This window comes from Methylobacterium isbiliense (assembly GCF_022179325.1).
Taxonomy (GTDB): domain Bacteria; phylum Pseudomonadota; class Alphaproteobacteria; order Rhizobiales; family Beijerinckiaceae; genus Methylobacterium; species Methylobacterium isbiliense.
Map to the genome: position 1 here is coordinate 56,872 of NZ_BPQQ01000034.1, position 111,480 is coordinate 168,351.

108 protein-coding genes (1 of these 108 only partly in view) are annotated in these 111,480 nt (G+C 72.6%); 59 read left to right on the top strand and 49 right to left on the bottom strand.

Features of this window, described 5'->3' with window-relative positions; genetic code table 11:
- Window positions 1-341, top strand: partial view of a metallophosphoesterase family protein gene (locus MFF61_RS15155; RefSeq protein ID WP_238235899.1) — the 3' end only. It extends 382 nt beyond the left edge of the window; only the last 341 of its 723 coding nucleotides appear in the window; its start codon lies off the left edge, out of view; it ends in the stop codon at window positions 339-341.
- A gap of 26 nt (window positions 342-367) precedes the next feature.
- Here MFF61_RS15155 and MFF61_RS15160 read toward each other — a convergent pair whose 3' ends face one another.
- The 9 genes from MFF61_RS15160 to MFF61_RS15200 form a co-directional block, all read right to left on the bottom strand.
- A complete protein-coding gene (locus tag MFF61_RS15160; protein ID WP_238235900.1) occupies window positions 368-1,477 on the bottom strand; it encodes a CaiB/BaiF CoA transferase family protein in 1,110 nt (369 codons plus the stop codon).
- 102 nt (window positions 1,478-1,579) lie between these two features.
- Window positions 1,580-2,743: a sensor histidine kinase gene (locus MFF61_RS15165; RefSeq protein ID WP_238235901.1), complete on the bottom strand. Its 1,164-nt coding sequence runs from the start codon at window positions 2,741-2,743 to the stop codon at window positions 1,580-1,582.
- A gap of 77 nt (window positions 2,744-2,820) precedes the next feature.
- The gene (locus tag MFF61_RS15170) at window positions 2,821-3,807 is read right to left on the bottom strand and encodes an SDR family oxidoreductase (RefSeq protein ID WP_238235902.1); all 987 of its coding nucleotides are present in this window, start codon (window positions 3,805-3,807) and stop codon (window positions 2,821-2,823) included.
- Between the two features lie 80 nt (window positions 3,808-3,887).
- Window positions 3,888-4,649 (bottom strand): ABC transporter permease, encoded by a 762-nt coding sequence (locus MFF61_RS15175; protein ID WP_238235903.1) that lies wholly within the window; start codon window positions 4,647-4,649, stop codon window positions 3,888-3,890.
- Window positions 4,646-5,572, bottom strand: a complete 927-nt coding sequence (locus MFF61_RS15180) for an ABC transporter ATP-binding protein (protein ID WP_238236030.1) — start codon at window positions 5,570-5,572, stop codon at window positions 4,646-4,648. Before MFF61_RS15180 ends, MFF61_RS15175 begins: the two co-directional genes overlap by 4 nt.
- 132 nt (window positions 5,573-5,704) lie before the next feature.
- Window positions 5,705-6,064 carry a helix-turn-helix domain-containing protein gene (locus MFF61_RS15185; protein WP_238235904.1) on the bottom strand — a complete coding sequence of 120 codons (360 nt, stop codon included), beginning with the start codon at window positions 6,062-6,064 and terminating at the stop codon, window positions 5,705-5,707.
- Window positions 6,061-6,948 (bottom strand): S1C family serine protease, encoded by an 888-nt coding sequence (locus tag MFF61_RS15190; protein WP_238235905.1) that lies wholly within the window; start codon window positions 6,946-6,948, stop codon window positions 6,061-6,063. Before MFF61_RS15190 ends, MFF61_RS15185 begins: the two co-directional genes overlap by 4 nt.
- A gap of 106 nt (window positions 6,949-7,054) precedes the next feature.
- The gene (locus MFF61_RS15195; protein WP_238235906.1) at window positions 7,055-7,753 is read right to left on the bottom strand and encodes a carbonic anhydrase; all 699 of its coding nucleotides are present in this window, start codon (window positions 7,751-7,753) and stop codon (window positions 7,055-7,057) included.
- 519 nt (window positions 7,754-8,272) lie between these two features.
- A complete protein-coding gene (locus MFF61_RS15200; protein ID WP_238235907.1) occupies window positions 8,273-9,064 on the bottom strand; it encodes a class II glutamine amidotransferase in 792 nt (263 codons plus the stop codon).
- Between the two features lie 332 nt (window positions 9,065-9,396).
- Between MFF61_RS15200 and MFF61_RS15205 the strand changes: the two genes are divergently transcribed.
- Complete coding sequence (locus MFF61_RS15205) at window positions 9,397-9,786, top strand: response regulator (protein WP_238235908.1); 390 nt, start codon at window positions 9,397-9,399, stop codon at window positions 9,784-9,786.
- Window positions 9,787-9,873: 87 nt separating this feature from the next.
- Here MFF61_RS15205 and rpsU read toward each other — a convergent pair whose 3' ends face one another.
- Both rpsU and MFF61_RS15215 read right to left on the bottom strand, forming a co-directional pair.
- Window positions 9,874-10,167, bottom strand: coding sequence for a 30S ribosomal protein S21 (gene rpsU / locus MFF61_RS15210; RefSeq protein WP_238235909.1), 294 nt, complete (start codon window positions 10,165-10,167; stop codon window positions 9,874-9,876).
- Between the two features lie 237 nt (window positions 10,168-10,404).
- Window positions 10,405-11,619 carry a polyhydroxyalkanoate depolymerase gene (locus MFF61_RS15215; protein ID WP_238235910.1) on the bottom strand — a complete coding sequence of 405 codons (1,215 nt, stop codon included), beginning with the start codon at window positions 11,617-11,619 and terminating at the stop codon, window positions 10,405-10,407.
- 269 nt (window positions 11,620-11,888) lie between these two features.
- Between MFF61_RS15215 and MFF61_RS15220 the strand changes: the two genes are divergently transcribed.
- Complete coding sequence (locus tag MFF61_RS15220) at window positions 11,889-12,545, top strand: glutathione S-transferase family protein (protein ID WP_238235911.1); 657 nt, start codon at window positions 11,889-11,891, stop codon at window positions 12,543-12,545.
- A gap of 138 nt (window positions 12,546-12,683) precedes the next feature.
- On the opposite strand, the gene MFF61_RS15225 is transcribed toward MFF61_RS15220, so the two are convergent.
- The 3 genes from MFF61_RS15225 to MFF61_RS15235 form a co-directional block, all read right to left on the bottom strand.
- Window positions 12,684-12,917: a hypothetical protein gene (locus MFF61_RS15225; RefSeq protein ID WP_238235912.1), complete on the bottom strand. Its 234-nt coding sequence runs from the start codon at window positions 12,915-12,917 to the stop codon at window positions 12,684-12,686.
- Window positions 12,918-12,984: 67 nt separating this feature from the next.
- Window positions 12,985-14,370: a S8 family serine peptidase gene (locus MFF61_RS15230; protein ID WP_238235913.1), complete on the bottom strand. Its 1,386-nt coding sequence runs from the start codon at window positions 14,368-14,370 to the stop codon at window positions 12,985-12,987.
- A gap of 521 nt (window positions 14,371-14,891) precedes the next feature.
- A complete protein-coding gene (locus MFF61_RS15235) occupies window positions 14,892-15,101 on the bottom strand; it encodes a YjiS-like domain-containing protein (RefSeq protein ID WP_238235914.1) in 210 nt (69 codons plus the stop codon).
- 132 nt (window positions 15,102-15,233) lie between these two features.
- On the opposite strand from MFF61_RS15235, the gene MFF61_RS15240 reads away from it, so the two are divergent.
- Window positions 15,234-15,923, top strand: a complete 690-nt coding sequence (locus MFF61_RS15240; protein WP_238235915.1) for an ArsR/SmtB family transcription factor — start codon at window positions 15,234-15,236, stop codon at window positions 15,921-15,923.
- Window positions 15,924-16,001: 78 nt separating this feature from the next.
- Here the strand turns inward: MFF61_RS15240 and MFF61_RS15245 are convergent, their stop codons facing one another.
- A complete protein-coding gene (locus tag MFF61_RS15245) occupies window positions 16,002-16,256 on the bottom strand; it encodes a (2Fe-2S)-binding protein (protein WP_238235916.1) in 255 nt (84 codons plus the stop codon).
- A gap of 318 nt (window positions 16,257-16,574) precedes the next feature.
- Here MFF61_RS15245 and MFF61_RS15250 point away from each other — a divergent pair, with 318 nt between their 5' ends.
- Window positions 16,575-19,148, top strand: a complete 2,574-nt coding sequence (locus MFF61_RS15250) for a PAS domain S-box protein (protein ID WP_238235917.1) — start codon at window positions 16,575-16,577, stop codon at window positions 19,146-19,148.
- A gap of 5 nt (window positions 19,149-19,153) precedes the next feature.
- Window positions 19,154-20,890, top strand: a complete 1,737-nt coding sequence (locus MFF61_RS15255; protein WP_238235918.1) for a sensor histidine kinase — start codon at window positions 19,154-19,156, stop codon at window positions 20,888-20,890.
- On the opposite strand, the gene MFF61_RS15260 is transcribed toward MFF61_RS15255, so the two are convergent.
- Both MFF61_RS15260 and dut read right to left on the bottom strand, forming a co-directional pair.
- Complete coding sequence (locus tag MFF61_RS15260) at window positions 20,878-21,927, bottom strand: HD-GYP domain-containing protein (protein ID WP_238235919.1); 1,050 nt, start codon at window positions 21,925-21,927, stop codon at window positions 20,878-20,880. The genes MFF61_RS15255 and MFF61_RS15260 overlap by 13 nt on opposite strands.
- A 117-nt stretch (window positions 21,928-22,044) precedes the next feature.
- Window positions 22,045-22,542 (bottom strand): dUTP diphosphatase, encoded by a 498-nt coding sequence (gene dut, locus MFF61_RS15265; protein WP_238235920.1) that lies wholly within the window; start codon window positions 22,540-22,542, stop codon window positions 22,045-22,047.
- A 217-nt stretch (window positions 22,543-22,759) separates the two neighbouring features.
- On the opposite strand from dut, the gene MFF61_RS15270 reads away from it, so the two are divergent.
- Entirely contained in the window at window positions 22,760-23,869 is a 1,110-nt protein-coding gene (locus MFF61_RS15270; protein WP_238235921.1) for an asparaginase, read from the top strand.
- 93 nt (window positions 23,870-23,962) lie between these two features.
- Here the strand turns inward: MFF61_RS15270 and MFF61_RS15275 are convergent, their stop codons facing one another.
- The 5 genes from MFF61_RS15275 to MFF61_RS15295 form a co-directional block, all read right to left on the bottom strand.
- Entirely contained in the window at window positions 23,963-25,303 is a 1,341-nt protein-coding gene (locus MFF61_RS15275; protein ID WP_238236031.1) for an NCS2 family permease, read from the bottom strand.
- A gap of 12 nt (window positions 25,304-25,315) precedes the next feature.
- Window positions 25,316-28,036: a molybdopterin-dependent oxidoreductase gene (locus MFF61_RS15280; protein ID WP_238235922.1), complete on the bottom strand. Its 2,721-nt coding sequence runs from the start codon at window positions 28,034-28,036 to the stop codon at window positions 25,316-25,318.
- Window positions 28,033-28,860, bottom strand: a complete 828-nt coding sequence (locus MFF61_RS15285; protein ID WP_238235923.1) for an FAD binding domain-containing protein — start codon at window positions 28,858-28,860, stop codon at window positions 28,033-28,035. Before MFF61_RS15285 ends, MFF61_RS15280 begins: the two co-directional genes overlap by 4 nt.
- A 120-nt stretch (window positions 28,861-28,980) precedes the next feature.
- A complete protein-coding gene (gene ung / locus MFF61_RS15290; protein WP_238235924.1) occupies window positions 28,981-29,694 on the bottom strand; it encodes a uracil-DNA glycosylase in 714 nt (237 codons plus the stop codon).
- 6 nt (window positions 29,695-29,700) lie between these two features.
- Entirely contained in the window at window positions 29,701-31,221 is a 1,521-nt protein-coding gene (locus MFF61_RS15295) for a bifunctional metallophosphatase/5'-nucleotidase (RefSeq protein ID WP_238235925.1), read from the bottom strand.
- Between the two features lie 210 nt (window positions 31,222-31,431).
- On the opposite strand from MFF61_RS15295, the gene MFF61_RS15300 reads away from it, so the two are divergent.
- A complete protein-coding gene (locus MFF61_RS15300; RefSeq protein ID WP_238235926.1) occupies window positions 31,432-32,715 on the top strand; it encodes an ABC transporter substrate-binding protein in 1,284 nt (427 codons plus the stop codon).
- A complete protein-coding gene (locus MFF61_RS15305; protein WP_283206004.1) occupies window positions 32,712-33,176 on the top strand; it encodes a DUF3237 domain-containing protein in 465 nt (154 codons plus the stop codon). Before MFF61_RS15300 ends, MFF61_RS15305 begins: the two co-directional genes overlap by 4 nt.
- A gap of 4 nt (window positions 33,177-33,180) precedes the next feature.
- Here the strand turns inward: MFF61_RS15305 and ureC are convergent, their stop codons facing one another.
- The 5 genes from ureC to MFF61_RS15330 all read right to left on the bottom strand — a co-directional run bounded on the left by ureC (window position 33,181) and on the right by MFF61_RS15330 (window position 37,214).
- On the bottom strand, window positions 33,181-34,908 hold the full coding sequence (gene ureC / locus MFF61_RS15310; RefSeq protein WP_238235927.1) for an urease subunit alpha: 1,728 nt from the start codon (window positions 34,906-34,908) through the stop codon (window positions 33,181-33,183).
- Window positions 34,909-34,923: 15 nt separating this feature from the next.
- Window positions 34,924-35,325: a type II toxin-antitoxin system VapC family toxin gene (locus MFF61_RS15315; protein ID WP_238235928.1), complete on the bottom strand. Its 402-nt coding sequence runs from the start codon at window positions 35,323-35,325 to the stop codon at window positions 34,924-34,926.
- Complete coding sequence (locus MFF61_RS15320) at window positions 35,322-35,591, bottom strand: AbrB/MazE/SpoVT family DNA-binding domain-containing protein (RefSeq protein WP_238235929.1); 270 nt, start codon at window positions 35,589-35,591, stop codon at window positions 35,322-35,324. Before MFF61_RS15320 ends, MFF61_RS15315 begins: the two co-directional genes overlap by 4 nt.
- Before the next feature lie 33 nt (window positions 35,592-35,624).
- Window positions 35,625-36,245: an urease subunit gamma gene (locus tag MFF61_RS15325; RefSeq protein WP_238235930.1), complete on the bottom strand. Its 621-nt coding sequence runs from the start codon at window positions 36,243-36,245 to the stop codon at window positions 35,625-35,627.
- 126 nt (window positions 36,246-36,371) lie between these two features.
- Window positions 36,372-37,214 carry an urease accessory protein UreD gene (locus MFF61_RS15330; protein ID WP_238235931.1) on the bottom strand — a complete coding sequence of 281 codons (843 nt, stop codon included), beginning with the start codon at window positions 37,212-37,214 and terminating at the stop codon, window positions 36,372-36,374.
- Window positions 37,215-37,337: 123 nt separating this feature from the next.
- Here MFF61_RS15330 and MFF61_RS15335 point away from each other — a divergent pair, with 123 nt between their 5' ends.
- Complete coding sequence (locus tag MFF61_RS15335) at window positions 37,338-37,766, top strand: cupin domain-containing protein (RefSeq protein ID WP_238235932.1); 429 nt, start codon at window positions 37,338-37,340, stop codon at window positions 37,764-37,766.
- Window positions 37,767-37,852: 86 nt separating this feature from the next.
- Here MFF61_RS15335 and MFF61_RS15340 read toward each other — a convergent pair whose 3' ends face one another.
- From MFF61_RS15340 to MFF61_RS15375, 8 genes are all read right to left on the bottom strand, one after another.
- The gene (locus tag MFF61_RS15340) at window positions 37,853-39,151 is read right to left on the bottom strand and encodes a M16 family metallopeptidase (RefSeq protein WP_238235933.1); all 1,299 of its coding nucleotides are present in this window, start codon (window positions 39,149-39,151) and stop codon (window positions 37,853-37,855) included.
- Window positions 39,152-39,195: 44 nt separating this feature from the next.
- Window positions 39,196-40,590, bottom strand: a complete 1,395-nt coding sequence (locus tag MFF61_RS15345) for a M16 family metallopeptidase (protein WP_238235934.1) — start codon at window positions 40,588-40,590, stop codon at window positions 39,196-39,198.
- Between the two features lie 257 nt (window positions 40,591-40,847).
- Window positions 40,848-41,507 (bottom strand): hypothetical protein, encoded by a 660-nt coding sequence (locus MFF61_RS15350; RefSeq protein ID WP_238235935.1) that lies wholly within the window; start codon window positions 41,505-41,507, stop codon window positions 40,848-40,850.
- Window positions 41,508-41,650: 143 nt separating this feature from the next.
- A complete protein-coding gene (gene lspA, locus MFF61_RS15355) occupies window positions 41,651-42,145 on the bottom strand; it encodes a signal peptidase II (protein ID WP_373324708.1) in 495 nt (164 codons plus the stop codon).
- Between the two features lie 5 nt (window positions 42,146-42,150).
- A complete protein-coding gene (gene ileS, locus MFF61_RS15360) occupies window positions 42,151-45,138 on the bottom strand; it encodes an isoleucine--tRNA ligase (protein WP_238235937.1) in 2,988 nt (995 codons plus the stop codon).
- A gap of 230 nt (window positions 45,139-45,368) precedes the next feature.
- The gene (locus MFF61_RS15365; RefSeq protein WP_238235938.1) at window positions 45,369-46,124 is read right to left on the bottom strand and encodes an anti-sigma factor; all 756 of its coding nucleotides are present in this window, start codon (window positions 46,122-46,124) and stop codon (window positions 45,369-45,371) included.
- Window positions 46,121-46,666 carry a sigma-70 family RNA polymerase sigma factor gene (locus tag MFF61_RS15370; RefSeq protein ID WP_238235939.1) on the bottom strand — a complete coding sequence of 182 codons (546 nt, stop codon included), beginning with the start codon at window positions 46,664-46,666 and terminating at the stop codon, window positions 46,121-46,123. Before MFF61_RS15370 ends, MFF61_RS15365 begins: the two co-directional genes overlap by 4 nt.
- 80 nt (window positions 46,667-46,746) lie before the next feature.
- Window positions 46,747-47,526, bottom strand: coding sequence for a DUF4394 domain-containing protein (locus MFF61_RS15375; protein WP_238235940.1), 780 nt, complete (start codon window positions 47,524-47,526; stop codon window positions 46,747-46,749).
- A 185-nt stretch (window positions 47,527-47,711) separates the two neighbouring features.
- Here MFF61_RS15375 and MFF61_RS15380 point away from each other — a divergent pair, with 185 nt between their 5' ends.
- The 18 genes from MFF61_RS15380 (at window position 47,712) to MFF61_RS15465 (ending at window position 68,902) form a co-directional block, all read left to right on the top strand.
- Entirely contained in the window at window positions 47,712-47,957 is a 246-nt protein-coding gene (locus tag MFF61_RS15380; RefSeq protein WP_238235941.1) for a hypothetical protein, read from the top strand.
- Window positions 47,958-48,107: 150 nt separating this feature from the next.
- Window positions 48,108-49,334, top strand: coding sequence for an ABC transporter substrate-binding protein (locus MFF61_RS15385; protein WP_238235942.1), 1,227 nt, complete (start codon window positions 48,108-48,110; stop codon window positions 49,332-49,334).
- Window positions 49,335-49,369: 35 nt separating this feature from the next.
- Window positions 49,370-51,256, top strand: a complete 1,887-nt coding sequence (locus MFF61_RS15390; protein WP_238235943.1) for an ABC transporter permease — start codon at window positions 49,370-49,372, stop codon at window positions 51,254-51,256.
- Window positions 51,253-52,035: an ABC transporter ATP-binding protein gene (locus MFF61_RS15395; protein ID WP_238235944.1), complete on the top strand. Its 783-nt coding sequence runs from the start codon at window positions 51,253-51,255 to the stop codon at window positions 52,033-52,035. The genes MFF61_RS15390 and MFF61_RS15395 overlap by 4 nt, the downstream gene beginning before the upstream one ends.
- On the top strand, window positions 52,035-52,757 hold the full coding sequence (locus MFF61_RS15400; protein WP_238235945.1) for an ABC transporter ATP-binding protein: 723 nt from the start codon (window positions 52,035-52,037) through the stop codon (window positions 52,755-52,757). Before MFF61_RS15395 ends, MFF61_RS15400 begins: the two co-directional genes overlap by 1 nt.
- A gap of 64 nt (window positions 52,758-52,821) precedes the next feature.
- On the top strand, window positions 52,822-54,861 hold the full coding sequence (locus tag MFF61_RS15405) for a hydantoinase/oxoprolinase family protein (RefSeq protein ID WP_238235946.1): 2,040 nt from the start codon (window positions 52,822-52,824) through the stop codon (window positions 54,859-54,861).
- A complete protein-coding gene (locus tag MFF61_RS15410) occupies window positions 54,858-56,546 on the top strand; it encodes a hydantoinase B/oxoprolinase family protein (RefSeq protein ID WP_238235947.1) in 1,689 nt (562 codons plus the stop codon). Before MFF61_RS15405 ends, MFF61_RS15410 begins: the two co-directional genes overlap by 4 nt.
- A 106-nt stretch (window positions 56,547-56,652) precedes the next feature.
- Window positions 56,653-57,501: an FAD binding domain-containing protein gene (locus MFF61_RS15415; protein WP_238235948.1), complete on the top strand. Its 849-nt coding sequence runs from the start codon at window positions 56,653-56,655 to the stop codon at window positions 57,499-57,501.
- Window positions 57,501-60,245: a molybdopterin-dependent oxidoreductase gene (locus MFF61_RS15420; RefSeq protein ID WP_238235949.1), complete on the top strand. Its 2,745-nt coding sequence runs from the start codon at window positions 57,501-57,503 to the stop codon at window positions 60,243-60,245. Before MFF61_RS15415 ends, MFF61_RS15420 begins: the two co-directional genes overlap by 1 nt.
- Window positions 60,242-61,762, top strand: coding sequence for a 6-hydroxynicotinate reductase (locus MFF61_RS15425; RefSeq protein WP_238235950.1), 1,521 nt, complete (start codon window positions 60,242-60,244; stop codon window positions 61,760-61,762). The genes MFF61_RS15420 and MFF61_RS15425 overlap by 4 nt, the downstream gene beginning before the upstream one ends.
- Window positions 61,759-62,226 carry a MarR family winged helix-turn-helix transcriptional regulator gene (locus MFF61_RS15430; protein WP_238235951.1) on the top strand — a complete coding sequence of 156 codons (468 nt, stop codon included), beginning with the start codon at window positions 61,759-61,761 and terminating at the stop codon, window positions 62,224-62,226. Before MFF61_RS15425 ends, MFF61_RS15430 begins: the two co-directional genes overlap by 4 nt.
- A gap of 6 nt (window positions 62,227-62,232) precedes the next feature.
- Window positions 62,233-63,087 (top strand): UPF0280 family protein, encoded by an 855-nt coding sequence (locus MFF61_RS15435; RefSeq protein ID WP_238235952.1) that lies wholly within the window; start codon window positions 62,233-62,235, stop codon window positions 63,085-63,087.
- Complete coding sequence (locus tag MFF61_RS15440; protein WP_238235953.1) at window positions 63,084-63,662, top strand: amino acid synthesis family protein; 579 nt, start codon at window positions 63,084-63,086, stop codon at window positions 63,660-63,662. The genes MFF61_RS15435 and MFF61_RS15440 overlap by 4 nt, the downstream gene beginning before the upstream one ends.
- A 233-nt stretch (window positions 63,663-63,895) precedes the next feature.
- Complete coding sequence (locus MFF61_RS15445; RefSeq protein ID WP_238235954.1) at window positions 63,896-64,504, top strand: phasin family protein; 609 nt, start codon at window positions 63,896-63,898, stop codon at window positions 64,502-64,504.
- Window positions 64,505-64,724: 220 nt separating this feature from the next.
- The gene (locus MFF61_RS15450) at window positions 64,725-65,357 is read left to right on the top strand and encodes a Crp/Fnr family transcriptional regulator (RefSeq protein WP_238235955.1); all 633 of its coding nucleotides are present in this window, start codon (window positions 64,725-64,727) and stop codon (window positions 65,355-65,357) included.
- 195 nt (window positions 65,358-65,552) lie between these two features.
- Complete coding sequence (locus tag MFF61_RS15455; RefSeq protein WP_238235956.1) at window positions 65,553-65,831, top strand: DUF6894 family protein; 279 nt, start codon at window positions 65,553-65,555, stop codon at window positions 65,829-65,831.
- Window positions 65,832-66,072: 241 nt separating this feature from the next.
- Window positions 66,073-67,869, top strand: coding sequence for a chloride channel protein (locus MFF61_RS15460; RefSeq protein WP_373324707.1), 1,797 nt, complete (start codon window positions 66,073-66,075; stop codon window positions 67,867-67,869).
- 205 nt (window positions 67,870-68,074) lie between these two features.
- Complete coding sequence (locus tag MFF61_RS15465; protein WP_238235958.1) at window positions 68,075-68,902, top strand: alpha/beta fold hydrolase; 828 nt, start codon at window positions 68,075-68,077, stop codon at window positions 68,900-68,902.
- Window positions 68,903-68,917: 15 nt separating this feature from the next.
- Here MFF61_RS15465 and MFF61_RS15470 read toward each other — a convergent pair whose 3' ends face one another.
- Genes MFF61_RS15470 through MFF61_RS15480 form a run of 3 tightly spaced genes read right to left on the bottom strand, consistent with a single transcriptional unit; the run spans window position 68,918 to window position 72,368 of the window.
- A complete protein-coding gene (locus tag MFF61_RS15470) occupies window positions 68,918-69,640 on the bottom strand; it encodes a GntR family transcriptional regulator (RefSeq protein WP_238235959.1) in 723 nt (240 codons plus the stop codon).
- A gap of 8 nt (window positions 69,641-69,648) precedes the next feature.
- Window positions 69,649-71,250 carry a GMC family oxidoreductase gene (locus MFF61_RS15475; protein WP_435404784.1) on the bottom strand — a complete coding sequence of 534 codons (1,602 nt, stop codon included), beginning with the start codon at window positions 71,248-71,250 and terminating at the stop codon, window positions 69,649-69,651.
- Window positions 71,247-72,368 carry a mandelate racemase/muconate lactonizing enzyme family protein gene (locus tag MFF61_RS15480; RefSeq protein ID WP_238235961.1) on the bottom strand — a complete coding sequence of 374 codons (1,122 nt, stop codon included), beginning with the start codon at window positions 72,366-72,368 and terminating at the stop codon, window positions 71,247-71,249. Before MFF61_RS15480 ends, MFF61_RS15475 begins: the two co-directional genes overlap by 4 nt.
- A gap of 103 nt (window positions 72,369-72,471) precedes the next feature.
- Here MFF61_RS15480 and MFF61_RS15485 point away from each other — a divergent pair, with 103 nt between their 5' ends.
- From MFF61_RS15485 to MFF61_RS15510, 6 genes are all read left to right on the top strand, one after another.
- Complete coding sequence (locus MFF61_RS15485) at window positions 72,472-73,239, top strand: ABC transporter permease (protein ID WP_238236033.1); 768 nt, start codon at window positions 72,472-72,474, stop codon at window positions 73,237-73,239.
- Entirely contained in the window at window positions 73,236-74,057 is an 822-nt protein-coding gene (locus MFF61_RS15490; protein WP_238235962.1) for an ABC transporter ATP-binding protein, read from the top strand. Before MFF61_RS15485 ends, MFF61_RS15490 begins: the two co-directional genes overlap by 4 nt.
- 68 nt (window positions 74,058-74,125) lie before the next feature.
- Window positions 74,126-75,109: an ABC transporter substrate-binding protein gene (locus tag MFF61_RS15495; RefSeq protein ID WP_238235963.1), complete on the top strand. Its 984-nt coding sequence runs from the start codon at window positions 74,126-74,128 to the stop codon at window positions 75,107-75,109.
- A 277-nt stretch (window positions 75,110-75,386) separates the two neighbouring features.
- Window positions 75,387-76,088 (top strand): Crp/Fnr family transcriptional regulator, encoded by a 702-nt coding sequence (locus MFF61_RS15500; protein ID WP_238235964.1) that lies wholly within the window; start codon window positions 75,387-75,389, stop codon window positions 76,086-76,088.
- 11 nt (window positions 76,089-76,099) lie between these two features.
- Window positions 76,100-76,630, top strand: coding sequence for a FecR domain-containing protein (locus MFF61_RS15505; protein ID WP_238235965.1), 531 nt, complete (start codon window positions 76,100-76,102; stop codon window positions 76,628-76,630).
- A 7-nt stretch (window positions 76,631-76,637) separates the two neighbouring features.
- On the top strand, window positions 76,638-78,515 hold the full coding sequence (locus tag MFF61_RS15510) for a CHASE2 domain-containing protein (RefSeq protein ID WP_238235966.1): 1,878 nt from the start codon (window positions 76,638-76,640) through the stop codon (window positions 78,513-78,515).
- A 34-nt stretch (window positions 78,516-78,549) separates the two neighbouring features.
- Here MFF61_RS15510 and MFF61_RS15515 read toward each other — a convergent pair whose 3' ends face one another.
- A complete protein-coding gene (locus MFF61_RS15515) occupies window positions 78,550-79,932 on the bottom strand; it encodes a class II 3-deoxy-7-phosphoheptulonate synthase (protein ID WP_238235967.1) in 1,383 nt (460 codons plus the stop codon).
- Window positions 79,933-80,343: 411 nt separating this feature from the next.
- Between MFF61_RS15515 and MFF61_RS15520 the strand changes: the two genes are divergently transcribed.
- From MFF61_RS15520 to MFF61_RS15535, 4 genes are all read left to right on the top strand, one after another.
- Window positions 80,344-80,601, top strand: coding sequence for a hypothetical protein (locus MFF61_RS15520; RefSeq protein WP_238235968.1), 258 nt, complete (start codon window positions 80,344-80,346; stop codon window positions 80,599-80,601).
- Between the two features lie 169 nt (window positions 80,602-80,770).
- A complete protein-coding gene (locus MFF61_RS15525; protein ID WP_238235969.1) occupies window positions 80,771-81,889 on the top strand; it encodes a TRAP transporter substrate-binding protein in 1,119 nt (372 codons plus the stop codon).
- Window positions 81,879-85,013, top strand: a complete 3,135-nt coding sequence (locus tag MFF61_RS15530) for a bifunctional diguanylate cyclase/phosphodiesterase (protein ID WP_238235970.1) — start codon at window positions 81,879-81,881, stop codon at window positions 85,011-85,013. Before MFF61_RS15525 ends, MFF61_RS15530 begins: the two co-directional genes overlap by 11 nt.
- Before the next feature lie 62 nt (window positions 85,014-85,075).
- Window positions 85,076-85,309 carry a hypothetical protein gene (locus MFF61_RS15535; RefSeq protein WP_238235971.1) on the top strand — a complete coding sequence of 78 codons (234 nt, stop codon included), beginning with the start codon at window positions 85,076-85,078 and terminating at the stop codon, window positions 85,307-85,309.
- A 73-nt stretch (window positions 85,310-85,382) separates the two neighbouring features.
- Here the strand turns inward: MFF61_RS15535 and MFF61_RS15540 are convergent, their stop codons facing one another.
- Complete coding sequence (locus MFF61_RS15540; RefSeq protein ID WP_238235972.1) at window positions 85,383-86,390, bottom strand: 2-dehydropantoate 2-reductase; 1,008 nt, start codon at window positions 86,388-86,390, stop codon at window positions 85,383-85,385.
- Window positions 86,391-86,807: 417 nt separating this feature from the next.
- Here MFF61_RS15540 and MFF61_RS15545 point away from each other — a divergent pair, with 417 nt between their 5' ends.
- A complete protein-coding gene (locus tag MFF61_RS15545) occupies window positions 86,808-87,500 on the top strand; it encodes a GntR family transcriptional regulator (protein ID WP_238235973.1) in 693 nt (230 codons plus the stop codon).
- A gap of 27 nt (window positions 87,501-87,527) precedes the next feature.
- On the opposite strand, the gene MFF61_RS15550 is transcribed toward MFF61_RS15545, so the two are convergent.
- The 3 genes from MFF61_RS15550 to MFF61_RS15560 are packed head-to-tail and all read right to left on the bottom strand — an operon-like array spanning window position 87,528 to window position 88,864.
- Entirely contained in the window at window positions 87,528-87,665 is a 138-nt protein-coding gene (locus MFF61_RS15550; protein WP_238235974.1) for a hypothetical protein, read from the bottom strand.
- An 18-nt stretch (window positions 87,666-87,683) separates the two neighbouring features.
- A complete protein-coding gene (locus MFF61_RS15555; RefSeq protein ID WP_238235975.1) occupies window positions 87,684-88,226 on the bottom strand; it encodes a cytochrome b in 543 nt (180 codons plus the stop codon).
- Window positions 88,227-88,237: 11 nt separating this feature from the next.
- Window positions 88,238-88,864 (bottom strand): RibD family protein, encoded by a 627-nt coding sequence (locus MFF61_RS15560; protein WP_238235976.1) that lies wholly within the window; start codon window positions 88,862-88,864, stop codon window positions 88,238-88,240.
- A gap of 189 nt (window positions 88,865-89,053) precedes the next feature.
- Between MFF61_RS15560 and ribA the strand changes: the two genes are divergently transcribed.
- The 5 genes from ribA (at window position 89,054) to MFF61_RS15585 (ending at window position 92,628) form a co-directional block, all read left to right on the top strand.
- The gene (ribA, locus tag MFF61_RS15565) at window positions 89,054-90,169 is read left to right on the top strand and encodes a GTP cyclohydrolase II RibA (protein ID WP_238235977.1); all 1,116 of its coding nucleotides are present in this window, start codon (window positions 89,054-89,056) and stop codon (window positions 90,167-90,169) included.
- Window positions 90,170-90,370: 201 nt separating this feature from the next.
- Window positions 90,371-91,864 carry an IMP dehydrogenase gene (gene guaB, locus MFF61_RS15570; RefSeq protein WP_238235978.1) on the top strand — a complete coding sequence of 498 codons (1,494 nt, stop codon included), beginning with the start codon at window positions 90,371-90,373 and terminating at the stop codon, window positions 91,862-91,864.
- Window positions 91,865-91,875: 11 nt separating this feature from the next.
- Complete coding sequence (locus tag MFF61_RS15575; RefSeq protein WP_238235979.1) at window positions 91,876-92,049, top strand: hypothetical protein; 174 nt, start codon at window positions 91,876-91,878, stop codon at window positions 92,047-92,049.
- Window positions 92,046-92,192, top strand: a complete 147-nt coding sequence (locus MFF61_RS15580) for a hypothetical protein (RefSeq protein WP_238235980.1) — start codon at window positions 92,046-92,048, stop codon at window positions 92,190-92,192. Before MFF61_RS15575 ends, MFF61_RS15580 begins: the two co-directional genes overlap by 4 nt.
- Window positions 92,193-92,199: 7 nt before the next feature.
- Window positions 92,200-92,628: an MAPEG family protein gene (locus MFF61_RS15585; protein ID WP_238235981.1), complete on the top strand. Its 429-nt coding sequence runs from the start codon at window positions 92,200-92,202 to the stop codon at window positions 92,626-92,628.
- Between the two features lie 15 nt (window positions 92,629-92,643).
- Here the strand turns inward: MFF61_RS15585 and MFF61_RS15590 are convergent, their stop codons facing one another.
- Window positions 92,644-92,805: a hypothetical protein gene (locus MFF61_RS15590; RefSeq protein WP_238235982.1), complete on the bottom strand. Its 162-nt coding sequence runs from the start codon at window positions 92,803-92,805 to the stop codon at window positions 92,644-92,646.
- A gap of 108 nt (window positions 92,806-92,913) precedes the next feature.
- On the opposite strand from MFF61_RS15590, the gene MFF61_RS15595 reads away from it, so the two are divergent.
- The 4 genes from MFF61_RS15595 to MFF61_RS15610 all read left to right on the top strand — a co-directional run bounded on the left by MFF61_RS15595 (window position 92,914) and on the right by MFF61_RS15610 (window position 96,269).
- Window positions 92,914-94,182 carry an RsmB/NOP family class I SAM-dependent RNA methyltransferase gene (locus tag MFF61_RS15595; RefSeq protein WP_238235983.1) on the top strand — a complete coding sequence of 423 codons (1,269 nt, stop codon included), beginning with the start codon at window positions 92,914-92,916 and terminating at the stop codon, window positions 94,180-94,182.
- A gap of 118 nt (window positions 94,183-94,300) precedes the next feature.
- Complete coding sequence (locus MFF61_RS15600) at window positions 94,301-95,296, top strand: alpha/beta hydrolase (protein ID WP_238235984.1); 996 nt, start codon at window positions 94,301-94,303, stop codon at window positions 95,294-95,296.
- A 95-nt stretch (window positions 95,297-95,391) separates the two neighbouring features.
- Window positions 95,392-95,871 carry a 30S ribosomal protein S6 gene (rpsF, locus tag MFF61_RS15605; protein ID WP_238235985.1) on the top strand — a complete coding sequence of 160 codons (480 nt, stop codon included), beginning with the start codon at window positions 95,392-95,394 and terminating at the stop codon, window positions 95,869-95,871.
- Between the two features lie 26 nt (window positions 95,872-95,897).
- Window positions 95,898-96,269, top strand: coding sequence for a hypothetical protein (locus MFF61_RS15610; RefSeq protein WP_238235986.1), 372 nt, complete (start codon window positions 95,898-95,900; stop codon window positions 96,267-96,269).
- A 42-nt stretch (window positions 96,270-96,311) separates the two neighbouring features.
- Here MFF61_RS15610 and MFF61_RS15615 read toward each other — a convergent pair whose 3' ends face one another.
- Window positions 96,312-96,551, bottom strand: coding sequence for a hypothetical protein (locus MFF61_RS15615; RefSeq protein ID WP_238235987.1), 240 nt, complete (start codon window positions 96,549-96,551; stop codon window positions 96,312-96,314).
- A gap of 149 nt (window positions 96,552-96,700) precedes the next feature.
- On the opposite strand from MFF61_RS15615, the gene guaA reads away from it, so the two are divergent.
- On the top strand, window positions 96,701-98,257 hold the full coding sequence (gene guaA, locus MFF61_RS15620; RefSeq protein ID WP_238235988.1) for a glutamine-hydrolyzing GMP synthase: 1,557 nt from the start codon (window positions 96,701-96,703) through the stop codon (window positions 98,255-98,257).
- Window positions 98,258-98,499: 242 nt separating this feature from the next.
- On the opposite strand, the gene MFF61_RS15625 is transcribed toward guaA, so the two are convergent.
- Complete coding sequence (locus MFF61_RS15625; RefSeq protein ID WP_238235989.1) at window positions 98,500-99,129, bottom strand: TetR family transcriptional regulator C-terminal domain-containing protein; 630 nt, start codon at window positions 99,127-99,129, stop codon at window positions 98,500-98,502.
- Window positions 99,130-99,261: 132 nt separating this feature from the next.
- Here MFF61_RS15625 and MFF61_RS15630 point away from each other — a divergent pair, with 132 nt between their 5' ends.
- From MFF61_RS15630 to MFF61_RS15640, 3 genes are all read left to right on the top strand, one after another.
- Entirely contained in the window at window positions 99,262-99,861 is a 600-nt protein-coding gene (locus tag MFF61_RS15630) for a YdeI/OmpD-associated family protein (protein WP_238235990.1), read from the top strand.
- Window positions 99,858-100,262, top strand: coding sequence for a hypothetical protein (locus MFF61_RS15635; protein WP_238235991.1), 405 nt, complete (start codon window positions 99,858-99,860; stop codon window positions 100,260-100,262). Before MFF61_RS15630 ends, MFF61_RS15635 begins: the two co-directional genes overlap by 4 nt.
- 168 nt (window positions 100,263-100,430) lie before the next feature.
- Window positions 100,431-100,958, top strand: a complete 528-nt coding sequence (locus MFF61_RS15640) for a TspO-related membrane protein (protein ID WP_505744351.1) — start codon at window positions 100,431-100,433, stop codon at window positions 100,956-100,958.
- A 72-nt stretch (window positions 100,959-101,030) separates the two neighbouring features.
- Here MFF61_RS15640 and MFF61_RS15645 read toward each other — a convergent pair whose 3' ends face one another.
- Together MFF61_RS15645 and MFF61_RS15650 are read right to left on the bottom strand one after the other, a co-directional pair.
- Window positions 101,031-102,266 (bottom strand): RNA polymerase sigma factor, encoded by a 1,236-nt coding sequence (locus MFF61_RS15645; RefSeq protein ID WP_238235993.1) that lies wholly within the window; start codon window positions 102,264-102,266, stop codon window positions 101,031-101,033.
- A complete protein-coding gene (locus MFF61_RS15650; protein ID WP_238235994.1) occupies window positions 102,263-102,631 on the bottom strand; it encodes a YciI family protein in 369 nt (122 codons plus the stop codon). The genes MFF61_RS15645 and MFF61_RS15650 overlap by 4 nt, the downstream gene beginning before the upstream one ends.
- Before the next feature lie 571 nt (window positions 102,632-103,202).
- Between MFF61_RS15650 and MFF61_RS15655 the strand changes: the two genes are divergently transcribed.
- The 5 genes from MFF61_RS15655 (at window position 103,203) to MFF61_RS15675 (ending at window position 108,256) form a co-directional block, all read left to right on the top strand.
- Window positions 103,203-103,775 carry a F0F1 ATP synthase subunit delta gene (locus tag MFF61_RS15655; RefSeq protein ID WP_238235995.1) on the top strand — a complete coding sequence of 191 codons (573 nt, stop codon included), beginning with the start codon at window positions 103,203-103,205 and terminating at the stop codon, window positions 103,773-103,775.
- A gap of 69 nt (window positions 103,776-103,844) precedes the next feature.
- On the top strand, window positions 103,845-105,374 hold the full coding sequence (gene atpA, locus MFF61_RS15660; protein WP_238235996.1) for a F0F1 ATP synthase subunit alpha: 1,530 nt from the start codon (window positions 103,845-103,847) through the stop codon (window positions 105,372-105,374).
- A 42-nt stretch (window positions 105,375-105,416) separates the two neighbouring features.
- Complete coding sequence (locus tag MFF61_RS15665) at window positions 105,417-106,295, top strand: F0F1 ATP synthase subunit gamma (RefSeq protein WP_238235997.1); 879 nt, start codon at window positions 105,417-105,419, stop codon at window positions 106,293-106,295.
- A 27-nt stretch (window positions 106,296-106,322) separates the two neighbouring features.
- The gene (gene atpD / locus MFF61_RS15670; protein ID WP_238235998.1) at window positions 106,323-107,777 is read left to right on the top strand and encodes a F0F1 ATP synthase subunit beta; all 1,455 of its coding nucleotides are present in this window, start codon (window positions 106,323-106,325) and stop codon (window positions 107,775-107,777) included.
- A 77-nt stretch (window positions 107,778-107,854) separates the two neighbouring features.
- Window positions 107,855-108,256 (top strand): F0F1 ATP synthase subunit epsilon, encoded by a 402-nt coding sequence (locus MFF61_RS15675; RefSeq protein WP_238235999.1) that lies wholly within the window; start codon window positions 107,855-107,857, stop codon window positions 108,254-108,256.
- Window positions 108,257-108,342: 86 nt separating this feature from the next.
- Here the strand turns inward: MFF61_RS15675 and MFF61_RS15680 are convergent, their stop codons facing one another.
- Window positions 108,343-109,299 (bottom strand): LysR family transcriptional regulator, encoded by a 957-nt coding sequence (locus MFF61_RS15680; protein ID WP_238236000.1) that lies wholly within the window; start codon window positions 109,297-109,299, stop codon window positions 108,343-108,345.
- A gap of 190 nt (window positions 109,300-109,489) precedes the next feature.
- On the opposite strand from MFF61_RS15680, the gene MFF61_RS15685 reads away from it, so the two are divergent.
- Together MFF61_RS15685 and MFF61_RS15690 are read left to right on the top strand one after the other, a co-directional pair.
- Window positions 109,490-110,470: an FIG domain-containing protein gene (locus MFF61_RS15685; protein ID WP_238236001.1), complete on the top strand. Its 981-nt coding sequence runs from the start codon at window positions 109,490-109,492 to the stop codon at window positions 110,468-110,470.
- A 102-nt stretch (window positions 110,471-110,572) separates the two neighbouring features.
- Entirely contained in the window at window positions 110,573-111,433 is an 861-nt protein-coding gene (locus tag MFF61_RS15690; protein ID WP_238236002.1) for a phosphoribulokinase, read from the top strand.
- Window positions 111,434-111,480 lie beyond the last annotated feature (47 nt).

Below are 111,480 nucleotides of genomic sequence, written 5' to 3' on the forward strand. Positions count from 1 at the left end.
TCGGCGAGCCCGCCATCAAGGCACTGGTGGCCGAGAGCGTGCGCGAGGCAATGCGCCTGGAGAACGCCATGCGGCAGGTGGCGAGCCGGCGCGCCATGGTGGTGCTGCACTACGCGCCGATCGCCGAGACGGTGGCGGGCGAGCCGCCGGAGATCTTCCCCTTCCTCGGCTCCTCGCGCCTCGCCGAGATCATCGACCGCTTCGAGGTCAGCGCCGTCGTGCACGGCCACGCCCATCGCGGGGCCTACGAGGGCCGCACGCCCGGCGGGGCGCGGGTCTACAACGTCGCCAAGCACATCCCGAAGCCGAACGGGAAGCCCTACGCGATCCTGGAGATCTGACGCGGGGGCTCGGCGGCAAGCGCCCCTCAGCCGTCGCGCGGCCCGCCCCACGCCGCCACGGCCTCGGCCAGGGAAGCGACCGGCGCCGGGGTGCCGATCGCGGCCGGCGTGCGCGAGAAGCGAGGCGCAGGGGCGGGCTGCACCGTGCCGTCATGGGTCACGAAGGTGCCGCGCGCGGCGAGATGCGGGTGGCTTGGCGCCTCCGACAGGGTGAGGACGGGCGCGACGCAGGCGTCGCTGCCCTCCAGAAGCCGGCACCATTCGTCCCGCGTCCGCGTCAGGAACAGGGCTTCGAGCCTGCGGTGCAGGGCGGGCCAGCGCGCCGGGTCGTCGCGCTCCAGGCAGTCCGGCTCCTCCGCGAGGCCGACGAGGGCGAGGAAGCGGGCGTAGAAGTGCGGCTCCAGCGGACCGAGCGCGACGTGGCCGCCGTCGGCGCACGCATAGGTGCGGTACCAGGGGGTGCCGCCGTCGAGGAGATTGGCGGCGCGCCCGTCCCGCCAGCGGCCCTGGGCGGTCAGATCGCAGAACATCGCCATCAGCGAGGCGGCCCCGTCGCAGACCGCGCAATCGACCACCTGCCCCTCGCCCGTCCGCCGGGCCGAGAGCAGCGCGGCGAGCAGACCCATCGCGAGGTAGAGCGAGCCGCCGCCGTAATCGCCGACGAGGTTGAGGGGCGGCACCGGCTGCGCCGCGGGTCCGATCGCCGCGAGCGCCCCCGTGAGGGCGATGTAGGTGATGTCGTGCCCGGCCGCCTTGGCGAGCGGGCCGGTCTGGCCCCATCCGGTCATGCGGCCGTAGACGAGCCGCGGGTTGCGCGCCAGCACCGCGTCGGGGCCGAGCCCGAGCCGCTCCATCACGCCGGGGCGAAAACCCTCGATCAGCGCGTCGGCCCCCGCCAGGAGATCGAGGACGGCCGCAACGTCGGCCGGGTTCTTCAGGTCCGCCGTCACGCTGGCCCGTCCCCTCGCCACCACCGTGCGGGAATACGGGTCGGCCCCGCCGGGACGGTCGAGCCGGATCACCTCCGCGCCGAGATCCGCCAGCAGCATCGCCGCGAAGGGACCGGGGCCGATCCCGGCGAACTCGACGATGCGGACGCCCGCGAGCGGGCCGCGGGCGGCGGTTTCACGGTGCATGCCGGTGTCCTCTCGTCGCCCGCTCCGGTTGCGTGTGGCGACGGGCTCGCGAAGAGCGCATGCCAGATCACGGCCTCCCGATCCAGCGGCGGGGGCGGCGCCTCAGGCGAGAGCCGGCAGGTCGAGGGCGAAGCGGCTGCCGCGGTCCTGCCGCGCCTCGGCGGCCTCGACCCGCAGGGTGCCGCCGATCTGGCGGGCCATGCCGCGGATCACCCGCATCCCCAGGCTCCGGCGCGCCGCGCCCGAAAGGTCGAAGTCCGGCGGCAGGCCGACGCCGTCATCCGCCACGATGAGCGACAGGCCCCCGTCCGGCCGCGCCCGCGTCTCGACCCGGATCTCGCCGCCCCCGCCCGGATAGGCGTGCTTGATCGCGTTGGTGACGAGTTCGTTGACGAACAGCCCGAGCGGGATGGCGAGGTCGGCCGGCATCGTCAGGTGGTCGATCCGGCAGCGGATGGCGTGGGCCGGGGCGCTCTCGGCCAGGCGTTCCACCAGGGTCGTCAGGAACGGGGCGATGTCGATCGCCGCGAGGTTGGGCTGCTGCCAGAGCTGGTCGTGGACCTGCGCCACCGCCGCCACCCGGGTCTGCGCGTCGGCGAGCGCGCGCCGCACGTCCTCGTTGTCGGTCGACCGGCCCTGCAGCGTGAGCAGGCTCGCCACCACCGCGAGGCTGTTCTTCACCCGGTGGCTCATCTCGCGGGTGAGCAGGTCCTGCCGCTCCAGGGCGGCCTGCACCCGCGCCTCCCCGCGCTGGCGCTCGATGGCGCCGCCGAGCAGGTTGGCGAACCCCTGCATGAAGGCGATGTCGGCCGGGTCGAACTGGCCCTCGCGGGTGTCGTCCACCTCCAGCACGCCGAAATCACCCTCGCGGTTGCGGATGATGACGTTGACGGCCCGCCGCACCCCGTGGTCGGCCATGAGCTGCGGCGTGCGGAAGCGCTGCTCGTTCTCGAGATGGTTCGAGATCACGGGCTGCCCGGTCTTGAGGGCGAAGCCGGCGGGCGAGGCGAGGTCGGCGCCGACCACCGCCTGCCCGACCACGTCCGGCCCCCAGCCGACGCCCGCCACGACGAGCAGCAGGTCCTGGTCGCGCTTGTACTCCAGGGCCTTGCAGAACTGCGCGCCCATGCCCTCGGCGCAGAGTTCGGTCGCGCGCTGCAGGAGCCGGCCGAAATCCTCCGCCCGCAGCGCCTCGACGCCGAAAGCGGACAAAATCGACTGCTGCCGAAGCCTGTAGTCAAGCTCCGAGCGGCTCAGTTCGCTCATCGTGGGTCATTTCCGTCAGGTCAGGTCGGCCTCCTGCCCCATAAACCACCGATCCGGCGAATCAAGCGCCGCGCCGGTCAGCGTCCCCGCGCCGCGGCCCGGGTGCTGGCGAGCAGCATCAGCCCGGCGGCCCCGGCCGCGACCCCGAGCGTGCTCAGGGTGCGGGCCGAGGGCAGGCCCTTGCGGGCGCGCCAGCCGCCGCTCGCGCGCGGCCGCTCCACCACCGGCGCGCGCAGGGCGCCGTGCGTCACCGGCGCCGGATGCGCCCGGTCGAGGGCGCGGTGGATCGCCACGCCCATGAGGTGCTCGGTCGGTCCCGGGGCGAGCGCGTAGGCGGCCTGCGCGAGGCGCGCGGGCCAGCCCACCGCCACCTCGTCGTGCGGGTGGCGGGCGAGATGCACGAAGGTCTCGGCCACGTCCTCGGGGGCGTAGACCAGCGGCCCGGTGTCGATGGCGCGGCCCGACACATTGGCCCCGTGCTCCAGCCCCGGCGTGTCGATCATGGCCGGGAAGACCGAGCAGACGTGGATGTGCGGGTGGCGGCGCAGTTCCTGGCGCAGGCTCGCGGTGAAGCCGCGCAGGCCGAACTTGCTCGCCGTGTAGGCCGCCGCGAAGGGCGCGGGCGCCCAGCCGCCGAGCGAGATGTTGGTGATGAGCGTGCCGTGCCCCTGGCGCAGGAAGGTCGGCAGCACCGCGTAGGCGCCGTACATCCCGCCGAGCAGGTTCACCGCGACGGTGATGCGGTGCAGGTCGAGGGGCGCGTCCTGGAACGGGCCGAACACGCCGGTGCCGGCATTGTTGATCCAGACATCGATCCCCCCGAAGGCGTCGTTCGCCGCCCGGGCCAGGGCCTCGACGGCGGCCGGATCGGTCACGTCGGTCGGCACCGCCGCGGCGTTCCCGCCCAGCGACCGGCACTCGCGGGCGAGATCCTCCAGGGCCTCGCGGCGGCGCGCGGCGAGGATCACGCGGGCGCCCCGCCGGGCGAAGGCGAGCGCCGTCGCCCGGCCGATGCCGCTCGATGCGCCGGTGATCACCACGGCGGCGTGGCGCAGGTCGGTCATGCGGGCCTCCGTCGGTCTCGGGACGCAACCCCCCTGCCGCGGCCGAAGTTCCGGGACGCGATCCCGCGCGCCGCGGGTCGTCAGGTCTTCAGCCGGTAGCCGGTGCGGAACATCCAGGTGACGAGGCCGAGGCAGATCAGGAGGAAGAGGAAGGCCATCGCGAGGCTCACGCCCACCGCGACGTCGCCCTGGCCGTAGAAGCTCCAGCGGAAGCCGCTGACGAGGTAGACCACCGGGTTGAGCAGGCTGATCGCCCGCCACACCGGGGGCAGCATGTCGATGGAGTAGAAGCTGCCGCCCAGGAAGGTGAGCGGCGTCACGATGAGGAGCGGGACGAGCTGCAGCTTCTCGAACCCGTCGGCCCACAGGCCGATGACGAAGCCGAACAGGCTGAAGGTGACGGCGGTGAGGACGAGAAAGAGCGCCATCCAGAGCGGGTGCTCGATGCGCAGCGGCACGAACAGCGCGGCGGTCGCCAGGATGACGAGCCCGAGGACGATCGACTTCGAGGCCGCCGCGCCGACATAGCCGATCACGATCTCGACCGGCGAGATCGGCGCCGAGAGGATCTCGTAGATCGTGCCGGAGAAGCGCGGGAAGTAGATGCCGAACGAGGCGTTGGCGATGCTCTGCGTGAGGAGCGAGAGCATGATCAGCCCCGGCACGATGAAGGCGCCGTAGGGCACGCCCTCCACGACCGTCAGCCGGGAGCCGATGGCCGCGCCGAAGACCACGAAGTAGAGCGAGGTCGAGATCACCGGGGCGACGAGGCTCTGCAGCAGCGTGCGCCACGCGCGGGCCATCTCGAACAGGTAGATGGCGCGGACCGCCGGCCAGTTCATGCGCGCTCCTTCACGAGGTCGACGAAGATGTCCTCCAGCGAGGATTGCCGGGTCTGGAGGTCGCGGAAGCGCAGGCCGGCGGCGCGCAGGTCCGTCAGCAGCGCGGTGATGCCGGTGCGCTCGCCCTGGCTGTCGTACGTGTAGGTGAGTTCGGACCCGTCCGCCGAGAGGTCGAGGCGGTGGACGGCGAGCGCCGGGGGCAGCGCGTCGAGGGGCGACTGGAGCTGGAGGGTGAGCTGCTTCCTGCCGAGCTTGCGCATCAGCTCGGCCTTCTCCTCGACGAGGATGATCTCGCCGCGGCGGATCACGCCCACCCGGTCGGCCATCTCCTCGGCCTCCTCGATGTAGTGGGTGGTGAGGATCACGGTGACGCCCTGGTCGCGCAGGCGGCGCACGAGGCGCCACATGTCCTGGCGCAGTTCCACGTCGACGCCGGCGGTCGGCTCGTCGAGGAAGAGCACCTGCGGCTCGTGCGAGAGCGCCTTGGCGATGAGCACGCGCCGCTTCATGCCGCCGGACAGGGTCATGATCCGGCTGTCGCGCTTCTCCCACAGCGAGAGGTCCTTCAGGACGCGCTCGACATGGCCCGGATCGGGCTTCAGCCCGAACAGGCCGCGGCTGAAGCTCACCGTCGCCCACACCGTCTCGAAGGCGTCGGTGGTGAGTTCCTGGGGCACGAGGCCGATCAGCCGGCGGGTCTTGCGGTAGGCGGCCCGGATGTCGTGCCCGTCCACCGTGACGCGGCCCTCGGTGGGGCTGACGATGCCGCAGACGATGCCGATCAGCGTCGTCTTGCCGGCCCCGTTCGGCCCGAGGAGCGCGAAGATCTCGCCGCGCCGGATCTCGAGGTTCACGGAGCGGAGGGCCTGGAAGCCGGAGGCGTAGACCTTCGACAGGCCGGTGATGGAGATGATCGGCGGCATCGCTCCGACGGGGCTGAGGGGATCGGGCGCCGCATCTAGCACATCGCGGTGCGCGCGGAACGGCCGGGCCGGCCGGTCGGTGCGCTCCCGCACACGCTCCTTACTCACAGGTGCGGTCTCACAGGTGCGGTCTCACAGGTGGATGACGCCGAGCCGGGCCGCATGGGCGACCGCGTCGGTGCGGCCGGTGGCGTCGAGCTTGTCGAGGAGCGAGCCGACATGGAACTTCGCGGTGTGGACCGAGATGCCGAGCCGGTGTGCGATCGCCTTGTTGGAGGCGCCCTCGGCGAGGAGGGCCAGCACCTCGGCCTCCCGGGGCGTGAGCCCGGGCTCGGCCCCGCGGGCGCCGGCCGGCCCGGTGAGGATCGCGTCGGCGGCCTCGCCCGGCCGCACCAGCACCAGGCCCGGCACGCCGGCGAGGAGCGCGGCGAGCCGGTCGGCGAGGTCGGGCTCGGCGACGTCGAGGGCGATCAGCAGCGGGCCGGCGCTCACGGCCTCTCGCCGATGGTCAGGGCCGCCTCGTGCGGGCTGCCGCCCCGCGACAGGGCGAGCGTCACGACCGTGCCGACGCTGCCGGGGCCGAGCAGGCCCTGGAGCGCCTGGAGGCCGCGCACCGGCTCGCCGTTCCAGGCGAGGATGACGTCGCCCTGGCGCAGGTCCGCCCGTGCGCCGGGGCCGCCGGGCTCCACGCTCATCACCATGAGGCCGGTGCCGCGATCCTCGCGCCGCACCGCCTGGAGGCCGAGGCCGAGATAGCCGAGGGGCACGCGGCCGCGCGCGTCGAGGACGGGGGCGACCCGCGCCACCGTGGCGGCCGGGATGACGAGGACGCGCCGGCGCGGGCCGAACACCGCCATGCCGATCACCCGACCGGACGGATCGAGGGCAAGCCCCCCTTCCGCCGAGCGGCGGAGCGCCAGGTCGAGGTCGATGCGCGCGTCGATCTCGCCGCCGCGCAGGCTGCGCCACGGCCCCGAGACCCGCGAGACGAGGCCCAGCGCGGCGGTCGGGGCACCGTCGGACCGCCCCACCGCGACCGCGAGCGCGCCGGCCGCGACGGTTCCCAGCGCCAGGGGCGCGGCCGGCAGGTCGCTGCGGGCGACACGCAGGAGCGCGATGTCGGTCGAGGGATCGCGGCCCGCGAGCGTGGCGGGCAGGCTCGCGCCGTCCGCGGTCTCGACCGTGATCTCGCCCTCCTCGGCGAGCGCCTCGTCGGCGGTGACGACGAGACCGGGGCGCCAGACGAAGCCGCTGGCCCGGCGGCGGTGCGAGCGGACCGCGACCACGCTCGGCGCCGCGCGGGCGACGAGGCCGGCGAGGTCCTGGGAGAAGGCCTGCAGGGGCGAGCCCTGGATCGGGGAGGCGGGATCGGACATGGCGAGGGCTCCTGCGAGGCCCCCGAGTATGGGGAGTCCGGCCCGCCCCCACACCTGCCCGATCGGGCAGGCGGGTCGGGCAGGCGGGTCGGGCAGGTCTCGGGGCCTATTCGGCGGCCCGGGCGGCGACGTCGGGCGCGGCGAGGCGCGGGGCGGAGGCCTCGGCCACCGGCAGGGCCTCCTCGGTCCTCAGCGGCACGAACCGGCCGGCCTCGCCGTCATAGGCGAGCAGGGAGCCGCTCTCGATCTCGAAGAACCAGCCGTGCAGCCGCAGGTCGCCCTTGGCGAGGCCCGCCGCCACGCTCGGATGGGTGCGCAGGTGGTTGAGCTGCACCACCACGTTCTCCAGCGCCAGCGCGCGCAGGCGCTGCTTGGGATCGAGGTCGGTCGGATAGGCCTCGCAGACGATCTGGCTCGCCGCGTGGCTGTGGCGCAGCCACGCGGCCACGTTGGGCATCGCCCCGAGCGCGTCGGGCTGGGCCAGGCCCTTCATGGCGCCGCAATCCGAGTGGCCGCAGATCACGATGTCCCGCACGCCGAGCGCGACCACCGCGTACTCGACGGCCGAGGTGACGCCGCCGATATGCGGCGAGAAAGGCGGCACGATGTTGCCGGCGTTCCGGCAGACGAAGAGTTCCCCGGGGCCGGCCTGGGTGATGTGCTCGGGCGCCACGCGCGAATCGGCGCAGGCGATGATCAGCGCCTTCGGCTGCTGCCCGTCGCGCACGAGGCGCTGGTACATCTGCTGCTGGCCGGGAAAGACCGCGTCGCGGAATTCGGTGATGCCCTGGATGATCGTGTCCACGGAAGATCCTCTTTATGCGGTCGCGGCGCGTCGCCGCCCGACGCACCGGCGGCCGGCACGGGCGACGCCGGATCAACCGGACCATGCTTGAGATGGTTGCGGCCCACCGCACCCTTCCTCAACGACAGGCCCGGGCGCGGCGGCACCCTCCGCTCCGGCAGCCGGCGGGAGAGCCGGGGACTGGGAGGTGAGGCGCCGGAGGGTGGCTCGAGGATCAGCAGGTGTTGTTCGTCAAGCACTTGGCGGCGGTCCCGGCGGTCGCGGGGCGGACGGATCCGGCCCGCATGCGTCGCTCGGTCCGCCTGCGGCACCGTTCAGGTGCCCGCTCCGGAACGTCATCACGAAGTTGTTCCGGATATTTAGCCGCAGTCCCGCGCGCCTGCCCCGGTGCCGCCCGATGCACCACGGATGACGCGCAAGTTCAGTCCCGTCCAAATGCTGCAGCACATGGTCCCACGCCGCCTGGAGGTCGGGGCTGATCCCGCCGCCGGGATCGCGGGTTCGGGGCAGCGTTGCGGGTCAGGCGGCGATGCGCCCCTGGGCGAGTCCGGGCTCCAGCACCCGCACGGGCGCCCCGGCGCGCGCCACGAGCGCGCCGCCCTTCGGCACCACCCGCCAGCCGTCGCGGCAGCCGTCGATCGGTTCCGAGACCACGACGAGGCCGGTGGCGGTCTCGCGCCAGTAGAGGCTGGGCGGGCAGCCGTCGCAGGCCCAGCGATAGGCGGTCAGGGTCTCGCCGTCCGTGGCGATCGCGGTGAGGCGCACCGGCTCGTCGATCGCCGCCCCGCGCATCAGCCCGCGCACGGTCGCGAGGGTCTCGGCCATGGCGCCGACCGGATCCTCGGCCAGCCCGTTGGCGATCGCGAGGAGGAAGAGGGCCTCGGAATCCGTCGAGCCCTGCCGCGCCTCGTAGAGGCTGTCTGGAATCAAGGCTTCGAGCCGCCGCCGGATGCGCGCGTAGCCGCCGATCTGCCCGTTGTGCATGAAGAGCAGGCGCCCGTGCGCGAAAGGGTGGCAGTTCGCCCGCGTGGTCGCGGTTCCGGTCGAGGCGCGCACATGGGCCAGGAAGGTGCGGGCGCGGATCTGGCGCGAGAGGCTGCGCAGGTTCTCGTCCGACCAAGCGGGCCGCACGTCGCGAAAGAGCCCGGGCTCGGGCCGCTCGCCGTACCAGCCGAGGCCGAACCCGTCGCCGTTGGTCTCGGTCTTGGCCTCGGCGGCATGCAGGGACTGGTGAACCAGGGAATGGGTCGGCACGCAGACCAGTTCGTCGAGGTAGACCGGTTCGCCGTGATAGGCGAGGAAGCGGCACATCGCCTGTCCCACCTGTTTGCTTGGCGCGGCGGGCTTGCTCCCGAGGCTGAGCCCGTCGCCTTCATCGAACCGTAACATTCGGCCCCGCAGGGTGAACAGTCCGTTAATGCGGCGCAGCATGGCGCGGCGTGCGCCAGCGCTCACCGCCAGATAACGGTTTGCTGGACGGGCGCGGGATCGATGGCCGGCCTGCATCGTTGACCCCTGCCGGCGGCGCCTTCCATGCCGCTGCGGCATCTCTCCCCGCCACGCCCGCACGGGCGGCCGTTCAGCCCGTCGACGGGTCCGAACCGCCGGCCGCGGCGGGTCTTTCGCAGATTTGAGGAGGCTTCATGGGCAGAGCAGCGTCAGCCGTTCCGATCGCCGTGGTGGTGGAGGAGGACGAGGCCGTGCGCGACTTCGCGTCGGCCATCCTCGAAGAGACCGATCTCGACGTGATCGCGTGCGACTCCGCCGAGGATGCGCTCGCGGTGATTCGCGAGCACGGACCCGAGGTCGCGCTCCTGTTCACGGAGATGAGCCTGCACGGCGTCATGGACGGGGCGGCGCTCGCCCGCACGGTGGAGCGCGAATGGCCCGACATCCGCGTGGTGGTGACGTCGGAGACCGGCCGGGCGCAGCCGCTTCCCGACCACACCGTCTTCATGCGCAAGCCCTGGCGGCCCCTGGACGTGCTGGTCCAGGCGGAGCGGGCGACGGTGGAGTCGCACGGCCGGGCGTGAGCGCCCGCGCCACGGCGAAAGGCCCGCACGCTGGCGCGCCGGGCCTCTCTCGCGGGATGGGCAATGGTCCCGCCGGAGCGGGGCGTCTCAGGCGTTGCCGGCGGGCGCCGAGGCCGGGGCCGGAGCGGCGGCCGGGCGGCGCGGCGCGACCGCGCGGGGCTTCGGCTTCGGCGCGGCGATCAGACCCTCGCGGATGGCGGTCTTGCGGGCCTGCTTGCGGGCGCGCCGCACGGCCTCCGCCTTCTCGCGGGCCTTGCGCACGGAGGGCTTCTCGTAAGCCTTGCGCTGCTTCATCTCGCGGAAGATGCCCTCGCGCTGCATCTTCTTCTTGAGCACGCGGAGCGCCTGATCGACGTTGTTGTCCCGAACGAGTACCTGCAAGGGTGTATCCTCTAGAAAATCCGTTTCGGTGCCACCGCCCCCGACGGCCCCGCGGCGGGGCGAACCAACCGGCATGCGCCCCAGCGCCCGGTCGTTCCGGACCGGGAGGGGCGCAGGTCGCGATGGCGTTCGAGGCCGGCGCACAAGCTGCGCCTGCGTGGGCAGATACACCAGTTCGGCGCGACTTCCAACCGGGGCGCCGCCGCGTGATCCTGAAAATCCGCAGATCGTGGCGCCTCAGGCGTTGGCCTGGATGAAGTTGCGCACCAGCGGGTAGGTCTGATTCTCCCATTTGCGCCCGGAGAAGACGCCGTAATGGCCGACGCCGGCCTGGAGGTGGTGGCGCTTACGGAAGGGACGCAGGCTGCTGCAGAGATCGTGCGCCGCCATCGTCTGGCCCACCGAGCAGATGTCGTCGCGCTCGCCCTCCACCGTCATCAGGGCGGTCTTGCGGATCGCCCGCATGTCGATGGGCGCGCCGCGATAGGTCAGGGCGTTGCGGGCGAGCGTCGCCTCCTGGAACACGGTCCTGACGGTCTCGATGTAGAACTCGGCCGCGAGGTCCAGGACCGCGAAGTACTCGTCGTAGAAGGTCTCGATCTGGTGGGCCTTGTCCTCCTCGCCGCGCACGATGTTCCAGAACAGGTCGACGTGGCCGTGCATGTGGCGCCCGGCATTCATCGACATGAAGGCGAGGACCTGCATGAAGCCGGGATAGACCCGGCGGCCCGCGCCCGCGTGCCGGCGCGGCACGGTGGCGATCAGGTTGCGCTCGAACCACTCGATCGGCCGGGCGGTGGCGAGTTCGTTGACCTTGGTCGGGTTGATGCGGGTGTCGACCGGCCCGGCCATCAGGGTCATGCTGGCCGGGTGGGCGGCGTTGCGCGATTCGGCCATCACCGCGGCGGCGGCGAGCGCCTGCACGGCGGGCTGGCACACCGCCACCAGATGCGCCCCCTCCCCCATCGCCTCCAGGAAGCGGACCACGTGGGCGACGTAGTCGTCGAAGCCGAACGGCCCGGCCTCGACCGGCACGTCGCGGGCGTTGTGCCAGTCGGTGATGTAGACGTCGTGATCGGCCAGCAGCGTGCGCACGGTGGAGCGCAGCAGGGTCGCGAAGTGGCCCGAGAGCGGCGCCACCACCAGCACCCGCGGCTGCTCGCCGACGAGATCCTTGCGGAAGTGCAGGAGCGTGCCGAAGGGGGTGGAGAGCACCGCCTCCTCGCTCACCGGCACGTCGCGGTTGCCCACGCGCACGCGCGCGATGCCGTAATCGGGTCGCGCATGGGTGAGGCCGGTGCGCATCATCATGCGGGCGGCGGCGAGCCACCACGTCGCCGGTTCGGCGTAGCCCGCCTGCGTCCAGGGCGAGACGCCGTCGTGCAGGAGGCGCCCCCAGGCCCGGGTTCCGGCCGCGAGATCGGACTGGACCTCGAAGGTGTCGTAGAGCATCGCCCGGGCTACTCCCACACCCACGCAGGGTCACGGGCGTCCGCCCTGGTCCAGACGTACGGCACAGCTCGTCTCCCCGCGAGATGACTTTCGTTCAGTGTGGTCCGGCCAGCGCACGGCCCGCCCGGGCCATGCGACTGGCGTGCCAAGACGGGGTGACCGGGACGGGTGGCGGCCCGGTCCGGCGCGGCTTATCCTGCGGCGGCCGGCACGAGTCTTGGATCGGGCCGTCCCGCAGGCAGGCCCGGACGGGCCGCGGGGAGGAACGCATGGCCGAGGCCACGCTGACGATTTCGAGCCGGAACTACTCGTCGTGGTCCCTGCGGGGCTGGCTGCTCTGCCGGATGGCCGGCCTCGACGTCGCGGTCGAGGTGCTGGGCGGCGGCGACGCGGCGAGCCGGGCCGAACTGCTGCACCTCTCGCCCTCGTTCCTGGTGCCGCGCCTCATCCACGGTCCCGTGCGGGTGTGGGACGTGATGGCGATCGCCCAGTATCTCGACGAGTGGCGGCCCGAGGCCGGCCTCGTGCCCGCCGACCGGTTCCAGCGCGCGTGGTGCCGCTCGATCGCGGGCGAGATGCATGGCGGCTTCATCAACCTGCGCTCGGCCCTGCCGATGAACCTGCGCGCGCGCTACACCGACTTCAAGCTCTGGGGCGGGGCGCAATCCGACATCGCCCGGATCGTCGAGATCTGGGAGGAGGCGCTCGGCGCCCATGGCGGGCCGTTCCTGTTCGGCGAGCGACCGACCGTCGCGGACGCGATGTACGCGCCCGTCTGCACCCGCTTCGTCACCTACGGCGTCGGCCTGCCGGCCCGCTCCGCCGCGTTCCGCGACCACGTCATGGCCTGGGCGCCGATGCAGGAATGGATCGCCGAGGCCGAGGGCGAGCCCGACGAGATCGAGGAACTCGACATGGAGTTCTGACGCCGACGGCTCCGTGCAGCGTAGTGGCGTCCACCGCCGTTGAACCCGGCAGGTCCGTGTCGCATCCGGCGACGCGAGCCTGTCCGCAGGATCCGGTGGGTCAGAGCCCGGCCGCTCAGTCCGGAGCCGGTTGGAGCTTCACGGGAAGCGGCGAACCGGTGTTGGAGTGCCGACCTCGCGCTGCTCCTCGACGCTGTCCACTCCGGGAACCTGCTTCAGCTTCGCGAGGGCGCTTCGCTCGATCGAGCCAGTGGCCACGCCGAGGATATCCAGCTTGTCCTTGACCTTGAACCCCACTTTGCCGGCGGCGGCCACGGTTCTCTCGAAACTGCTCGCATCGGGTATCGATACGCTCACGTCGACCTTGCTCATGACGGGCTCCTGCGCTTCCGGCCCGTTGTACTGGAATCTGCGCTCGCAGGCGATGAGGCCGACCGGCTCAGACCGGCGCCTGCGCGAGACCCGCCCCCACATCGGCGGCCGAACCGCTCAGGCGACGGGCGGTCTGGACGAGATGGAAATGCAGGCGGGGGCCCCGGGCCTCCGGATTGGCCTCCGCGATGAGTGCGGCGACGCCCGCCACATGCGGTGTGGCCATGCTCGTTCCACTCTCGTCCTTGTACTGGGTCGGGATCGGCCAGGAGGAACGGCAATCCACGCCAGGGCCGACGATGTCGACGGAGCCGCCCTCCGCGTTAATGCTCCCGTTCGAGAACCAGGCAACGGAGAGGGCTCGATCGATCGCGCCCACCGCGAAGATCGACGGACAGTTCGCCGGATGGCTGACGGGCGCGACGGTCTGCGGCCTGCGGCTATCGTTGCCCGCAGCAGCCAGGATCAGGGATCCTCTCGCCAACGCACGCTGCGCAGCCTGCTCGAATATCGCCGAGTATCCTTGCCCCCTCAGGACGCGGGCGCCGAGGGACATCGAGATCACGTGACAACCATTGGCAATGGCCCATTGCAATCCTGCCAGGATGCAACCGTCCGTCCCGCGCCCTGCATCGTTCAGGACCTTTCCGACGAAGATCTCGGCCTCGGGGGCTACGCCGAAGCGCGGCGGCTGAGCCGGCCTGGCCGGACCGGCCGCGATACCGACGCAATGCGTGCCGTGCCCGTCCTGCGCGGTCGGGACCCCGTCGACGAAGGAGCGGGACTGGATCGAACGCCCGATGAAGTCGGGGTGATTGAAGTCCAGTCCCGTGTCGAGCACCGCGATCCTGATACCCCGTCCGGTGAAGCGGGAGCGGCTGGCGCCAACGGCCTGCAGACCCCACGTGAACGCCGCCTCTTCGAAGCTCAAGGCGGCGCTACCTCCCTCAGCACTGTCGCCCTTGAGGAGGCCGTCGACCAGATGGTTGACGGCATCGCGGTAGCCCCGCAGGTAGGACAGGTCCATGGGTGCGCCGCCCAGCGCGTAGACGATCCGCTCCGGCTCCACCGTGCGCAGCGAACTCTCCTTGCTGACGATCGAACTCATCGCCGCCGCCTGATCGGGCGGGGCATTGACCACGGCGACGCCAAGGTCTTCGAATACGATGCCTTCGCTCTCCTTGACGGTGAGGAGGCCTTCGGGATCTTTCAGGAAGTCTCCAGCATAAGCGAGCTGAAGGCCCACCCCCTTCGTGAGAGCCGCGGCACCGGCGGTGAGCTTGTCCGGCTCCAGCAGGACGAGAAATCGGCCCGTCGTTTCGGGACCACCTGGTAGACCGGGCTGGGGAGACGGGTTCGGGACCGGCGGTGTCGCCAACGGCATGATGCCCAGGGCCGGGGCTTGTTGGGCGGCTTCGGTTCCGGACGAACCACGAGTCGTGCGTCGCGCCATGATCGGCGAATCCCCCTCCGAAACACCGGGACTTGCGCATTGGCACCGTCCAGCGCGCAACGACATTGCCTGCATTTCATCATGATTTCAAGTTCGGGCAGATAAATTTCATTCATCGAATTTTTCACTGGGTCTCTCGATTATTATGATGCATAATTACCAAAAAAACACCGGCCACACCATCAAGAGTTCTAACATATAACTATTATTCATGCCGCCTGCATGCCACAGAATTGGCCATTCAATTGGATGATCCGAGCATTTCACGAGGGTGCAAACGGATCATCTCATCGGATCGGCGGCGACCATCGCCAGGACCACCAGCATCACGATAGGTTCGTCCTTCCATCGATGAGATGGACGCGCCCATCGGCACGCCCCTTGTCGCGAAAGGGTTGTCGGCTTGCTCGGCGGCGTTCTGCGACCGCGGCAAGGCGTGGCCGCCGACGCAGGAAAGGGCCGCCTCGGCGGAGGGGTGGCCCGAGGAGATCGGGAGAAGCGACATGGCGTTGGAGGTTTTGTCAGGCGCGCCAGCACCCCTTCGCGGCCTCGGCGCCCGCCTGCTCGCGGGTGAGGCCGATGTCGCGCAGCAGCCGGGCGTCGAGCACGGCGAGGTCGAGCCGCTGGCGCCGCCGCGCGGCGGCGCGCGCGAGCCAGGCGCGGGCAAGCGCGACCAGCCTCGCGGCGCGGGCCGGGACCTCCGGGCGGGGTCGGATCGTCGCGCTGCGCATGCCTGCTCCTCCTGTGACGGCGGGAAGGCTGCCGTGCAGCGCGCCTCGCGTCGCGGCCGAACGCTGCGGCCGCGGCCGAAGCATCGGCGGCTGACGGGCGCGGGCGGGCAGCCTATCCTGGGCGGCATGGCGATGGTCTCAGGCAACACGCTCGCGGAGGTGGCCGGCCTGATCGGCGATCCGGCGCGGGCCAACATCCTCTCGGCCCTGATGGACGGGCGGGCGCTCACGGCGGGCGAACTGGCGTGGCACGCGGGCGTGAGCGCGCCGACGACGAGCGGGCATCTGGCGAAGCTCGCGGCCGCGCGGCTCGTGGCGGTGGAGCGGCAGGGGCGCCATCGCTACCACCGGCTCGCAACGCCCGAGGTCGCGGCGGCCGTCGAGGCGCTGATGCAGGTGGCGGCGGCGGGGCCGGCCCGGCACCGGCCGACCGGTCCGCGCGACGCGGCGATGCGGCTCGCCCGCACCTGCTACGATCACCTCGCCGGCCGGCTCGGCACCGCGCTGGCCGACAGCCTGCGCGAGCACGGCCACGTGACGCTCACCGAGGAGGGGGTCGGCACTATCACGCCGGCCGGCACGCGCTTCCTGTGCGACGAGGTCGGTCTCGATCTCGGCGACGGCGGACGGCGCCCCCTGTGCCGCACCTGCCTCGACTGGAGCGAGCGGCGACCGCACTTCGCGGGCCGCCTCGGGGCCGCCCTGTGCCGGCGCGTCCACGACCTCGGCTGGATCGCGCGAAGCCGGGACAGCCGCGCCGTCGTGATCACCCCGACCGGCCGGCGGGGGTTCTCGCAGACTTTCGGAATCAGCCTGCCCTGACCTCGGCAGACCCTAAGGTCGGCGGACCGGCCCCATCGTCGTCACTGGACCGGCCGCCCCTTCGGCGCAGGAGCGGGATCAGGCCGCCTCGGCGGGCGCCGGCTCGGCAGCCTTGAGCGTGCAGGCCGCGCCGCAGGCGCTGGTGCAGGTCTCGTGCGCCTCGGCGAGCGCGCGGGACAGGATGCCCCGGATCGTCCGCGCGCAGCGGCCGCATTTCGGGCTGCAGCCGAGGCAGGCGTAGACCTGGGCCGGCGTGCGAGGGCAGCCCGGGCCGGGATTGAGGCACGCGCGCACTTGTCCGTCGGAGAAGACGTTGCAGGAACAGACGATCATGCTGGGGATCGAGGCACCCGGTTCGGAAGCGGGCCACCGGCCCGATCTTCTAGATTAGAACGGTTGAAAACTATAACATAATCAACAGGTTACCGGGGCAGGGCCGATTCGGCAAGCGCCCCCGTACCGCCTGCGACGGAATCACGCCGCCCCGTGCCTGCGGCTCGGCCGTGCGGCTCCGCCGCAGCCGGGCCACGACGGGCCTCGACGCCGCATCGTCCCCACGGCGGTGGTGACGGCAGGTTGCCTTGACGCTGCGCGACGTCTATCGCCGTGCTGCGCCACCGCCGACGCGCGGTCGGCCTGGACCGGATACCGATGAGCCGATCGCGGGATCGCACGCCGACCGGCGTGCCGGGCGACGCGCCGTGCTGGGATGAGCACGCGCGGCTCGCCGCGCTGGACGCCTACGCGATCCTCGACACGCCGCCCGAGGCCGAGTTCGAGGATGCGGTGCAGATCGCGCGCCTCGCCTGCCGGACCCCGATGGCGCTCGTCAGCCTCGTGGCCGCGGACCGGCAATGGTTCAAGGCCGAGGCGGGACTCGGGGTCCGGGAGACCGGCCGCGACGCCTCGGTCTGCGCCTACACGATGGGCTGGGAGGGCCTTCTGGTCATCCCGGACCTGACGCAGGACCCGCGCACGGCGCGCAATCCCCTGGTCACCGGCCCGCCGGGGCTGCGCTTCTATGCCGGCCACCCGCTGGTCAGCCCCGACGGCATGCCTCTGGGCGCCCTGTGCGTCCTCGACACCGTGCCGCGGCCCGAGGGCCTGCCCGAGGAGGCGCGGCTGACGCTCGCGGCGCTCGCCCGGCAGGTGATGGCGCGAATGGATCTGCGCCGGGCGCTGGCCGAGCGGGACCGGGCGCTGGCCGCCGCGGAGGCGAGCCGCCGCGAATTGCGGCAGATCACCGACGGGCTGCCGGTGCTGATCGCCACCATCGACCGCGACGAGATCTACCGCTTCGCCAACCGCCATTACGAGACGTGGTTCGGCCTGCGCGCCGAGGATGTGGTCGGCCGCAGCGTGCGGGAGGTCGTCGGCGAGGCGGCCTACGCGCAGCGCAGGCCCTACCTGGCGCGGGTGCTGGCGGGGGAAGCCGTCCTGTTCGACACGACGGTGCCGGGGCCGGACGGCGGGGTGCGCGACGCGCGGGTGCGCTACCTGCCCACCACCGAGCCCACGGGCGGCTTCCACCTCCTCGCCTTCGACGTGACGGGCGAGAAGGCCGCTCAGGCGGCCCTCGCCGACAGCCTGCTGAAGTTCCAGGCCATCGCCGAGTCGATGCCCCAGATGGTGTGGTCGACCCTGCCGGATGGGAATCACGACTACTACAACTCCCGCTGGTACGAGTTCACCGGCGTCGCCTCCGGCTCCACGGACGGCGAAGGCTGGAACGCGATCTTCCACCCGGACGACCAAGCCGAGGCGTGGCGGCGCTGGCGGCACGCGCTGGCCACCGGCGACACCTACGAGATCGAGTACCGGCTGCGGCGGCACGACGGCGTGTATCGCTGGGTGCTCGGGCGGGCGGTGCCGATCCGGGATGCCGCGACGGGGGCGATCCAGCGCTGGTTCGGCACCTGCACCGACATCGACGATCAGGTGCGGGCCCGGGAGACGCTGGCGCAGGGGCGCGAGACCCTGGAGGCGCTGGTGCGCGAGCGCACGGCCGCCTTAGAGGCTACCAACGCGCGCCTGACCGCCGAGATCGCCGAGCGCGGCCGCGTCGAGGAGGCGCTGCGCCAATCGCAGAAGATGGAGGCGGTGGGCCAGCTCACCGGCGGCATCGCCCACGACTTCAACAACCTGCTCACCGGCATCACCGGCGCCCTCGACCTCATGAAGCGCCGCCTCGCGGAGGGACGCCTCGACACGCTGGCGCGCTACGCCGACCTCGCCACCGCGTCGGCCCAGCGCGCCGCGGCGCTCACCCACCGCCTGCTGGCCTTCGCCCGCCGCCAGCCGCTGGTGGCGCGCAGCGTCGAGGCCGACCGCCTCGTCGCCTCGATGGACGACCTCCTGCGCCGCACGCTGTCCGAGCGCGTGACGCTGACGCTGGAGACGCAGGACAGGCTCTGGCGCACCCTGTGCGACCCGAACCAGCTGGAGAACGCGATCCTCAACCTCGCGATCAACGCCCGCGACGCGATGCCGGACGGCGGCCGCCTCCACATCGCCACCGCGAATGTGGAGCTGGACGCCGCGGCGGTGGCGGGCGAGCCCGGCGCGCGGGCGGGGGAATACGTGTGCGTCAGCGTGAGCGACACCGGCGCGGGCATGCCGCCGGATGTCGTCGCGCGCGCCTTCGAGCCGTTCTTCACCACCAAGCCCCTCGGCGCGGGCACGGGGCTCGGGCTCTCGATGATCTACGGTTTCGTCAAGCAGTCGGACGGGCACGTGCGGATCGCCTCGCTGGTCGGGCGCGGCACGACCGTCAGCCTGTACCTGCCGCGCCATGCCGGCTCGGATGCGGAGGAGGCGGAGGAATCCGCGGCGCCGGCCGCGCGGGCCGCCGGCCACGGCACCGTGCTGGTGGTGGAGGACGACGCCACCGTGCGGGCGCTGATCGGCGAGGCGCTGGAGGAGGCGGGCTACCGGGTGATCGCGGTCGCGGACGGGCCGGCGGGCCTTCGCGCCCTGGAGACGGACGGGGCGGTCGACCTCGTGGTGACGGATGTGGGCCTGCCCGGGCTCGACGGGCGCCAGATGGTGGATCAGGCGCGGGCGGTCCGGCCCGGCCTCAAGGTGCTGTTCATCACCGGCTATGCCGAGAACACCGCCTTCGGCAGCGGCCATCTCGCACCGGGCATGGAGATGATCACCAAGCCCTTCGCGGTGGACGCCTTCGCGGCTAAGGTGTCGGCGATGCTCGAATCAGCGGGGAGTTGAGTCGCGTGCCGCGCCTGCCTCTCCGCGCCTTTCTGGCCCTCGGCCTGGGGGCGGCCGGTCTCGCGGCGACGCTGGTGCTCGCCCTCGTGGTCTCCCGGGTGGCCGCCGACCGCCTGTCGGAGCGGATCGCGGGCGAGACCGGCGACCTCGCCCGCCACGTGGCCGGCCAGCTCGACCGCACCATGTTCGAGCGCTGGCGCGACATCCTGATCCTGGCCGAGAACGACACTCTGCGGGACCCGCAGGCCGGCAGCGAGCAGAAGCGCCGGGTGCTGCGCCGCGCCCACGAGACCTATCCGGACTACGCCATCGTCGGGCTCATCGCCCCCGAGGGCCGGATCGCCGTCACCGACAGCGGGCGGCTGGAGGGCCTCGACGTCGCCCACCGGGTCTACTTCACGCAGGGGCGGCAGGGTCCCTTCGTCGGCGACGTGCACGACGCGCTCCTGCTCGCCACGCTCCAGCCCGGCCGCGACCCGGCCGACCCGCCCCGGGTGCTCGATCTCGCAGCGCCCGTACGCACCCCCGAGGGGGCGCTCGCCGGCGTGGTCGTCGCCCATCTCGACTGGGCTTGGTCGCGGGAGGTCGAGGCGAGCCTGCACGATCAGGCGTCCGGCGGGCGCCGGGGCGTCGAGGTGATGGTGCTCGCCCGCGACGGCACGGTGCTGCTCGGGCCGCCGGCCCTGCGCAACCGCGTGCTCGCGGACTTGCCGAGCGTCGCGGCCGTGCGCGCGGGCGCCGGCGGCGCCACGCAGGAGACCTGGCCGGACGGCCGCGTCGCCCTCACGGGCTATCAGCCGACGCGGGGCTACCGCGATTATCCGGGTCTCGGCTGGAGCGTGCTGGTGCGCCAGGACGCGGCCGAGGCGCTCGCGCCGGTGCGCGCCCTGCACCGGCAGATCCTGCTCTGGGGCCTCGCGGTGGCGGCGGCCTCCGCCTCCGCCGGCTGGTTCGCCGCGGCCAGCCTCGCCCGCCCCCTGCGCCGGCTGGCGCTCGCGGCGGGCGCCCTCGGCCGGGGAACGCCGCTCTCGGTCCCGGAGAGCCCGGTGCGCGAGGCGCAGGCGATCGGCCTCGCCCTCTCGGCCGCCAACGAGGCGCTGCGCCAGCGCGCGGAAGAGCGGCGGCAGGCCGAGGCGCGCCAGGAGCTGCTGATCCACGAGCTGAACCACCGGGTGAAGAATACGCTCGCCACCGTGCAGGCCTTGGCGCGCCAGACCGCCCGCGGCGCGGATTCGGTCCCGGCCTTCACGGCTGCGTTCGAGGCCCGGCTGCTGGCGATGTCGCAGACCCACATGCTCCTCACCGCGAGCCAGTGGAGCACCACCGGCCTGCGCCGGATCCTGGAGCTGGAACTCGCGCCCTACGCCTCGGGCCGGCCGGAGCGGATCCACCTCGACGGCCCGGAGGTGGGGCTGGCGCCGCGCATCGCCGTGCCGCTCGGCATGACCGTGCACGAACTCGCCACCAACGCGGCGAAGTACGGGGCGCTCTCGGTGCCGGAGGGGCGGGTGGTGGTGCGCTGGACGCTCGCCGACGGCCTGCTGCGCCTGTCCTGGCAGGAAAGCGGCGGCCCCGCCGTGGCCGCCCCCGAGCGCACGGGGTTCGGCACCCGCCTGATCCGCACCAGCGTCGAGCGCGAACTCGCCGGCACCGTCGCCCTCGACTTCCTGTCGGACGGATTGCTGTGCCGCCTGACGCTGCCGCTGGAGCGCAGCGAGGCGCCCGAACCTCAGGCCGCCTGACTCGCCGGGCGATCCGCGATCAGGGCCGCGATCTCGTCCCAGCGGGACACGAAGGCCCGCACGCAGGCGGGATCGAAGTGGCTGCCCGCATGCTCCTCCAGGAAGCGCCTCGCCTGCTCGGGCGGCCAGCCCGGCTTGTAGACCCGGTCGGAGATGAGGGCGTCGAACACGTCCGCCACGGCGGTGATGCGGCCGGGCAGCGGGATCGCCTCGCCGGCAAGGCCGCGCGGGTAGCCGCTGCCGTCCCAGCGCTCGTGGTGGGTGAGCGCGATCTCGGCGGCGAGCCGCAGCAGCGGCGAGTCGCTGTCGTGCAGCATCCGGTATCCGCGCAGGGCATGCTGCATCATCTCGGTGCGCTCCGCCTCGGTGAGGGGGCCGGCCTTGTGCAGGATGCTGTCGGCGACGCCGATCTTGCCGATGTCGTGCATGGTCGAGGCGAGGGCGATGTCGTTCGCCTCCTGCTCCGACAGGCCGAGCCCGTCCGCGATGGCGATGACGCAGCCCGCGACCCGGGTGAGGTGGTCGCCGGCCTGGTCGTCGCGGAACTCGGCGGCCAGGATCAGGCGGTGGATGATCTCGCGCTCGCGCTGCGCACGCTCGGTCTCGGCCTGCTCGCGCGCCCGGGCGAGATCGGCGGCCTGCAGCCGGGCCGTGCCCTGGGCTCGGGCGAGCGCGATCAGGTTGCGGGCGCGGATCTGCAGGTCGAAGCCGTCGAGGGGCGGCAGCACCACGTCGGTGGCCCCGGCCTCCAGCGCCCGGCGGCGGGTGGCGGCCGGGTCGCCCGCCCCGATCAGCATCAGCGAGGTGCCCACGAGGTGCGGCAGGCGGCGCAGGTCGCGCACGAGGGCGACGCCGTCCAGATGCGGCGAATCCTCGATCAGCACGAGGTCGGCGGTGCCCTCGCCGAGCGCCGCGAGGGCGGCGGGCGCCGTGTCCAGCACGCGGCTCGTATGGGCGGGCGAGACGATCCGCACCAGAGCGCCCGCATCCGGGCGAGCCGTGACGATGACGACCGAGGGGTCCGCAGCAGGAGGCATGGTCCGCAAGGCTCGTGACCGGCGCGTGCCCCGGCCGGGGCGGCATCGCCCCGATCATCGCCGGGTTTGCTGAAGCCTTGCTTAAGCCGGCGGCCCCGGACGGCCGCCGGCCGCGCCTCAGCGCCGGCCCGTCGAGCCGAAGCCCCCCTCGCCCCGCCCGCTCGCCGGCCCACCCTCCTGCCCGTCCGCGAAGCTCTCGACGACGTGCAGGTGCGGGCGCGCCACGCGGGTGAAGACGAGCTGCGCGATGCGCTCGCCGGGCGCGATGGCGATGGCCGCCCCGCCGGGCGGGTTCCGGTTCCAGGCCGAGAGCATCAGGGGACCCTCGTAATCGGCGTCGATCACCCCGACGGTGTTGCCGAGCACCAGCCCCTCCCGGTGGCCGAGCCCCGAGCGCGGGACGACGAGGGCGCACCAGCCGGGATCGCGGATCGCCACCGCGATGCCCGCCGGCACCAGGAGCGGCGGCGCCTGCGGCGCCAGCGTGACGGGCGCGTCCAGGCAGGCATGCAGGTCGAGGCCGGCGGCCAGCGCCGAGCCCCAGCGCGGGAAGCCCCAGCCGGCAAGGCGGGCGTCGAGCAGGCGCACGGCGACGTCGCGCAGGTCACCGCTCACGGCGCGGCTCCGGCGGCACGGGCGGGGCTCGGGCGGGGCTCGGTCATGGGCGGATCCTGCGGTTCACCGGCCCCGTATGCCCCGCGGGCGCGGCCGGTGGCTACGGCCTGCGCCCCCCGGCGCTCCAGCGTCAGGGCCGGCTGGCGTCGGGCGGGCGCCAAGCTATGGTCGCGCCCGGGGGCAGTGCCTGCCCGGCGTCATCAGCAAAGGCCGTCCGATGCTTCACACCCTTCGCCCACGCGCCGCCCTCGCGGCGCTCCTCCTCGGGGCGGCGCTGCCCCTCGGGCTGCCGGCCGCGGCCCGCGAGGCGCCCCAGCCGGGCGCCGCCGCGGCGCTGCGCAAGCCTTCCGTGGTGATCCTGGCGACGGGCGGCACCATCGCGGGGGCCGGCGCGGAGGCGAGCAACAGCGCCACCTACCAGGCCGCCAAGGTGCCGGTGGACAAGCTGATCGCCGCCCTGCCGAATCTCGGTGAGGTCGCGACCGTGCGCGGCGAGCAGGTCTTCCAGATCGCCTCCGAGAGCTTCACCAACGCGCAGCTCGTGCAGCTCGCCAAGCGCGTCGCGGCGCTCCTCAAGCAGGACGACGTGGACGGGATCGTCATCACCCACGGCACCGACACCCTGGAGGAGACCGCGCTGTTCCTCGACCTCGTGGTCCGGAGCGACAAGCCGATCGTCGTGGTGGGCTCGATGCGCCCCTCCACGGCCCTCTCGGCCGACGGCGCGCTCAATCTCACCGACGCGGTCGTCACCGCCGCGAGCCCCGACTCGCGGGGCAAGGGCGTACTCGTGACGATGAACGACGAGATCCAGGCCGGGCGCGACGTCTCCAAGCGCATCAACATCAAGCCGAGCGCCTTCGCGAGCCAGTGGGGACCGCTCGGCATGGTGGTCGAGGGCAAGACCTACTACTTCCGCGCCCCGGTGAAGCGCCGCGGCCCCTCGTCCGAGTTCGACATCGACACGATCGACGCGCTGCCCGAGGTCGCGATCGTCTACGGCTCGGGCAACATGAGCCCGGTCGCCTACACGGCCGCGGTGCAGGCCGGCGCCAAGGCGATCATCCACGCGGGCACCGGCAACGGCTCGGTGGCCGGCTACCTCGTCGACACGCTGCGGGACCTGCGCGCCAAGGGCACGCTGATCATCCGCTCCTCGCGGGTCGGCGACGGCTTCGTGCTGCGCAACGCCGAGCAGCCCGACGACAAGTACGATTGGGTCGTCGCCCACGACCTCAACCCGCAGAAGGCCAAGATCCTGGCCGCGGTCGCCCTGACCAAGACCGGCGACACCCGGGAGCTGCAGCGCATCTTCTGGGAGTATTGAGCGGCGGCTGCGCCCGCTGCGGCAGGGTGATGGGACGGGCGCACGGAGCGGCGATGCGCAAACCCCGCACCCTGCCCCGCCGCGGGCACCCCGTCAGTGCCCGAACCCCGACTCGACGAACTTGAACAGGAAGACCGCCGCGATCACCCAGACGACCGGCTTCACCCCCCGCGCCCGCCCGGTGAGGAGCTTGAGGGCCGCGTAGGTGATGAAGCCGAAGGCGACGCCGTTGGCGATCGAGTAGGTGAAGGGCATCAGCACCGCCGTGACGCAGGCCGGGATGACCTCCGTCAGGTCGTCCCAGTCGAGGTCCACGAGGTCGTGCAGCATCAGGCAGGCGACGTAGAACAGGGCCGGCGCCGTGGCGTAGGGCGGCACCGAGCCGGCGAGCGGGGCGAAGAACAGGCAGGCGAGGAACAGGACGGCCACCGTGACGGCGGTGAGCCCGGTGCGCCCGCCCTCCTCGACGCCCGACGCGCTCTCCAGATACGCCGTGGTGCTCGACGTGCCGAGCAGCGCGCCCGCGAAGATCGCGCCGCTGTCGGCCATCAGCGCCCGGTCGAGGCGCGGGTTGGGGCCCTCCCGCAGCAGGCCCGCCCGGCTCGCGACCCCCATCAGGGTCCCGGTGGCATCGAACAGCTCCACCAGGAACAGCACCAGCACGATGTTGAGCAGGCCCGCCGAGAGCGCCCCCGAGAGGTCGAGGGCGAACAGCGTCGGCGTGACCGCGGGCGGCCACGACACCACGCCCTGGAAGCTGTTGCCGGCGACGACGAAGCTCAGGACCGTGACGCTCAGGATGCCGATCAGCAGCGCTCCCTTCACCTTCCGGATCGAGAGCGCGGCCACCAGGATGAAGCCCGCTACCGCCAGGGCGGTGCTCAGCTTGTGCAGGTCGCCCAGCGTCACGAAGGTGGCCGGGCTCGCCGCCACCACGCCCGCGTTCTTGAGCGCGATGATCGCCAGGAACAGCCCGATCCCGACCGTGATGGCGATGCGCATCGAGCGCGGGATGCCGTCCACGATCAGGCTGCGCAGGCCCGTGAGGGTGACGACGAGGAAGCAGATGCCGGAGATGAACACCGCGCCGAGCGCCGCCTGCCACGTGTAGCCCATCTGGAGCACCACCACGTAGGCGAAGTAGGCGTTGAGCCCCATGCCGGGCGCGAGCGCGATCGGGTAGTTGGCGAGAAAGGCCATCAGGGCCGAGCCGAAGGCCGCGATCAGGCAGGTCGCGACGAAGACCGCGCCCTTGGGCATGCCGGCATCGGCCAGGATCGAGGGGTTGATGAAGACGATGTAGGCCATCGTCAGGAAGGTCGTGAGCCCGGCGAGCAGCTCGGTGCGCACCGTGGTGCCGTGCGCCCGCAGCGCGAAGAGCCGCTCCAGCATGCCCTCCGGCCGCCCAACCTCCGGGTCCCGAATCGCGTCCATCATCCCCTCTCCTCAGGTCGCGGCATCCATCACCGCTCGATAGATCCGGTCCGGCGCGAAGGGCGTCGCGGTCAGGCGCACGCCCGTGGCGTCGCGGATCGCGTTGGCGAGCGCCGCCGCCACCGGGTTGAAGGGGCTCTCGCTCATCGACTTGGCGCCGAGCGGGCCGATGCGGTCGTGGGTGTCGGCGAACAGCACCTCGGTGACGGGCACGTCGGCGCAGGCCGGGATGTGATAGGTGCGGAAGCTGCGCGTCGCGACCTGCCCGCGCGCGTCGAGGCGGACCTCCTCGTGGAGCGCGGCGCCGAGCGCCTGGGCCACCCCTCCCTCGATCTGCCCGCGGCACTGCGCCGGGTTGAGCACCCGGCCGGCATCGGCGGCGTGGACGCTGCGCAGGATGCGCACCTCGCCGGTCCGCGGATGCACCGCCACCCGGAACGCCTGCACGTTGAAGGCGACGGACCGCGGGGTGCCGTCCGCGCGGCCCTGCGCCTCCAGGGGCGCGAGGGCCGGGAGCGGCACCGGCCCGTGCGGCGTCTCGACCGCCTCGGCGCCGAGCCGGCAGGCGGCCGGATCGGCACCCGTGCGCGCGGCCGCCGCGGCGAGGATGCGCCGCGCCAGCGCCTCGGCGGCCCGAAGCACCGCCTGCCCGGCCACGACGATGCCGGTGCTGCCGTAGGCGCCGGTGTCGTGGCCCACCGCGTCGGTGTCGGCGTGGCGCAGGGTGATCCGCTCCGGCGCGGTGGCGAGGACCGAGGCGGCGATCTGCCCGTGCACCGTCGCGGTGCCGTTGCCGAACTCGGCGGTGCCGACCGAAAGTGCGTAGGTGCCGTCCGGCGCGAGCGCGAGGCGCGCCTCGGCGACGTGGCCCCGGGGCGGGATCGTGTCGATCATCGCGAGCGCCATGCCCTCACCGAGGCGCCAGTCCGGTCCGGGCGCGGGCAGGCCGCCGGGCGCCGCCATCGCGGCCTGGGCGAGGTCCAGGCACTGGTCGAGCCCGTAGCTGCCGTACGCGACGTCGTGCGGCTCCAGGCTCTTCGAGACCATCGGGTCGCCCGGCCGCACCACGTTGCGGCGGCGCAGGGCGTAGGGGTCGAGCCCCAGGCCGCGGGCGAGGTCGTCGAGGGCGGATTCGAGGGCGAAGATGGTCTGGCTCAGGCCGTAGCCCCGGAAGGCGCCGGCCGGCAGGGTGTGGGTGTGCACGGCGCGGCCGTCCACGCGCTTGTTCGGGCAGCGGTAGACGCTCATCACCTCGTTGCAGCCGTGGTGGAGCACACCGCCCGCGTGGTTTGCGTAGGCGCCGGTCTCCGACAGCACGTCGAGGGCGATGGCGGTGAGCGTGCCGTCCTGGCGCGCGCCCACCTTCACGCGCACCCGCATCGCATGGCGGGTGGTGGCGGCGATGAACTGCTCCTCGCGGGTGAAGTCCCAGCGCACCGGGCGCCGCAGGCGCAGCACCGCCAGCGCCACGAGGTCTTCGGTCAGCATCTCCTGCTTGCCGCCGAAGCCGCCCCCGACCCGCCCGCAGACCACCCGCACCCGGTCGCGGTCGAGGCCGAGGAGCGCGCAGAGCGCGTCGCGGGTCAGGAACGGCACCTGGGTCGAGGAGCGGATCACCAGCCGCCCGTCCGCGTCGAGCCAGCCGACCGCGCCGTGGGTTTCGAGATGGGCGTGCTGGACGCGCTGCGAGCGGTAGGTGCCCTCCACCACGAGATGCGCGGCGGAAAAGCCCGCCTCCACGTCGCCGACGGCGCCGTGGACCTCCGCGGCGAGATTCGGATGGGGGCTCAGCGGGCGCGCCTGCGCCCACGGCCAGTCCGCCGCGTCGTGCACGAGGGGCGCGCCGGGGTCGAGCGCCGCCTCCGGGTCGAGAAGGGCCGGGCGCAGGTCGTAGGCCACCACCAGCGCCCGGCAGCCCGCCTCGGCGGCGGCCTCGCTCTCGGCGATCACGGCCGCGACCCGCTGGCCGGCGAAGCGCACCACGGGGTCGAGCATCAGCGTGTCGGGCGCATCGTCGCGCGGATCGTGGTGGCGCCCGGTCGAGAAGCGGGCGGCCGGCACGTCCTCGTGGGTGAGGATTGCGACGACGCCGGGCACGGCCAGCGCCGCCGCGCGGTCGATGCGCCGGATGCGGGCATGGGCGTGGGGCGAGCGGAGCACCCGCAGATGCAGCGCCTCCTCGACCGCGAGGTCCTGGGTGAAGTCCGCGCGCCCGCTCACCAGGGCCGGCCCGGCGGGCGAGGGCTGGCTGCGCCCGCACGGATCGGCGCCGGAGGCATCGAGCCCGAGGCCCGCCACCGCGTCCGCGATCGCCCGGTAGCCGGTGCAGCGGCACAGGTTGCCCTTGAGCGCGTCCGCGAGGTCGCGGCGCCGGCCCTGGTCGAGGCTCGCCGCCGTCATCACCATGCCGGCCGTGCAGTAGCCGCACTGGAAGGCCTGCGCCGCCAGGAAGGCCGCCTGCACCGGATGCAACTCCGTCGGCACCGGATCGCCGGGCCGGCAGGGGCCGGCGAGCCCCTCGACGGTCGTGACGCTGCGCCCCTCGGCCCGCCACGCGGGCACGAGGCAGCTGTGCACCGGCTCGCCGTCGAGATGCACCGTGCAGGCGCCGCAATCGCCCGCGTCGCAGCCCTTCTTGACCCCGAACCAGCCCAGTTCCCGCAGGAGCGTGCGCAGGCACTGGCCGGGCGCCGGACGCGCCTCCTGCGCGTGGCCGTTGACGGTCAGGATCATGCGTCGGCGCTCCCGTCGAAGCTGCGCCGGATCTCCTCGGCGAGGAGACGGGTCACGTGGCGGCGCCAGTCGGGGGCGCCGTGGAGATCGTCGTAATAGGCGTTCTCCGGGATGGCGGTCTCGAGCGCCGCCGCGAGCCCGTCCGCGCCGGGCAGCGCCGGGAAGCCGAGCCGCCTAGGGCGCGGAGTCGAGGCCGTGACGGTGAGCGCGAAGGCGCCGCCCGCATCGCGCGTGCCGATCAGCAGGGCGCCGGAGCGCCCGTTCGGGCTCAGGGCGATGCGCCGGAGGGCGGTCCGCCGCCGGAGGGCCGCATCCGGCAGGTCGATGCGGCGCAGGATCTCGCCCGGTTGCAGCGCCGTCTCCTGCGGCCCGCGCACGAAATCGAGCACGGCCAACCGCCGCTCGCCCCCGTCCGGAGTCCAGATCACGCAGGTGCCGTCGAGGGCGGCGGTGAGCGCGATCATGGGGGCGGCCGGCAGCGCGAGGCAGAGATTGCCGCCGACCGTGGCGGTGTTCCAGATCTTGAACGAGCCGAGCAGCGCCCGGCAGCACGGGTCGATCAGGGCGGCGGCGCTCCAGGCCGCCGGCAGGTCGAGCCGGTGGAGCTGCGCGAGGGTGCAGGTGGCCGAGAGCGACAGGCCGTCCGCGCCGACCTGAGCGGGCGGCCAGCCGAGGCTGGTGAGATCGAGGAGCCGGCTCGTCTCCGGCTGCGGCTCGGAGAAGAGCCACGTCCCGCCCGCAAGCCACGCATCGCCCGCCCGCCAAGCGGGCAGGTCCTCGCGGGTGCGCGGCGTCAGGACGCTGGTGATCGTGGTGAGGTCCATCGCGGCTCCGCCTGCCCGAATCGGGGTGATCCCAGGGCAGGATCCCGCAGACGGACCGAGGTGTGCACCCCGCTTCCCCTACGGCAGGTCCGGGCCATGCAGGGAGCGGGCCGAAACGGATCAGGCCGGGCCGTCGAGCCGCCAGTCGATCGGCGGCAGGCCCCTGGCGGAGAACCAGGCATTGGTCTGCCCGAACGGGCGGCTGCCGCGGAAATCCGCCCTACGGTTCAACGGCGAGGGATGGCCGGCCTCCAGCACGAGGTGACGGTCGCGATCGACCAGGGCGGCGCGCTGGCGGGCCGGCGCGCCCCAGAGCAGAAAGGCCACCGCCGGCTGCCGGGCCGAGACCGCCGCCACCGCCTGATCGGTGAGGGCCGACCAGCCGAGCTTCAGATGCGCGCCGGCCTTGCCCGCCTCCACCGTCAGGGCGGTGTTGAGGAGGAGGACGCCCTGGCGCGCCCAGGCGGTGAGGTCGCCGGTCGTGGGCACCGTCGTCCCGGTCTCCTCGGCCATCTCGGCGAGGATCACCTTCAGGGAGGCGGGAAGCCGCCGCCGCCCGCGATACGAGAAGGCGAGGCCGTGGGCGTCGCCGGGGGTAGGATAGGGATCCTGGCCGAGGATCACCGCCCGCACGCGGTCGAGCGGGGTGAGCGCGAGCGCCGCGAACACCGACTCGGGTGGCGGCAGCACGGTGGCGCCGGCGCGGCTGCGGGCATCGACGGCCTCGGCCACCCGCTCGGCGCTGCCGTCGGTGAAGAAGGGCAGCGAGAGCCAGGGCGAGCCGCTCGCGCGGAACCGGGCGAGCGCGCCCGCGACGCTGTCGGGATCAGGCATGCGGGCTCAACGGATCAGGATGCGCCCTGTTTCCACGCGGACCGGCGCGTGCGCGGCGATGTAGCTCATCACGAGGTTGGCGAGCAGCGGGCCGTCGGTGGCGCCGAGGAGCGTGCGCCCATCGGCGAGCATGCCGTAGCCGTTGCCGCCGCCGAGCATGAAGTTGTTGGCGGCGACCCGGTAGCGGCGCTCGGGATCGAGCGGGGTGCCGTCGGCGCGCGCCGCCGCCACGCGCCGGCCGACCGGCGCGGCGGCCTCCACCGTGACCGCGAGGCCGGAGACCTGGGGGAAGCGCCCGGCCGGGCGGCCGAGTTCGGCAAAGCCGTTCTCCAGGGCGGCGAGCACCTGCGCGCCGGTGATCTCCACAACCACCAGGGTGTTGCCGAAGGGCAGCTCGGCCGACACGTCGCGGCGCGTCAGCATGCTGCCGGCCGGGTAGAGCCGGTTGCCCCGGAAGCCGCCGCCGTTGGTGATCGCGATCTCGGCCTCGCCCGCCGCGCGCATCGCATCCGCCACGAGGTCGCCGAAGGCCGTCTCGCCCTGGCGGATCGCGCTGATGCGGGTGTCGAGATCGACGTCGGTGCGGCCCACCGGCACGTCGAGTTCGCGCGACAGCTGCGCCTCCAGCCGGGAGACGATCGCCAGCACCTCGGGATCCGGTTCGACCGCGCTCGAATCGTGGATGCGGAAGCTCGGGGTCCAGACGATCCGGCGCGCCTTGCCCTCGCCCACGAAATCCAGCCGCACGTCGATCGCCGTGACGTAGTAGCCCTCCTCGCTCGATTCCACGAAGATCGTGCGGCCGTCGTAGCGCAGCGCGAGGTCGTGGTCGTGGCCCGAGAGCACCACGTCCACGAGGCGCGAGCGCACCAGCACGTCGTCGGTGGGCCGGTCGGTGTGGGTCACGGCCACCAGGAACTCGGCGCCGGCCGCCCGCAGCCGCGCGGCCTCCGCCCGCAGCGTGTCGAGGGCCGGCCCGAAGCGCCAGTCGCCCGAGCGCGCCTTCTGGGGCGTCTCCGGCAGGGCGAGGCCCACCACCCCGACTTTCACCGGGCCGAGGCTGAGGATCGTCGAATCCTGCATGCCGGGGATCGGGGTCCCGTCGGCCCGGCGCAGGTTGGCGGCGAAGAACGGGAAGGTCGCCTCGCCGAGCCGCTGCAGGAAGATCTCCTGGCCGAAATCGAACTCGTGGTTGCCCGGCACGAACACGTCCGGCCGGATCAGGTTGGTGAGTTCGATGATGTGGCGGCCCTTGTCGAAGCCCGACATCAGCGAGGGCGAGAGCGTGTCGCCCGCGTGGCAGAACAGCAGGGGCACGCCCCGCGCCCGCTCGGCCTTCACGATCGCCGCGAGCTTGGCGAAGCCGCCGCGCCCGTCGAGCGCGCCCATCCGGTAGATGTCGTTGACGAGGAGCAGCGTGAAATCGGTGTCGGGCCCGAGCGCCTGGGCCGGCCCGCCGGCGAGCGTCGCCGAGAGGCCGGCGCCGAGGCCGAGGCCGAGGGTCTGGCGGCGGGAGGGGCGGGACATCGGGCCTCCGGGGCGAAGATCGGACGCCCCTTTTTGGCCGAGCTTCTTGACCGGTGGAAGACGCGAGCGCGAACCGCGGCCCGGGCCAAGGGGCACGCCGCCGGCCACGCCCCGATTGCCAAAGCATTTTTGTAATGCAATATAACTATCATACCGGATCGACAGGCTGCCCGGCCCCCGCGATCAGATCCGGACCAGGGAGAACGCGCCATGACGGACGCGAGGCAACCGGCCCGCCGCCGCACCCGATCGCTTCGCACCGGGTCCCTTGGCGCCCTCGCGCTCGCGGCCCTGCTCGGGGCGCTCGCCCCGCCGGCCCGGGCGCAAGGCCCCGCGGTTCAAGGCCCCGTCATCTCCGGCGACGTGGTGCGGATCGGCGTGCTGGCCGACATGTCGACCGGCATGGCCGACAATTTCGGCACCGGCAGCGTCACGGCGGCGCGCCTGGCGCTTGAGGATTTCGGGCCGACCGTCCTCGGCAAGCGCATCGACCTCGTCTCCGCCGACCACCAGAGCAAGCCCGACGTGGCGATGACGCTGGCCCGGCGCTGGTTCGATCAGGACGGGGTCGACATGATCACCGACCTCGACAACTCGGCGATCGCGCTCGGCGTGCAGGCCCTCGCGAAGGAGAAGGGACGGCTCGCCCTGATCACCGGTTCGGGCTCGACGGTGATCACCGGGGCGCAGTGCTCGCCGAACGGGGCGCTGTGGGTCATCGACACCTACGCGCTCGCCCGCACCATCGCCAAGCCGCTGGTGGAGGGGGGCGAGAAGAGCTGGTTCTACGTCGTCGCCGACATCACGCTCGGCAAGTCCTTCGTGGCGGACGTGACGCCGGTGGTGACGGGCGGCGGCGGCAAGGTGGTGGGGCAGGTCTTCCACCCGCTGCTCTCCCCCGACCTCTCCTCGCAGATCCTGCAGGCGCAGGGATCGAATGCGGGGGTGATCGCGCTGTTCAACGTCGGCGGCGACGCGATCAACGCGGTCAAGCAGGCTTCCGAGTTCGGCGTGCTCGGCGGCCGCCAGAAGCTCGCGGGCTTCTACATGACGGCGGTGGATGTCCGCGCGCTCGGCCTGCCCGTGGCGGGCGGGATGTACGTGGCCGAGGCCTTCTACTGGGACCAGGACGAGGCCGCCCGCGCCTTCGCCAAGCGCTTCTACGAGCGCCAGCGCGCGATGCCGAACAGCTACCAGGCAGGCGTCTACTCGGCGGTGACGCACTACCTCAAGGCGGTGCGCGAGGCCGGCACCGACGCGCCGGACGCCGTGATGGCCAAGATGCGCGAGTTGCCGATCGAGGACTTCATGACCAAGGGCGGCCGCCTGCGGCCGGACGGGCGGGTGATCCGCGACGTCTCGCTGTTCCAGGTGAAACGGCCCGAGGAATCGAAGGGCGAGTGGGACCTGCTCAAGCGGGTCGCGACCCTGCCGGGTGCGGAGGCGTTCCGGCCGATCGAGGCGAGCGACTGCCCGCTGGTGAGGAAGCCGTGAGCCTGCCGCCGCCCGGACTCGCCTTCGCGTTCGACGCGCGGATCGCGGTCGCCCCGCCCTGCAGCGTCGGGCCGACCCGGACGGGCGAGCGGCGCGTGATCGCGATCACCGGCGGCACGGTGGCGGGGCCCGGCCTCTCGGGCCGGGTGCTGCCGGGCGGGGCCGACTTCCAGACCATCGAGGCGGACGGGCTGACGCTGGTGCATGCCCGCTACGTCATCGAGGCCGCGGACGGGGCGCTCGTCTACGTCGAGAACACGGGCCTGCGCTTCGGCCCGCCCGAGGCGCTGGAGCGGCTGCGCCGGGGCGAGGCGGTCGATCCCGGCCTGATCTACTTCCGCACCGCCCCGCGCTTCGAGACGGCGGCTGCCCACCTCGCGTGGCTCACCACCAGCCTGTTCCTCGCCACCGGCGAGCGCGCGCCGGACCATGTGCGCCTGAGCGTCTTCCGGGTGACGTGAGGCCTCAGAACAGGAAGTAGCGCTGGGCCATCGGCACTACCTCGGCGGGCTCGCAGACGAGCAGCTGGCCGTCGGCGCGCACGTCGTAGGTCTCGGGGTCCACCTCGATCACCGGCGTGGCGTCGTTGAGGATCATGCTGCGCTTGCCGATGCCGCCGCGCACGTTCTCCACCGCGACCAGCTCCTTCTGCACCCGCAGCGCGTCGCGCAGGCCGGCCTCCACGGCCGCCTTCGACACGAAGGTGAGGGAGGTCGAGGCCGGCACCCGGCCGAAGGCGCCGAACATCGGCCGGTAATGCACCGGCTGCGGCGTCGGGATCGAGGCGTTGGGATCGCCCATCGGCGCCGTCGCGATGGCGCCGCCCTTGATGACGAGGTCCGGCTTCACGCCGAAGAAGGCGGGCGACCACAGCACGAGGTCGGCGAGCTTGCCGGGCTCCACCGAGCCGATGTGGCGCGACACGCCGTGGGCGATGGCCGGGTTGATCGTGTACTTCGCCACGTAGCGGCGGGCGCGCAGGTTGTCGTTGCCGCTGGCATCGCCCGGCAGCGCGCCGCGCTGGCGCTTCATCTTGTCGGCGGTCTGCCACGTGCGGATCACCACCTCGCCGACCCGGCCCATCGCCTGGCTGTCCGAGGACATGATCGAGAGCGCGCCGAGGTCGTGCAGGATGTCCTCGGCGGCGATCGTCTCCTTGCGGATGCGGCTCTCCGCGAAGGCGAGATCCTCGGGGATCGACGGGTCGAGGTGGTGGCACACCATCAGCATGTCGAGATGCTCGTCGATGGTGTTCCTCGTGTAGGGCCGGGTCGGGTTGGTGGAGGAGGGCAGCACGTTTCCCAGCCCCGCCACCTTGATGATGTCCGGCGCATGCCCGCCCCCCGCCCCCTCGGTGTGGAAGGCGTGGATGGTGCGGCCCTTGAAGGCCGCGATCGTGTCCTCGACGAAGCCCGACTCGTTGAGCGTGTCGGTGTGGATCATGACCTGCACGTCGTGCGCGTCCGCGACCGAGAGGCAGCAATCGATGGCGGCGGGCGTCGTGCCCCAATCCTCGTGCAGCTTCAGCGCGCAGGCGCCGGCCCGGATCATCTCCTCCAGGCTCTCGGGGCGCGAGGCGTTGCCCTTGCCCGCGAAGGCGAGGTTCATCGGGAAGGCGTCGGCGGCCTCGATCATCCGGGCGATGTGCCAGGGGCCGGGCGTGCAGGTGGTGGCGAAGGTGCCGTGGGCCGGCCCGGTGCCGCCCCCCAGCATGGTGGTGACGCCGGAATTGAGTGCCTCGTCGATCTGCTGCGGGCAGATGTAGTGGATGTGGCTGTCGAAGCCGCCGGCGGTGAGGATCTTGCCCTCGCCCGCGATCACCTCGGTGCCGGGGCCCACCACGATGGTGACGCCGTCCTGGATGTCCGGATTGCCGGCCTTGCCGAGCGCGACGATCCGGCCGCCCTTGAGCCCGACGTCGCATTTCACGATGCCCCAGTGGTCGAGGACGACCGCGTTGGTGATCACCGTGTCGACGGCGCCGGCCGCGTTGCTCGCCTGCCCCTGCCCCATCCCGTCGCGGATCACCTTGCCGCCGCCGAACTTCACCTCCTCGCCGTAGCGGGTGTGGTCGTGCTCGACCTCGATGACGAGGGCGGTGTCGGCGAGCCGGATCCGGTCCCCCTTGGTCGGTCCGAACATGGCCGCGTAGGCGGCGCGCGGCAGGCTCGCGGGCTTGGGCGTGTTGGACATCGGGACGGCTTTCGGTCAGGCGGGCATGGGCGAGACGTCGGCGTGGCGCGCCGCCTCGGAGTCGAAGGTCAGCGTCGTGCGGGCGCCGGCCACGCGGTTGAGGCTTCCGATCAGGTCGTCCTGAAAGCCCGCGCGGCCGGCGCGCCGTCCCTCGAAGGCATCCGTGACGGCTAGGCGGTCCGTGAGGATCACGTGCGGGGACGAAACGAGCACGTCGAGGAGGGCCAGACCCTCCTCCTTCCGAAAGCGCTCGCGCCGCAGCAGCGTCCAGACGAATGCGAGCAGAACCACCGGGCTGATGAGGGCGGGCTCGATCCCTCGCGCGTCATTCTCCAGGAACGCGATGACCTGCGGCGACTGCACGGCATCGTCGTCGAGCGTGTGACGCAGCAGCACGTTCGTGTCGATGCCGATCATGGGCGCGATTTCGTGCGCTCATCCTCGGCGACGAGGGCGTCCCCGATCGGATCCTCGCCGGGATCCGGCGTCGCACCCGCGGCCCGGGCATGCCACGCGATCTCCCGCATGCGCGCCAAGCCCGGTTCGGCTCGCGCCAGCGTGGCGTGGGTTCCGTCGAGGACCAGAGACAGCTCGTCCCCAGGCCGCGCGCCGATCCCGTCCCGCACCTCGGGCTGAAGAGTGACCTGCCCGCCCGCATTCAGCTTCACCGCGAACCGCTGCATGGCTGCCGCTCCAGTTCTCCTGTCGCCGCGCACTCAAAGCGTCCCCATCACGTCGCCGCGGAACCCGTACACGGCCCGCGCGCCGCCCATCGGCACCAGCGCCACCTCGCGGGTCGAGCCCGGCTCGAAGCGCACCGCCGTGCCGGGCGCGATGTCGAGGCGCTGGCCGCGGGCCTTGTCGCGGTCGAAGCGCAGGGCCGGGTTCACCTCGAAGAAATGGTAGTGCGAACCGACCTGGATCGGCCGGTCGCCCGTATTGGCGACTTCGATCAGGGTGCGGGGCGCGCCCGCGTTGAACACGATCTCGCCCGGGAGCGTCGCGACCGCGCCCGGCACGTCGGAGGAGACCGCGCCGCGGATCGGGTGGTGCACCGTCACGAGCTTGGTGCCATCCGGGAACGTCGCCTCGACCTGGATGTCGTGGATCATCTCGGGCACGCCCTCCATCACCTGGGAGGCGTCGAGCACCTGGGCGCCCGCCTGCATCAGCTCGGCCACCGTGCGCCCGTCACGGGCGCCCTCGACCACGAAGTCGGTGATCAGCGCCACCGCCTCCGGGTAGTTGAGCTTCACGCCCCGGGCCAGACGGTTGCGCGCCACCTGCGCCGCCATGGCGACGAGGAGCTTGTCCTTCTCGCGGGGTGTGAGCAGCACGGAAGCGTCCCCTGGGTTCGTCGGGCGGGTTGGCGAGCCTTGCGGCATCCTTCACGAGGCTTGAGCGTGAGGCAAGACTTGGGCGTGAGGCAAGACTTGGGCGTGAGGCAAGACGCGGGCCGCGGTTCAGGTCTGCCAGACCCGGGGCAGCGGCGTGCGGCGGAACCCTTCGAGCAGGGGCACCGCCGCCCGGCGCAGGGCGCCGATCTCGCGAGCGAGCAGGCGCACGACCAGCATCCCGTTCCAGGCGCTCACCCCCGCCTCGACCTGCAGGGCGTCGCAACCCGCCGCGTCGATCAGCGCCCGCATCCGGTCGAGCTCGGCCTCGGCGTCCGGCGCCACGTGAAGCATCGTCGCGAGCGCCCTGGCGCCGCCGGCCACCGCCGGACGCGCCATCAGATCGGCGACCGCGCCGTCGAGGCGCAGGGTGTCGGCGTAGACGAGACGCCCGCCCCGGCGGATGCGCCACACGTCGCGGAGGCTCCCCTCGCGCACGCTCTCGCCGCGGGCGGCGCGGCCGAACACCAGCGCCTCGAACAGGGTCAGGGCGGCGTCCGGCGCCATGTCGGCGTCGAGCCGACGGGTGAGCCGCGCCGTGTCGTACAGGATCGTCTCCTGCGGCAGCCACGCGAGGCGCGCGCCGGACGCGAGGGCGAGCCGCGTCGCGAGATCGGTGACCGGCCCGTCCGAGCGGTAGATCTTCTCCGCCGCCGTCGTGGTCAGGACGAGATCGGCTCCCGGCCCGAGCGTGGCCTCGACGGCGAAGCGGTCGCCGCAGGCGATCCCGCCGGCGCTGTTGAGGAGCACGCCTTCGAGTCCGGGTCCCTCGGGACGCGGCAGGCGCAGGCGCAAGGGGCCGGCCTCGGCGAGGTCCGTGAGGCGGGTGGCGCCCCCGTCGAGCCGCGCGGCGGAGAGCGCGACGCGGCCGAGGGAGCGCTGGCGCTGCGGCCAGGAAGCGGAAGCGGACATCGGCCGCCTTTTAAGCGTGGCCGTGCGGCGTCGCGCAAGTCCGGCCGGGCAAGTCGTGTCTGTCACGTCGCGCGCGCCCGCGGGTCGGGTTAGGATCGCGGGCGCGAAGCGAGGGAGCACGCGATGGCCGAGGAGCCGACCTGCCGGGTCGTGGGCGCGGGCGCCGACTACGTCGGCAAGCAGGCGCTGACCTACGCGCCCGGCATCTCGGCCGAATCGGTCGGGGCGAAGGCCATCCACCTCCAGACCGTGACGATGCCGCCGGGTGCCCGGGCGAAGGCCCACCTGCACGAGGGGCACGAGACGGCCCTGCACGTGCTGAGCGGGGTCGCCGGCATGTGGTACGGCCTGCGGCTGGAGCACCACCTGTGGTCGCGCGCGGGCGATTACGTCCATATCCCGGCCGGGGTGCCGCACCTGCCCTACAACGCCAGCCGCACCGAGCCGTGCACGGCGGTGATCGCCCGGACGGACCCGAACGAGCAGGAGAGCGTGGTGCTGCGGCCGGACCTCGACGGCCTGCGCCCGGCGGGCGAGGACCCGATGGCCTGACGGGGTCCGGGGCCGATGGCCCCGGCGGGTTGAGGGCGGAGCCCCACGGGGTTCGGGGCGGAGCCCCGCGGCCCTCCGGCCTCCCGTCAGAGCTCGGTCGGGCGGCCGGCGGCCACGACGAGGAGGCGGCCGTCGCCGAGCGTGCGGGCGGCGGCGCGGCGGATGTCGTCCTGGGTCACAGCGCCGATCAGGCCGTTGCGGCGGCCGATATAGTCGATGCCGAGCCCCTCGAAGGCCACCTGCACCAGCTGGTGGGCGATCTTGGTCGAGGTGTCGAAGCCCAGCGCGTAGGACCCGGTGAGGTAGTCCTTGGCCTTCTGCAGCTCCTCGTCGCTGGGGCCGTCCTGCGTGAGCCGCGCGATCTCCTCGGCGATCACCGCCAGGGCCTCGGCGACGCGCTCGTTCTTGGTGGCGGTGTAGCCCCAGGTCATCGAGGCGGCCCGGTGGCTCACCAGCGAGGTGCCGACCGAGTAGGCGAGGCCGCGCTTCTCGCGCACCTCCTGGAACAGCCGCGACGTGAAGGCGCCGCCGCCCAGCACGTGGTTGAGCACGTAGGCCGGGATGAAGTCGGGGTCGCGCCACGGCACGCCGTCGGTGCCGAAGCGGATCACCGATTGCGGCACGTCGAGATCCACCACGATGCGCCGCCCGCGGCCCGCGATGCGTGCCGGCGGCACCGCGGCGAGCGCCCCGCCCTCGCTCAGGCGCCCGAAGGCGGCGTCGAGCGCGCGCTGCAGCGCCTCCTCGCCGATGGCGCCCACCGCCGCGACCTTGACCCGGCCGCGGCCGAGCAGGCGCGCGTGGAGCGCCACGAGGTCGTCGCGGGTGATGCCCGACACGCTCTCGAGGGTGCCGCCGGAGGGCCGGCCGTAGGGATGGCCCGGATAGGCCTCGGCGAAGAAGCGGCGCGAGGCCATCACGCCGGGGTCGTTCTGCTGGTAGCGCAGGCCCGCGAGCATCTGCGCCCGCACGCGCTCGATCGCGGCCTCGTCGAAGCGGGGCTGCGCCAGGGCGAGCGCCAGGAGCTCGATCGCCTCGTCGGCGTGCTTGACCAGCATCTTGAGCGAGCCGCCGATCGCGTCGGGGCCGGCATGGAAGCTCAGCTCGATCGCCCGGGCGGCGAGGCGCTCCTGGAAGGCGTCGGAGCCGTAGGGGCCGGCACCCTCGTCGAGGAGCCGCGCCAGCATCTGCACGGCGCCGGACTTGCCCTCCGGATCCTGGGCGGCGCCGCCCTCGAACGTGAAGGCGAGCGCGATCAGCGGGACGACCGGGGATTCGACATGCCACGCCTCGACGCCGCAGGCGGCGGCGACCGGGCGGGCCTGGGCCGGGGAGGAGGCGGTGCTGAGGGCGGCAGTCCGGGTGACGGCATCGGCCGGGGTCATAGGGGACCTCTTCTGGTTCCGGGGCGGGTGCGGGCGGCGCAGGCTCAGGCGGCGGAGACCGCCGTCGGCGCGTCGGCCTCGCGGGCCTTGGTGAGGTAGCCGGTCACGGAACGGGCCGGGACGAGGTAGCGCTCGGCCGCCGCCGCGAGCCGCCGGGCCTCCACCGCCTCGATGTCGGCCGGCCAGCGGCGCACCTCCTCGATGCTCTCGCCGATGGCGAGCGCCGAGCCGTAGATGCGCGCGAGCGAGGACTGGCTGTCGGAGGAATAGACCGTCTCGGCGACGAGCCGGGTCTTGGCCCGCTCCACCGCCTCGGGCGACAGGGCCTCGCCGGGCAGGCGCCGCAGGGTGGCGTCCACCGCCTGCTCCAGCGCCTCCAGGCTCACGCCCTCGGCCGGCACCGCGTAGACGGAGAAGCGGGTGTCGTCCATGGCCGAGCCCATGTACCACGCGCCCGCATTCACGGCGACGCCCTGCTCCATCACGAGGGAGCGGTAGAGGTAGGAGGTCGGCCCGCCGCCCATCACCTCGGCGAGGAGTTCGAGGGCATGTCCCTCGCCTTCCTTGGCGGTGATGCAGGAGGGGGTGAGGTAGAGCCGCTGCAGGGTCGGCTGCTCGACCTTGGGGTCGGCGACGCTCAGGCGGCGGGCGGCCCGGGGCTCGGGCTCGCGCGGGCGCTGACGCACCGGCCGGGCGCCGCGGGGCGCCACCCGCCCGTAGGTGTCCTCCGCGAGCCGGCGCACCTCGTCGACGGTCACGTCGCCGGCCACCACCAGGATTGCGTTCTCGGGGGTGTAGAAGCGCTGGTAATAGGCGAGCGCGTGGGTGCGGTTCAGGTCCTCGATCTCGTGCATCCAGCCGATGATCGGGATCCCGTAGGGGTGGTGCACGAACAGCGAGGCGGCCATCGCCTCCGAGAGCTGCGCGCTCGGGTCAGTCTCGACCCGCATGCGGCGCTCCTCCAGCACCACGTCGCGCTCGGGCGCCACCACGGCGTCGTCGAGGACGAGGCCGGTCATCCGGTCGGCCTCGAACTCCATCATGGTCCGGAGGTTGTCGCGCGCGACGCGCTGGAAGTAGGCGGTGTAGTCGAAGGACGTGAAGGCGTTCTCCTGGCCGCCGAGCCCCGAGACGACCTTCGAGAAGGTCCCGACCGGGTGGGTCTCGGTGCCCTTGAACATCAGGTGTTCGAGGAAGTGCGCGATGCCCGACTGGCCGAGCGGATCGTCCGCCGAGCCGTTGCGGTACCAGATCATGTGGGTCGCCACCGGGGTGCGGTGGTCGGGGATGACGACGACGTCGAGACCATTGTCCAGGGCGAAGGAGGCGACCTCCGGCCCGCCCGCCTCGGCCCTCCCGAACGGCGCCGCGTCGAGGCGCAGGGCGGCTCCGGGATAGCCGGTCGGGCGGGTGAGCGGGCGCGTCCTGAACAAGTCCATCCTGAGGTCCTTGTGAGCGGGCTGCCGGATCGGCCCGTGATGATCGTGGAACGCTTCCCTCGATGGAAGCCTAGGGGAGCCTCGCGCGAATCGCTGGCCCGCCCCCCGGATGTGGGACCGTTCAACCGGTGTTTCTAGAAGATTTTAAGGCAGGACGCGGCTGCGCCCTGCCCGATATGCGTCGACGACAGACGTCGCGGCAAACGGCACAGTTTCGGCGGCCGCGGCCGCCGGAGCTGAGCTTGGCGCTGACTGGGTCAGCGCGCCCGCGAGCGCAGGTAGGCGCGCGGATCGGATTCCTCGCGCTCCTTCTCGCTGAGCGTCTGCCTCGGGCCCTCGGGCGCGCGCGCCAGACGTCCGTTCGGCGGGGCGCGGTAGCCGGTGGGCGGATCGGTGAGGATGTCGCGGCTCGGCTCGACGTCGGAGACCGGGGTGTCGTCCTTGCGGCCCTGGAACAGCTGCAGCGGGTTGAGCCAGGTCGACTCGCGCACGTTGTCGCCGGGCTTGTAGGTCGGCTCGGTGGGAACGCCCGCGCCCTCGCGGCGGCCGGCGCGCATCTCGTAGATCGAGAGCGTCATGTTGTTGTCGTTCATGCGGCCCTGCTCGCCGCGGGTGATCGGCTTGCGCGCCTCCTTGGCCTGCCGGGCGCGGGCGGCGGCCTCCGGATCGGTCGGCCATTGCGGCGCGGCCTCGCGCACGGCGCTGCGGGGCACGGGGGGCGGCAGGGCAGCGTTGCCGGCCTTGGGCGGCAGCACCAGCGGGGCGCGCTCGCGGTAGGTGATCGTCGGCCGCTCCGGCTCGATCAGACCGATGTTCGAGAGGGCGTTCTTCATGAACACGCCCTCCTCCGCCTGCGCGACGGACGCGACGCCGCACAGCAGCGCCGCGAGCGTGAGGATCGTGCGATGGTCGGTCATGCTGGCTCCCGGACCCTGCCGCCGCGGATACGCGACGCTTCTCGTTACCCTGGGCGTGGGTCGGGTTTCGGGCGAAGGTATGGCGCAGCCTGTGGAGGACCGAACGCGGAGACGGTCCTGTGGCGGGCGCATCACAGCGCCGGTCAGGCGCCGCGCCCCGGCTCGGCGTCGCGGCGCTCGATCCAGAGGCCGTCGTAGAGCAGTCCGACCACCCCGAAGACGATGGCCGCATCGGCGACGTTGAACACGTACCAGGACCAGCCGCCCCCGTGCAGATGCACGAAGTCGAACACCGCCCCGTACACGACCCGGTCGATGGCGTTGCCGACCGCGCCGCCGACGATGAGGCCGAGCGACCCGGCGACGAGCCGGGTTTCGGCCCGGGCCATCCAGACGGTGAGCGCCGCCGAGGCCAGGACCGAGACCGCGACGAGGAGCCAGCGCCCGAGTTCGCCGTCCTGCTGCAGGAGCCCATAGGAGACGCCGCGGTTCCAGACCACCACGAGCTGCGCGAAGGGCGCGAGCACCAGCGGCTGGTGCAGCGGCAGGTCGGCCAGGAACAGCAGGCCGAGCTTGGTCGCTTGGTCGAGCGCCAGCGTCGCCAGCGCCACGAGGAGGCCGAGCGCGAAGGGCGGCAGGCCCATCACTCCGCCGCCCGGGCGGCATGGAGCGCGTCCCATTCCCGCAGGGCCTGGGCGTCGCGCGGCGTCACGTCCGGATAATCCGGATCGCTGCCGACCGCGGGCGACACCTTCCAGGAGCGGGCGCATTTGCGCCCCTCGGCGAGCGCCGGCACCACCGCGACGCCCGGCACCTCGTCGAGCCGGAAGGCCTCCGCGGGTCCCTCCCCCGTCTCGATGCGGACGCCTGAGGTGATGCAGACCTCCGCGAAATCGATGCCGTCGAGGGCCGCGCGCAGCCCGGCATCGGCGACGTGGACCACCGGCGCGGCCTCCAGGCTCGCGCCGATGCGCTTGGCCGCCCGCTCGATCTCCAGCGCCCCGGTCACCACCCGGCGCACCCGGCGGATCTGCGCCCAGCGGGCGTCGAGCACCGGATCGCGCCACTCCTGCGGCGTCTCGGGCAGGGTCAGGAGGTGGACCGAGCCGTCCGCCGAGGGGGTGCGGGCGAGGAAGGCCTCCTCGGCCGTGAAGGCGAGGACCGGGGCGAGCCAGACCACCACGCGCCGGAAGGTCTCCTCCACCACCGCCAGCGCCGCGCGGCGGGTGGGGCTGGAGATCGGGTCGCAGTAGAGCGCGTCCTTGCGCACGTCGAAGTAGAAGGACGAGAGGTCGCCCGTCATGAAGCCGTTGAGCAGCGCCACCACGCGCTTGAAGTCGTAGGTGCGGTAGGCCTCGCGGATCTCGCCGTCGAGTTCGGCGAGCCGGTGCAGGATGAAGCGCTCCAGCTCCGGCATGGCCGCGGCCGCCACCCGGTCCTCCGGACGGTGGTGGGCCAGCGTGCCGAGCATCCAGCGCAGGGAGTTGCGCAGCTTCCGGTAGGTCTCCGAGAAGGTCTTGATGATCGGCGGGCCGATGCGCAGGTCGTCGGTGTAGTCGGAGGCCGCCACCCACAGCCGCAGGATGTCGGCGCCCGAGGCCGCGATGACGTCCTGGGGCGCCACCACGTTGCCGCGCGACTTCGACATCTTCTCGCCCTTGGGGTCGAGGACGAAGCCGTGGGTGAGCACCACGTCGTAGGGCGCGCGGTCGCGGGTGCCGCAGGATTCGAGCAGCGAGGAGTGGAACCAGCCCCGGTGCTGGTCGGAGCCTTCGAGGTACATCACCGTGTCCTCGCCGCCGTCGCGGCGGCGGCGGATGCCGGCGAGGCCCGGGAAGGCCTTCGGGTCCTCCAGCGTGAAGGCGTGCGTCGAGCCCGAATCGAACCAGACGTCGAGGACGTCCGTGACCTTCTCGTAGGCGGCGGGATCGTGGTCGGGCGCGAGGAAGCGGGCGCCGTCGGGATCGGCGAACCACGCATCCGCCCCCTCCGCCGCGAAGGCCTCGGCGATGCGTGCGTTGACGCGCTCGTCGCGCAGGATCTCGCTCGTGCCCTTCCTCACGAACACCGTGATCGGCACGCCCCAGGCGCGCTGGCGCGACACCACCCAGTCCGGGCGGTTGGCGATCATGCCGGTGATGCGGTTCTGCCCCTGCGGCGGCACCCACTGCGTGGCGGCGATCTCGCGCAGGGCCACCTCGCGCAGGCTCCGGCCCCGGAGCGCCGGCACGGGCGCGTCGAGGGCGATGAACCATTGCGGGGTGTTGCGGAAGATGACCGGCTTCTTCGAGCGCCAGGAATGCGGGTAGCTGTGCTTGAGGGTGCCGCGCGCGACCAGCGTGCCGGCCTCCGCCAAGGCGGCGATCACCGCCTTGTTGGCGTCGCCCTTCTCGCCCTTCTCGGTCAGCACGCGCCGGCCCGTGAGGCCCGGGGCCTCCTCGGTGAGCACGCCGTCGGCATCGACCGTGTACGGGATGGTCACGTCGAGGCCCCGGGCGCGCAGGGCGCGGCCGTTCGCGGTCCAGACCTCGAAATCCTCGCGCCCGTGGCTCGGGGCGGTGTGCACGAAGCCCGTGCCCGCCTCGTCGGTGACGTGCTCGCCCTCCAGCATCGGCACGGCGAAGCCGTAGCCGGGGTTCCAGCGCGCGAGCGGATGCGCGAGCGTCAGGCCCGCCAGCGCCTCGGGCGCCACGTCGGCCACGCGCTCGTAAGCATCGACGCGAGCGGCCTTGAAGACGTCGCCCGCGAGTTGGTCAGCAACAATGCAACGAAAATCAGGTTGAACCCAGTTCTCTTCAGGAGCGGCAGAAACACGATAGAGTCCGTATGAAACCTTGCGGGAATAGGCCACGGCCCGGTTGGCCGGGATGGTCCAGGGGGTGGTGGTCCAGATGACGACGTGGGCGCCCGCCAGGGCCGGGTCGGCGGCCGTCACGACCGGGAAGGCGGCCCAGATCGTGTCGCTGACGTGGTCCTCGTACTCGACCTCCGCCTCGGCGAGCGCGGTCTTCTCGACCACCGACCACATCACGGGCTTCGAGCCGCGGTACAGCTGGCCCGTCATCGCGAAGGTCATCAGCTCGCGGGCGATCTGCGCCTCGGCCCCGAAGGCCATGGTGGAATAGGGGTGGTCCCAGTCGCCCGTGACGCCGAGGCGCTTGAACTCCTCGCGCTGCACCGAGAGCCAGTGCTCCGCGAAGGCGCGGCACTCGCGGCGGAACTCGACGACCGGCACCTCGTCCTTGTTGCGGCCCTTGGCGCGGTACTGCTCCTCGATCTTCCACTCGATCGGCAGGCCGTGGCAGTCCCAGCCCGGGACGTAGTTGGCGTCGGCCCCGAGCACGCCGGCGCCGCGCACCACCACGTCCTTGAGGATCTTGTTGAGCGCGGTGCCGATGTGGATGTGGCCGTTGGCGTAGGGCGGGCCATCGTGCAGGACGAATTTCGGCCGGCCCGCCGCGGCGGCCCGGATCCGTCCGTACAGATCGATCGCCTGCCAGCGCCGCAGGATCTCCGGCTCGCGCTCGGGCAGCCCGGCGCGCATCGGGAAGTCGGTGCGGGGCAGGAACAGGGTCTCGGAATAGTCGCGCCCGGTCGCGGATTCGGGCATCGCGGGCTTGGGCTCGGTCATGGGATCAGGGGCTCATCTGGGGCGCGGCGGCCATGCGGCCGGGCCCGGTCACTCGACGTCGCGGACGAACGGCATCCCGGCCCCCGCAGGGCCGCGCGCGGCCCTCAGGCGGAAGCCGGGCTCGTAATTCGCAGGCTGAGCCGGTGACGCGAGTCGGACATCCGGCCCTTCTAGCAGCCGCCGGGGAGCGGGGGAAGCGGCAGAACCGCCCGGAGCCGGAGGCCGCGAGGCTACAGCGGCTGCGGCGCGGGCGCGCGGGCGCGACCGATGAACAGAATGCGGCCCGTCGGCCGGCCGGTCGGGGAGCCGGCGGCCGGCTCCAGGGTGATCTCGAACAACTGCCCGCTCGCGATCACGTCGAGGCGCTCGGGCGACAGCCGCACCGCGCCGCCCGGCGGCAGCACGCCGAGCGAGACGGGACCGCGCGCCTGGTCCCACAAGGTCCAGAGCTGGAGCGCCTGGCCGGAGCCCGGCTCGACCTCCGTGAGGGGCAGCGAGCGCACCGTGCCGTCCCGGGCGACCTGGATCAGCCAGCCGGGTCCGGTCTCGGCCCCCGAGGCGTCCCGGCCCTGCAGGAGGGCGAAGAACCGCGTGGCACTCTCGGGGGGCGGACGGGGCGGCAGGATCGCGAGGGCGAGGGCGGCGGCGGTGGCGACGGCCGCGACGGCGCGCCAGAGCCGCACGCTCCCCCAGGCGTCCCGCACCCGCCGGGTCCGCCGCGGGAGGGCGGGGACCGCGGCGAGCGGACCGCCGGCGCCCCGGTGCAGGGATCCGGCGATCCTGTCCCAGAGGCCCGCATCCCCCGGCAGCGGCGCGACCGACGCCGTCGCAGGCGCGAGGCGCTGCTCCCAGAAGGCGATGCGCCGGGCGAGGTCGGCGTCGTCCTGCGCCGCGCGCTCGACCTCGGCGGCCAGGCCTGCATCGAGCAGGCCCAGGACGTACTCGCCCGCGAGGACGTCGCGCTCGTCCGGGCTGGTCGGGATCATGACAGGCATCCCTTCAACGCCAGGAGGCTGCGGCGCACCCACGCCTTGATCGTCCCGAGCGGCGTCCCGAGCCGCGCGGCGATCTCGGTCTGGGACAGGCCGTCGAGATAGGCGAGCAGGATCACCCGCCGCCGTTCGGCGGGAAGCGCCGCGAGGCAATCGTGGAGCGCCCGCGCCTCCTGCGAGGCCGCGAGCGCCGCCAGAGGATCGGGTCCGTCGTCGCGCAACGCCTCGTGGAGGGCCGGGTCGTAGGCAGCCTCGCGGCTGGCCCGGCGCACGTGCTTGAGCGCGCGGTAGCGCACGACGCTGATGATCCAGGCGCGCCCCTCGCCGCGGGCGCGGTCGTAAGTCCCGGCCCGCTCCCAGATGTCGAGGAACGCGTCGTGGATCACGTCGGCCGCCACGTCGGCCCGGCGCACGATCCGCAGCGCCACGGCGAGCAGGAACCCGGCCTCTCGGTCGTAGAGGCGGCGCAGCGCGGCAATGTCCCGGCGCGCGCAGGCTTCCAGTTCGGCAGCGTGGTCGAACCGATCCATGATCATCCCGGCCTCGCCCGAGTCTCGTCGGCGCCCCCGGGCGAAGCCCGGCTCCGGCCCGCGGACCGCAGCCGGGCCATCGCCGCCTACATACCAGGGAGGACGGCGATGTCGCGCACGTGGCCGGTCACGCCCGCGACCGTCCCCACCTTCGTGGCCTTGCCGGTGGCGAGGTCGAGGCCGTAGAGGGCGCCGTCGGCCATGACGTAGGCTTGGTTGCCGCCCTGGCCGTCCGACAGGATGTCGAACGCGACCGCCTCGCCGGACAGGCCCAGCGTGCCCACGGTGCCAAGGATGCCGTCGTTCGGCGGCGCCTGCTTCACGAAGGTGCCCGATGCGTCGATGTCGTAGAGCGCGGTCTCCTTGGTTCCCTTCACGGAGTTGGTGTAGGCGCCGGCGACCACCTTCGGGGTCCTGCCCTTCATGGCGTCGCTGTCGGCGAACTTGAGCGGCCCGTCCTTGGTGACCTTGCCATCGTCCACGTTGGCGCGCAGGTTCGTGCCGTCCGAGAAGATGAGGCGGAGGCGGTCGGCCGCGGGGTTGAAGTCGACCGTCGCGGCCGCGCCAGCGGGCAGCGTCGCGTCGAGCTTGGACTTGGGCGTCGCCTTGCCGGTCTGCGGGTCGACCGTCGCCACGCTTCCGTCGGACAGGACGGCGTAGAGCAGGCCGTCGGCGGGCCGCACGTCGATGCCGAGCACCCGGCCCGAGACGCCGGAGATGGGCACGGTCTTCACCACCTTCCTGGCGGATGCGTCGACATGGGCGAGGGTGGCGTCGCCCACGAGGGCGGCGAGGGTCTGGGCCTGGCTCGCAGGAGCGTGGACGGCTCCGGCGAGGAGCGTCGCGGCGATCATCGACTTGCGCATGGGTGCCTCCGTCTGCCGGGCTCGCGGCATCGGGGCCGTTAGCCCCGGCGGCGGCGACCGGATGCAGCGGTCCGGATCTTTTTTTCACGCGCGGGGCGGCCCCGGGACGGGGCGCCCCTGCGCGGAACGAACCGCGCGGACCCGGTTTGACCATGCGCACGACATCCGGGCCGATGGAGCCTCGCATGAGATCACCCCTCGCTCTCCTGGCGCTCGCCGCCCTTCTGGTCGCCCCGGCGGCCTTTGCCACCGAGACCGACGCGTCCCGCCCGCCGCCGAAGGCCTGGATCTCCGTCGACGACGTCGACGCCACCGGCACGGTGACGCCCACCGACCCAATCCTGATCCCGGACCTCGACGGCCCCGAGATCGACGCCGAGCGGCCGCGCGGCGACGAGGGCGGGCCGGTGCGCGAATTCGTGCCCGAGTGATCCGGGCGCGGCCGCCTCATCCGCGGGCAACCGGCGCCCGACTTTTCCGCACGGCCTGATCTTGCGCTGCTCTTGCGGACGAGTATCGTTCGTATGCGAATGATCTCGCCGGTCCGGTCGGGCCGGGACGATCGTCCGGAGGGTCGCGCGATGCCGGTTTCACTCCCGTCCCGCCGCACCGTGGTCGCGGGCCTCGCCGCGGCGCCGCTCGCCCTGTCGGGCACGGCCGGACGGGCGCAGGGCGCCCCGATCCGCATCGGCGAACTCAACTCCTACGGCCGCATGGCGGCCTTCGCGGGTCCCTACCGCAACGCCATGATGCTCGCGCAGGACGAGATCAACCAAGCGGGCGGCATCAAGGCGCTCGGCGGGCGCCCGCTCGAGATCATCTTCCGCGACGACGGCTCGACGCCGGGCGACGCGGTGCGGGTGGCCGAGGAGCTGCTCACGCGCGAGAACGTCGTCTTCCTGTGCGGCACCTTCCTGTCGAATGTCGGACTGGCGGTGGCGGATTTCGCCAACCAGCGCAAGGTGCTGTTCCTCGCCACGGAGCCGCTGACCGACGCCCTCACGATGGGCAGCGGCAACCGCTACACCTTCCGGGTCCGGCCCAACACCTACATGCAGACCAAGATGCTGGTCGAGGCCGTGAAGGCCCGCGGCGTCAAGCGCTGGGCGATCGTGGCGCCCAACTACGAGTACGGCCAGTCGGCGGCGGCGAACTTCAAGCGCCTGATGGCCGCCGCGGTGCCGGGCTTCGAGGTGGTGGGCGAGCAGTTCCCGGCGCTCGGCAAGGTCGATGCGGGCGCCACCGTGGGCGCGCTGGCGCAGGCCAAGCCCGACGGGCTGTTCAACGTGCTGTTCGGGGCCGACCTCACCGCCTTCGTGCGCGAGGGCAACACCCGCGGCCTGTTCGAGAAGCGCACGGTGGCGAGCCTGCTCACCGGCGAGCCCGAATACATGATCCCGCTCGGCGACGAGACGCCCGAGGGCTGGGTCACCACCGGCTACCCGTGGGAGCAGATCGAGGCCCCGCGCCACAAGGCCTTCGTGGCCGCCTACCGCGCCCGCTTCAAAGACACGCCGCGGCTGGGCTCGCTCCTCGGCTACGTGGTGGTGCAGATGATCCGCGATCTCCTCGAGACCGCGAAGTCCACCGACACCGAGGCGCTGATCGCCGCGCTCGAAGGCCTGCAATCGGACACCATCGCGGGCCCCGTCACCATGCGGGCCCTCGACCACCAGTCGACGCTCGGCGCCTGGGTCGGCGAGACCGCGCTCGACGGGCGCAAGGGCACGATGGTCAAGTACACCTACGAGGACGGGGCCAAGTACCTGCATCCCGAGGCCGAGGTGAAGGCGGCCCGCAGGGGCTGAGGATCAACCGGCCGGGGAGGCGGAGCGCAAGACCGATGGACCTGTCCTTCCTCGTCCTGCAATCGCTCTCCGGCTTCGCCAGCGCCTCGTCGCTGTTCGTGATCGCCTCGGGGCTCACCCTCGTCTTCGGCGTCACCCGGATCGTCAACTTCGCGCACGGCTCCTTCTACATGCTGGGGGCCTATCTCGCGGTGACGATCGTGCCGCGGCTCCTCGACCTCAGCTATTCGCCCTGGACGTTCTTCCTCGGGGTGCTGCTGGCGGCCCTCCTCGTCGGGCTGATCGGGGTCGCGGTCGAGATGCTGCTGCTGCGCCGCATCTACCGGGTCCCGGAACTCTTCCAGCTCCTCGCCACCTTCGGGGTCGTCCTGATCGTCGAGGACGTGGTGCTCAAGATCTGGGGGCCGGTCGACATCGCCGGGCCGCGCGCGCCCTCCCTGCGCCACGGCGTCGAGATCCTGGGTCAGCGCTTTCCCGCCTACGAGCTCGTGCTGATCGGGGTTGGCCCGCTGGTGCTGGCGCTGCTGTGGCTCGTCATGCACCGCACCCGCTTCGGCGTGCTGATCCGGGCGGCGACGCAGGATCGCGAGATGGTGGGGGCGCTCGGCGTCAACCAGGCGCGCCTGTTCACGCTGACGCTCTTCCTCGGCGCGAGCCTCGCGGGCCTGGGCGGGGCGCTGCAGATCCCGCGCATCCCCGCCAATTCCCACATGGACCTGTCGATCATCACCGATGCCTTCGTGGTCACGGTGGTGGGCGGCATGGGCTCGGTGCCGGGCGCCTTCCTGGCCGCCCTCCTGATCGGGCAGCTCCAGGCCTTCGGCATCCTCATCCTGCCCAAGGTGACGCTGGTCCTGGTCTTCGCCCTCATGGCGGTGGTGCTGGTGGTCAAGCCCTGGGGGCTGCTCGGGCGGCCGGATTCCGGCTCGGGCCGGGTGGTCCTGCCGGAGGGCATCCTGACGCTCCGCCGCTTCCGCCCGCCGGAGGCGGCGCTCGCGCTGCTCGCCGTGGCGGCGCTCCTGGCGGTGCCGCTGCTCGGCGACCCCTACACCACCAAGGTCGCCACCGAGATCCTGATCTTCGCGCTTGCCGCCTTCTCGCTGCAGTTCCTCGTCGGCGTCGGCGGCCTCGTCTCCTTCGGGCACGCGGCGTATTTCGGGCTCGGCGCCTACGCGGCGGGGCTGCTCGTCACCGGGCCGCTGAAGGCGCCGATGGAACTCGCGCTCCTGGCCGCCCCCCTGGTCGCCGGGGCGGGCGCGGCCCTGTTCGGCTTCTTCATCGTGCGCCTGTCGGGCATCTACCTCGCGATGCTGACGCTCGCCTTCGCGCAGATCGTCTACGCCATCGGCTTCCAGTGGGTCGAGGTGACGGGGGGCGACAACGGCGTCGTGGGCGTCTGGCCCTCGGCCTGGGCCTCGGGCCGCACCGTCTACTTCTACCTCGTGGCGGCGCTGACGCTGTCGGGCATCGTGCTGCTGCGCCGGGTGATCTACGCGCCCTTCGGCTACACCCTGCGGGCGGCGCGCGACTCCGCCACCCGCGCCGGGGCGATCGGGCTCGACGTGCGCACCCACCGCTGGCTCGGCTTCACGCTGGCGGGGGCCGCGGCGGGCCTCGCCGGCGGGCTCTACGCCTTCCAGAAGGGCTCGATCGACCCGACGCTCGCGGCGATCCCGCTCTCGATCGACTTCCTCGTCATGGTGCTGGTGGGCGGCATCCAGACCGTGATGGGTCCCCTCCTCGGCGCCGCCTTCTTCCACACCCTGAAGGACGTGGTGATGCCGCTCACCGAGTTCTGGCGCCTGCTGCTGGGGCTGGCGATCATCGCCACCGTGCTGGTCTTCCCCCGCGGGCTCGCGGGCGCGGCCGACACCCTGCGCGGGCGCGCCCGGGCCCCGGCCACCGCGGCGGCCTCCGCATGACCCTCCTCGTCGTCGACCGCCTCAACAAGCGCTTCGGCGGCGTCTTCGCCGCCCGGGACGTCTCGTTCACGCTCGCGGCCGGCGAGATGCTGGCGATCATCGGCCCGAACGGGGCCGGCAAGTCCACCACCTTCAACATGGTCGGCGGGCAGCTGAAGCCCGATTCCGGCAGCATCACCCTCGACGGGCAGGCGATTACCGGGCGGCCGGCCCGCGCGGTCTGGCGCTGCGGCGTCGGGCGCACCTTCCAGGTCGCCCAGACCTTCGTGTCGATGAGCGTCGCCGAGAACGTGCAGATGGCCCTGGTCTCCCGGCACGGGGAGAGCCGCCGCCTGTTCGCGGACACGCGCCGCCTCCACCGCGAGGCGGCGCTGGCGCTCCTCGCCGAGGTCGGCATGCGGGCCGAGGCCGACCGGCCGGTCTCGGAACTCGCCTACGGCGACGTGAAGCGGGTCGAACTCGCGGTGGCGCTGGCCTCGCAGCCCAAGCTCCTGCTGATGGACGAGCCCACCGCCGGCATGGCCCCGCGCGAGCGCGGCGGGCTGATGACGCTCACCGCCCGGCTCGCCCGCGAGCGGGGCATCGGCGTGCTCTACACCGAGCACGACATGGAGGCGGTCTTCGGCCATGCCGACCGGGTGATGGTGCTGGTGCGCGGCGAGATCATCGCGGCCGGCTCGCCCGACCACGTGCGCGGCGACGCGCGGGTGCGGCAGGTCTATCTCGGCGAGGCCGGCACCGCGGCGGCGCTCAAGGCGCGCCGGAAGGCGGTGGCGTGATGGCGCTCCTCGACGTCGCGAACCTCACGGCCGCCTACGGGCAGGCGCAGGTGCTGTTCGGGGTCTCGCTCACCCTCGGGCCGGGCGAGGTGGCGGCGCTGATGGGCCGCAACGGCGCGGGCAAGTCGAGCACCCTCAAGGCCGTGATGGGCCTGCTGGCGCCCCTCGGCGGCAGCGTCGTCTTCGAGGGCCGTCCGGTCACCGGCTGGGAGCCCTACCGCATCGCCCGCGCGGGCCTCGGCTACGTGCCGGAGGAGCGGCGGATCTTCACCGACCTCACGGTGTTCGAGAACCTGGAGGTCGGCCGCAAAGGCGCGACGGATGCGGGGATCGCGGACGGCCGGCCGCCCTGGACGCCCGAGCGGCTCTTCGCGGTCTTCCCCAACCTCGCCGAGATGCGCGGGCGGCGCGCCTCGGCGATGTCGGGCGGCGAGCAGCAGATGCTCACCATCGCCCGCACCCTGATGGGCAACCCCCACGCCGTGCTCCTCGACGAGCCCTCCGAGGGCCTGAGCCCGCTCATCGTCGAGCAGATGGCCGAGGCGGTGCTGCGCATGAAGCGGGAGGGCATCGCGGTGCTCCTCTCGGAGCAGAACCTCACCTTCGCGGCGGCGGTCTGCGACCGGGCCTACGTGATCGAGAAGGGCACCATCCGCTTCGAGGGCACGATGGCGGCCCTGGAGGCGGACGAGGCGGTGCGGGAGGCGTACCTGACGGTGTGAGGCCGGCGGGCGGGAGCGGCGGCCGGCGGGCCGGCCGTTCGTATGCGAACGATCGAGGTGTGACGTGAGACGCGTGGCGGGCATCGATGTCGGCGGCACCTTCACCGACCTCCTGCTGACGGAGGCGGAGCCCGGCGGGCCCTTGCGGGTGCGCCTCGCCAAGGTGCCCACCACCGTGCGCAACCAAGCCGGCGGGGTCATCGCGGCGATCGAGGCGGCGGGGGTCGCGCCCGCCGATCTCGGCCTCGTCATCCACGGCACCACCGCCACCACCAACGCGGTGCTGGAGCGCAAGACCGCCCGGGTCGGCCTCGTCACCACGGCGGGGTTCCGCGACGTGCTCGAACTCGGGCGGCGCACGCGGCCCAAGCCCTACGGCCTGTTCGGCACCTTCGAGCCGCTGATCCCGCGCGAGCTGCGCCGCGAGGTGCCCGAGCGGGTGATGGCGGACGGGCGCGTGCACACGCCCCTCGACGAGGCGGCCCTGCGCGCGGCGGTGCTGGCGCTGCGCGAGGCGGGCTGCGAGGCCCTGGTCATCCACTTCCTGCACGCCTATGCCAACCCGGCGCACGAGCTGCGCGCGGGCGAGATCGCGCGCGAGATCTGGCCCAACGCCTACGTCACCCTCGGGCACGCCCTGCTCTCGGAGTTCCGCGAGTACGAGCGGGGCACCACCGCCTCGGTCAACGCCGCGGTGCAGCCGATCCTCGACCGCTACATCCGCCGCCTGCAGGACGAGCTGCGCGCCCAGGGCTTCTCCCGCGACCTCCTCGTCATGAACGGCAACGGCGGCACGGTGCCGGCCGGGCGCGTGGTCGAGGCCGCGGCCAAGACCGTGATGTCAGGGCCGGCCTCGGGCGTGATGGCGGCCGCCGCGACGCTGGCGCAGTCGGGCCTGTCGAACGCGATCACCTACGACATGGGCGGCACCTCCACCGACGTGGCCCTGATCGCGGGCGGCGTGCCGGAGGTCTCGGCCGAGTTGACCCTGGCCTACGGCCTGCCCGTCCACCTGCCGATGGTCGACGTGCACACGGTGGGAGCCGGGGGCGGCTCGATCGCCTCGGTCGACCGGGCCGGCATGCTGCGGGTCGGCCCCGAGAGCGCCGGCTCCGAGCCCGGCCCGATCGGCTACGGCCGCGGCGGCACCCGGCCGACCATCACCGACGCCAACCTCGTGCTGGGCCGCCTCGACCCGGAGCGCCTCACCGCCGTGCGCGCGGGCGTGTCGCTCGACGCGATCCGGGCCGCCTTCGACCGCGACCTCGCCGGCCCCTTGGGTCTCTCCGTCGAGGAGGCGGCCGCGGCGGTGATCCGGCTCGGCACCGTGCACATGTCGGGGGCGATCCGGATGGTGTCGCTGTCGCGCGGCTACGACCCGCGCGACTTCGTGCTGTTCGCCTTCGGGGGGGCGGGCCCGCTCCACGCGGTGGCGCTGGCGCGCGAACTCGGCATCCCGGAGGTGCTGGTGCCGGCCCGGCCCGGCCTCACCAACGCGCTCGGCTGCCTCGTGGCGGACCTGCGCCAGGACCGGGTCAACACCCTCAACCGTCCGCTGGACGGGCTCGACATGGCCGAGCTGCACAGCGTGCTGGAGGCGCAGGCCGCCGACGCGCTCTCCGTCGTCGAGGAGGAGCGCGCCGAGATCGAGGCGACCACCCTCACGTACGGCGCCGACATGCAGTTCCGCGGGCAGACCCACCTGATCCGCGTGGCGATCCCCTCGCCGGACATCGACCGCGCGACGCTCCAGGCCTTGTTCGAGGCCGCCTATTTCCGCCGCTTCCAGGTGCGGCTGCCGGAGATCCGGGCGGTGGTCGTCAACCTCGTCACCTCGGTGATCGGCCGGCGGCGCACCCTGCCGCTCGCCGCCCTGCTCGACCCGGACGCCCGCACCGACTTCGACGGCGCCCGCCTCGGCACCCGCGCGCTCCACGCCGACGGGCGCTGGCACGAGGCGGCGGTCTACGCCCGCGAGCGGCTGCCCGAGGGGGCACGGGTGGAGGGGCCGGCCGTCATCCAGCAGCTCGACGCCACCACCGTCGTCGAGCCGGGCGCGGTCGCCTCCGTCGATCCGATCGGCAACCTGAGGATCCGCGTATGAGCGCCATCGACCCCCTCACCCTGGCGGTGATCCAGGCCGGGCTGCAGCAGGTCTGCAACGAGATGGACATCGCCTTCTCGCGCTCGGCCTTCTCGCCGGTGATCGCGGAGGCCGACGACCGCTCGGACGGCATCTACGACCGGGAGACCGGCGCGCTGGTCGCCCAGGGCGAGTACGGGCTGCCGGTCTTCGTCGGCACCATGCAGCACTCGACGGGCGAGCTGATCCGGCTGATCCGCGAGGGCCAGGCCGGTGCTCCGGAGCCCGGCGACGTCTACATCGTCAACGATCCCTATCTCGGCGGCACGCACCTGATGGACGTGCGCTTCGCCCGGCCCGTCTTCGTGGACGGGGAGCTGTTTTGCTGGCTACAGAACACTGGACACTGGCCCGACATCGGCGGTTCCGTGCCCGGCGGGTTCTCGGCCCATGCGACCGAGGTGGAGCAGGAGGGCCTGCGCCTGCCGCCCGTGAAGCTGTTCAAGCGCGGCGAGATGGATCGCGAGATCTTCGCCATCATCTGCTCGAACATCCGGGTCGCCGATCAGCGTATCGGGGACATCAAGGCCCAGGCCGCGGCGCTCGCGGTCGGCGAGAGCCGGCTCGGTGATTTGCTGGCTAAGTATGGCCGCACCACCCTCGATCGGGCCATCGCGGAGATCCGCGCCCGGTCCGCCGATCGGATGCGGGCCGAGATCCGGGGCATCCCGGACGGCACCTACCGCTCGGAGGCCTTCGTGGATTCGGATGGGGTGGTGGACGAGCCGCTGCGCATCGCGCTCGACCTGACGAAGGCCGGTGACAGCCTGACCTTCGACTTCTCGGGCTCGTCCCCGCCCTGCCGCGGGCCGATGAACTCGGTCTGGGCGACCACGCTCTCGTCGGTCTACCTCGCGGTCAAGCACGTCTTTCCGGACATGCCCATCAACGCCGGCACCTTCGCGCCCCTCGTCGTGCACCGGCCCGAGGGCACCTTCCTGGATGCCCGCTACCCGCGCCCGGTCTCGGGCTGCGCCGCGGAGGTGAGCCAGCGCATCGCGGAATCCGTCTTCCTGGCCCTGGTCCAGGCGATCCCCGACCGCGTGACCGCCGCACCCGCCGGCACCTCGGGCAATTTCGCGCTCGGCGGCTTCGATCCAGAGCGCAACGCACCTTTCGTCATGTACCAGATCACCGGCGGCGGCTACGGCGGCAACGCCCACCACGACGGCCTCTCCAACGGCTGCTCCACCATCGGTATCTCGAAGACCGCACCCGTGGAGGTGATGGAGCAGTATTATCCCGTGCTCTTCCGGCGCTTCGCCCTGCGCGAGGGCTCCGGCGGGGCGGGCGCCCATCGCGGCGGCTTCGGCGTCCATTACGAGGTGGAATTGCTGCGCGGGGAAGCCCGCGCCTCCTTCGTGATGGATCACGGCCGGTTCGGCCCGCCGGGCGTGCGCGGCGGCGCGGACGGCGCGCCCAACGTGGTGCGCATCCACCGCGGGGCTGAGACCCTCACGCCGCTCCACCTCTCGAAGGACCAGAACATCGCCATCCGGGCCGGCGACCGGGTCGAGATCATGACCCCGGGCGGCGGCGGCTACGGCGATCCGGGAGGCCGCGATCCAGCGCTCGTCGAGCGGGACGTGGCGCGCGGCTACTACCGGGCGGACGAGGCCGAGCGGCTGTGGGGGAGGCGGGGATGAGGGTGCACCGACGCGATCGGCCGTCCGCGCCGCCGGTCCCCTGCGCATGGACCACGGACGGCCTCCCCTCTCCCGTGCGGGGCGGCATGGCCGGGAGGACCGCCTGATGCGCTACTTCCGCCCGACCTCCCTGGCCGACGCCCTGGCGATCCGCCGCGAGCACGCCGTCACGGTGCTGGCCGGCGGCACCGACGTCTACCCGGCCGCGGCCACGCGCCGGGCCTGGGGCGACCCGTCCCATCCCGACATCCTCGACATCTCCGGCCTGGCCGAACTGCGCGGCATCGCGGACGAGGGCGACCACTGGCGCATCGGCGCGCTCGCCACCTGGACCGACCTGATCCGGGCCGACCTGCCGCCGCTCCTCGACGGGCTGAAGGCCGCCGGGCGGGCCGTCGGCGGGGTGCAGATCCAGAACCGCGGCACGCTGGTGGGCAATGCCTGCACGGCCTCGCCCGCGGGGGACGGCATCCCGAACCTGCTCGCCCTCGACGCGGCCTTCGCGGTCTCGGGCCGCGAGGTCGCCGCCCGGGATTTCTTCACCGGCTACCGCGCGACGGCGGTCGGGCCGCACGACCTCGTGACCGCGATCCGGATCCCGAAGCGGCCCGGCCGCGGCCACTTCGAGAAACTCGGCGCGCGTCGCTACCTCGTGATCTCGATCGCCATGACGGGCCTCGCGGTCGAGACCGATCCGGGAGGGCGCATCGTGCAGGCCCGCATCGCGGTGGGGGCCTGCGCGGCCCTGGCCCGACGGCTCCCGGCCCTGGAGGCCGATCTCGCGGGCCTGCCCCTGGCCGAGGCGCCCGGCCTCGTCGCGGAGCGCCACCTCGCGGGGCTCTCCCCCATCGACGACGTGCGGGCGAGCGCGGCCTACCGCATGGCCGCCGCCCGCACGCTGGTCGCCGACGCCCTGGCGCACCTCGCCGGGCACCCCGTCGCGAGGGCGGCCTGATGACCCCACCCGTCACGCTCATCGTCAACGGCGAGCCCCGCACGGTCGAGGCGCCGCCCTTCGCGACGCTTGCCGACACCCTGCGCGAGGGCCTGCACCTCACCGGCACCAAGGTCGGCTGCGAGGCGGGCGATTGCGGCGCCTGCACGGTGCTCCTCGACGGCGAGCAGGTCTGCGCCTGCCTCGTGCCGACCGCCCAGGCCGACGGGCGCGCCGTCACCACTATCGAGGGCAGCGACCCCGCCGGCCTGATCGACCGCCTGCGCGAGGCCTTCCTGGCCCGCGGGGCGGCGCAATGCGGCATCTGCACCCCGGCGATGATCCTGGCCGCCGCGGACGGGCTGCGGCGCGATCCGCGGCCGGACCGGGCTTCCGTCGAGGATGCGATCGGCGGCGTGCTCTGCCGCTGCACCGGCTACGTCGCGATCGTGGACGCGGTGATGGACGTGGCCCGCGGCGCCAACGCGCTCGCCCCGCAGGCCGGGGCCGGCGCGGCGGTGGGCGCCCGCATCGCCCGGGTCGACGGCCGGGCGAAGGTCGCGGGCACCGACCGCTTCGGCGCCGACCACCAGCCCGCGGACGCGCTCTGGCTGCGCCTCGTGCGCTCGCCCCACGCCGCGGCGCGCGTCACGATCGGCGACCTCGCCCCCGTGCTCGCCCACCATCCGGGCCTCGTGCGCATCCTCACCGCCCGCGACATCCCGGGCGAGAACTCCTTCGGGGTCTTCCCGCACCTCAAGGACCAGCCGGTGCTGGCGGACGGGCGCGTGCGGATGCGCGGCGACCCGGTCGCCGCCCTGGTGGGGACCCGCGCGGCGGTGGAGGGTTGTCCGGATGCCGACCTGCCGGTGCGCTACGAGGTGCAGCCTGCGCTGACGGGCGTTGCTGCGGCGCTGGAGGCGGGGGCGCCGGCCCTCCACGCGGCGGTGCCGGACAACGTGCTCACCCGCGGCCGGCTCGCGCGCGGCGACGTCGCGCTGGGCCACGCGGCGGGCGCGGCCACGGCCGAGGGCCGCTTCGAGACCGCGTTCGTGGAGCACGCCTACATCGAGCCGGAGGCGGGCTATGCCCGGCGCGTGGGCGACCGGATCGAGGTCACGGCCTGCACGCAGGCGCCGGTGATGGACCAGGAGGACGTGGCGCGAGTGCTCGGGCTGCCGCTGTCGTCCGTGCGCATCGTGCCGACCGCCTGCGGCGGCGGCTTCGGCGGCAAGCTCGACATCTCGCTCCAGCCGATCCTGGCGGTGGCCGCATGGCTGACGCGGCGGCCGGTGCGGATGGTCTACACCCGCATCGAGAGCATGGCCTCCACGACGAAGCGCCATCCGGCCCGGATCAGCGCCCGGATGTCGGCGGATGCGGCGGGGCACTTCACCGCCTTCGAGATGGAGGGCGACTTCAACACCGGCGCCTATGCCTCCTGGGGGCCGACCGTCGCCAACCGGGTGCCGGTCCACGCGCCGGGTCCCTACCGGGTGGCGCATGTCCGCAACCGCACGCGGGCGGTCTACACCAACGACACCCCGGCCGGCGCCTTCCGGGGCTTCGGCGTGCCCCAGGCCACGATCGCGGCCGAGACCCTGATCGACGACCTCGCCGAACGCCTCGGCCTCGACCGCTGGACCATCCGGCGCCGCAACGCCCTCGATCACGGCGACACCACCGCCTCGGGCCAGGTGCTGCACGCCTCGGCCGGGCTGCCGCGCTGCCTCGATGCGCTGCGCGACGACTTCTTCGCGCTGGAGAAGACCGCCGCGGCGGCCAATGCCGGCGGCCCCCGCCGGCGGCGCGGCGTCGGCATCGCCTGCATGTGGTACGGCTGCGGCAACACCTCGATGTCGAATCCCTCGCGCATGCGCATCGCGCTGGGACCCGACGGCAGCCTCACCTTCCTCAACGGCGCGGTCGATATCGGCCAGGGCTCCTCGACGGTGCTGCTCCAGATCGCCGCCGACGCCCTCGGCCTCGCCCCCGACCGCTTCCGCTCGGTGGTCGGGGACACGGACCTCACCTACGACGCGGGCAAGACCTCCGCCTCGCGCCAGACCTTCGTGTCCGGCAACGCGGCGCGGCTCGCGGGCGAGAGCCTGCGCGCCCGGATCCTCGCGCTCGCCAATGCGGGTCCGGGCGCGCGGCTGATCCTGGAGGGCGCGCGGCTCACCATTGCGGACGGCGAGGCGAGCCGCAGCCTCGACCTCGCGGCGCTCCCCGTCGACGAGACCGGCGCGGTGCTGGCGGGCGAGGGCTGGTACGACCCCCCCACCACCGCGCTCGACGCGGACGGCCAGGGCATCCCCTACGCCACCTACGGCTTCGCCGCGCAGGTGGCCGAGGTCGAGGTCGACACGCAGCTCGGCACCGTGCGGGTCCGGCGCATCGTCGCCGCCCACGATGTCGGGCGGGCGATCAACCCGACGCTGGTCGAGGGCCAGATCCACGGCGGCATCGCGCAGGGGCTCGGCCTCGCCCTGATGGAGGAATTCATTCCCGGCCGGACCGAGAACCTGCACGACTACCTGATCCCCACCGCCGGCGACATGCCGGAGATCGACGTGCGCATCATCGAGGATCCGGACCCGGAGGGACCCTACGGCGCCAAGGGCGTCGGCGAGCCCGCGCTCGTGGCCACCGCGCCCGCGATCCTGGGCGCCATCCGGCACGCCACGGGCGCGCGCCTGACCCGCGTGCCGGTGCTGCCGCACCGGCTGCACGCGGCGCTTCATGCCAGGGAGGCGGCGGAATGAGCGAGACCACGGCATCCCTCTCGGCGCAGGCCCGCACGGCCAAGCTCGGCGCCGCGGAGGCGGACGGCATCGTGCGCTGCGATGCCTGCCCGGTGCTCTGCCGCATCCGCCCCGGGCGGTCGGGGGCCTGCGCGCGCTACGCCAACGAGAACGGGCACCTCGTGCGCACCGATCCGGTGGTGCTGCTCCACCGCACGGCCGAGGAGGGCGGGCGGCTGGTGCCCTTCGGCGCCGCCGACTGGGACGGGCGGGCGCTCGATCCCGCGCGCACCTTCGTGACCGGCATCGGCTCGGGCACCACCTACCCCGACTACAAGCCCGCGCCTTTCATCGTCGCGAGCGAGCATGCGGGCGTCGAGACCGTCACGGTCGTGACCGAGGGCATCTTCAGCTATTGCGGCCTGAAGGTGAAGATCGACACCGACCGGCATCTCGGCCCCGAACGCGCCGCGATCCGGGCCGGGGGCGAGGAGGTCGGCCACGTCACCACCGCCGAGTACGGCTCGCAGATGCTCTCGATCGGGGGCGTGCGCCACCTCACCGGCGGCTCCAAGAAGGAGGGCAGCGTCACCTGCGAGAGCATGCTGGCGCTCTGCAGCGGCGAGGCGGTGACGCTGACGATCGACGGCGGCCACGAGGTGGTGGTGCAGGCCGGCCGCGCCCCGGTCGTGGACGGCACGCCCGAGAGCCGCATGCGCGTCGGCTGCGGCTCGGCGACGGTCGGCATCTTCGCCCGCCAGTGGCTCGGGCACGCCGACGAGGTGATCGTGGTGGACGACCACATCACCGGCGTGCTGACCGAGCATCAGGCCGGCCGCGTGCTCGGCATGCGCCCGGCCGGCATCCGGGTGCGGGGCCGGCGCTCGACGCCGGGGCGCTACTTCCAGGTGGCCAATCCGGGCATCGGCTGGGGCGGCACCGACATCGCCGACCCGCTCAGCCTGATCCAGGCCATCGATCCCAAGACCGCGTGGCCGGGCCTGCGCCTGCTGATGACCTCGACCACCGGCGAGCATGCCCTCTGGCTCGTCCTCGACGACGACCTGAAGCCGGTGCCGGCCGAGATGCCGCCGGCCGTGCGCGCGGTGGTGGACCGCATCGGCGAGAATTGCGAGCCCTCGCTCTGCACCGTGCTGTTCGTGGCCGGCGCGGGCGGCTCCCTGCGGGCGGGCGTGACCGAGAACCCGGTGCTGCTGACCCGCTCGGTGGCGGCGGGCGAGACCCGGGTGACGATGGGGGGCGCCCCCGTCACGGTCTGGCCCGGGGGCGGCATCACCGTGATGACGGATGTCACGCGGCTGCCGGGCCGGGCCTTCGGCTCGGTGCCGACCCCGGCCCTCGTCGCCCCGATCGAGTTCACGCTGCCGCGCGACCTCTACGCCCGGCTCGGCGGCCACATGAGCGACGTGGTGGCGATCGGCGACATCCTGCGCGAGGTCGGCGCGGGCGCCCGGGTCGATGCGTGGCGGCCCGCCAATCCCTGGCCCCTGCCCTCGCCGATTCGGGAGCGGCCGTGAGCGCGCCGCGCCGCCGCTTGGCGGCCCCGCGCATCGATCCGGAGGCTGTGCGGGTGTACCGGCTGGAGGACCAGATCGGCTACCTGATCCGGCGGGCGCACCAGCGCGCCTCCGCGATCTTCGAGGCGGTGATGCGGGATTTCGCCGTCACGCCGGTGCAGTTCGCGGTGCTCGCCAAGCTGCACGACCTCGGGCCGACCTCGCAGAACCAGCTCGGGCGCCATGTCGGCGTCGATCCGGCGACGATGTACGGCGTCGCCCGGCGGCTGGCCGCCCGAGGCCTCGCCCATCCGGCGCCCGACCCCGACGATGCCCGCCTCGTGCTCCTCGCCCTCACGGAGGAGGGCCGCGCCGTGGTCGAGGGCATGAAGAGCCGCGGGGCGGAGGTCACGGCCCGCACCCTCGATCCCCTCACCCCCGCGGAGGCGGCCGAGCTGAACCGCCTCATCGCCAAGCTCGGCTGAGGCGCCGTGGAGGGGCCGCGGGTCCAGGCGCTGCCGGGCGGCCGGCTGCACCTCCAGCACGGACCGATCGACGTGGTGCTGCGCGCCTACGGGGCCGAAGCCGCCGTGGCGGAGGCCCACCGGGCGGCGGAGCGGCGCTTCGCGCCCCTGCTGGGCGAGCTGGCGGCGGAACTCGGTGAATTGCGAAAGCCCATGAGCGCGCGGCCCCGGGTCGAGGGCGCGGTAGCGCGCCGGATGGTGGCGGCCTGCCGGCCGCACCGCGTCTTCATCACCCCGATGGCCGCGGTGGCGGGCGCGGTGGCGGACGAGCTCATCGCCGCGATGCGGGAGGCCGCCCCCCTGGACAAGGCCTTCGTCAACGACGGCGGCGACATCGCCCTCCACCTCGCCGAGGGGGAGACGCTGGCGGTGGGGGTGGCCGGCGACTTCTCCCGCGGCCCGGTGCCGGCGCTGAACGGGCGGGTGACGCTCTCGCACGCGGACGGCATCTTCGGCATCGCCACCTCGGGGCGGCAGGGCCGCTCCTTCTCCCTCGGCATCGCCGATTCCGTCACCGTGCTGGCCCGCGACGCCGCAGGCGCTGACGCGGCCGCGACCCTGATCGCCAACGCGGTCGACCTGCCCGGCCATCCCGGCATCCGCCGCGCCCCCGCGATCAGCCTCGATCCCGATTCCGACCTCGGCGAGCACCTCGTTACCGTCGCGGTGGCGCCGCTGCCGTCCAATGCCGTCGCGCAGGCCCTCGCCGCCGGCCGCGCCCGGGCGGCGGCGCTGCGCGCGGCCGGCCTCATCCGTGACGCCGCCCTGAGCCTGCAGGGCGAGACCGTCACGCTCGGCATCCTCAGGGAGATCCGCCCATGATCGAAGTCCGCAAGATCGTCGTCACCGTCGAGGAGGTGCGCCACGACGGCGGTCCTCCGCTCAGCCAGCCGCTCCTCAAGGGCGCGGTGGCCTGCGTGGTCAGGAATCCCTTCGCGGGCCGCCACGAGCCCGACATCGTGCCGATGATGGAGGCGCTGAAGCCGCTCGGGCTCGACTGCGCGACGCGGCTGATCCAGGCGCTCGGCAACGAGCCCGGCCGGATCGAGGCCTACGGCAAGGGCTCGCTCGTCGGCGCGGCCGGGGAGCTGGAGCACGGGGCGCTGTGGCACGTGCCGGGCGGCTACGCCATGCGCGAACTCCTCGGCCGCGCGCTCGCCATCGTGCCCTCGATGACCAAGGTCGGCCCGATGGGCGCGAGCCTCGACGTGCCGATCCACCACAAGGATGCGGCCTATGTGCGCTCGCATTTCGACGGGATCACAGTGGCGGTGGCGGACGCCCCGCGCGCCGACGAGATCCTGTTCTCCATCGCCATGACCACGGGCGGGCGCCCGCACGCGCGCGTCGGCGGCCTCGCCCAGGACGGCATCGCGCAGTGGGACGGGCTGCGCTGACGCGGGGAGGCGCCCGCCCTCGGCGCGGGCCGAGGGCGCACGGGGCGGTGTCCGGCCGGTCGCGTCGCGCCGCCGCATGCGGCGGTCTGCGCACCGCATGAATCGTCATCGATTTAGCAAATGTATGCGATGACATACAACATAGGCTATAAATCCGACTACTCGGAGTGGCTATTCATAGATCGAAGCACGACAGACCCGATGTTTTGCCCCACTCCGAGGAGGGATCACGAATGGATAACCACTCGCAATCCACGGATCAGAACAAAACGTCTTCCGAATTTCGCCCGAATTCAGGGGACGAAGTCGCCCAATCCGTCCACGATGCTGCGAGCAGCGTCGCCGATGCCGGCAAGCAGGCGGCCCAGGCCGGCGATGACGTTCTCCGCCACGCCGCCGAGAGCGCACGAGACACCGTGCAGACGAGCATGGACACGGCCGCCCAGAGCTTCAAGCATGGGGCCGACCAAGTCTCGCAATCATGGGGGCTCAGCGGCCCGCACTATGACGAGATGGCCCGCCGCTCCACGCAGAACATCCAGATCGTGACGGAAGTCGGGACTATTCTGGCCAAGGGCGCACAGGATGTCTCGCGCGAATGGGTCAACTTGGCTCAGCAGCGGGCCACGAAGAACATCGACGGGTTGAGCCGGTTGGCGAACTGCCGCTCGGTGCAGGATCTCGTGACGGCCCAGAGCGAACTGATGCAGACCCACTTCCAGTTGCTCATCGACGGCAACAAGCGCATCGCCGAACTGTCATTGCGGGTCGTCGACGAGGCCGCCCGGACCCTGCAGGCGCGTGTCGAGAAGGCCGCGGACCGGATGCACGGCGCCGCCTGACGCCCCGCCGTCCCTGGCCGGCGCACGGCTCCGGCCAGGGACGCCTCCGACAGGCTGCGTGAGGCCGCGTGTGGCGGTATGATGCGCCGAGCCACCGGGAGGCGCAGGACGAGGGATGGCCACCAACCCTCTGATCCGGAAGCTGGAGCACGCAGGCCCCCTCCAACGCGCCGAGCGGGATGCCCTCGACGCGCTCACCCTCAAGGCCCGGCAGGTGCCGATGCGGGAGGACATCGCCCACAGCCGGGCCGCCGGAACCTTGCCGCTGATCCTGAGCGGCATCGCGTGCCGCTACAAGCTGCGCCCCGAAGGCCAGCGGCGGATCGTGCATTTCATCCTGCCGGGCGACTTCTACGACCTCCATGCCGCGGCCGGCTTCACGTCGGACTGGCGTCTCGGGGCGCTCACGCCGTGCAGCGTGGCGGACATCAAGCGCCAAGCCCTCGATGACCTGGCCGCGCTACATCCGGGGATTGCCCGCGCGCTGTGGTGGGTGACCTTCGTGGAACTCGAGATCGAGCGGGAATGGCTCGTCAACGACAGCCGCCCGGCCGAGCGGCGGCTGGCGCATTTTTTCTGCGAGCTGCTGGTCCGCCTCCAGGCCGTGAACTTGGCCGACGAGAACAGCTTCGATCTCCCCCTGACCCAGGCGGATCTGGCCGACGCCACCGCCGTCTCCTTCGTCCACATCAACCGCGTCATCCAGTCTCTGCGCAACAACAGGATGATCATCTACGACAAGGGTCACATCAGCATACCGAGCGTCTCGCGGATCAAGGAATTCGCCGAGTTCGACTCCTCCTATCTGCACATGATGGCCACTGAGTCTCAGGGTCGATTCAGCCCGGCATGAGACCGCCGACTCGCCGCGCGTCCGGACCTGACGAGTCGGACGGGCGGTCCCGGATCGAGCCGGCAGGCGGCTGCGACGCCGCTCCCGGGCGACGGCCTCACCGCCCCGTGACAGAGGCCCGAGATCGGCGCACTCTCGCGGCCGCGAACCCGGCCGCTCGACACCAGGGCCGGCCGGCCGGCGGCGGAGCGAGCCATGCCACGATACTTCTTCGACGTGCAGTCCCGGTCCGGTCTCGTGTGCGCCGACTTTCACGGATTGGAGTGCCGCGACGATGCCGCGGCCCTGTCGGTGGCGCGCCACGGCGCCGGTTTCACCTCGCAGGAGGATTGCCGCCGCAACCCGCGGCTCAGCGAGTATCGCTTCGCCGTCGCGGATGCGGAGCACCGGCCCCTGTTCACGGTTCCGTTCAGCGACCTGGAGCCGGACCCGCCCGCCCCCAAGCGCCGCCGCGGCCCGCGCATGAGTTCATAGGTTGACGCAAGGAGGCCCGCGAGCCCGGGCGAGAGGGCTCGCGGCGTGACGCCCCGGACCCGGGCTCAAGCCCCGGCCGCAGGACCGTGTGCGCAACGGTGCCGCAAGGACGCTCGAACGGTCGCTGCGGATTGCGCGGACACGCGAATGACGCGATGGAAGGTGGGGCAGGTCCGGCCGGCCTCTCCCGAAGGCCGTTCGCCTGCCGTTCAGCCGGAAGGCCCGAGTTTCGTCCGCCGGAATGCCGTCCTTGCGCCGCCTTCGCCTCCCTCGCCTGGATTTCGAGGCCTCGCGGCTCGACGCGCGGGTGCCGCAGGTCCTGCGCCGCTTCGTGCGGCGGCGCGAACTCGGCCTGCTGATGGCCGGCGTGCTGGTGGGCGTGGTGAGCGGGCTGGTGGTCGCGGGCCTGAACGAGGCGGCCCACGCCCTCCAGACCCTGCTGTTCGACGTGCCCGCGGGCGTCGACCTCAGCGCGGCCCAGAGCCTCTCGCCCTGGCGCACCGTTCTCGTCCCGATGCTCGGCGGGGCGCTGGTCGCCGCCCTCACGCTCGTCGTCGCGCGCCGGCTCGGCGCCAAGCTCGCCGACGCCATCGAGGCCAACGCCCTGTACGGCGGCCGCCTGTCGTTGCGCGGCTCGCTGTTCATCGCCGGACAGACGCTGGTCTCCAACGGCTGCGGCGGCTCGGTCGGGCTGGAGGCCGGCTTCACCCAGGTCTGCGCCGCCCTCGGCTCGCTCCTCGGGCGCACGCTCGCCGCCCGCCGCTCCGACATGCGCCTGCTCGTCGCCTGCGGCGCGGCCGGCGCCATCAGCGCCGCCTTCGGGGCGCCGCTCGCGGGCGCTTTCTACGCCTTCGAGGTGGTGCTCGGCGCCTACGCGGCGGCCGGCTTCGTGCCGGTGATCGCCAGCGCCGTGGCGGCGACGCTGGTGGCGCGCCGGTTCACCACGCACGCCTACCTGCTGGTGCCGGGCTTCCCCACCCCGCTCTCGACCGAGATGATCCTTCAGGTCGGCCTCATCGGCGCGCTCTGCGCGCTCGGGGCGATCCTGCTGATGCTCGGCGTCTCGGCGGTGGAACGGGCACTGGCCCGGATCCCGGCCCTGCGCCCGGCCTTCCGGCCGGTGCTCGGCGGGCTGCTGCTCGGCCTGCTCGCCCTGGTGAACCCGGTGGTGCTCGGGGCCGGCCACGGGGCGCTGCAGATCTACCTCGTGAGCAACCCCACGGTCTTCGCGCTCGCCGCCGCGGTGGCGCTCAAGATGGCGGGCTCGGCCCTCTCCCTCGGCTCCGGCTTCCGTGGCGGGCTGTTCTTCTCGTCGCTCCTGCTCGGCGCCCTGCTGGGGCAGTTCTACACGGGCGCCGCCGCCGCGCTGGTGCCCCAGGGGGTGATCCAGCCCGGCACTGCGGCGATGGCCGGCATGGCGGCCTTCGGCACCGGGGTGCTGGGCGCCCCCGTGACCATGATCTGCCTGGCGCTGGAGACCACGGGCGACTTCTCGATCACGGTGGGCGCGGTGGTGGCCGCGGCCATAGCCTCGCTGATCGTGCGCGAACTCTTCGGCTACAGCTTCGCGACGTGGCGCTTCCACCTGCGGGGGGAGGACGCGATCCGCGGGCCGCACGATGTGGGCTGGATCCGGCAGATCTCGGCGGCGATGCTGATGCGGCGCGACTTCAAGGCGGTGGAGGCCGACCGGCCGATCCAGGAGGTGCGCGAGGGCTTCACCACCGGCCGCGAGAAGCAGGCCGTGCTGGTGCGGGAGGGGCGCTACGCCGGCCTGGTGCTGGCCGCCGACCTCAACGTGGCGGCCGGGCGCGAGGGCGATCCGGTGGGATCGGTGGGCCGGCTCGGCGACGCGGTGCTGCTGCCTGGCACGCCGATCCGGCAGGTGATGCGGGCCTTCGCGGAGGCCGAGACCGACGTGCTCGCGGTGATCGACCCGGAGACTCGCCGCGTGCTCGGCACCGTCACGGAGGCCCACGTGCTGCGCAAGTACGGCGAGGAGCTGGAGCGCCGCAACGAGGAGCTGGTGTTCGGGTAGGCGTCCGCCGGGCCGGGCCGCGCAGCGCGCGGCGGATGCGCTGCGCACCGCTCTGCGCCCCGTCCGCCGGACCTGCGCCATTCGCGGGCCGCATCGCGGCCCGTCCGGCGTCCCGCTGGCCGTGTATCGCCGCCCCCTCTAGACTGCCGGTTGTGCATCGCACGATCAGGTTCGGTCCCCCCGGCGGAAGCACGGAGCGCGCAGCATGGACACGATCACCCTCACGGACGGTGTCACCCTGTTCTACAAGGACTGGGGGCCGAAGGACGCCCAGCCGATCGTCTTCCATCACGGCTGGCCGCTCAGCGCCGACGACTGGGACGCGCAGATGGTCTTCTTCCTGGAGCAGGGCTTCCGGGTGATCGCCCATGACCGGCGCGGGCACGGCCGGTCGAGCCAGACCTGGACCGGCAACGAGATGGACACCTACGCGGCCGACGTGGCGGCCCTGACGGAGGCGCTCGACCTGCGCGACGCGATCCATGTCGGCCATTCCACCGGCGGCGGCGAGGTGGCGCGCTACGTCGCCCGCCACGGACGGGACCGGGTCGCCAAGGCGGTGCTGATCGGCGCGGTGCCCCCGGTGATGGTCAGGAGCGAGACGAACCCGGGCGGCACGCCGATCGCGGTCTTCGACGACATCCGCCGGAACACCGCCACCAACCGGGCGCAGTTCTACATCGACATCACCATCCCGTTCTACGGCTACAACCGGGAGGGCGCCGACCTGCGCGAGGGCGTGCGCCGCAACTGGTGGCGCCAGGGCATGATGGGCGGGATCAAGGCCCAGGTCGATTGCATCAAGGCGTTCTCGGAGACGGACTTCACCGAGGACCTCAAGGCCATCGCGGTGCCTACCCTGGTGATGCACGGCCAGGACGACCAGATCGTGCCCTTCGCCAATTCCGGGCCGCTCTCGGCCGAACTGCTCCGGAACGGCACCCTGATAGCCTATCCGGGCCTGCCCCACGGCATGCCCACGACCCACGCCGAGCGGATCAACGCGGATCTCCTGGCCTTCGTCAGGGGGTGAGGCGGGCGGGGCCGCTCAGGGCTTCAGGTCCATCTCGATGCGCACGAAGTCGCCCCGGTAGGTGACCTCGCCGAGGTAGATCACGCGGCCGTCCTCGTCCGTGAAGACGCGGCGCACCTCGCCGACCGGGGCGCTGAGCGGGATGCCGAGCTGCTGCGCCACGTCGAGGTCGGCGATCCCGATCGTGAAGGTCTGGCGGGCGCGGGCGATGCGGGGGCGGGAGAGCCCGGCCAGGATCGGAATCACCACCTCGGCCCGGAAGCGCTCCGGGCAGCGCTGGAACACCGCCTCGTCGAGGTAGATCCCGATGACGCAGTAGGGCTCGCCCGCCCGGGAATGCACCCGGCGCATGTAGACGTAGCGGGCGGCCGGCGTGCCGTCCGCCGGGGTGAGCCGCGGGGCGGCACTCGATTCGGCGATGGTCAGGATCTCCGGCGAGGTGTCCCGGTAGATGGTCGCCAGCGCCGCGAGGCTGGTCTCCACCCGCAGCCAGCGGTCCTGGGACGGGGTCTCCGTCACGTAGGTGCCGCTGCCCTGGCGCGCCTCCAGCAGCCCCTCGCGCACCAGGATGTCCACCGCCTGGCGGATCGTCACGCGCGAGACGCCGAATTCGGCCGCCAGCGCCTCGTTCGCCGGCAGCCGCGTGCCCCGGGGCCACGCGGCGCGGGCAATGCGCTGGCGCATGCTGTCGGCGATGCGGGCGTATTTGGGCGAGCGGCTGTCGGCGGAGGAGAGCATCGGGCGGCTCAAGAGGAGCGGGAGAGGATGTGGTGAGCGCCCTTCTCGCCGATCATCAGCGCGGTGGCGTTGGTGTTGGCCGAGGTGATCACCGGCATCGCGGAGGCGTCCACGACCCGCAGGCGCTCGACGCCGCGCACCCGCAGCGCGGGATCGAGCACCGCGTCCTCGCCTCCCATGCGGCAGGTGCCGGCCGCGTGGAAGACCGTGCCGCCCGTGCTGCGGGCGAATTCCCACAGGCCGGCCTCGTCGCGGGCGAGCGCGCCGGGCAGCACCTCCTCGGCCCAGAGGTCGCGGAAGGCGGGCTGGTGAAAGATCTCCCGCAGGATGCGCAGGCCCGCCACGAGGGTCGTCCGGTCGATCGGCTCGGCGAAGTAATTGGGCTCGATCCGGGGCTGGTCGAGGGGGTCGGCGGAGCGGATCGCCACCCGGCCGCGGGAATGCGGGTGGCATTGCCAGACCGAGGCGGTGAAGCCGGAATAGCGGTGCAGCGGCTCGCCCGGCTTGTCGACGGAGAGCGGCATCACGTTGAACTGCACGTCGGGCCGGCCTCCGACCGCGTGGGCCGTGCAGGCCGCGCCCCCGACCTGCCCGGCCCCGACCGTGAGCGGACCGCCTGCCCCCATCAGCCAGCGCGCGCCCATGCCGGCGAGCTTCCACGGGTTGCGGATCTCGTCGTTGAGCGAGGTCTTGCGGTTCAGCCGCACGATCGCGCGGGCCTGGTAATGGTCCTGCAGGTTGGCGCCCACCTCGGGCTGGTCGACGAACACCGGGATGCCGTGGCGCGCGAGCAGCGCGGCCGGCCCGATGCCGGAGAGCTGCAGGAGCTGGGGCGACTGGATCGCGCCCGCGCACAGCACCACCTCCTCGCTCGCCTGCGCGGAGTCCATGCGGCCGTCGCGCAGGTAGGCCACGCCGACCGCGCGCCGGCCGGAGAACAGCACCCGGGCCGCGTGGGCGCGGGGCACCACCGTGAGGTTCGGCCGCCGCCGCACCGGATGCAGGAAGGCCGCCGCCGCGCTGGAGCGCCAGTGCGAGCCGATGCTGAGCTGGTAGCGCCCGACGCCGTAGGTGCTCTCGGCATTGAAGTCGGGGTTGAGGGGAAGCCCGTACTCGACCCCGGCGCGCAGCCACGCCTCGCAGGCGGGGTTGTGGTTGCGCAGGTCCGAAACCTCCAGCTCCCCGAGCCCCCCGTGGTACTGGCTCTCGCCGCCCCGGTAGCGCTCGTAGCGCCGGAAGAAGGGCAGCACCTCCGGGTAGCTCCAGCCGGCCGCTCCCCTGTGCGCCCACTCGTCGAAATCCTCGTGCTGGCCGCGGATGAAGATGAGGCCGTTGATCGCGGAGGAGCCGCCGATCACCCGGCCGCGCGGCCACAGGATCGGGCGCCCGCCCGTGCCCTCGCCGGCCTCCGTCTCGAACAGGCGCGAGAAGCGGGTGTCGTAGATCGTGCGGTAGTAGCCGACCGGCAGGCGCAGCCAGAAGTTCCGGTCGGAGCCGCCTGCTTCGAGCAGCAGCACCCGGCAGGCCGGATCGGCCGAGAGCCGGTTCGCCACGAGGCAGCCCGCCGACCCGGCGCCGACGACGATGTAGTCGTAGAGCCCCCCGGTCACAGGGTGCGCCACGCGTCGAGGGCGCCGAGGTCAGGGTCGAGGCCGAGGCCCGGCGCCTCGCCGAGCGTGACCGTTCCGTCCACGACCGACCGGACCGGGCCGCAGCAGAGGTCGCGCAGGCCGTTGTCGTTCACGTCGATCTCCAGGAGGCCGTCGCCCCCGAGGCCCGCCAGGAGATGGGCCGAGGCGAGAAGGCCGATGCCGCCGCCGAGATAGTGCGGGCAGACCCGGCGTCCCGCCGCGCGGGCAGTGCGCGCGACCCGCGCGCAGAGGCTGAGGCCGCCCCACTTGGCGATGTCGGGCTGGATCACCCCGAGGATGCCGGCCGCGACCGCCGCCTCGAACGCCGCCTCGCCCGCGAGGTTCTCGCCCCCCGCCAGCGGCGGACCGCCCGCGACAAGGAGCGGGCGCCAGCGCGCCCAGGGCGTATCGGCGCGCACCGGCTCCTCCAGCCACGCGAGGCCGAAGGGCGCGAAATCGGCGATCCGCCGGGCCGCCGTCTCGACGCTCCAGGCTTGGTTGGCGTCGGCGGCGAGCATCAGATCACCGATCTCCTCCCGCAGCCCTGCGAGATTGGCGAGGTCCTGCTCGGGGGCGAACCCGACCTTCAGCTTGAAGGCCCGGTGCCCCTGCGCCCGCGCCCGGGCGGCCGTCCCGCGCGCGCCGCTCGGGTTGATCCCGCTCGCATAGACCCGGATGGTCGGGTCTCCCCCGCCGAGCAGGCGCCACAGCGGCGTGCCGGCGCGCCGGGCCGCGAGATCCCAGTGGGCGATGTCGAGGGCCGCGATCGCCTGCGCGATCGGGCCGGGCTCGCCGGCCTGCAGCGCCAGGACCGCGGTCGCCTCCGTGAGGCGCCGCAGCGCCGCGCCCGGCGGACCGAGCGCGGCCCCGACCAGCATCGGGGCCAGGATCTCGCCGACGAGGCGGGCCCGGTGCTCGGCGCCCACCGACGGGAAGTTGCACCACGCCTCGCCCCAGCCGATGGTGCCGGCCTCATCCTCGATCCGCACGAGGACCATCGGCCGGTCGAGCATGCGGCCGAACGAGGTCACGACCGGTGTCGCCAGGGGGTAGCGATAGCAGCGGGCCTCGACGCGGCGGATCGGAGGATCGTCCATGAGGGTCTCGGGACCGGACCTGCGGAGCGCGATAGTTGTATGGTCGTATGGCTTATAATATGACTTGCGGCAACGGAAGGGGCGGGAGGCGAGCGCGGGCGTGATGAAGGACGGCCTCAGGCGCAGTCTCCTGGTCCTGTCTCCCTGGCTCGCGCTCGTCGCGGTCTGGTACGCGGTGCGTCTGAGCGGGCTCGTCAACCCGGCCCTGGTGCCGGCGCCGCACGCGGTGGCGGCACGCTTCGCCGATCTCCTGTGGAACCAGGGCCTGCTCACCGACGTGGCCGTCTCGACCCGGCGGGTGTTCGTGGGCGTCGCGGTCGGCATCGCGCTCGCGGTGCCGGTGGGGTTCCTGATCGGCTGGTTCCGGGCGGCGCGCCAGTTCGCCGATCCGGTGGTGAACTTCTTCCGGGCGCTGCCCCCCATCGCCCTGATCCCGCTCGTGATCGTGTATTTCGGGGTCGATGAGCCGGCCAAGATCGTGATCCTGATCTACGCCTCGTTCTTCTCCGGGGTCATCGTGATGATGGAGGGCGTGGCGCAGACGAACCCGCTCTTCGTGCGCGTCGCCCACACGCTTGGGGCCACGCCGACCGAGGTCTTCGGCCGGGTGATCGTGCCCCTCACGGTGCCCCATATCCTCACGGCCCTGCGCGTGGCGCTCGGGGTCTCCTGGGCGACGCTCGTCGCCTCCGAGCTCGTCGCCGCCCAGCGCGGCCTCGGATCCATGATCCAGAACGCCTCCACCTACTTCCTGCTCGACGTGATCTACGTCGGCATCATCTGCATCGGCCTCGTGGCCCTGCTCATGGACCTCGCGCTCCGGCGCCTCAGCGCACGCTTCCTCGCGTGGCAGGAGCGGGCGGGCTCGTGAGTGCGTCGGGCCTCCCGCGGGTGCGGTTCGACCACGTCACCCTCGCCTTCGACACGCCGAAGGGCCTGCTGCCCGTGGTGGAGGACGTCAGCTACGACATCCGCGAGGGAGACTTCGTCGCGGTGATCGGCCCCTCGGGCTGCGGCAAGACCACGATGATGAACATGCTGGCCGGCTTCCAGGCGCCGACCGCCGGGCGGGTTCTCCTCGACGGCCGGCCGGTGACGGGACCGGGCCCGGACCGCGGCGTGATGTTCCAGGAATACGGCGTGTTCCCGTGGCTCACGGTGGAAGAGAACATCGCCTTCGGGCTCACCCTGAAGGCGAACCGCGTCCCCGCCCGCGAGCGGGCCGAGATCTGCCGGCGCTACCTCGACCTGATGGGGCTCGCCGCCTTCGCGCAGTCCTACCCCAAGCACCTCTCGGGCGGCATGCGCCAGCGCCTCGCGCTCGCCCGCGCCTACGCGGTCCGGCCCCAATTCCTGCTGATGGACGAGCCGTTCGGAGCGCTCGACGCCCAGACGCGTTCCAACATGCAGAACCTGCTGCTGGAGATCCTGGCCGTCGAGCGCAAGACCGTGATGCTGATCACCCATTCGGTCGAGGAGGCGATCTATCTCGCCTCCCGCATCGTGATCGTCACGGCACGGCCGGCCCGGGTGCGCGAGATCGTCGAGGTGCCGTTCGGCTACCCGCGCGACGAGGCGATCCACGAGCGGCCGGAATTCGGAGAGCTGCGGTCGCATATCCGCGACCTCGTGATGGACGAGTACCGCGCGCAGCAGGGACAGGTCAGGCCGGTCTCGTTCTCGGAGTAGGCGGCAAGAGCCCGACGCGGATCCGCCCCCGGCGGCTCCGCCTCGGGCGGCAACACGGGGAGGTGGCCATGAGGCGTCGTGAGTTTCTGGCGGGTGCGGTCGCGGGCGCGGCCCTGGCGCGGCCCGCGTTGGCGCAGGCGCGGACCAGGGTGCGGGTCGGATACCTGCACACCGTCGCGGTGGACGGCCAGATCTGGACTGGGCTCGACCGCGGCGCCTTCGCCAAGCATGGTCTCGACTTCGAGATGAAGCAGTTCAACACCGGGCTCGAACTCTTCCAGGCCCTGATCGGCGGCAGCCTCGACGTGCTCTCGACCGGGGCGGTGCTGTCGAACTTCCCCGCCCGCGGGCAGGGCAAGGTCTTCCTCATCAACGACATCGAGGTCGCCACGGCCCAGCTCTGGGTGCGGGGCGACCAGGGCATCGCGTCCTTCGCGGACCTCAAGGGCAAGCGCATCGCCACCGCGGTCGGCACGACCGCGCACGTCTTCCTCGACCGGGCGCTGCGGGCGAACAAGATCGACCCGAAGGAGGTCGAGATCCTCAACCAGCCGATGCCCTCGGCGGTGACGGCCTTCGTGTCGGGCGCGGTGCCGGCGGTCGCCCTGTGGGTCCCGTTCAACATCACGGTGCGCGACAAGGTCCCGGGCGCCGTCAAGCTCACGGACGCCTCCGCCTACTACCCGCAGGCCGCCATCATCGGCGGCTGGGCCGCCCGCAACGACTATTACGAGGGCAACAAGGAGGTGCTCGGGCGGATCGTGAAGGGCTGGGCCGAGGCCAACGACTACATCATGGCCAACAGCGACGCGGCCGTGAAGGACCTGCAGGAGAAGCATTACCCGGCCGTCCCGCTCGCCGACATCCAGGAGCAGTTCCGCGCCCAGAAGATGTTCACCTCCAAGGACTGGAAGCGCCTCTACGCGGACGGCACGGTGACCAACTGGCTGCAGCAGACGACCGACTTCTTCATGAGCAATGCCGGCATCACGCAGTTCGTGAAGGCGACCGAGTACCTGGACACCAGCATCTACATCAAGGCGATCGGCTGAGCCGGGACGGCGAACGGGTCTTCCTTCGGCCGCGAGGCCCTTTCCACGCCGATCGGCAGCGCGCGACGCCGGAATCTGCTACGCTTCGGGCGCTCGGCCCACGGAGCGGCCGCCGGGCCTCGCCGGGGTCCCGGCGTTGCGCCTGCGGCCGTCGCCGTGCTGTGACGAACATCACGGACAAGGATCCGTGCGGCGGTGTCCGGTGGCGGCGGCCGGCGCTGCGACCGGCCGCGGAGGCACGAACCATGACCGCATCCCGCGCCCCGGAGACCGGGCGATGACCGCACCGCGCGACCTGGCCCGGCTGCTCGCGGTCAACCCGTTCTTCGGCCGGCTCGAACCGGAGACCGTGGCGGCGATCGCCGCCCTGTGCGTCACGCGCAGCCTGGAGGCCGGCCGCACCCTGTTCCTGAAGGGCGATCCCGGCGACGCGCTCTACGCGATCCGCCGCGGGCAGATCCGCATCGCCACCGCGACCGACGACGGGCGGCGGCGAACGCTCAACATCCTGGGGGCCGGCGACGTCTTCGGGGAGGTCGCGCTCCTCGACGGCCAGCCCCGCACCGCCAACGCCTTCACGAGCGAGCCGACCGACCTGTTCGTGGTGATGCGCCGCGACCTGCTGGCGCTCGTGGCCCGCGAGCCGGCCATCGCGGTGCAGCTCATCGAACTGCTCTGCGCCCGGGTCCGCTGGATGAGCGAGCGGACCGAGGAGGCCTCCTTCCTGCCGCTGGAGCGGCGGCTGGTGCGGCGCCTGCTCGGCCTGTGCGACGATTACGGTGCCGAGATCGCCGTCTCGCAGGAGGAACTCGCGGTCTTCGTCGGGGCAACCCGCGAGAGCGTGAACCGGAATCTGCAGGTGTGGAAGCGCGCCGGGTTGATCGCCCTCGGCCGCGGGCGCATCCACGTGCTCGATACCGCCCGCCTCGCGGCCCTCGACCCGCGCGAGCCCGAGCCGGGAGCGGGACGCGCTCGATGAGGGAGAGCCGCATGCGGTGCCTGATGCCGTTTCCTGTCGCCCGGGCGGCGCTCGTCCTCGCCCTGTCGCTCGCGGCGGCCGGGGCCCAGGCCCAGGGGCGCGGCTGCGCGATCACCACCTACACCGATCCGCCCCGCGAGGTGCTGACCTGCCCGGACGGGCTGCAGATCTCCGCCGAGAAGGGGGCCGAGTACCGCCTGATCGACCGCGACCGCGACGGTCGCGCCGAGGCGGTGGACCTGCGGTCCAAGGGCCTGCTGATCGAGGTGGCGCCCCGCCGCCGCGGCGGCTTCCAGGTGCTGACCCCGCACGCCATCGCCTCGGTGCGCGGCACCGTCTGGGCGGTCGATGTCGCGGCGGCAACGACCGCGGTGTTCGTGCAGCAGGGCGCGGTCGCGGTGTCCCGCAGCGCGGCGCCGGAGGCGACCGCCCTGCTCCGGGCGGGCGACGGCGTCGACGTCGATGCCGGGGCCGGGCCGCTGCAGGTCAGGCGGTGGCCGGACGAGCGTCGCCTGCATCTCCTCGCACGGTTCGGCCGCTGAGGCGGGCGTGACGCCCCGCTGGCCCTCGGCATCGGCGTGGCTCACCGCGGGAGCGCTGGCGCTGGCGCTGGCCTGCGGCCTCGCCCTGATCCCCGGCCACCTCAGGGGCGAGGCGTCCGTGCTCGACCGGATCGAGGGCACGCTTGCGGATCTGCGCGGCCTGCTCGCCGGCCCGCGGCCGGCACCGGATGCGGTGGTGGTGATCGCCATCGACGACGAGACCGTGCGGGCCGCAGGCGCCTATCCGCTGCCGCGCGACGTGATGGCGCGGCTGGTGCGAACCCTCGCGGCGGCCTCCCCGAAGGCGCTGGCCATCGACGTTCTGTTCGCCGATCCCGGCCCGCCGGAGGCGGACGAGGCGCTCGCCGGCGCGCTCGCGGCCGCCCCGTCGGTGCTGGGCATGGCGGCCACCTTCGCGCGCGGCGAAACCGAGCGGGCGGCGCAGGCCGGTCCCTTCACCGACCTGCCGGTGGCCGAGCACCTTCTGCGCCCCACCCCGGCCCTCGCCCGGGCCGGAGCGCTGGGCCTCGTCAACGTCGCCACCGATCACGGCGGCACGCCCCGTCACATCCCGCTCCTCGTCGCGGCGGACGGGTCTCTGCACGCGGCCCTGCCCCTGCGCGCCGCCGCGCTCGCCCTCGGGCGGGAGCCCGAGCTGGCCCGCGACGCGGTCCGCCTCGGGCCGGTGGCGACGCCGCTCGATGTCGGGGCCTCCCTGGCGCTGCGCTTCTACGGGCCGCAGGGCAGCATTCGGACGGTCAGCGCCCGGACGGTGCTCGACGGCACGTTTTCCCGTGAAAACATCGTTAACAAGACCCTGATCGTCGGCGCCACCGCGCTGGGAAGCGGCGACACGCTGGCGACGCCCTTCGACCCGGTGCTGCCGGGCGTCGAGGTGCTGGCCACCGGGATCGCGCACCTCGTCGCGGGCGACGCGTTGCTGCGCACCACGACGGTCCGGCGGATCGATGCCGCGGCGGCGCTGATCCTGCCGGCGGCGATCCTGCTCCTGATCTCGTCGCGCCGCATCGGCATCGGCCTCGTCCTGAGCACGCTCGTCCTCGCGGCGGCGAGCGCGCTGGCCGCACTGGCCTTCGCCCGCGGGATCTGGCTCAGCATGGCGCTGCCCCTGGCCACGACGATCGTGCCGGTGGTGCCCTACGTCGCCGCCCGGCTGTGGCTCGACCAGCGGCAGGAGCGCAAGCTCGAAGCGGCCCGGGCCGCCCTGCTGCGCTTCCACGCCCCCGCCCTGGCCGCACGCCTCGCCGAGACGCCCGACTTCCTCGACGTGCCGGTGGCGCAGCGGGCCGCGGTGCTGTTCGTCGATCTCTCGGGCTTCACCGGGCTCGCGGAGCGCCTCGGCCCGGTGCGCACCCGCGAACGGCTGAAGGAGATGCACAACCTGGTGGAGGACGAGGTGACGGCCCGCGACGGCTCGGTGACGAGCTTCATGGGCGACGGCGCCATGGTGCTGTTCGGCCTGCCGGAGGCGCGCGACGACGATGCGGCGCGGGCGGTGGCCACCGCCCTGACGCTCCACGCCCGGCTCACGGCCTGGCTCGCCGGCGAGGTGGCCGAAGGCGCGATCGGCGTGCGGATCGGCGTGCATGCCGGGCCGGTGGTGATGTCGCGGCTCGGAGGCGAGCACAACCAGCACATCACCGCGACCGGCGACACCGTGAACGTGGCGAGCCGCCTCCTGGAGATCACCAAGCAGCACGGCGCCCCGGTGGCGTTCAGCGCCGAAGTGCTGGCGGCCCTCGACGGGCCGCTGGCGGCCCTCGACCGGCTGCCGCCCGGCCTGAGCGCGCCGCTGCAGGTGGCGGTGCGGGGCCGGGTCGAGCCCCTCGTCCTGCGGTTGTGGCGCCCGCCGACGGCCGCCTGAGGGCGGCCCGTGGCGCTGCCTCGGGCCGCTCAGATCATTCGGCGGCCTCGATCCGGGGCCGCTCGTGCTCCTTGCGCTCGCGCTTGACGAGGTCGGCGGTCAGGAACGCCACCTCCAGCGCCTGCTCGGCGTTGAGGCGCGGGTCGCAATAGGTGTGGTAGCGGTCCTGCAGGTCCTCGGCCGTGAGCGCCCGGGCGCCGCCCGTGCACTCGGTGACGTTCTTGCCGGTCATCTCCAGGTGGATGCCGCCCGCGTAGGTGCCCTCCGCCTGATGCACGTCGAAGAAGCCCTGGATCTCCTTCATCACCCGCTCGAACGGCCGGGTCTTGTAGCCGCTCGCCGTGATGGTGTTGCCGTGCATCGGGTCGCACGACCAGACCACCGCGCGCCCCTCGCGCTCCACCGCCCGGATCAGGCCGGGCAGGTGCTCGCCCACCTTGTCGGCGCCGAACCGGCAGATCAGGGTGAGCCGGCCCGGCTCGTTCTCGGGGTTGAGGAGGCCGATCAGCCGGATCAGGTCGTCCGGCTTCAGCGACGGACCGCACTTGAGGCCGACCGGGTTCTTCACGCCCCGCGCGAACTCGATATGGGCGTGGTCCGCCTGCCGCGTGCGGTCGCCGATCCAGAGCATGTGGCCGGAGGTGGCGTACCAGTCGCCGCTGGTCGAATCGACCCGGGTCAGCGCCTCCTCGTAGCCGAGGAGCAGGGCCTCGTGGCTGGTGTAGAAGTCGGTCTGGCGCACCTCCTGGTGCGTCTCCGGGTTGATGCCGATCGCCCGCATGAAGTCGAGGGTTTCGGTCATGCGCTGGGCCAGATCCTCGTAGGCCGAGGATTGGGGCGAGTCCTTGACGAAGCCCAGCATCCAGCGGTGGGCGTTCTCCAGGTTGGCGTAGCCGCCGCCCGCGAAGGCGCGCAGCAGGTTCAGCGTCGCGGCCGACTGCCGGTAGGCTTCGAGCTGGCGCTTCGGATCGGGAATCCGGTCCTGCGCGGTGAAGCCGATGCCGTTGACGATGTCGCCGCGATAGCTCGGCAGCGCGACCCCGTCCACGCTCTCGGTGGGCGAGGAGCGGGGCTTGGCGAACTGCCCGGCGATGCGCCCGACCTTCACCACGGGCGAGCCCCCCGCGAAGGTCAGCACCAGGGCCATCTGCAGGAAGACGCGGAAGAAGTCGCGGATGTTGTCGGCCGAGTGCTCGTCGAAGCTCTCCGCGCAGTCGCCGCCCTGCAGCAGGAACGCCTCGCCGGCCGCGACCTTGGCGAGGCTCTTCTTCAGCTTGCGGGCCTCGCCTGCAAAAACCAGGGGCGGAAAGCTCGCGAGCTGACGTTCCACCGCCTCCAGCGCCGCCGCATCCGGATAATCGGGCACTTGCTGGATCGGCAGCCGCCGCCAGCCCGAAGGGGTCCACCGCTCGCTCATCGTCCTCTCCCGCACACCTCTCCCGAAGGCTCACTCGCCGGCCGCACGGCCCGGCGGAGCCGCGCTTATAGGGCGGTTGCGTCCCGGAAGCGAGGGTGCGTGACGGGCCGCCGCGTGCCGCCGGCGAGGTTTTTTCAGGCGGCAGAACGCATTCCGGTCGAATATTATCCTTCGATAATGTCGGTGCAAACCCTTGATCTCTCAGCAACTCGAGATTGTAAATCGGCAAAAGTTCATGTTCTCATATTGTTCTGCTTGCCAGAATCCCGCGAAGCAGAAAGCATTGACCTCAGATGGCCGCTGCTTGGACTGCGATCTGGGGGCCACATGCGCCTACGCATTGGTGACACACTGAGATTGACAGTATCTGGTGCAGGAGATCGTGCGGTCGTAAGTCTCAACACTTTCGCTGTGACGCAGCCGGCCTTAACGGAATGGCCCGTCAGCGAGGACGGCTTCACCTACGACGTGACGCCCTGGCTGCATCCCGGACGCAACGTCCTGTCGGTGGTCCTCGTCGGGCGCTCCTGCGCGGTGCCGTTCCGGCTCCGCATCCAGCAGAGCGGCCAGCCGGACTGGACTTTGGACGAGCGGGAGTTCGTGCCCGTCCCGGCGCCCTGGCGGCTGTGGACACACGCGATCGACGTCGCCGAACCGGCACTGCTTTGAGCGAGCGCCCGCCGGTACAGCGGCACGGCGCACCCGGCCTGCGGGCAGCGGCCGCGCCGCACCCCGCTCTTCCTTAACCTTTACCCCGGACACTCCGTGGTTGTCCGTCCGGTCCTTGCAAGGAAGCCGGGCGGCCCGATCGGAGCCGCAGCGCCATGATTGCAGCGCCATGACCACGCCCCCGCACAATCGGGACGGGGCACGGGCCCGGGCGGGTCGGGCCGCGCGGCGGGCCGGCGCGATCCTGCGCGGCGGCGCGCTCGCCGTGGCGCTCCTGTCCGCCGGGGCCGCGCCGGAGGCGCGTGCGGAGCCTCCGGTCCGCCTCAAGATCGTGGGCGGACTCGCGGGCCTGCGCCAGTTCACCCAGTTCGAGGAGCCGTTCTGGTCCCGGACCATCGGCGAGCTGTCGGGCGGCCGGATCGAGGCAAGCATCCATTCCTTCGACCGCAGCGGGCTGCGCGGCCAGGACATGCTCCAGCTGATGCGGCTCGGCGTCGTTCCGTTCGGCACCGCGATCGCGTCGGTGGTGGCCGGCGACGACCCGGAACTCTCCGCCATCGACCTGCCGGGCCTCAGCCCGGATGCGGCGGCGCTGCGCCGGACCGTGGCGGCCTACCGGCCGCATCTCGCGGCCTTGCTGCGGGAGCGCTACGGGATCGAGACGCTCGGCATCTACGTCTACCCGGCGCAGGTGCTCTACTGCGCCAAGCCCTTTCGCGGTCTCGACGACCTGACCGGCCGGCGGGTGCGCACCTCCTCGGTCAACCAGTCCGAGTGGATCGCCGCCCTCGGCGCGGTCCCGGTCATCACTCCGTTCGCCGAGATGGTCGGGGCGGTCACACGCGGCGTCGTCGATTGCGCGATCACCGGCACGCTGAGCGGCGCGGAGGTGGGCCTGACGCGGGTGACGAGCCACATCCACGGCATGGCGATCGGCTGGGGCGTGTCGATCTTCGGCGCCAATCGCGCCGCCTGGGAGGCGCTCGCGCCGGAGCTGCGCGACACCGTGCGGCGGGGCGTGGCGGATCTGGAGCGGCGCATCTGGGAGGGGGTGGAGCAGGACACCGCGCAGGGTCTCGCCTGCAACACCGGCGCCACGGCCTGTGAGGGGGAGCGCCGCGCCGGTCTGACGCTCGTGGTGCCGAGCCCCGCCGACGAGGCCCGCCGCCGCCGGCTCCTCGTCGAGACCGTGCTGCCGGGCTGGGTCGGGCGCTGCGGCACGGCCTGCGCGAACGCCTGGAACGGCACGATCGCGGCCTCGCTCGGGATCCGGGCCGGTGCGCAGTGAGGCCCCGCCGCCGGGCCCCGGAGGCAGCGCCGCGCCGTCGCGCCGCCGGTTCTCGGGCGCGGTGCTGCTCGCCGCCGCCCTCCTGTCGGTCGCGCTGATCGGCGGCACCGCACTGGTGCTGCAGCGGACCCGGGCGACCGCGCGGGCCGCCGCCGAACGGGGCCTGGAACAGACCGTCCTGACGGTCGCCAACACGATGAACCGCCAGTTCCTGCAGGTCGACAGCGTGCTCGCCAGCCTGCCGGTCCTGCTCTCCGCGATCGAGGGGACGCGCGGCGAGCTGACGCCGGAGGCGGTGGGGCGCCTGCTGCGGGGCTTCAACGTGCAGAGCGCGCTGTTCCGCGACGTGCTCCTGGTGCGGCGCGACGGGTCGCTCTGGGCCTCGGCGCGTATCCGGGCCCGTCCGATCGCCTTTCCGATGGAGGAGCTGATGCCGCGCCAGGGGGCGGGCGTCATCGTCCTGGCGGGTCCCACGCACGACCGGATCACCGGCGAGTGGGCGCTCTACCTCGCCCGCACCCTCACCCTGCCGCGGGAGGGCGAACTCCTGGCCGTCGCCGAGATCCCGCTCGCCTCCGTCCAGGCGCTGCTCGGCGAGGAGGCGACGCCCGGGCTGCGCCTCCTGCTCGAAGGGCGCGACGGGCGCCTTGTGGCGAGCGTGCCGCACGACGAGCTGGCGACCGGCCGCGTGCAGGCGCTGCGCATCGCCGGCCTGCGCGACGACGGCACGGCCTTCGACCTCCCGGCCGGCCCCGGGGCCAGCGGGCTGATCGCCGCCGCCCGGCCCACGCTCTACGGCGACGTCGCAGTCGCCGCCACGCTCGATCCGGCCGCGGCCTTCGCCGCCTGGGCGCGGGACCGCGATCGGCTCCTCGTGGTGGTCGCCGTGGCGGAACTGCTGGTGCTCGCCTGCGCGGCGGCCCTGCTCGCCGCGTGGCGCACGCTCCACGCCCTGCAGGAGGCGCGCGACCGGGCGCGCCTGCGGCTGGAGAACGCCATCGAGGCGATGTCGGATGGCTTCGTGATGTGGGACCGGGACGACCGGCTGGTCACCTGCAATGCCCGCTTCCGCGACCTCTACGCGCTCAGCGCGCCGGCGATCCGGCCGGGGGCGGCCTTCGAGGAGATCATGCGCTTCGGCGCCGCGTGCGGGCAGTACCCGCAAGCGCAGGGCGATGTCGAGGCGTGGCTCCAGGACGTCATCGCCTGGCACCGGGGCGGCAACGGTACGATCGAGCGCCTGCTGCCCGACGGCCGCTGGCTCCTGATCACCGAGCGCCGGACCGCGACCGGCGAGATCGTCGGCATCCGCACCGACATCACCGCCCTCAAGGGCGCCCTCGACGACCTCGCGGCGGCGAACGCGCGGGCTCACGCCGCGATGGCGGAGGTGCAGGCGCAGAACGACGCCCTGCTGGAGCGCGACCGCTCGCTGCGCAAGCAGAACCTGCTGTTCGATGCGGCGCTGAGCAACATGTCCCACGGCCTGCTGATGGCCGACGCGTCGGGCCGGCTCATCGTGCGCAACCGGCGCTTCGCCGAACTCTTCGGGCTCGGCGAGGCCGCCGCACCGGCCGGCATGGACTTCGACGCCGCCTTCGCGCAGATCGCCGCGTGCGGCTCCTTCGGCGCGGCGGCCGAGGAGATCCGGCGCCGCCAGCGGGGCCTTGCCGGGAGCCAGCGCTCCGGCACCTTCACGGCGGCGGGCGCGGACGGGCGGGCGCTCTCGATCACCCAGCGGCCGATGGCCGACGGCGGCTTCGTGGCGATCTACGAGGACGTCACCGAGCACCGCCAGGCCGAGGACCGCGTCCGCTTCCTCGCCCATCACGACGCGCTGACGCAGCTGCCCAACCGCGTGCAGTTCCGCATCCGGCTCGACGAGATGCTGCGGGGGTTGGCCGACCGGCGCCGGAGCCTCGCGCTCCTCTACCTCGACCTCGACGCCTTCAAGGACGTCAACGACACGCTCGGGCATCCGGTCGGGGATGCGCTCCTGGCGGCGGTGGGCGAGCGCCTGCGGGCCTGCGTGCCCGAGGGCGGAATCGTGGCGCGGCTCGGCGGGGACGAGTTCGCGGTGGCCTGCCTCGCGCCGGAGGCCGCCGCGGCGGCGGACTCCCTCAGCACCGCGATCATCGCGGCCGTGAGCGCCCCCTACGACCTCGCGGGCCGGACCGTGACGGTGGGCGTGAGCATCGGCATCGCGCTCGCGGGGGCGGAGGCGCCCGACGCCGACACGCTGCTCAAGCACGCCGACATGGCCCTCTACGAGGCCAAGGCGCGGGGACGGGGGGTGCACCGCTTCTTCGAGACGCAGTTCGCCACGCGCCTGCACGCACGCCTCACCCTGGAGACCGACCTCGCCGCGGCTTTGGGCGCCGGGCAGTTCGAACTCGCCTACCAGCCGATCTTCGATCTCCGGGCGGGGCGGCCCTGCGGCTTCGAGGCGCTGCTGCGCTGGAACCATCCCGTGCGCGGCTCCGTGAGCCCCGCGAGCTTCATCCCGCTCGCCGAGCAGACCGGGCTGATCGAGGAGATCGGCGCCTTCGTGCTCGACCGGGCCTGCGCGGATGCGGCTGCGATGCCGCCCGGCCTGCGCATCGCCGTCAATCTCTCGCCGGTGCAGCTGCGGAACGAGGGCCTCGTCGAGCGGGTCGCCGCCGCCCTCGACAGCAGCCAGCTCGATCCCTCCCGGCTCGAACTGGAGATCACCGAATCGGCCCTCCTTGAGAACAACGACCGCATCGCCGCGATGCTGGAGCGCCTGCGCGGGCACGGCGTGCGGATCGTCCTCGACGATTTCGGCACCGGCTATTCGTCCTTGAGCTACCTGCGCACCTTTCCGTTCCAGAAGATCAAGATCGACCAGTCCTTCGTGCGGGAGATGACCACCCGCGCGAACTCGCTCGCCATCGTCAGCGCCATCGTCGGGCTCGCGGACGAACTCGGCATGGTCACCACCGCCGAGGGCATCGAGACCGCCGACCACCTCGATTTCGTGCGCAAGGTCGGCTGCCGGGAGGCACAGGGCTACTTCCTCGGCAAGCCGCGCCCGATCCTGCATGCCTGCGATATCCTGCGCAGCCCCGCGCCGCTCCCCCGCGTCCGGAGCGTCGCCTCCTGAGGACCGGAACGCGCCCTGCTCGCGGACGTTGGCCGTTACACGTCCACGCGTCGGAGTTGCAGATGGCCGGAGAGAAGCCGCACGGCGACAAGACCCACGCCCAGACCATCCGGATCATCGAGCACAAGGACGGTCCGAACGTGCCGGCGGGCGGCGGCGCGAAGATCCGCAGCAGCGCCGATCCGCGGCGACCGTCCTCGACGCACCAGGAGAGCCGCGACCACAACACGCACAACCACCCCGGCCAGGACGGGCACGGCCCGCAGCGGCACGGGCCGGCCGAGGAGAAGTCCTGAGGGCGGTTGCGGCAGGCCCCCGCTCTCACCGCAGGGCCTGCGGGACGCGGCGGCCATGGCGCCGGACGGTGCTCTACGCCGCCTGGACGCTCAGGCGCCCGCCCGCCTCACCGAGTCTGCGGGCAAGGAGCAGCGCGAGCGCGTAGACCGCATCGATGTGCGGGGTGGGGGTGCCGGTGAGGCGGCCGAGTTCGATCACCGAGCCCACCAGCGCCTCCAGCTCGATCGCGCGGCCCGCCTCCACGTCCTGCAGCATCGAGGTCTTGTGCGCCCCCACCTTCTCGGCTCCGGCGATCCGCTTCTCGATGTCGACCCGGAAGCTGACGCCGAGCTTGCCCGCCACGTCCTGCGCCTCGCGCATCATCGCGGCGGCGAGCGCGCGGGTCTCGGGAAAGCGGCAGATGTCGACCAGCGTGGCGTGCGTGAGTGCGCTGATCGGGTTGAAGCTCAGGTTGCCCCACAGCTTCAGCCAGAGCTCCGCCCGGATGTCGCTCGTCACCGGCGCCCGGAAACCCGCCCGGATCAGCCGCTGCGCCAGGGCCTGCACCCGCGCGCTCGTCTCCCCCGACAGCTCACCCAGGCCGAAGCGCGAGCCCTCCACCACCTGCACCACCCCCGGCGCGGTGAGCACGGCGGCCGGGTAGACCACGCTGCCGATCACCTGCGCGGGATCGAGCGCAGCGGCGATCAGCCCGCCCGGATCGGCGGTGGTGAGCTGCGTGCCGGCCAGTTCGCCGCCGTGGCGGTGGAAGTACCACCAGGGGATGCCGTTCTGCATCGTGACCACGACGGTGTCGGGGCCGATGAGGTGGCGCAGATCCTGGGCGATCGGCCCGACCTGATGGGCCTTGAGGGTGAGGAGCACGACCTCGTGCGGGCCGGCCTCCTGCAGGGAGGCGGGGCAGCGCAGGGTGCGGGTGTGGAGCTCGCGGCCGTCCTCCTCGATTAGGCGCATTCCGTCGGCCTGGATGGCGGCGCGGTTGGCGCCGCGGGCGATGACGGTGACCGCTTCGCCCGCGGCGGCCAGCCGCACGCCGAGATAGCCGCCGATGGCACCCGCCCCTACGATCGCGATGCTCATGGCGGCCTCACCGGCGCTGGATAGTGCGGCGGGCCTGCGGCGGCCGCCTGCCGATAGGTTGGCATGCCACATACCAGATATCAAGGCGGGAACGTCCCGGACCAAAGTCCGGATGGCTCGGGTCCGGTCGCAAGATATGGCGTAGTCCCAGAAAACAGGGATAATGTGGGCTGGTCGCGGACACGCAGCCGGAGACCGGGCCTGCGGATAACCGCCAAGCACAGGCTGGCATACCACCACGATCTGCCTTATGTGGTTCTGCGGAAGATCCGGCGGGCCGGGGTCGAAAGCGTGGGCGGTCACCCGGTGCGGCGCAAGCCGTCTTGGCGGTGCAGACCGGGCCGCGGTCCCGGGCAGGCAAGGTTCGCGTCGCCCGTGGCAGAGCCGGGCGGTGCCTCGAAGCGTTCAGGTGGTACGATGGCGAGCGACAAGAGCTTCGCGGTGAAACCGATCGTGACCAATTCGAGCCTGCGTACGCTGGCGTACGAGGCCTTGAAGTCGGCCATCACCAACATGGACATCTACAGCAGCGACGAGGAGATCCGGCTCGACGAGCGCAAGCTGTCGCAGGATCTCGGGGTCAGCCGCACGCCGGTGCGCGAGGCCCTGACGGTGCTGGAGCAGGAGGGCTTCGTCCGGTCCGAGCCGCGCCGCGGCGTGTTCATCGTCAAGAAGACCAAGCGCGAGATCATCGGCATGGTCCATGCCTGGGCCGGGCTGGAGAGCATGGCGGCGCGCCTCGCCTGCACGCGCGCCACGGATGCCGACCTGCGCTCGCTGCGCCAGACCTTCCCGGAATTCTTCCTCGACGCGCCGGCCGAGCATCTCACCGAGTATTCGGACGCCAACATCCGCTTCCATCAGAAGATCATCTCGCTCGGCCAATGCGAGGTGATCCAGGGGCTGGCGAGCAACCTCCTCATCCACGTGCGGGGCATCCGCAACATCGCCCTCACGCAGGGCAACCGGGCCTCGAAGTCGATCCAGGAGCACGTCCAGATCATCGCGGCCCTGGAGGCCCGCGACGCCGCCCTGGCCGAGCGCTTGGTGCGCGACCACGCTCTCGGCCTCGCCGAGCACGTCGAGACATTCGGCGACTTTCTGGCCTGAAAGCCACCACCGGCCCGTGTTCGATCCTCAGTGCAGATAGCCGAGGAAGAACAGGATCAGGATGATCGGCAGCGGAATACCGATCAGCCACAGGAGACCACCTTTCAGCATCTTATCGTTCTCCGATCCGAATCCAGTGACCGGAGAGCAACGACGAGCCGACATTGGAGTTCCACGCAGGGGTCAGACGCGGCCGTGGCCCGGCAGCATCCGACGCAGGGTGCCGTCGCGGCGGATCAGGTGGTGATGCAGCGCCGCCGCCGCGTGGATGAGCGCCAGGAAGACCAGCAGGAAGGCGGCGAGCTTGTGCACGCCCAGGATCCGCTCGCCCACCGGCATGCCCCCCGAGATCGGCAGCGTCAGCGAGACGAGGCCGAACCAGTTCACGGGCGCGCAGCAGGCCGAGGTGCCCGCCCAGCCGAGCAGCGGCACGAGCAGGATCAGACCATAGAGCGCCGCGTGCGACGCGTGGGCCGCCCGCCGCTGCCAGGCGGGAATGCCCGCCTCCAGCTCCGGCGCGCCGCGCGACAGGCGCACCAGGATGCGGGCCAGCACCAGCGCCAGCACCGTGAGCCCGAAGGACTTGTGCAGTTCGTAGAGCCGGTTCTGGAGGTCGCCCTCGCCGAGATTCACCATCGTGATCGCCACCAGCACCAGCCCGGCGATCAGCACCGCGACGACCCAGTGCAGGGCCTTCTGCGTGGACGAGTAGTGGGTGGGCGTCATCGGCTCCTCCGTCAGGCGTCGGCGCAGCGGCGCAGGTCGCAGTCGAACAGCACGTCCCCGTCGCAGAGCAGGTAGCTGCGCGTGAGCGGGCGCATCGCCTCGCGCAGGGCCTCGATCGGGCGCAGGTCGAGGCCGGGGCGCCCCGAGCCCATCAGCAGCGGCGCCACCATGACGTGCAGCCGGTCGATGGCCCCTGCGTCGATGAAGGCCGAGACCGTCCGCGCCCCGCCCTCGATCAGGATGCGGCTGAAGCCCAGGCGCCCGAGCGCGGCCACCACCGCGCCGGGCGGAAAGGCACCGGGGGCGGCGATGCGCACGGCCTCCGCGCCCTCCGGCACCCGGGTCTCCGGGCGGCAGACCACGATCCGGCGCACGCCGTCGTCGCGCAGCACCTGCGCGCAGGCGGGGATGCGTCCCGCCGGATCGAGGACGACCCGGGCCGGGCTGCGGCCGGCCACCCGGCGCACCGTCAGCAGGGGATCGTCGGCCAGCACCGTGCCGATCCCGACCACGATCGCATCGACATGCGCGCGCAGCCGGTGCAGGTGGTCGAGGGCCGCGTCGCGGTTGATGTATTTCGAATCCCCCGACAGGGTGGCGATTCGCCCATCGAGGGATTGACCAAGCTGGGCAATCACGAAAGGTTGATCGGGGGAACCGGCCGCCAGGGGCGAGAAAAGAGCGGTGGCGACCCCATCTGACGCCGCGTCCGCCCCGCGCGTTCCGCAAGGACGTGCGGGCAGGCGCCCGTCGTCGTACACCACCCCGGCCTTCATCACGATCTCCCGACGCGGTTTCGTCCCGGGCGGCATGTCCTAGGATTGCTCATGTCCTTCGTTGTGAATGTAGAAGAGCGGCACCGCCGCGAACAGGTGGAGGTCGAGCGCGCCGTCGCCGAGATGCGCGCGGGTCGTCCCGTGGCGATCCTGGACGACAGGACGATCCTCGCCGTCTCGGCCGAGGCGATCGACACCGCGCGCTTGGCGGGTCCGCTGGCGGGCCTGCCGGACTCGGGCGCGCGCCTGATCCTGCCGGCGCCGCGCCTGCGCCGGATCGGCCTCGCCACCCGCTTCGAGGCGGGCGCCATCGCGCTGCCGGTCCTCGATCCGGAGCGGATCGCCGCGCTCGCCCTGAAGGTCGACGGCCGCATCGACGCCCCGGTGGCCCCGGCCGGGCGGGCGGACGCGGTCGCCCTCGAACTCGCGCGGCTGGCGCAGGTGCTCCCCGCCGTGGTGGTGGTGCCGGTCGCCGCCGTGCCCGAGGGCACGCTCGCCGTCGTGCCCGGCGCCGTCGAGGCGTTTCGCACCCGGCAGGCCGCCACGCTCGCCATCGTCAGCCGCGCGCCGGTTCCCCTCGACGGGGCGCCCGAGACCGAGTTCGTGGTCTTCCGCGGCGGCGAAGGCCTGCGCGACCAAGTGGCGGTGGTGGTCGGGCGGCCGGACCTCACGCAGCCGGTGGCGGTGCGGATCCACTCGGCCTGCCTGACGGGCGACCTGTTCGGCTCGCTGAAATGCGATTGCGGCGACCAGCTGCGCGGCACCGCGCGCTGGATGGCAGAGCACGGCGGCGGCATCATCCTGTACCTCGACCAGGAGGGGCGGGGGAACGGCCTCGCGAACAAGATCCGCGCCTATGCGCTGCAGGCCAAGGGCTTCGACACCTACGCGGCCGACGAGGTTCTGGGCTTCGGCCTCGACCAGCGCCGGTTCGACTTCGCCGCCGCGATGCTGCGCCACCTCGGCGTCGCGGCGGTGCGGGTGCTGAGCAACAACCCCGAGAAGGTCGCGGCGCTCGCGGCCGCGGGCATCACCGTGACGGGCGAGCAGCGGGCGCTCGGCCGGGTGACGCCCGAGAACCTGCGCTACCTCGCCGCCAAGCGCGACGTCGCCGGCCACGCCCTCGACCTCGACGCCTTCGCCTGCCTGGCGATCACCGAGCCGTAAGCCGGCCCCGGGCCGCGCGCGGCAGCCCGGCCGGCGGCGCCTGAACCGGCCGGCGGCGCCTGCATCGGCCGGCCGAGCATGGCTGCAATGCGGCCCGGACGGCTTTGCCACCATCATGCGCGCGTGCTATCGGCCGGTGCCAACTCGTTGACGGCCCGAGGCTCCGCCGGCCCGGTCCGCACGCCCTCCAGGAGTTGGTTCATGGCCCGCATCGTTGCCGACAGCATCATCGAGGGCCTGACCTTCGACGACGTCCTGCTCCGGCCCGCCGCCTCCTCGGTGATGCCCGCCGAGGTCAAGGTCGGCACCCGGCTCACCCGCTCGATCCGGCTCAACCTGCCGATCATCTCCTCGGCGATGGACACCGTCACCGAGGCCCGGATGGCGATCGCCATGGCGCAGAACGGCGGCCTCGGCGTCATCCACCGCAACCTCGAACCGCACGAGCAGGCCGAGCAGGTGCGGCTGGTGAAGAAGTACGAGTCCGGGATGGTGCTCAACCCGATCACCATCCACCCCGACGAGACCCTGGCGGACGCCCATCTGCTGATGCGCCAGAACGGCATCTCGGGGATTCCCGTCGTGGAGCGCGGGCCGAACGGCTCGAAGGGCAAGCTCGTCGGCATCCTGACGAACCGCGACACGCGCTTCGCCACCGACACGGCCCAGCCGGTCGCCGAGCTGATGACCCGCGACCGCCTGATCACGGTGCGCGAGGGCGTGACCCAGGACGAGGCCAAGCGCCTGCTGCACCAGTTCCGCATCGAGAAGCTGCTCGTCGTGGACGACCACTACCGCTGCATCGGCCTCATCACCGTCAAGGACATCGAGAAGCAGGTCGCCTATCCGGGCGCGGTCAAGGACGAGCAGGGCCGCCTGCGGGTCGCCGCCGCGACCACGACCGGCGAGGGCGGGTTCGAGCGCGCCGAGCGCCTGATCGACGCGGGCTGCGACGTGATCGTGGTCGACACCGCCCACGGCCATTCCTCGAAGGTCCTCGACAGCGTGCGGCGGGTGAAGACCCTGTCCAACGCCGTGCAGGTGGTGGCCGGCAACGTGGCGACCCGCGAGGGCGCCCAGGCCCTCATCGACGCGGGCGCGGACGCGATCAAGATCGGCATCGGGCCGGGCTCGATCTGCACCACCCGCATCGTCGCGGGCGTCGGCGTGCCCCAGCTCACCGCGCTCCTCGAAGCCGTGGAGGCCGCCCGGGAGGCCGACGTGCCGGTGATCGCCGACGGCGGCATCAAGTATTCGGGCGACCTCGCCAAGGCGCTGGCGGCCGGCGCCTCCGTGGCGATGCTCGGCTCGCTGCTCGCCGGCACCGACGAGGCCCCGGGCGAGGTCTTCCTCTACCAGGGCCGCTCCTACAAGAGCTACCGGGGCATGGGGTCGGTGGGCGCGATGGCCCGCGGCTCGGCCGACCGCTACTTCCAGGCCGAGGTCAGCGACACCCACAAGCTGGTGCCGGAGGGCATCGAGGGGCAGGTGCCCTACAAGGGCCCGGTCGCCGCGGTGCTCCACCAGCTCACCGGGGGCCTGCGCGCCGCGATGGGCTATGTCGGCGCCGAGGACCTGACGGCCTTCCGCGAGCGGGCGCAGTTCATCCGCATCACCAATGCGGGCCTGCGCGAGAGCCACGTCCACGACGTGACCATCACCCGGGAGAGCCCCAACTACCCGAGCCGGGTCTGAGGAGTGGCGCGATGCCGGATCCGACGATCAGGGATCTCGACGAGGCGGCGCGCAACCTCATCCGCCTCGGCCTGCTCCACGACGTGGAGGGGCGGGTGGCGGTCGCCGACGGCATCCGCGCCAGGACGAAGGATCCGGTGGAGGGCAGCACGGACATCATCCGGCGCAGGCGGGACGCCGTGTGATCGTCGTCTCCGTCGCGGCCGCCGAGCGCTGGAACGTGCCGCTCGTCACCGCCGATGCCCGTCTCGCGGCCGCCCTCGCGTTCACCCCCTGGCGCGCCCGCGTCACCCTGCTGCGCGACTGGCGCGACAGCGGAGAGCCGTGAGCCCGCGATGAGCATCCAGGCCGTCCTCGCCCCCGTCTTCGTCCAGGTTCTGCTGACCTTCTGGCTCCTGATCTGGACCGGGCGGGCGCGCTTCGCGGCGGCGCGGGCCGGCGCCGTCAGGGTCGGGGACATCGCGCTCGGGCAGCGCAGCTGGCCCGCGCCCGTGCAGCAGGTCTCGAACGCCTTCGCCAACCAGTTCGAGCTGCCGGTGCTGTTCTACGCGCTCACCGCGCTGGCGCTGCTCACGCGCAAGGCCGACCTCGCCTTCGTGGTCATGGCCTGGATCTTCGTGCTCACCCGCATCGGCCATGCGGCGGTCTACGTCACCACCAACACGGTGATGCGCCGATTCCAGGTCTTCCTGGCCGGGGCGCTGGTGCTGATGGCGATGTGGCTGGTCTTCGCGGCACGAATCCTCCTCGCGCCGGCGGCGTGAGGAGGACGACGGGCCTCAGCGGCGCGGCGGGCGCGGCGCGCCGGTTTCGAGCTGCGTCTTGGCGTCGTAGGGCCGGGGCGGGGGCGGCGTGAGGTCCGGCGCGGGGGCCGGCGCCGTGGCGCAGGCGGCGAGCGCCAGGAGCAGGCCCGCCAGGACGAGGGACGAGAGCGGCGACATGGATGGGAAACTCCCGGATGGGGATCGGCACCGCGGTGTCGCGGCGCATGAGGCCGAAAGCTTGGCCGTGATGGGCCGGGACGCCGGCGCAAGCGTGGCGGTTTCGCGATGACGCCCGCCGCCCGTCTCTCCGCCGCCATCGAGGTGCTGGCCGACCTCGCGGCGCGCCGCCGCCCCGTGGCCGACGCGCTCAAGGATTGGGGTCTCGCCCACCGCTTCGCCGGCTCGGGCGACCGGGCGGCGATCGCCAGCCTCGTCTACGACGCCCTGCGCCGCCGGGCCTCGGCCGCCTGGATCATGGGCGAGGACACGCCGCGCGCAGTCCTGATCGGAACCTTGCGCCTGCAGCGGGGCCTCGCCGGGCCGACCATCGCGGGCCTGTTCACGGGAGAGCGCTTCGCCCCCCCTCCCCTCTCGGAAGACGAGCGCGCCCGCCTCGACACCGCCACGCTGGCCGATGCGCCGCCCCACGTCGCGGGCGACGTGCCGGACTGGGTGCTGCCCTCGCTCGCCCGCAGCCTCGGCGACGATCTCCTGCCGGAGCTGAAGGCGCTGGCGCGCCGCGCGCCCCTGGACATCCGGGCCAATACCCTCAAGGTCGACCGCGAGCAGGTGCGCGCGGCGCTCGCGCACCTCGCCCCCGCGCCGACGCCGCACGCCCCCCACGGCCTGCGGCTGCCGGTGCCCGAGGACGGGCGCGGGCCGGCCCTGCACGTCGAGCCGGAATTCCTGGAGGGCTGGTTCGAGATCCAGGACGAGGGCTCGCAGCTCGCCGCCGGCTGGGCCGGGGCGCGGCCGGGCGAGACGGTGGTCGACCTCTGCGCCGGCGGCGGCGGCAAGACCCTGGCGCTCGCGGCCGCGATGGGCAACGAGGGCCGGCTCGTCGCCACCGACGGCGACCCGCGCCGCCTCGCGCCGATCCACGAGCGGCTGCGCCGGGCGGGCGCCCGGGCCGAGGTGCGCACCCCGCGGGGCGGGCGCGCGGCCCCGGACCTGCTGGCGGACCTCGACGGCGCCGCCGACCTCGTCCTGGTGGACGCGCCCTGCACGGGCTCCGGCACGTGGCGCCGCAACCCGGACGCCAAGTGGCGCCTGCGCCCCGGCAGCCTCGCGACGCGGCAGGCCGAGCAGACGACGGTGCTCGACCGCGCGGCGCGGCTGCTCAAGCCGGGGGGCCGCCTCGTCTACGTCACCTGCTCGCTGCTGCCGGAGGAGAACGACGACGCCGTGACGGGCCTGCTCGGGCGCCGGGCGGACCTCGCCGCGGCGCCCCTCGGCCTCGCCGCCCCGGTCCGCCGGACGAGCCACGGCGTCCAGATGTCGCCCGCCCTGACCGGCACGGACGGATTCTACGTCGCGGTGCTGGCCCGCCGCTGAGCCATCCGCCCGCGGCATGCGGATGCGCGAGGGGCCGCGCACCCCGATTCGGCTGCGCGACTGGACAAGCTCGCCCCGCAATGGTTCAGGGTCGGCAGGGCACTCGGAACGACCGGACATGGCGCTGCACCGCAGGACGTTGCTCACGGGGGCGGCCGCGCTCCCGTTCGCACGGCCGGCGGACGAGGCCGCGGCGCAGGCCGCAGCGCCGGAGGCGCCCCGCCCCACCCCCGACGGCAGGCCGAGCGCCGACCTGGAGGTGCTGCCCCTGTGGCCCGGGCCGATCCCCGGCGGGGGCGGCCCCGAGACGGGCGGCGCGGCCTTCGACGAGAGCCGCGAGGGCGTGATCCAGCGCGTGGCGCGCCCGTGTCTCCTCGTCATGCGCCCGCCCCGCCCGAACGGCACGGCCGTGCTCGTGGCGGCGGGCGGCGGCTACCGGCGCATCGACATCGGGCACGAGGGCCTGCCCACCGCGCAATGGCTGGTCTCGCTCGGCATCACCGCCTTCGTGCTGGTCTACCGCCTGCCGGGCGAGGGCTGGGGCGCGGGCGCCGACGCGCCGCTGCAGGACGTGCAGCGGGCCATGCGCCTCGTGCGGGCGCGGGCGCTGCGCTACGGCATCGATCCCGGGCGCATCGGCGTCATCGGCTACTCGGCCGGCGGGCACCTGATGGGCACGGCGGCGGTGCGCTTCGCCGCCCGGGTCTACGAGCCGGTGGACGAGGACGACGCCCTCTCGGCCCGACCCGACCTCGCGGCCCTGATCTATCCGGTCATCACCCTGCGCCCGCCCTTCGACCGCACGTCGAGCCGGCGCGTCCTGGTCGGCGAGAGCCCGACACGCTTCGCCACCGCGACCTACTCGGTGGAGACCCACGTCCGCACGCACTCCACGCCGACCTTCCTCGCCCAGGCGGCGGACGACCCGGTGGCGGTGGTGGACAATTGCCTCCTGATGTACGGCGCCCTGCGCGGCGCCGACGTGCCGGCCGAGATGCACCTGTTCGAGCGCGGCGGCCACGGCTTCGGCCTCGGCGTCCCGGGCTCCCCGCCGGCCGCATGGCCCGGCCTGTTCGCCGCCTGGGGACGGCGGCGCGGGTTCATCCGGGCCTGACTTCCCCAAGGGAATTTTTCCTGCTGCGCACGGCACCCCTTGTCATCCGTCAGCCCCCATGATCATGTCGAGATCTGGAAGCATGATGATTTGCGATGACGCAGTATCGAAGCCTGCTGATTTTGCCTGAGCACGCAACACCTCAGCGGATCGAAGAGGTTTCCGAACACCTCATCGAGGTCGTTGCCGAAAACGGCGGCAAGGCCGAGAAGACCGAGATGTGGGGCGTGAAGCCCCTCGCCTACCGCATCCGCAAGCACCGCAAGGCCCACTTCGCGCTCCTCAACATCGACGCTCCCCCGGCGGCGCTCGCCGAGATGGAGCGGCAGATGCGGATCTCCGAGGACATCCTGCGCTTCCTCACCATCCGGGTCGAGGCGCTGGAGGCCGAGCCCTCCGCGATGATGCAGAAGCGCGACCGCGACGAGCGCAAGGACCGCGAGCGCGATGCCTCGCGCCCGACCCGCCGCAGGCGCGCCAAGACACTCGATCCCCAGGCCGAACTCGACGCCTATTCGGAGGCGATCCTGACCAAACTCCGGGCGATCAACGCGCGCCTGGAAGGCGCCTCCTGAAGGCCGAGCGACGCGTGAGCAGGATCATGCTGGGCGCCTTGAAGGACGCCGTCCTCATCCTCCACGAGGTCAAGCGGCTGGGCGGCAACATCCAGAAGCTCGCTGCCCGCGCCGAGGCGCTGGAGCAGCGGACCGATCAGTCGGACAAGGACCGGGCCGTGGCGGCGGCTCACGACGACGTTCGCGTAGCGAAGGACGACGCCCGTGTAGCGAAGTTCGAGGCCCGGATGGCGGGAGTCGAGGCCCAGATGGTGAAGGTCGAGGCCGCCGCCCGCGTCGCCGTGGCCGAGACCTATGCCGCCCTCGCCGAGCGCGTGACGCGCCTCGAGATGGGGCCGCCCAACGGGGGTGGATCTCCGCGCCTCACCCCGCCGGGGCCGCCGGCCCCTGAAGCCTGAGGAGCGGCCCCTTGGGGGCCGCTCCGTGTCGGGAGTGTCCGCTCAGAAGCAGCGGCGGGTGCGGTTGACGACCACGCGGCCGAAGGGGCCCCGGCGCTTCGTCACCACGGTGGTGCAGCGCGGGCCGCGGCGCACGACGCGGCGGCTGACGTACTGCGCCTGGTCGATCGCGGCCTCGGGGGCGAGGATCTGCGGCCCGGCGACCGGCAGGGCGGCGGCCGGGCCGGCGGCCGCGAGGGTGGCGCCGAGAACCGCGGCGATGCCGAGGACGGTGGCTCTCATGGGAGTCTCCTGTGTCGTGGCTTCGGAAGGCGCCCCCTCTCGCCGCGCCGGGATGAACGGCAGGTTAATGCGGCCAGCGCCTCGCACGGCCGTGATCCGGGCGCCGCGCCGCGTTGCGCGGGGACCAAGGCTCGTCTAACTCACCCGTCATGACGGCCGAGCACGACAAGATCCTGATCATCGATTTCGGGAGCCAGGTGACCCAGCTCATCGCCCGCCGGGTGCGGGAGGAGGGGGTCTATTCCGAGATCGTGCCCTTCCACGCGGCGGAAGCCGCCTTCGCGGCCCTGAAGCCGAAGGCGGTGATCCTGTCGGGCGGGCCGGAATCGGTGACGACCGACACCTCGCCCCGCGCGCCGCAGGCCGTCTTCGAGGCGGGCGTGCCGGTGCTGGGCATCTGCTACGGCGAGCAGACCATGGCGGCCCAGCTCGGCGGCGAGGTCGAGGGGGGACACCATGCGGAGTTCGGCCGCGCCGAAGTGGAGGTCATCGCCGACTCGGCCCTGTTCCGCGGCGTCTGGCACGTGGGCGAGACCTACCCGGTCTGGATGAGCCACGGCGACCGCGTGACGAAGCTGCCGGACGGCTTCTCCACCATCGCGATCTCGCCGAACGCCCCCTTCGCGGCGGTGGCCGACGAGGCGCGCCGCTTCTACGCGGTTCAGTTCCACCCCGAGGTGGCGCACACGCCGCACGGGGCGCTGCTGATCCGCAACTTCGTGCGCGACATCGCGGGCTGCTCCGGCGACTGGTCGATGCGCGCCTTCCGGGACGAGGCGATCGAGCGCATCCGCGCGCAGGTCGGCGAGGCCAAGGTGCTGTGCGGCCTCTCCGGCGGCGTCGATTCGGCGGTGGCGGCGGTGCTGATCCACGAGGCGATCGGCGAGCAGCTGACCTGCGTGTTCGTCGACCACGGCCTGCTGCGACTCGGCGAGGCCGAGGAGGTGGTGCGGCTCTTCCGCGACCACTACAACATCCCCCTGGTCCATGTTCAGGCGCAGGACCTCTTCCTCGGGGCGCTCGCGGGCGTCACCGACCCGGAGGTGAAGCGCAAGACCATCGGGCGCCTGTTCATCGACGTGTTCGAGGCCGAGGCGAAGACGATCGGCGGCGCAGCCTTCCTGGCGCAGGGCACCCTCTATCCGGACGTAATCGAGAGCGTGTCCTTCACGGGCGGCCCCTCGGTGACGATCAAAAGCCACCACAATGTCGGCGGCCTGCCCGAGCGCATGAACATGGCGCTCGTGGAGCCCCTGCGCGAGCTGTTCAAGGACGAGGTGCGGGTGCTCGGGCGCGAACTCGGCCTGCCCGAGGCCTTCGTGGGCCGCCATCCCTTCCCGGGACCAGGCCTCGCCATCCGCTGCCCCGGCGAGATCACGCCCGAGAAGCTCGACGCGCTGCGCAAGGCCGACGCGATCTACCTGGAGGAGATCCGCAAGGCCGGGCTCTACGACACGATCTGGCAAGCCTTCGCGGTGATCCTGCCGGTGAAGACCGTGGGCGTGATGGGCGACGGGCGCACCTACGACCACGTCTGCGCGCTGCGCGCCGTCACCTCGGTGGACGGCATGACGGCGGACTTCTACCCCTTCGACATGGCCTTCCTGGGCCGCGTCGCGACCCGGATCATCAACGAGGTCAAGGGCATCAACCGCGTCACCTACGACATCACCTCCAAGCCGCCCGGCACGATCGAGTGGGAGTGAGGACGAGCCGTCGCGGCAGCAAGTCGGCGGCGTCAGCGCACGAGAGCGTCGACGCCGTTCGCCCCCTCGGCATGACCGGGCGAAGACAGCCAAGTCGCCTCGGGACCGAGGTCGGACGGAGAACCGGACTCGTTTGCCGGCCGGCAAGGCATGGGCCTGTCCTTGGGGGAAAGCATCGCCTTCCGTCTCTCTCCGAGGGAGTGCCGGAGCGGGATGTCGCCCCGCAGGGCGACATCGTGGCGTCATCGCGTCGCCGCTGCCCAGCTTCGGATGAAGCTCTCGGCGTGTGCCTCGCCGAACGCGCCCAGATCGAGGGGCCGGACGTCCGCGCCGCCGAGCGGTCGCTGGTGGAGCACCGCGACCAGCAGCGGCGCGATCAGCTCGATGGCGGCCAGCCGGGTCGCACCGCCGCGCATCTCGCCGCGCGCCACATGCGCCTCCAGCCGGGCCTCGGCGGCTTGGATCGTCGGCTCAAGCAGGCTCGTCACGAAGGCAGGTCCGACGGTCGGATGCCCCAGCCCTTCGGCCAGGCCGGTGGCGATCACGCGGTCGAGTCCGGCGTGAAGCAGCCCGCCGGCAAGGTGCCGGACCGCCTCGCGGATCGAGGTCGCGAAGTCGCCGGCCGGCTGGGCCATCGTTGACAGCGGCTGCTCGCCGTGGCGCCGCTCGTCCTCCATCAGCGCGCGGATCACATCGTCGCGTCGGCCGAAATGATGGGTGAGGCTCGACAGGCTGACGCCCGCGGCCGCCGCCAGTTCGCGCCAGGAAGCCGGCCCGGCGCTGCGGTCCTGCAGCCGCGCGCGGATGCGCGCGAGGAGTTCGGCCCGCTTCTCCGCCGTCGCCCGGTTCGGCGTGCCGCTCGCCCTAGGCATGGATCATTTGAACCAAAGCATAATCCCGCGTACTGTATCGACTGATCCAATGTAGCCCCGCGGCGGCCGAGGCCCAGGGCCGCTGGACACGAGGAGCGCGATGATGGCCGTGCCGTGCTTGGGCGAGGGTGAATGATGCCGCTCGACGCTTGTGCCCGTGTCGAGGTCCGGTCGCGTGACGAGTGGCGCCGCTGGCTGGAGCGACACCATGCCCAAGCCGACCCGATCTGGCTCGTGACCTGGAAGAAAGGGGGCGAGCACCACCTGCCCTACGCCGATGTGGTCGAGGAGGCCTTGTGCTTCGGCTGGATCGACAGCCTGCCGCGCAAGCTCGACACGCGACGCACGATGCTGCTGCTCGGTCCGCGCAAGCCGGGCAGCAGCTGGTCGGCCGCCAACCGCGAGCGGGCTGAGCGGCTCGCACGCGAGGGCCTGATGACGCCGGCCGGCCGCGCGAAGATGGACGCGGCGAAGGCGGACGGCTCCTGGGACCGGCTGAAGGCGGCCGAGACCGGCGCAGCGCCGGACGACCTCGCCGCCGCGCTGCGCGAGGCCGGCGCGACTGCGGGTTGGACCGCGTTCAGCCTGGCCACGCGCACGCGCATCGTCGCGCATGTCGGCGCCGCCCAACGACCGGACACGCGTGCCAAGCGGATCGCGTCCGTGGTCGAGGGCGCGCGGACCGGCCTCGACCCGCTCGATTGGCGCAGAAGCAAGGGGCGCGGCCGGTGAGCGGCGACCTGCTCCTGCGGCTCGCCTACGCCGCCAACATCCTCATCCTGCTGCCGGTGGTGACGGCCCTTCACTGGCGCGGCACGGCGGGCGTGTTCGGGCCGGAGGTGGCGGATTCGCCCGCCCTGCGGCTGCTGGTGGCGGCGTTGTGGGGCGCGATCCTGGTCTGCTCCGCAATTGGGCTTGCTTGGCCGCGCGTCATGGTCGGCATCCTCGTGCTGCAGGTCGTCTACAAGTCGATCTGGCTCGTCACCTTCGTCCTGCCTGTCTGGCGCGCGGGTGACCCGGTGCCCTGGGGGCCGGCGCTGACCTTCGTCCCCATCGTCCTGCTCTGGCCGGTCATCCTGCTGAGGAATCTGTCGGAGTCGAACCGCTCGACGATCTCCGCGGTGTGCTGGTGATCGTCGCCGCACTGCCCCAGTCGATCATCGGCGGTGGGGCGCCGTGGCGCGGCGACGGCAAGACGACCTTGTCGGAGCGGTCCGAGCGGCACACCTGCCGATCGTGCCGCGGCCGCCGGTCTTCACCATCTGGGCGGTCATCGTCGCGGCAGGCGCGGGTTTCGCGGTGTGGCACATGCTGAACCTGACCGAACCGCTGCTGTGCGCACGCTCGGCTGGCTGGCGATCGCCGCGTGGACGCTCAACACCGCCTGGGAATGGCACGTGCCGAGACGCGACATCGACGGGACGCGCGTCGCGCTGATCGCAACCGCGCTGGTGGCGCTGCCAGCGGCGGTCTGGACGATCCGCTCGGCCGGGCCTGTGCAGGGCTGGGCGTTCTGGCTCGGCGCCGCGCCGCTGCAGCTCCTCGCCGGTGGGATCTCGGCCGCGACCCGGGTGAAGGTCGGCTCGACGATCAAGTGGAGCGGAGCGCCCGTCCGCGCCGGCTGGCAGCTGGCGCTGCTGATAGTCGCCGGCGTGCTGGGAACCGCCGTGGCGTGGTGGTGCGGCTCGCTGGTCTATGCCGGCGCCGTCGTCTGGGCGCTGGTCGGCATCGTCCTCCGGACCATCGCGCGCGACCGCAATCTGGCGATCGGCGCGAGCGCCGGCCTCCCGGGGCCTGTCGTTCTCGCGGCGGCTGCCGAGGGCGGCTAAAGCGCGGCTCTCATCCGCCGCGTCGAACCTGCGCCGACGGTCCGCGGTCGAACGGGTCCGGCGCCCGCCAGGCTATCCTGCCGTTGCCCATCGCTCATCGAGGGTGAGCAGGTAGGCGCGAACGGCGCCGTCCTCGGTCAGGCCGATCGCCGTCCGCAGGCAGGGTCGCGCCTCCGCGAACCGCCGCAGCGCCGCAAGCGCATGGGCTCGCGTGACCCAGTAGGGCTGATACCGCTCGGTCGCATCCGACCGCACGTCATCCAGATGGCGCAGGGCCGTCTCCGGGTGTCCGGCCTCCAGGGCGGCGGCGGCCCGGCCGATCAGCACGCCGATGCTCGGCGCATGCGCGGCCAGCAGGTCGTACAGGACCTTGAGAGCGTCATGGTTGATCCGGCCCGTGAAGGGCCGCTGGACATGGACCGACTGGATCGCGGCCTCGCACTGGAAGCGGCCGAACCGGGCCGACCGGGCGGCCGAGGTCAGCAGGCCCTCGGCCTCGATGATCATGTCACGCGACCAGAGCGCCGGATCCTGCTCCGCCAGCGGAACGAACCGGCCGTCCCGGGTCCGGCGGGCCGCGCGACGAGCCTCGCAGTAGAGCATGAGCGCCAGCAGGCCGCGCGCCTCGGGCTGGTCCGGCATCAGTCCCACGAGCAGCCGGCCGAGGAAGATCGCCTCGTCGGTCAGGGTCTCGACACCGGGCGCCGCGCCCGGAACGGAATCCCACCCCGTCCCGTAGGCCGCGTAGACCGCATCGAGGACGTCGCCCAGCCGGTCGGGCAGGTCGTGGCCGGCCGGCACCGCGAACCGGATCCCCGCATCCCTGATCTTCGCCTTGGCGCGAACGAGACGCTGTCCCATCGTCGCCGGCGCGACCAGGAAGGCGCCGGCGATCCGGGCCGCGTCGAGGCCGAGCACGGTCTGCAGCATCAGCGGCGTCCGGACGGCCGGGTGGATGGCCGGGTGGGCGCAGATGAACAGGAGCTTCAGGCGCTCGTCCGGAAAGGAATCGCCGTCGGCGGCCGCCCGCTCCTCGATCCGCCGCTCGATTTCCTGCCGGGCTGCGTCCCGGACCTGACGGTAGCGGTAGCCGTTGCGCAGCCTGTTGCGGGCCGCCGTGAGCAACCACGCTTCGGGAGCGGCGGGAACACCCCGATCGGGCCAGGTGTCCAGCGCCGAGGCGAAGGCGTCGGCCAGCGCGTCCTCGGCCGCCGCGATGTCGCGCGAGCGCGAGGCCAGCATCGCCAGGAGCCGCCCGTAGGAGACGCGCGCCACGGTCTCGGCGATGCGGCGCGCGTCGCCGGTCACGGCGCGGCCGGGGCCATCGGCGGCAGGACCGGCCGGACCTCGACCGACCCGCAGGAGGCGGAGGGCGCGCGCGCGGCCCAGTCCAGGGCGGTGTCGAGGTCGGGCACCTCGACGACGAAGTAGCCGCCGAGCTGCTCCTTGGTATCGGCGAACGGCCCGTCCTCGACGCTGCGCTTGCCGTCGCGCACCCGGACGGTGGTGGCCGTGTGCGGCCCCTGCAGGCCGTCGCCGTTCACGATGACGCCCGCCTCCCTGAGGATGCCGATATAGGCGCTCCATCCGCCCCAATAGGCACCGGCCTCTTCCGGGTGGTTGCGCTTGGCGAAATCGGCCTCAGTCTCGGTGAACAGCAGCATGTATTGCATGGTCGATCCCTGTCGCTGTGAGGTGTGTCTGTACGGGAGGAGAGATGTCGATCGTGGGTGCGGCGTCCGGCCGGGCAACGGCAGGGGCCGGTTCAGGCCAGGATGCCCGCGCGGTCGGCGCGGCGCGACAGCCACGGTGGCAGGCGCCCCGCCCCGATTAGCCTGGGTCGTTTGGGTGAGACGTGTGCGTTCATCCGCATTCCCTTCCTGTGAGTCCGTGCACGGGGAGCCGGGGCTCCCCGACCGCACGACACCCGGAGGGCGGCCGTTTCGACAGGGCGCCGGATTTTTCCGATCCGGCGATCCGGCGCGACGCCCGTGCAGGCGTCCATCCGGTCGCCGGCACCCCCTCCCCGGATTCCTCAACCCCCTCAGCCGGCGTCCGAATGACCCCTCCGGCCCGGCCAGGCGTCGCCTTGCGCCCCCCGTGAACCCATGCTACGGCCCCCGCGCCGGGGAGGGGGTCTTTCCGCGCCGGCGCCTTCCATCATCGACGGGCCGCGCGCCGCCATTGCTCCTGTTCCGGCGTGATGCGGGCGGGCCCGCCGGGCCAGGTAGAGAGAGATCGCTGGTGGCTCAGAACGGATCGGAATCGGGTTCCCTGCTCGGTGGCGTCGCCGGGCGCTACGCCTCGGCCCTGTTCGAGCTGGCCCGCGAGGAGCGCGCGGTCGATGCGGTCTCCCAGGGTCTCGACCGGTTCGACGCCCTGCTCGGCGAGAGCGACGATCTCCGGCGCCTCGTGAAGAGCCCCGTCTTCTCGGCCGAGGATCAGGTCAAGGCCATCGAGGCCGTGCTCGCCCGGGCCGGCATCCAGGGCCTGCCCGCCAACTTCATCCGTCTCGCGGCGGCCAACCGCCGCCTGTTCGTGCTGCCGGACATGATCCGGGCCTTCCGCAAGCTGGTGCGCGAATCCAAGGGCATCGTGCAGGCCGAGGTGCGCCTCGCCGAGACGCCCTCCGACGCCGTGCTGGAGGAGATCAAGGCGTCGCTGCGCGACGTCGCCCGCGCCGAGGTCGACGTCGACCTGCGCGTCGATCCCGCCCTGATCGGCGGCATCGTGGTCAAGCTCGGCAGCCGCATGGTCGACGCCTCGCTGCGCACCAAGCTCAACAGCATCCGCCTCGCGATGCGGGACGCCCGCTGACGGCCGCCGCAAGACGGCCCGCGACGCCCCGCCCCCGACACCGAAACCCGAACGAGAGAAGGTCCGACGATGGACATCCGTGCCGCTGAGATCTCCGCGATCCTGAAGGAGCAGATCAAGAACTTCGGCCAGGAGGCCGAGGTCACCGAGGTCGGTCAGGTGCTCTCCGTCGGCGACGGCATCGCCCGCGTCTACGGCCTCGACAACGTCCAGGCCGGCGAGATGGTGGAGTTCGAGTCGGGCGTGCGCGGCATGGCCCTCAACCTCGAACAGGACAATGTCGGCGTCGTGATCTTCGGCTCCGACCGCGAGATCAAGGAAGGCCAGACCGTCAAGCGCACCGGCGCGATCGTGGACGTGCCGGTCGGCAAGGGCCTGCTCGGCCGCGTCGTCGACGCGCTCGGCAATCCGATCGACGGCAAGGGCCCGATCCAGTCGAGCGAGCGCCGCCGCGTCGACGTGAAGGCTCCGGGCATCATCCCGCGCAAGTCCGTGCACGAGCCGATGGCGACGGGCCTCAAGTCGGTGGACGCGCTGATCCCGATCGGCCGCGGCCAGCGCGAGCTGATCATCGGCGACCGCCAGACCGGCAAGACCGCCATCGCGCTCGACACCATCCTCAACCAGAAGCCCGCTCACGAGGGCACGGACGAGAAGGCCAAGCTCTACTGCGTCTACGTCGCGGTCGGGCAGAAGCGCTCGACGGTGGCCCAGTTCGTGAAGGTGCTGGAGGACAATGGCGCGCTCGACTACTCGATCGTGATCGCCGCCACCGCCTCGGACGCCGCCCCGATGCAGTTCCTGGCGCCCTTCGCGGGCTGCGCCATGGGCGAGTTCTTCCGCGACAACGGCATGCATGCCGTGATCATCTACGATGACCTGTCGAAGCAGGCCGTCGCCTACCGCCAGATGTCGCTGCTGCTGCGCCGCCCGCCGGGCCGCGAGGCCTATCCGGGCGACGTGTTCTACCTGCACTCCCGCCTGCTGGAGCGCGCCGCCAAGATGGGCGACGCCGCGGGCGCCGGCTCGCTCACCGCGCTGCCGGTCATCGAGACCCAGGCCAACGACGTCTCGGCCTACATCCCGACCAACGTCATCTCCATCACCGACGGCCAGATCTTCCTTGAGACCGACCTGTTCTACCAGGGCGTGCGCCCGGCGGTGAACGTCGGCCTCTCGGTTTCGCGCGTCGGCTCGGCCGCTCAGACCAAGGCGATGAAGAAGGTCGCCGGCAAGATCAAGGGCGAGCTCGCGCAGTACCGCGAGATGGCGGCCTTCGCGCAGTTCGGCTCGGACCTCGACGCGGCGACGCAGCGCCTGCTCAACCGCGGCTCGCGCCTGACCGAACTCCTCAAGCAGCCGCAATTCTCGCCGCTGAAGATGGAGGAGCAGGTCGCGGTGATCTACGCGGGCGTGAACGGCTACCTCGACCCGATCCCGGTCAACCGGGTGCGGGCCTTCGAGGACGGGCTGCTGTCGCTCCTGCGCGGCAAGCACGCCGACCTCCTGGAGACGATCCGCTCCTCCAAGGACCTCAGCGACGATTCGGCCGCCAAGCTCAAGGGCGTGGTCGAGTCCTACGCCAAGTCCTTCCAGTAAGCCCGGCGCGAGCCTCACGCGGGACATCCCAAGGGACAGCCGATGCCGAGTCTGAAGGACCTGCGCAACCGCATCGCTTCGGTGAAGGCGACGCAGAAGATCACCAAGGCGATGCAGATGGTCGCCGCGGCCAAGCTCCGTCGCGCGCAGAACGCGGCGGAGAACGCCCGGCCCTACGCCGAGCGCATGGCCGCCGTTCTCGGCAACCTCGCCAGCAACCTGACCGCCGGGGCGGAGACGCCCCGGCTCCTGTCGGGCACCGGCCAGGACCGGGTGCACCTGCTCCTCGTCTGCACCGCCGAGCGCGGCCTGTGCGGCGCGTTCAACTCCTCGATCGCGCGGCTTGCGCGCGATCACGCCCGGCGCCTCCTCGCCGAGGGCAAGACCGTCAAGATCATCTGCGTCGGCAAGAAGGGCTACGACATCCTGCGCCGCGAGTTCCGCGAGCAGATCGTGGAGCTGATCGAGCTGCGCGGCGTGCGCCAGCTCGGCTTCGAGAACGCGGAAGGCATCGCCGAGAACCTGCTCCGCCGCTTCGAGGCGGGCGAGTTCGACATCGCGACGCTGTACTATTCGCGCTTCCGCTCGGTGATCGCGCAGATTCCCACCGCCCAGCAGATCATCCCGGCCGAGATCGTGCCGGCCGCCGAGGCCGTGCAGACCGACGCCGTCTACGATTACGAGCCGGGCGAGGGCGAGATCCTGGCCGCGCTCCTCCCGAAGAACCTCACCGTCCAGATCCTCCGCGCGCTCCTGGAGAACGCCGCCTCCGAGCAGGGCGCGCGCATGAGCGCCATGGACAGCGCCACGCGCAACGCCGGCGAGATGATCAAGAAGCAGACCTTGATCTACAACCGGACCCGCCAGGCCATGATCACCAAGGAGCTGATCGAGATCATCTCCGGCGCCGAGGCGCTCTGACCGCACTCATTCAGGGATAGACAGACGATGGCGAACACCGCTACCCCCGGCGCCGGCTCCAACAAGGTCGGCCACATCACCCAGGTCATCGGCGCGGTCGTGGACGTGCAGTTCGAGGGCCACCTGCCCGAGATCCTGAACGCGCTGGAGACCTCGAACCAGGGCAACCGCCTCGTGCTCGAGGTGGCCATGCAGCTCGGCGAGAACACCGTGCGCTGCATCGCCATGGACACCTCGGAAGGCCTCGTGCGCGGCCAGGAGGTCACCGACACCGGCGCGCCGATCAAGGTGCCGGTGGGCGCCAACACGCTCGGCCGCATCATGAACGTGATCGGCGAGCCGATCGACGAGGCCGGCCCGGTCGAGGCCGAGACCTTCCGGGCCATCCACCAGCCGGCCCCGACCTACGCCGAGCAGTCGACCGAGGCGCAGATCCTCGTCACCGGCATCAAGGTCGTGGACCTGCTCGCCCCCTACGCCAAGGGCGGCAAGATCGGCCTGTTCGGCGGCGCGGGCGTCGGCAAGACCGTGCTGATCATGGAGCTCATCAACAACATCGCGAAGGCCCACTCGGGCTACTCGGTCTTCGCCGGCGTGGGCGAGCGCACCCGCGAGGGCAACGACCTCTACCACGAGATGATCGAGTCCAAGGTCAACATGGATCCCAAGGAGCACGGCTCCGCGCAGGGGTCCAAGTGCGCCCTGGTCTACGGCCAGATGAACGAGCCCCCGGGCGCCCGCGCCCGCGTCGCGCTCACCGGCCTCACCGTCGCCGAGCACTTCCGGGACGAGGGCCAGGACGTGCTGTTCTTCGTCGACAACATCTTCCGCTTCACGCAGGCGGGCTCCGAGGTGTCGGCGCTGCTCGGCCGCATTCCCTCGGCGGTGGGCTATCAGCCGACGCTCGCCACCGACATGGGCGCGCTGCAGGAGCGCATCACCACCACCACCAAGGGCTCGATCACCTCGGTGCAGGCGATCTACGTGCCGGCCGACGACCTGACCGACCCGGCGCCCGCCACCTCCTTCGCCCACCTCGACGCCACGACCGTGCTGTCGCGCTCGATCGCCGAGAAGGGCATCTACCCGGCGGTGGACCCGCTCGACTCGACCTCGCGCATGCTCTCGCCGACGATCCTCGGCGAGGAGCACTACAATGTCGCGCGGCGCGTCCAGCAGGTGCTGCAGCGCTACAAGGCGCTCCAGGACATCATCGCGATCCTGGGCATGGACGAGCTGTCCGAGGAGGACAAGCTGACGGTGGCCCGCGCCCGCAAGATCGAGCGCTTCCTCAGCCAGCCCTTCCACGTGGCCGAGGTCTTCACCGGCTCGCCCGGCAAGCTCGTGGCGCTCGAGGACACCATCAAGGGCTTCAAGGGCCTGGTCGAGGGCGAGTTCGACCACCTCCCGGAGGCGGCCTTCTACATGGTCGGCACCATCGAGGAGGCGGTGGAGAAGGCCCAGCGCCTCGCCGCGGCCTGAGGCCCGTCCACCCATCCTGACCGCGGGGCCGGCCGGCCCCGCGGGCTCACGTCCGCAACCGGGATCGATCCTTCGTCATGGCCACCTTCCAGTTCGACCTCGTCGGCCCCGAGCGGGTTCTCTACTCGGGTCCGGTCGATGCCGTGCAGCTCCCGGGCTCCGAGGGCGAGATGACGGTGCTGCCCGGCCACGCCCCGGTGCTCACCACGCTCAAGACCGGCGTGCTGGTCATCACCGAGGGGCCCCAGCACGGCAAGCGCGTGCTGGTGCGCGGCGGCTTCGCGGAGATCAACGCCACCGCCCTCACGGTGATCGCCGAGCGCGCGAGCCCGATCGAGGAGCTGACGCCCGAGATCATCGACCGCGAGATCCAGGCGGCCGAGACGCTGCGCGACGCCACCGACGACCTCGACAAGCGCCAGGAGATCGAGGCCTCGATCGCCCAGCTGCGCGAGTCGAAGGAAGCGCTGAAGTTCTGACGGACCGCCCGGCCCCCCGGACGGCGGGCGGCGCACGCGACGACCCCTCTCCCGCTCCCGGGACGAGGGGTTTTTTCGTGGGTTCTTCAGGCCGCCGCGGTCTGACCGCTCGGCGCGCCCGGCGGCCGCAGCGGCAGCGTCGGCAGCCAGGACGCCCCCTCCTTGACGACGTAGTCCCAGAACGAGCGCGCCGCCGGCGACAGCACCTTGTCGGCCCGGCGGACCACGAACCACTCGCGGCGGATCGGCAGGCCCTCGACATCGAGGAGCACGAGGCGGCGGCTCGCCACCTCGGCCGCGACGGTGTGGCCGGAGATCAGCGCCACGCCGAGGCCCGCCATCACGGTCTGCTTGATGGTCTCGTTCGAGCCGCTGTCGATGCCGAGCCGCGCCCGCTTGATCATCACGCCGGTCATGAACTCCTCGAACACCGTGCGGGTGCCCGAGCCGTATTCCCGCACCAGGAACGGCTCCTCGGCGAGCTCGCGCTTGGTCAGCCCGACCCGCCCGGCGAAGCGGTGGCCGGGCGCGGCGATCACTACCAGCGGATGGGGACCGAACGCCGCGGCGGAGATGGGGAAGTCCCGCGGCGGGCGGCCCATGATCGCCAGATCGACCTTGTAGTCGCGGACCGCTTCGAGCGTGGCGCCGCGGTTGCCCACCACGAGGTCGATCTCGACCGACGGGTGGGCGTGCACGAAGCCGCTGATGATCTGCGGCGCGAAGTACTTCGCGGTGGACACGACGCCGATCGACACGCGCCCGCCGCTGCCGCCCCGCAGGGCCTTGAGGCGCTCCGAACAGGTCTCCAGCACCGTGTTGATGCTGTCGATCGCCCACAGCATCTCGCGCCCGGCATCCGTGGGCTTCAGCCCCGCGCTGGTGCGGTCGAACAGCAGCAGGCCGGCCTCGTCCTCCAGGGCCTTGATGCGTGCGGTGAGCGCCGCCGGCGTCACGTTCAGCTCCTGGGCCGCCCGGGTCATCGTGCCGAGCCGCGCGATGGAGGCCACCGCCTGGAGCTGCTTGAGCGAGAGGTTCCGCATCGCATCCTGCCACGTTCCCCGCATGCTCATTTTTTCTGAATGGGCACGCAAGTTTTTTCAGATTTGCCCAATGGATGATTGCAACGCATAGTCGCGTCAAGATGACCTCAGGGGCGGTTCGTCACGGCGAGCCGCGCCTCGTCGCGGGCGCGATCCAGCATCGCCGGAAACGCAAAAAAGGGACGGCGCGATGATGGTCGGCTCTCGCCTCGCCGCCTGCCTCGGGGGGGACGAGGCCGATCGCGCGGTGGCGGGCGTCGTCGCGGCGCTCGGCAAGGCCGCCGCCGAGACGGCGGCGCTGCTGGCGCGCGGCGCACCCGACGAGGCCGGGACCGCTCCAGACCTCGCCGCGCAGGTCGCGGACGGCTTCGTGCGGGTGCTCCGCGAGGCTCCGGTGGCCGTGGTGGCGCAGCGCGGCGAAGCCCCGGGGACGCTCGATCCGTCGGCGCCCGTCGCCGTCGCCCTCTCGGCCCTCGACGGCCTCGCGAATCTCGCGGGCAACATGCCGGCGGGCACCCTCGTCTCGCTGCGTCCGGCCGGTCCCGACGCGTTCGGGCGCCCCGGGCGCGCCCAGCTCGCGGCGGGCGTCATCACCTACGGCCCCCGCACCGACTTCGCGCTCGCGCTCGGCAGCTGCACGCGGATCTTCACCCTCGACCCCGCCGGGCGCGAGTTCCGGCTCAGCCGCGACGCGGTGACGATCCCGGCGACCAGCCCCCTCTACGCGGTCGACGCCGCCCAGGCGCGCTTCTGGGATGCGCCGATGCGGGCCTTCGTGGACGATTGCCTGCGCGGGGCGGAGGGGCCGCGCGGGCAGGATTTCGCGATGAGCTGGTGCGCCTCGCTGGCGGCCGGCGCGCAGCGCGTGCTCGCCCGCGGCGGCGTCCATCTCAGCCCGGGCGAGACCCGGCGCGGCGGGGCGAACGGCCCGACCCGGCTGGTGCACGAGGCGCAGGCGGTCGCGCTGGTGGTGGAGGCCGCGGGCGGCGCCGCGACGGACGGGCGCGACGCCGCGATCCTCGACCTGCCGGTCCTCGACCTGCACCAGTGCACGCCGTTCGTGTTCGGCTCGGCCGAGGAGGTGGCCTGCGTCGGCAAGTACCACGACGGGCGGCGCCACAGCGCGGCGCGCTCGCCGCTCTTCGGCCAGCGGGGGTTGCTGCGGGCCTGACGCCCCGGTCCCGGCGCTTTTGGGCCTTTGGGCTGGTCGCCTTTTGCGCCGCGGCGCGGCATCCATGAGGCCAGGATCAGCAGTCACGGAACCGGCCGCGCGATGTCCGCCCTCCACCCGATCATCTCGGTGACGGGCTCCTCGGGAGCCGGCACCACCTCGGTGCGCAACACCTTCGAGCAGATCTTCCGCCGCGAGAGCGTGACGGCGGTCTACATCGAGGGCGACGCGTTCCACGCCCTCGACCGCGCCGCGATGCGCAAGGCCATGGCGGCGGAGCCGACGCTGAGCCATTTCGGCGAGCGGGCGAATCTTCTGCCGGAGCTGGAGGCGGTCTTCCGCACCTACGCCGAATCGGGCTGCGGCCGGACCCGGCACTACATCCACGACCGCAACGACGCCGAGCGCTGGGGCGGCGCCCCCGGCACCTTCTCGGCCTGGGAGGACTTCCCCGAGGGCTCCGACCTGCTGTTCTACGAGGGCCTGCACGGCGCGCTCGCCAACGAGCGCATCAACATCGCGCAATACGCCGACCTCAAGATCGGCGTCGTGCCGGTGATCAACCTCGAATGGATCCAGAAGCTGCACCGGGACCGGGCGACGCGGGGCTACTCCACCGAGGCCGTGACCGACGTGATCCTGCGCCGCATGCCCGACTACGTGACCACCATCTGCCCGCAATTCACCAACACGGACATCAACTTCCAGCGCATTCCGACGGTCGACACCTCGAATCCCTTCATCGCCCGCTGGATCCCCACCGCGGACGAATCGATGGTGGTGATCCGCTTCCGCGACCCGAAGGGAATCGACTTCCCCTACCTGATCTCGATGATCGCCGGCAGCTTCATGTCCCGGGCCAATTCCGTGGTCATCCCGGGCGGCAAGCTCGATCTGGCGATGCAGCTCATCCTGACCCCGATGATCCTGCAGCTGGTGGAGCGCCGGCGCCGGCTGCTGTGAGGCCCGGGCGGGCAACCATTTCGTGATCGCGGCGTGAGGGATGCGCT

Excerpts from the sequence above, each read along its gene's own strand:
- MFF61_RS15615 (WP_238235987.1), bottom strand. The coding sequence starts at position 96,551 with ATGAGAGCCACCGTCCTCGGCATCGCCGCGGTTCTCGGCGCCACCCTC.
- MFF61_RS15330 (WP_238235931.1), bottom strand. The coding sequence starts at position 37,214 with ATGTCCGCTTCCGCTTCCTGGCCGCAGCGCCAGCGCTCCCTCGGCCGC.
- MFF61_RS15415 (WP_238235948.1), top strand. The coding sequence starts at position 56,653 with ATGCGCTACTTCCGCCCGACCTCCCTGGCCGACGCCCTGGCGATCCGC.
- MFF61_RS15450 (WP_238235955.1), top strand. The coding sequence starts at position 64,725 with ATGCGGGAGGACATCGCCCACAGCCGGGCCGCCGGAACCTTGCCGCTG.
- MFF61_RS15630 (WP_238235990.1), top strand. The coding sequence starts at position 99,262 with ATGATGCCGCTCGACGCTTGTGCCCGTGTCGAGGTCCGGTCGCGTGAC.
- MFF61_RS15160 (WP_238235900.1), bottom strand. The coding sequence starts at position 1,477 with ATGCACCGTGAAACCGCCGCCCGCGGCCCGCTCGCGGGCGTCCGCATC.
- MFF61_RS15220 (WP_238235911.1), top strand. The coding sequence starts at position 11,889 with ATGGCCGAGGCCACGCTGACGATTTCGAGCCGGAACTACTCGTCGTGG.
- MFF61_RS15425 (WP_238235950.1), top strand. The coding sequence starts at position 60,242 with ATGAGCGAGACCACGGCATCCCTCTCGGCGCAGGCCCGCACGGCCAAG.
- MFF61_RS15320 (WP_238235929.1), bottom strand. The coding sequence starts at position 35,591 with ATGCAGCGGTTCGCGGTGAAGCTGAATGCGGGCGGGCAGGTCACTCTT.
- MFF61_RS15165 (WP_238235901.1), bottom strand. The coding sequence starts at position 2,743 with ATGAGCGAACTGAGCCGCTCGGAGCTTGACTACAGGCTTCGGCAGCAG.
- MFF61_RS15215 (WP_238235910.1), bottom strand. The coding sequence starts at position 11,619 with ATGCTCTACGACACCTTCGAGGTCCAGTCCGATCTCGCGGCCGGAACC.
- MFF61_RS15505 (WP_238235965.1), top strand. The coding sequence starts at position 76,100 with ATGCGGTGCCTGATGCCGTTTCCTGTCGCCCGGGCGGCGCTCGTCCTC.
- MFF61_RS15340 (WP_238235933.1), bottom strand. The coding sequence starts at position 39,151 with ATGACCCCGGCCGATGCCGTCACCCGGACTGCCGCCCTCAGCACCGCC.
- ureC (WP_238235927.1), bottom strand. The coding sequence starts at position 34,908 with ATGTCCAACACGCCCAAGCCCGCGAGCCTGCCGCGCGCCGCCTACGCG.
- guaA (WP_238235988.1), top strand. The coding sequence starts at position 96,701 with ATGACGGCCGAGCACGACAAGATCCTGATCATCGATTTCGGGAGCCAG.
- MFF61_RS15170 (WP_238235902.1), bottom strand. The coding sequence starts at position 3,807 with ATGACCGACCTGCGCCACGCCGCCGTGGTGATCACCGGCGCATCGAGC.
- MFF61_RS15625 (WP_238235989.1), bottom strand. The coding sequence starts at position 99,129 with ATGCCTAGGGCGAGCGGCACGCCGAACCGGGCGACGGCGGAGAAGCGG.
- MFF61_RS15555 (WP_238235975.1), bottom strand. The coding sequence starts at position 88,226 with ATGACGCCCACCCACTACTCGTCCACGCAGAAGGCCCTGCACTGGGTC.
- MFF61_RS15685 (WP_238236001.1), top strand. The coding sequence starts at position 109,490 with ATGATGGTCGGCTCTCGCCTCGCCGCCTGCCTCGGGGGGGACGAGGCC.
- MFF61_RS15440 (WP_238235953.1), top strand. The coding sequence starts at position 63,084 with ATGATCGAAGTCCGCAAGATCGTCGTCACCGTCGAGGAGGTGCGCCAC.
- MFF61_RS15375 (WP_238235940.1), bottom strand. The coding sequence starts at position 47,526 with ATGCGCAAGTCGATGATCGCCGCGACGCTCCTCGCCGGAGCCGTCCAC.
- MFF61_RS15335 (WP_238235932.1), top strand. The coding sequence starts at position 37,338 with ATGGCCGAGGAGCCGACCTGCCGGGTCGTGGGCGCGGGCGCCGACTAC.
- MFF61_RS15460 (WP_373324707.1), top strand. The coding sequence starts at position 66,073 with ATGCCGTCCTTGCGCCGCCTTCGCCTCCCTCGCCTGGATTTCGAGGCC.
- atpA (WP_238235996.1), top strand. The coding sequence starts at position 103,845 with ATGGACATCCGTGCCGCTGAGATCTCCGCGATCCTGAAGGAGCAGATC.
- MFF61_RS15675 (WP_238235999.1), top strand. The coding sequence starts at position 107,855 with ATGGCCACCTTCCAGTTCGACCTCGTCGGCCCCGAGCGGGTTCTCTAC.
- ileS (WP_238235937.1), bottom strand. The coding sequence starts at position 45,138 with ATGACCGAGCCCAAGCCCGCGATGCCCGAATCCGCGACCGGGCGCGAC.
- MFF61_RS15295 (WP_238235925.1), bottom strand. The coding sequence starts at position 31,221 with ATGTCCCGCCCCTCCCGCCGCCAGACCCTCGGCCTCGGCCTCGGCGCC.
- MFF61_RS15480 (WP_238235961.1), bottom strand. The coding sequence starts at position 72,368 with ATGGACGATCCTCCGATCCGCCGCGTCGAGGCCCGCTGCTATCGCTAC.
- MFF61_RS15400 (WP_238235945.1), top strand. The coding sequence starts at position 52,035 with ATGGCGCTCCTCGACGTCGCGAACCTCACGGCCGCCTACGGGCAGGCG.
- MFF61_RS15230 (WP_238235913.1), bottom strand. The coding sequence starts at position 14,370 with ATGGCGCGACGCACGACTCGTGGTTCGTCCGGAACCGAAGCCGCCCAA.
- MFF61_RS15285 (WP_238235923.1), bottom strand. The coding sequence starts at position 28,860 with ATGGACCTCACCACGATCACCAGCGTCCTGACGCCGCGCACCCGCGAG.
- MFF61_RS15585 (WP_238235981.1), top strand. The coding sequence starts at position 92,200 with ATGAGCATCCAGGCCGTCCTCGCCCCCGTCTTCGTCCAGGTTCTGCTG.
- MFF61_RS15455 (WP_238235956.1), top strand. The coding sequence starts at position 65,553 with ATGCCACGATACTTCTTCGACGTGCAGTCCCGGTCCGGTCTCGTGTGC.
- MFF61_RS15665 (WP_238235997.1), top strand. The coding sequence starts at position 105,417 with ATGCCGAGTCTGAAGGACCTGCGCAACCGCATCGCTTCGGTGAAGGCG.
- MFF61_RS15190 (WP_238235905.1), bottom strand. The coding sequence starts at position 6,948 with ATGTCCGATCCCGCCTCCCCGATCCAGGGCTCGCCCCTGCAGGCCTTC.
- MFF61_RS15500 (WP_238235964.1), top strand. The coding sequence starts at position 75,387 with ATGACCGCACCGCGCGACCTGGCCCGGCTGCTCGCGGTCAACCCGTTC.
- MFF61_RS15390 (WP_238235943.1), top strand. The coding sequence starts at position 49,370 with ATGGACCTGTCCTTCCTCGTCCTGCAATCGCTCTCCGGCTTCGCCAGC.
- rpsF (WP_238235985.1), top strand. The coding sequence starts at position 95,392 with ATGACGCAGTATCGAAGCCTGCTGATTTTGCCTGAGCACGCAACACCT.
- MFF61_RS15250 (WP_238235917.1), top strand. The coding sequence starts at position 16,575 with ATGAGCCGATCGCGGGATCGCACGCCGACCGGCGTGCCGGGCGACGCG.
- MFF61_RS15600 (WP_238235984.1), top strand. The coding sequence starts at position 94,301 with ATGGCGCTGCACCGCAGGACGTTGCTCACGGGGGCGGCCGCGCTCCCG.
- MFF61_RS15385 (WP_238235942.1), top strand. The coding sequence starts at position 48,108 with ATGCCGGTTTCACTCCCGTCCCGCCGCACCGTGGTCGCGGGCCTCGCC.
- MFF61_RS15470 (WP_238235959.1), bottom strand. The coding sequence starts at position 69,640 with ATGCTCTCCTCCGCCGACAGCCGCTCGCCCAAATACGCCCGCATCGCC.
- MFF61_RS15300 (WP_238235926.1), top strand. The coding sequence starts at position 31,432 with ATGACGGACGCGAGGCAACCGGCCCGCCGCCGCACCCGATCGCTTCGC.
- MFF61_RS15610 (WP_238235986.1), top strand. The coding sequence starts at position 95,898 with ATGCTGGGCGCCTTGAAGGACGCCGTCCTCATCCTCCACGAGGTCAAG.
- MFF61_RS15535 (WP_238235971.1), top strand. The coding sequence starts at position 85,076 with ATGGCCGGAGAGAAGCCGCACGGCGACAAGACCCACGCCCAGACCATC.
- MFF61_RS15550 (WP_238235974.1), bottom strand. The coding sequence starts at position 87,665 with ATGTCGGCTCGTCGTTGCTCTCCGGTCACTGGATTCGGATCGGAGAAC.
- MFF61_RS15205 (WP_238235908.1), top strand. The coding sequence starts at position 9,397 with ATGGGCAGAGCAGCGTCAGCCGTTCCGATCGCCGTGGTGGTGGAGGAG.
- MFF61_RS15270 (WP_238235921.1), top strand. The coding sequence starts at position 22,760 with ATGCTTCACACCCTTCGCCCACGCGCCGCCCTCGCGGCGCTCCTCCTC.
- guaB (WP_238235978.1), top strand. The coding sequence starts at position 90,371 with ATGGCCCGCATCGTTGCCGACAGCATCATCGAGGGCCTGACCTTCGAC.
- MFF61_RS15275 (WP_238236031.1), bottom strand. The coding sequence starts at position 25,303 with ATGGACGCGATTCGGGACCCGGAGGTTGGGCGGCCGGAGGGCATGCTG.
- MFF61_RS15650 (WP_238235994.1), bottom strand. The coding sequence starts at position 102,631 with ATGCAATACATGCTGCTGTTCACCGAGACTGAGGCCGATTTCGCCAAG.
- MFF61_RS15235 (WP_238235914.1), bottom strand. The coding sequence starts at position 15,101 with ATGCGCAGCGCGACGATCCGACCCCGCCCGGAGGTCCCGGCCCGCGCC.
- MFF61_RS15445 (WP_238235954.1), top strand. The coding sequence starts at position 63,896 with ATGGATAACCACTCGCAATCCACGGATCAGAACAAAACGTCTTCCGAA.
- MFF61_RS15380 (WP_238235941.1), top strand. The coding sequence starts at position 47,712 with ATGAGATCACCCCTCGCTCTCCTGGCGCTCGCCGCCCTTCTGGTCGCC.
- MFF61_RS15485 (WP_238236033.1), top strand. The coding sequence starts at position 72,472 with ATGAAGGACGGCCTCAGGCGCAGTCTCCTGGTCCTGTCTCCCTGGCTC.
- MFF61_RS15280 (WP_238235922.1), bottom strand. The coding sequence starts at position 28,036 with ATGATCCTGACCGTCAACGGCCACGCGCAGGAGGCGCGTCCGGCGCCC.
- MFF61_RS15370 (WP_238235939.1), bottom strand. The coding sequence starts at position 46,666 with ATGATCATGGATCGGTTCGACCACGCTGCCGAACTGGAAGCCTGCGCG.
- MFF61_RS15595 (WP_238235983.1), top strand. The coding sequence starts at position 92,914 with ATGACGCCCGCCGCCCGTCTCTCCGCCGCCATCGAGGTGCTGGCCGAC.
- MFF61_RS15525 (WP_238235969.1), top strand. The coding sequence starts at position 80,771 with ATGACCACGCCCCCGCACAATCGGGACGGGGCACGGGCCCGGGCGGGT.
- MFF61_RS15680 (WP_238236000.1), bottom strand. The coding sequence starts at position 109,299 with ATGCGGAACCTCTCGCTCAAGCAGCTCCAGGCGGTGGCCTCCATCGCG.
- MFF61_RS15545 (WP_238235973.1), top strand. The coding sequence starts at position 86,808 with ATGGCGAGCGACAAGAGCTTCGCGGTGAAACCGATCGTGACCAATTCG.
- MFF61_RS15410 (WP_238235947.1), top strand. The coding sequence starts at position 54,858 with ATGAGCGCCATCGACCCCCTCACCCTGGCGGTGATCCAGGCCGGGCTG.
- MFF61_RS15495 (WP_238235963.1), top strand. The coding sequence starts at position 74,126 with ATGAGGCGTCGTGAGTTTCTGGCGGGTGCGGTCGCGGGCGCGGCCCTG.
- MFF61_RS15315 (WP_238235928.1), bottom strand. The coding sequence starts at position 35,325 with ATGATCGGCATCGACACGAACGTGCTGCTGCGTCACACGCTCGACGAC.
- MFF61_RS15345 (WP_238235934.1), bottom strand. The coding sequence starts at position 40,590 with ATGGACTTGTTCAGGACGCGCCCGCTCACCCGCCCGACCGGCTATCCC.
- MFF61_RS15515 (WP_238235967.1), bottom strand. The coding sequence starts at position 79,932 with ATGAGCGAGCGGTGGACCCCTTCGGGCTGGCGGCGGCTGCCGATCCAG.
- MFF61_RS15350 (WP_238235935.1), bottom strand. The coding sequence starts at position 41,507 with ATGACCGACCATCGCACGATCCTCACGCTCGCGGCGCTGCTGTGCGGC.
- MFF61_RS15590 (WP_238235982.1), bottom strand. The coding sequence starts at position 92,805 with ATGTCGCCGCTCTCGTCCCTCGTCCTGGCGGGCCTGCTCCTGGCGCTC.
- MFF61_RS15260 (WP_238235919.1), bottom strand. The coding sequence starts at position 21,927 with ATGCCTCCTGCTGCGGACCCCTCGGTCGTCATCGTCACGGCTCGCCCG.
- MFF61_RS15225 (WP_238235912.1), bottom strand. The coding sequence starts at position 12,917 with ATGAGCAAGGTCGACGTGAGCGTATCGATACCCGATGCGAGCAGTTTC.
- MFF61_RS15540 (WP_238235972.1), bottom strand. The coding sequence starts at position 86,390 with ATGAGCATCGCGATCGTAGGGGCGGGTGCCATCGGCGGCTATCTCGGC.
- MFF61_RS15180 (WP_238236030.1), bottom strand. The coding sequence starts at position 5,572 with ATGCCGCCGATCATCTCCATCACCGGCCTGTCGAAGGTCTACGCCTCC.
- ribA (WP_238235977.1), top strand. The coding sequence starts at position 89,054 with ATGTCCTTCGTTGTGAATGTAGAAGAGCGGCACCGCCGCGAACAGGTG.
- atpD (WP_238235998.1), top strand. The coding sequence starts at position 106,323 with ATGGCGAACACCGCTACCCCCGGCGCCGGCTCCAACAAGGTCGGCCAC.
- MFF61_RS15175 (WP_238235903.1), bottom strand. The coding sequence starts at position 4,649 with ATGAACTGGCCGGCGGTCCGCGCCATCTACCTGTTCGAGATGGCCCGC.
- MFF61_RS15395 (WP_238235944.1), top strand. The coding sequence starts at position 51,253 with ATGACCCTCCTCGTCGTCGACCGCCTCAACAAGCGCTTCGGCGGCGTC.
- MFF61_RS15240 (WP_238235915.1), top strand. The coding sequence starts at position 15,234 with ATGGTCTCAGGCAACACGCTCGCGGAGGTGGCCGGCCTGATCGGCGAT.
- MFF61_RS15465 (WP_238235958.1), top strand. The coding sequence starts at position 68,075 with ATGGACACGATCACCCTCACGGACGGTGTCACCCTGTTCTACAAGGAC.
- MFF61_RS15690 (WP_238236002.1), top strand. The coding sequence starts at position 110,573 with ATGTCCGCCCTCCACCCGATCATCTCGGTGACGGGCTCCTCGGGAGCC.
- ung (WP_238235924.1), bottom strand. The coding sequence starts at position 29,694 with ATGCCTGATCCCGACAGCGTCGCGGGCGCGCTCGCCCGGTTCCGCGCG.
- MFF61_RS15245 (WP_238235916.1), bottom strand. The coding sequence starts at position 16,256 with ATGATCGTCTGTTCCTGCAACGTCTTCTCCGACGGACAAGTGCGCGCG.
- MFF61_RS15420 (WP_238235949.1), top strand. The coding sequence starts at position 57,501 with ATGACCCCACCCGTCACGCTCATCGTCAACGGCGAGCCCCGCACGGTC.
- MFF61_RS15365 (WP_238235938.1), bottom strand. The coding sequence starts at position 46,124 with ATGATCCCGACCAGCCCGGACGAGCGCGACGTCCTCGCGGGCGAGTAC.
- MFF61_RS15200 (WP_238235907.1), bottom strand. The coding sequence starts at position 9,064 with ATGTGCCGCTTCCTCGCCTATCACGGCGAACCGGTCTACCTCGACGAA.
- MFF61_RS15575 (WP_238235979.1), top strand. The coding sequence starts at position 91,876 with ATGCCGGATCCGACGATCAGGGATCTCGACGAGGCGGCGCGCAACCTC.